Source organism: Pseudomonas sp. MHK4, assembly GCF_054600775.1.
This window is the reverse complement of the sequence record NZ_BAAIAK010000002.1, coordinates 288,358-402,320: the sequence shown is the minus strand read 5'-3', so window position 1 is coordinate 402,320 and position 113,963 is coordinate 288,358. Positions and strand designations below refer to the sequence as shown.

General features: G+C 61.6%; 96 protein-coding genes and 3 pseudogenes (2 of these 99 only partly in view). 43 read left to right on the top strand and 56 right to left on the bottom strand.

The window, feature by feature from the left end; genetic code table 11:
* Positions 1–1,199: the 3' portion of a metal-dependent hydrolase family protein gene (locus ACYP2Q_RS06730; RefSeq protein ID WP_459729783.1), read on the top strand. It extends 151 nt beyond the left edge of the window; the window shows 1,199 of its 1,350 coding nt (coding positions 152–1,350); its start codon lies beyond the left edge, outside the window; its stop codon occupies positions 1,197–1,199.
* A gap of 11 nt (positions 1,200–1,210) precedes the next feature.
* Positions 1,211–1,657: a GlcG/HbpS family heme-binding protein gene (locus ACYP2Q_RS06725; RefSeq protein WP_459729782.1), complete on the top strand. Its 447-nt coding sequence runs from the start codon at positions 1,211–1,213 to the stop codon at positions 1,655–1,657.
* Here the strand turns inward: ACYP2Q_RS06725 and ACYP2Q_RS06720 are convergent.
* Entirely contained in the window at positions 1,642–2,577 is a 936-nt protein-coding gene (locus tag ACYP2Q_RS06720; RefSeq protein ID WP_459729781.1) for a LysR family transcriptional regulator, read from the bottom strand. The two genes, ACYP2Q_RS06725 and ACYP2Q_RS06720, sit on opposite strands and share 16 nt — an antisense overlap.
* 282 nt (positions 2,578–2,859) lie before the next feature.
* Here ACYP2Q_RS06720 and ACYP2Q_RS06715 point away from each other — a divergent pair, with 282 nt between their 5' ends.
* Positions 2,860–11,511, top strand: a complete 8,652-nt coding sequence (locus ACYP2Q_RS06715; RefSeq protein WP_459729780.1) for a GH36-type glycosyl hydrolase domain-containing protein — start codon at positions 2,860–2,862, stop codon at positions 11,509–11,511.
* Positions 11,512–11,538: 27 nt separating this feature from the next.
* On the opposite strand, the gene ACYP2Q_RS06710 is transcribed toward ACYP2Q_RS06715, so the two are convergent.
* Complete coding sequence (locus ACYP2Q_RS06710; RefSeq protein WP_459729779.1) at positions 11,539–11,718, bottom strand: hypothetical protein; 180 nt, start codon at positions 11,716–11,718, stop codon at positions 11,539–11,541.
* Positions 11,719–11,866: 148 nt separating this feature from the next.
* On the opposite strand from ACYP2Q_RS06710, the gene ACYP2Q_RS06705 reads away from it, so the two are divergent.
* Positions 11,867–12,616 carry a Crp/Fnr family transcriptional regulator gene (locus tag ACYP2Q_RS06705; RefSeq protein ID WP_459729778.1) on the top strand — a complete coding sequence of 250 codons (750 nt, stop codon included), beginning with the start codon at positions 11,867–11,869 and terminating at the stop codon, positions 12,614–12,616.
* A 2-nt stretch (positions 12,617–12,618) separates the two neighbouring features.
* Here ACYP2Q_RS06705 and ACYP2Q_RS06700 read toward each other — a convergent pair whose 3' ends face one another.
* On the bottom strand, positions 12,619–13,512 hold the full coding sequence (locus ACYP2Q_RS06700; RefSeq protein WP_459729777.1) for a LysR family transcriptional regulator: 894 nt from the start codon (positions 13,510–13,512) through the stop codon (positions 12,619–12,621).
* Positions 13,513–13,644: 132 nt separating this feature from the next.
* Here ACYP2Q_RS06700 and ampC point away from each other — a divergent pair, with 132 nt between their 5' ends.
* The gene (ampC, locus tag ACYP2Q_RS06695) at positions 13,645–14,802 is read left to right on the top strand and encodes a class C beta-lactamase (RefSeq protein ID WP_459729776.1); all 1,158 of its coding nucleotides are present in this window, start codon (positions 13,645–13,647) and stop codon (positions 14,800–14,802) included.
* A gap of 179 nt (positions 14,803–14,981) precedes the next feature.
* Positions 14,982–15,131, top strand: a pseudogene (locus tag ACYP2Q_RS06690) (DUF6124 family protein); the annotation flags it as partial.
* A 36-nt stretch (positions 15,132–15,167) separates the two neighbouring features.
* On the opposite strand, the gene ACYP2Q_RS06685 reads toward ACYP2Q_RS06690, so the two are convergent.
* The gene (locus tag ACYP2Q_RS06685; RefSeq protein ID WP_459729775.1) at positions 15,168–15,731 is read right to left on the bottom strand and encodes a DUF4174 domain-containing protein; all 564 of its coding nucleotides are present in this window, start codon (positions 15,729–15,731) and stop codon (positions 15,168–15,170) included.
* A gap of 168 nt (positions 15,732–15,899) precedes the next feature.
* On the opposite strand from ACYP2Q_RS06685, the gene ACYP2Q_RS06680 reads away from it, so the two are divergent.
* Complete coding sequence (locus ACYP2Q_RS06680; RefSeq protein WP_459729774.1) at positions 15,900–16,268, top strand: VOC family protein; 369 nt, start codon at positions 15,900–15,902, stop codon at positions 16,266–16,268.
* Here ACYP2Q_RS06680 and map read toward each other — a convergent pair.
* The 6 genes from map to ACYP2Q_RS06650 all read right to left on the bottom strand — a co-directional run bounded on the left by map (position 16,255) and on the right by ACYP2Q_RS06650 (position 20,762).
* Positions 16,255–17,049, bottom strand: a complete 795-nt coding sequence (gene map, locus ACYP2Q_RS06675) for a type I methionyl aminopeptidase (RefSeq protein WP_459729773.1) — start codon at positions 17,047–17,049, stop codon at positions 16,255–16,257. The genes ACYP2Q_RS06680 and map overlap by 14 nt on opposite strands.
* Positions 17,046–17,312, bottom strand: a complete 267-nt coding sequence (locus tag ACYP2Q_RS06670; RefSeq protein ID WP_459730088.1) for a ParD-like family protein — start codon at positions 17,310–17,312, stop codon at positions 17,046–17,048. Before ACYP2Q_RS06670 ends, map begins: the two co-directional genes overlap by 4 nt.
* Positions 17,313–17,383: 71 nt before the next feature.
* Positions 17,384–17,902 (bottom strand): DUF4405 domain-containing protein, encoded by a 519-nt coding sequence (locus ACYP2Q_RS06665; protein WP_459729772.1) that lies wholly within the window; start codon positions 17,900–17,902, stop codon positions 17,384–17,386.
* Between the two features lie 263 nt (positions 17,903–18,165).
* Positions 18,166–18,915, bottom strand: coding sequence for a tetratricopeptide repeat protein (locus ACYP2Q_RS06660; RefSeq protein ID WP_459730087.1), 750 nt, complete (start codon positions 18,913–18,915; stop codon positions 18,166–18,168).
* A 203-nt stretch (positions 18,916–19,118) separates the two neighbouring features.
* A complete protein-coding gene (locus ACYP2Q_RS06655) occupies positions 19,119–19,904 on the bottom strand; it encodes a sulfite exporter TauE/SafE family protein (protein WP_459729771.1) in 786 nt (261 codons plus the stop codon).
* A 108-nt stretch (positions 19,905–20,012) separates the two neighbouring features.
* Positions 20,013–20,762, bottom strand: coding sequence for a hypothetical protein (locus ACYP2Q_RS06650; protein WP_459729770.1), 750 nt, complete (start codon positions 20,760–20,762; stop codon positions 20,013–20,015).
* Positions 20,763–21,077: 315 nt separating this feature from the next.
* On the opposite strand from ACYP2Q_RS06650, the gene ACYP2Q_RS06645 reads away from it, so the two are divergent.
* On the top strand, positions 21,078–21,899 hold the full coding sequence (locus ACYP2Q_RS06645; protein ID WP_459729769.1) for an aldo/keto reductase: 822 nt from the start codon (positions 21,078–21,080) through the stop codon (positions 21,897–21,899).
* Between the two features lie 27 nt (positions 21,900–21,926).
* Entirely contained in the window at positions 21,927–22,397 is a 471-nt protein-coding gene (locus tag ACYP2Q_RS06640; protein WP_459729768.1) for a DUF1810 domain-containing protein, read from the top strand.
* Here ACYP2Q_RS06640 and ACYP2Q_RS06635 read toward each other — a convergent pair.
* Positions 22,362–24,722 carry a DNA polymerase II gene (locus tag ACYP2Q_RS06635; RefSeq protein ID WP_459729767.1) on the bottom strand — a complete coding sequence of 787 codons (2,361 nt, stop codon included), beginning with the start codon at positions 24,720–24,722 and terminating at the stop codon, positions 22,362–22,364. The two genes, ACYP2Q_RS06640 and ACYP2Q_RS06635, sit on opposite strands and share 36 nt — an antisense overlap.
* Positions 24,723–24,930: 208 nt before the next feature.
* Here ACYP2Q_RS06635 and ACYP2Q_RS06630 point away from each other — a divergent pair, with 208 nt between their 5' ends.
* Entirely contained in the window at positions 24,931–25,371 is a 441-nt protein-coding gene (locus ACYP2Q_RS06630) for a CBS domain-containing protein (RefSeq protein ID WP_140667879.1), read from the top strand.
* A gap of 112 nt (positions 25,372–25,483) precedes the next feature.
* Here ACYP2Q_RS06630 and ACYP2Q_RS06625 read toward each other — a convergent pair whose 3' ends face one another.
* Positions 25,484–26,107 carry a glutathione S-transferase N-terminal domain-containing protein gene (locus tag ACYP2Q_RS06625; RefSeq protein WP_459729766.1) on the bottom strand — a complete coding sequence of 208 codons (624 nt, stop codon included), beginning with the start codon at positions 26,105–26,107 and terminating at the stop codon, positions 25,484–25,486.
* 226 nt (positions 26,108–26,333) lie between these two features.
* On the opposite strand from ACYP2Q_RS06625, the gene ACYP2Q_RS06620 reads away from it, so the two are divergent.
* On the top strand, positions 26,334–26,657 hold the full coding sequence (locus ACYP2Q_RS06620; RefSeq protein WP_459729765.1) for a hypothetical protein: 324 nt from the start codon (positions 26,334–26,336) through the stop codon (positions 26,655–26,657).
* A gap of 70 nt (positions 26,658–26,727) precedes the next feature.
* Here ACYP2Q_RS06620 and ACYP2Q_RS06615 read toward each other — a convergent pair whose 3' ends face one another.
* A complete protein-coding gene (locus tag ACYP2Q_RS06615) occupies positions 26,728–27,819 on the bottom strand; it encodes a DUF1615 domain-containing protein (protein WP_459729764.1) in 1,092 nt (363 codons plus the stop codon).
* Between the two features lie 248 nt (positions 27,820–28,067).
* Between ACYP2Q_RS06615 and ACYP2Q_RS06610 the strand changes: the two genes are divergently transcribed.
* Both ACYP2Q_RS06610 and ACYP2Q_RS06605 read left to right on the top strand, forming a co-directional pair.
* Entirely contained in the window at positions 28,068–30,269 is a 2,202-nt protein-coding gene (locus tag ACYP2Q_RS06610; RefSeq protein WP_459729763.1) for a TonB-dependent receptor, read from the top strand.
* A gap of 188 nt (positions 30,270–30,457) precedes the next feature.
* A complete protein-coding gene (locus ACYP2Q_RS06605; protein ID WP_459729762.1) occupies positions 30,458–31,993 on the top strand; it encodes an FAD-dependent monooxygenase in 1,536 nt (511 codons plus the stop codon).
* 9 nt (positions 31,994–32,002) lie between these two features.
* On the opposite strand, the gene hemB is transcribed toward ACYP2Q_RS06605, so the two are convergent.
* The 3 genes from hemB to ACYP2Q_RS06590 all read right to left on the bottom strand — a co-directional run bounded on the left by hemB (position 32,003) and on the right by ACYP2Q_RS06590 (position 34,693).
* The gene (gene hemB / locus ACYP2Q_RS06600; protein WP_459729761.1) at positions 32,003–32,977 is read right to left on the bottom strand and encodes a porphobilinogen synthase; all 975 of its coding nucleotides are present in this window, start codon (positions 32,975–32,977) and stop codon (positions 32,003–32,005) included.
* Positions 32,978–33,118: 141 nt separating this feature from the next.
* The gene (locus tag ACYP2Q_RS06595) at positions 33,119–33,961 is read right to left on the bottom strand and encodes a PhzF family phenazine biosynthesis protein (RefSeq protein WP_459729760.1); all 843 of its coding nucleotides are present in this window, start codon (positions 33,959–33,961) and stop codon (positions 33,119–33,121) included.
* 18 nt (positions 33,962–33,979) lie between these two features.
* A complete protein-coding gene (locus ACYP2Q_RS06590) occupies positions 33,980–34,693 on the bottom strand; it encodes a glutathione binding-like protein (RefSeq protein WP_459729759.1) in 714 nt (237 codons plus the stop codon).
* Positions 34,694–35,060: 367 nt separating this feature from the next.
* On the opposite strand from ACYP2Q_RS06590, the gene ACYP2Q_RS06585 reads away from it, so the two are divergent.
* Positions 35,061–35,735: a histidine phosphatase family protein gene (locus ACYP2Q_RS06585; RefSeq protein ID WP_459729758.1), complete on the top strand. Its 675-nt coding sequence runs from the start codon at positions 35,061–35,063 to the stop codon at positions 35,733–35,735.
* A 163-nt stretch (positions 35,736–35,898) separates the two neighbouring features.
* Here ACYP2Q_RS06585 and mnmH read toward each other — a convergent pair whose 3' ends face one another.
* A complete protein-coding gene (gene mnmH / locus ACYP2Q_RS06580; RefSeq protein ID WP_459729757.1) occupies positions 35,899–36,993 on the bottom strand; it encodes a tRNA 2-selenouridine(34) synthase MnmH in 1,095 nt (364 codons plus the stop codon).
* Entirely contained in the window at positions 36,993–38,027 is a 1,035-nt protein-coding gene (gene selD, locus ACYP2Q_RS06575) for a selenide, water dikinase SelD (RefSeq protein ID WP_459729756.1), read from the bottom strand. Before selD ends, mnmH begins: the two co-directional genes overlap by 1 nt.
* A gap of 167 nt (positions 38,028–38,194) precedes the next feature.
* On the opposite strand from selD, the gene ACYP2Q_RS06570 reads away from it, so the two are divergent.
* Both ACYP2Q_RS06570 and ACYP2Q_RS06565 read left to right on the top strand, forming a co-directional pair.
* A complete protein-coding gene (locus tag ACYP2Q_RS06570; protein WP_020799440.1) occupies positions 38,195–38,422 on the top strand; it encodes a DUF6555 family protein in 228 nt (75 codons plus the stop codon).
* Positions 38,423–38,454: 32 nt separating this feature from the next.
* A complete protein-coding gene (locus ACYP2Q_RS06565) occupies positions 38,455–38,727 on the top strand; it encodes a hypothetical protein (protein ID WP_459729755.1) in 273 nt (90 codons plus the stop codon).
* A 25-nt stretch (positions 38,728–38,752) separates the two neighbouring features.
* On the opposite strand, the gene ACYP2Q_RS06560 is transcribed toward ACYP2Q_RS06565, so the two are convergent.
* From ACYP2Q_RS06560 to ACYP2Q_RS06550, 3 genes are all read right to left on the bottom strand, one after another.
* The gene (locus ACYP2Q_RS06560; protein WP_459729754.1) at positions 38,753–38,914 is read right to left on the bottom strand and encodes a metallothionein; all 162 of its coding nucleotides are present in this window, start codon (positions 38,912–38,914) and stop codon (positions 38,753–38,755) included.
* A gap of 92 nt (positions 38,915–39,006) precedes the next feature.
* A complete protein-coding gene (locus ACYP2Q_RS06555; RefSeq protein WP_459729753.1) occupies positions 39,007–39,465 on the bottom strand; it encodes a DMT family transporter in 459 nt (152 codons plus the stop codon).
* Positions 39,465–39,959, bottom strand: a complete 495-nt coding sequence (locus ACYP2Q_RS06550; protein WP_459729752.1) for a DMT family transporter — start codon at positions 39,957–39,959, stop codon at positions 39,465–39,467. The genes ACYP2Q_RS06555 and ACYP2Q_RS06550 overlap by 1 nt, the downstream gene beginning before the upstream one ends.
* A gap of 112 nt (positions 39,960–40,071) precedes the next feature.
* Between ACYP2Q_RS06550 and ACYP2Q_RS06545 the strand changes: the two genes are divergently transcribed.
* Positions 40,072–41,004, top strand: a complete 933-nt coding sequence (locus tag ACYP2Q_RS06545; RefSeq protein ID WP_459729751.1) for a LysR family transcriptional regulator — start codon at positions 40,072–40,074, stop codon at positions 41,002–41,004.
* A 61-nt stretch (positions 41,005–41,065) separates the two neighbouring features.
* On the opposite strand, the gene ACYP2Q_RS06540 is transcribed toward ACYP2Q_RS06545, so the two are convergent.
* Complete coding sequence (locus tag ACYP2Q_RS06540; protein ID WP_459729750.1) at positions 41,066–42,382, bottom strand: Na+/H+ antiporter family protein; 1,317 nt, start codon at positions 42,380–42,382, stop codon at positions 41,066–41,068.
* Between ACYP2Q_RS06540 and ACYP2Q_RS06535 the strand changes: the two are divergent.
* The 3 genes and pseudogenes from ACYP2Q_RS06535 to tal form a co-directional block, all read left to right on the top strand.
* Positions 42,323–43,993, top strand: a pseudogene (locus ACYP2Q_RS06535) (methyl-accepting chemotaxis protein); the annotation flags it as partial. The gene ACYP2Q_RS06540 and the pseudogene ACYP2Q_RS06535 sit on opposite strands and share 60 nt — an antisense overlap.
* Before the next feature lie 102 nt (positions 43,994–44,095).
* Complete coding sequence (locus tag ACYP2Q_RS06530; RefSeq protein WP_459730086.1) at positions 44,096–44,851, top strand: methyl-accepting chemotaxis protein; 756 nt, start codon at positions 44,096–44,098, stop codon at positions 44,849–44,851.
* 315 nt (positions 44,852–45,166) lie between these two features.
* Positions 45,167–46,093, top strand: a complete 927-nt coding sequence (gene tal / locus ACYP2Q_RS06525; protein WP_046819542.1) for a transaldolase — start codon at positions 45,167–45,169, stop codon at positions 46,091–46,093.
* Between the two features lie 181 nt (positions 46,094–46,274).
* Here tal and rssC read toward each other — a convergent pair whose 3' ends face one another.
* From rssC to ACYP2Q_RS06510, 3 genes are all read right to left on the bottom strand, one after another.
* The gene (rssC, locus tag ACYP2Q_RS06520) at positions 46,275–46,757 is read right to left on the bottom strand and encodes an anti-sigma factor antagonist RssC (protein ID WP_274077054.1); all 483 of its coding nucleotides are present in this window, start codon (positions 46,755–46,757) and stop codon (positions 46,275–46,277) included.
* Entirely contained in the window at positions 46,757–47,938 is a 1,182-nt protein-coding gene (rssB, locus tag ACYP2Q_RS06515; protein WP_459729749.1) for a two-component system response regulator RssB, read from the bottom strand. The genes rssC and rssB overlap by 1 nt, the downstream gene beginning before the upstream one ends.
* 327 nt (positions 47,939–48,265) lie before the next feature.
* Entirely contained in the window at positions 48,266–48,955 is a 690-nt protein-coding gene (locus ACYP2Q_RS06510) for an MlaA family lipoprotein (RefSeq protein ID WP_459729748.1), read from the bottom strand.
* 187 nt (positions 48,956–49,142) lie between these two features.
* Between ACYP2Q_RS06510 and ACYP2Q_RS06505 the strand changes: the two genes are divergently transcribed.
* Both ACYP2Q_RS06505 and ACYP2Q_RS06500 read left to right on the top strand, forming a co-directional pair.
* Positions 49,143–49,760 carry an HAD family phosphatase gene (locus ACYP2Q_RS06505; RefSeq protein ID WP_459729747.1) on the top strand — a complete coding sequence of 206 codons (618 nt, stop codon included), beginning with the start codon at positions 49,143–49,145 and terminating at the stop codon, positions 49,758–49,760.
* A 124-nt stretch (positions 49,761–49,884) separates the two neighbouring features.
* Positions 49,885–50,148 carry a DUF4404 family protein gene (locus ACYP2Q_RS06500; protein ID WP_459729746.1) on the top strand — a complete coding sequence of 88 codons (264 nt, stop codon included), beginning with the start codon at positions 49,885–49,887 and terminating at the stop codon, positions 50,146–50,148.
* 13 nt (positions 50,149–50,161) lie between these two features.
* Here ACYP2Q_RS06500 and ACYP2Q_RS06495 read toward each other — a convergent pair.
* The 3 genes and pseudogenes from ACYP2Q_RS06495 to copI all read right to left on the bottom strand — a co-directional run.
* Positions 50,162–50,239: pseudogene (locus ACYP2Q_RS06495) on the bottom strand (outer membrane lipoprotein carrier protein LolA); the annotation flags it as partial.
* A gap of 17 nt (positions 50,240–50,256) precedes the next feature.
* Positions 50,257–51,087: an NADPH-dependent 7-cyano-7-deazaguanine reductase QueF gene (queF, locus tag ACYP2Q_RS06490; RefSeq protein ID WP_459729745.1), complete on the bottom strand. Its 831-nt coding sequence runs from the start codon at positions 51,085–51,087 to the stop codon at positions 50,257–50,259.
* Positions 51,088–51,148: 61 nt separating this feature from the next.
* A complete protein-coding gene (gene copI, locus ACYP2Q_RS06485) occupies positions 51,149–51,670 on the bottom strand; it encodes a copper-resistant cuproprotein CopI (protein ID WP_459729744.1) in 522 nt (173 codons plus the stop codon).
* 156 nt (positions 51,671–51,826) lie between these two features.
* Here copI and ACYP2Q_RS06480 point away from each other — a divergent pair, with 156 nt between their 5' ends.
* Complete coding sequence (locus ACYP2Q_RS06480; RefSeq protein WP_459729743.1) at positions 51,827–52,507, top strand: heavy metal response regulator transcription factor; 681 nt, start codon at positions 51,827–51,829, stop codon at positions 52,505–52,507.
* The gene (locus ACYP2Q_RS06475) at positions 52,507–53,856 is read left to right on the top strand and encodes a heavy metal sensor histidine kinase (protein ID WP_459729742.1); all 1,350 of its coding nucleotides are present in this window, start codon (positions 52,507–52,509) and stop codon (positions 53,854–53,856) included. The genes ACYP2Q_RS06480 and ACYP2Q_RS06475 overlap by 1 nt, the downstream gene beginning before the upstream one ends.
* A gap of 114 nt (positions 53,857–53,970) precedes the next feature.
* On the opposite strand, the gene ACYP2Q_RS06470 is transcribed toward ACYP2Q_RS06475, so the two are convergent.
* From ACYP2Q_RS06470 to ACYP2Q_RS06460, 3 genes are all read right to left on the bottom strand, one after another.
* Positions 53,971–55,215, bottom strand: coding sequence for a lipoprotein-releasing ABC transporter permease subunit (locus ACYP2Q_RS06470; RefSeq protein ID WP_459729741.1), 1,245 nt, complete (start codon positions 55,213–55,215; stop codon positions 53,971–53,973).
* 65 nt (positions 55,216–55,280) lie between these two features.
* Positions 55,281–55,964, bottom strand: a complete 684-nt coding sequence (gene lolD, locus ACYP2Q_RS06465; RefSeq protein ID WP_274077064.1) for a lipoprotein-releasing ABC transporter ATP-binding protein LolD — start codon at positions 55,962–55,964, stop codon at positions 55,281–55,283.
* Positions 55,965–55,971: 7 nt separating this feature from the next.
* Positions 55,972–57,222, bottom strand: a complete 1,251-nt coding sequence (locus ACYP2Q_RS06460) for a lipoprotein-releasing ABC transporter permease subunit (protein WP_459729740.1) — start codon at positions 57,220–57,222, stop codon at positions 55,972–55,974.
* A gap of 94 nt (positions 57,223–57,316) precedes the next feature.
* Between ACYP2Q_RS06460 and ACYP2Q_RS06455 the strand changes: the two genes are divergently transcribed.
* Positions 57,317–57,898 (top strand): PilZ domain-containing protein, encoded by a 582-nt coding sequence (locus tag ACYP2Q_RS06455; RefSeq protein ID WP_459729739.1) that lies wholly within the window; start codon positions 57,317–57,319, stop codon positions 57,896–57,898.
* A 14-nt stretch (positions 57,899–57,912) separates the two neighbouring features.
* A complete protein-coding gene (locus tag ACYP2Q_RS06450) occupies positions 57,913–58,635 on the top strand; it encodes a glycerophosphodiester phosphodiesterase (RefSeq protein WP_459729738.1) in 723 nt (240 codons plus the stop codon).
* Positions 58,636–58,677: 42 nt separating this feature from the next.
* On the opposite strand, the gene sthA is transcribed toward ACYP2Q_RS06450, so the two are convergent.
* The 9 genes from sthA to ACYP2Q_RS06405 form a co-directional block, all read right to left on the bottom strand.
* Entirely contained in the window at positions 58,678–60,072 is a 1,395-nt protein-coding gene (gene sthA, locus ACYP2Q_RS06445) for a Si-specific NAD(P)(+) transhydrogenase (protein ID WP_020798487.1), read from the bottom strand.
* Positions 60,073–60,279: 207 nt separating this feature from the next.
* Positions 60,280–61,260 (bottom strand): FAD:protein FMN transferase, encoded by a 981-nt coding sequence (locus tag ACYP2Q_RS06440; RefSeq protein WP_459730085.1) that lies wholly within the window; start codon positions 61,258–61,260, stop codon positions 60,280–60,282.
* Positions 61,261–61,480: 220 nt separating this feature from the next.
* Positions 61,481–62,920 (bottom strand): efflux transporter outer membrane subunit, encoded by a 1,440-nt coding sequence (locus ACYP2Q_RS06435; protein WP_459729737.1) that lies wholly within the window; start codon positions 62,918–62,920, stop codon positions 61,481–61,483.
* A gap of 9 nt (positions 62,921–62,929) precedes the next feature.
* On the bottom strand, positions 62,930–65,080 hold the full coding sequence (locus tag ACYP2Q_RS06430; RefSeq protein ID WP_459729736.1) for a glycosyltransferase family 2 protein: 2,151 nt from the start codon (positions 65,078–65,080) through the stop codon (positions 62,930–62,932).
* 1 nt (position 65,081) lies between these two features.
* Positions 65,082–66,326, bottom strand: coding sequence for a hypothetical protein (locus ACYP2Q_RS06425; RefSeq protein ID WP_459729735.1), 1,245 nt, complete (start codon positions 66,324–66,326; stop codon positions 65,082–65,084).
* Positions 66,323–67,528: an HlyD family efflux transporter periplasmic adaptor subunit gene (locus ACYP2Q_RS06420; protein ID WP_459729734.1), complete on the bottom strand. Its 1,206-nt coding sequence runs from the start codon at positions 67,526–67,528 to the stop codon at positions 66,323–66,325. Before ACYP2Q_RS06420 ends, ACYP2Q_RS06425 begins: the two co-directional genes overlap by 4 nt.
* Before the next feature lie 1,052 nt (positions 67,529–68,580).
* A complete protein-coding gene (locus ACYP2Q_RS06415; protein ID WP_459729733.1) occupies positions 68,581–69,993 on the bottom strand; it encodes a PAAR domain-containing protein in 1,413 nt (470 codons plus the stop codon).
* A 128-nt stretch (positions 69,994–70,121) separates the two neighbouring features.
* Entirely contained in the window at positions 70,122–70,607 is a 486-nt protein-coding gene (locus tag ACYP2Q_RS06410; RefSeq protein ID WP_459729732.1) for a PAAR domain-containing protein, read from the bottom strand.
* Between the two features lie 230 nt (positions 70,608–70,837).
* A complete protein-coding gene (locus ACYP2Q_RS06405; RefSeq protein ID WP_274077075.1) occupies positions 70,838–72,301 on the bottom strand; it encodes a glyceraldehyde-3-phosphate dehydrogenase in 1,464 nt (487 codons plus the stop codon).
* A gap of 363 nt (positions 72,302–72,664) precedes the next feature.
* Here ACYP2Q_RS06405 and mfd point away from each other — a divergent pair, with 363 nt between their 5' ends.
* Genes mfd through ACYP2Q_RS06390 form a run of 3 tightly spaced genes read left to right on the top strand, consistent with a single transcriptional unit; the run spans position 72,665 to position 79,408 of the window.
* Positions 72,665–76,114: a transcription-repair coupling factor gene (gene mfd, locus ACYP2Q_RS06400; RefSeq protein WP_459729731.1), complete on the top strand. Its 3,450-nt coding sequence runs from the start codon at positions 72,665–72,667 to the stop codon at positions 76,112–76,114.
* A gap of 10 nt (positions 76,115–76,124) precedes the next feature.
* Positions 76,125–76,703 (top strand): CsiV family protein, encoded by a 579-nt coding sequence (locus ACYP2Q_RS06395; protein ID WP_459729730.1) that lies wholly within the window; start codon positions 76,125–76,127, stop codon positions 76,701–76,703.
* 11 nt (positions 76,704–76,714) lie between these two features.
* Complete coding sequence (locus tag ACYP2Q_RS06390) at positions 76,715–79,408, top strand: SNF2-related protein (RefSeq protein WP_459729729.1); 2,694 nt, start codon at positions 76,715–76,717, stop codon at positions 79,406–79,408.
* 98 nt (positions 79,409–79,506) lie between these two features.
* On the opposite strand, the gene ACYP2Q_RS06385 is transcribed toward ACYP2Q_RS06390, so the two are convergent.
* The 3 genes from ACYP2Q_RS06385 to ACYP2Q_RS06375 all read right to left on the bottom strand — a co-directional run bounded on the left by ACYP2Q_RS06385 (position 79,507) and on the right by ACYP2Q_RS06375 (position 82,145).
* Complete coding sequence (locus ACYP2Q_RS06385; RefSeq protein ID WP_459729728.1) at positions 79,507–80,256, bottom strand: S-methyl-5'-thioinosine phosphorylase; 750 nt, start codon at positions 80,254–80,256, stop codon at positions 79,507–79,509.
* Positions 80,257–80,268: 12 nt separating this feature from the next.
* Positions 80,269–81,279, bottom strand: coding sequence for a beta-N-acetylhexosaminidase (gene nagZ, locus ACYP2Q_RS06380; RefSeq protein WP_459729727.1), 1,011 nt, complete (start codon positions 81,277–81,279; stop codon positions 80,269–80,271).
* Between the two features lie 158 nt (positions 81,280–81,437).
* Positions 81,438–82,145 (bottom strand): TetR/AcrR family transcriptional regulator, encoded by a 708-nt coding sequence (locus ACYP2Q_RS06375; RefSeq protein WP_436277211.1) that lies wholly within the window; start codon positions 82,143–82,145, stop codon positions 81,438–81,440.
* A 229-nt stretch (positions 82,146–82,374) separates the two neighbouring features.
* Here ACYP2Q_RS06375 and lexA point away from each other — a divergent pair, with 229 nt between their 5' ends.
* Together lexA and sulA are read left to right on the top strand one after the other, a co-directional pair.
* Positions 82,375–82,983 (top strand): transcriptional repressor LexA, encoded by a 609-nt coding sequence (lexA, locus tag ACYP2Q_RS06370; protein WP_274077082.1) that lies wholly within the window; start codon positions 82,375–82,377, stop codon positions 82,981–82,983.
* Between the two features lie 10 nt (positions 82,984–82,993).
* A complete protein-coding gene (sulA, locus tag ACYP2Q_RS06365; protein WP_459729726.1) occupies positions 82,994–83,470 on the top strand; it encodes an SOS-induced cell division inhibitor SulA in 477 nt (158 codons plus the stop codon).
* Between the two features lie 82 nt (positions 83,471–83,552).
* Here sulA and ACYP2Q_RS06360 read toward each other — a convergent pair whose 3' ends face one another.
* From ACYP2Q_RS06360 to ACYP2Q_RS06330, 7 genes are all read right to left on the bottom strand, one after another.
* Positions 83,553–83,786, bottom strand: a complete 234-nt coding sequence (locus ACYP2Q_RS06360; RefSeq protein ID WP_274077098.1) for a hypothetical protein — start codon at positions 83,784–83,786, stop codon at positions 83,553–83,555.
* Between the two features lie 142 nt (positions 83,787–83,928).
* Positions 83,929–84,453: a DUF6586 family protein gene (locus tag ACYP2Q_RS06355; RefSeq protein WP_180204994.1), complete on the bottom strand. Its 525-nt coding sequence runs from the start codon at positions 84,451–84,453 to the stop codon at positions 83,929–83,931.
* A gap of 155 nt (positions 84,454–84,608) precedes the next feature.
* Positions 84,609–87,236 (bottom strand): type I DNA topoisomerase, encoded by a 2,628-nt coding sequence (gene topA, locus ACYP2Q_RS06350; protein WP_459729725.1) that lies wholly within the window; start codon positions 87,234–87,236, stop codon positions 84,609–84,611.
* A gap of 114 nt (positions 87,237–87,350) precedes the next feature.
* A complete protein-coding gene (locus ACYP2Q_RS06345) occupies positions 87,351–87,587 on the bottom strand; it encodes a DUF1653 domain-containing protein (protein ID WP_046819512.1) in 237 nt (78 codons plus the stop codon).
* 98 nt (positions 87,588–87,685) lie between these two features.
* Positions 87,686–88,861 carry an acetyl-CoA C-acyltransferase FadA gene (gene fadA, locus ACYP2Q_RS06340; RefSeq protein ID WP_323608959.1) on the bottom strand — a complete coding sequence of 392 codons (1,176 nt, stop codon included), beginning with the start codon at positions 88,859–88,861 and terminating at the stop codon, positions 87,686–87,688.
* A gap of 29 nt (positions 88,862–88,890) precedes the next feature.
* On the bottom strand, positions 88,891–91,038 hold the full coding sequence (gene fadB, locus ACYP2Q_RS06335; RefSeq protein ID WP_459729724.1) for a fatty acid oxidation complex subunit alpha FadB: 2,148 nt from the start codon (positions 91,036–91,038) through the stop codon (positions 88,891–88,893).
* A 616-nt stretch (positions 91,039–91,654) separates the two neighbouring features.
* Complete coding sequence (locus ACYP2Q_RS06330) at positions 91,655–92,092, bottom strand: hypothetical protein (RefSeq protein ID WP_459729723.1); 438 nt, start codon at positions 92,090–92,092, stop codon at positions 91,655–91,657.
* 104 nt (positions 92,093–92,196) lie between these two features.
* Between ACYP2Q_RS06330 and ACYP2Q_RS06325 the strand changes: the two genes are divergently transcribed.
* On the top strand, positions 92,197–92,637 hold the full coding sequence (locus ACYP2Q_RS06325) for a universal stress protein (RefSeq protein WP_274077089.1): 441 nt from the start codon (positions 92,197–92,199) through the stop codon (positions 92,635–92,637).
* Positions 92,638–92,818: 181 nt separating this feature from the next.
* Here the strand turns inward: ACYP2Q_RS06325 and ACYP2Q_RS06320 are convergent, their stop codons facing one another.
* Positions 92,819–94,738: an ATP-binding cassette domain-containing protein gene (locus tag ACYP2Q_RS06320; RefSeq protein ID WP_274077090.1), complete on the bottom strand. Its 1,920-nt coding sequence runs from the start codon at positions 94,736–94,738 to the stop codon at positions 92,819–92,821.
* A gap of 213 nt (positions 94,739–94,951) precedes the next feature.
* Here ACYP2Q_RS06320 and ACYP2Q_RS06315 point away from each other — a divergent pair, with 213 nt between their 5' ends.
* The gene (locus ACYP2Q_RS06315; protein WP_459729722.1) at positions 94,952–96,880 is read left to right on the top strand and encodes a transglycosylase SLT domain-containing protein; all 1,929 of its coding nucleotides are present in this window, start codon (positions 94,952–94,954) and stop codon (positions 96,878–96,880) included.
* 178 nt (positions 96,881–97,058) lie between these two features.
* Here the strand turns inward: ACYP2Q_RS06315 and ACYP2Q_RS06310 are convergent, their stop codons facing one another.
* A complete protein-coding gene (locus tag ACYP2Q_RS06310; RefSeq protein WP_459729721.1) occupies positions 97,059–98,825 on the bottom strand; it encodes an ABC transporter transmembrane domain-containing protein in 1,767 nt (588 codons plus the stop codon).
* Between the two features lie 258 nt (positions 98,826–99,083).
* Between ACYP2Q_RS06310 and ACYP2Q_RS06305 the strand changes: the two genes are divergently transcribed.
* On the top strand, positions 99,084–99,263 hold the full coding sequence (locus tag ACYP2Q_RS06305; protein WP_459729720.1) for a PA1571 family protein: 180 nt from the start codon (positions 99,084–99,086) through the stop codon (positions 99,261–99,263).
* Positions 99,264–99,325: 62 nt separating this feature from the next.
* Here the strand turns inward: ACYP2Q_RS06305 and pdxB are convergent, their stop codons facing one another.
* Positions 99,326–100,468 (bottom strand): 4-phosphoerythronate dehydrogenase PdxB, encoded by a 1,143-nt coding sequence (pdxB, locus tag ACYP2Q_RS06300; RefSeq protein ID WP_459729719.1) that lies wholly within the window; start codon positions 100,466–100,468, stop codon positions 99,326–99,328.
* Positions 100,469–100,751: 283 nt separating this feature from the next.
* Here pdxB and ACYP2Q_RS06295 point away from each other — a divergent pair, with 283 nt between their 5' ends.
* Positions 100,752–102,155 (top strand): MATE family efflux transporter, encoded by a 1,404-nt coding sequence (locus ACYP2Q_RS06295; RefSeq protein WP_459729718.1) that lies wholly within the window; start codon positions 100,752–100,754, stop codon positions 102,153–102,155.
* A 115-nt stretch (positions 102,156–102,270) separates the two neighbouring features.
* Here the strand turns inward: ACYP2Q_RS06295 and tusA are convergent, their stop codons facing one another.
* Entirely contained in the window at positions 102,271–102,522 is a 252-nt protein-coding gene (gene tusA, locus ACYP2Q_RS06290; protein WP_046819502.1) for a sulfurtransferase TusA, read from the bottom strand.
* A 193-nt stretch (positions 102,523–102,715) separates the two neighbouring features.
* On the bottom strand, positions 102,716–103,789 hold the full coding sequence (gene rlmM / locus ACYP2Q_RS06285) for a 23S rRNA (cytidine(2498)-2'-O)-methyltransferase RlmM (protein ID WP_459729717.1): 1,074 nt from the start codon (positions 103,787–103,789) through the stop codon (positions 102,716–102,718).
* 222 nt (positions 103,790–104,011) lie between these two features.
* On the opposite strand from rlmM, the gene acnA reads away from it, so the two are divergent.
* From acnA to ACYP2Q_RS06265, 4 genes are all read left to right on the top strand, one after another.
* Positions 104,012–106,753 (top strand): aconitate hydratase AcnA, encoded by a 2,742-nt coding sequence (gene acnA, locus ACYP2Q_RS06280; protein WP_459729716.1) that lies wholly within the window; start codon positions 104,012–104,014, stop codon positions 106,751–106,753.
* 222 nt (positions 106,754–106,975) lie between these two features.
* Positions 106,976–107,239, top strand: a complete 264-nt coding sequence (locus ACYP2Q_RS06275; protein WP_459729715.1) for a hypothetical protein — start codon at positions 106,976–106,978, stop codon at positions 107,237–107,239.
* A gap of 161 nt (positions 107,240–107,400) precedes the next feature.
* The gene (locus ACYP2Q_RS06270) at positions 107,401–108,189 is read left to right on the top strand and encodes a CPBP family intramembrane glutamic endopeptidase (RefSeq protein ID WP_459730084.1); all 789 of its coding nucleotides are present in this window, start codon (positions 107,401–107,403) and stop codon (positions 108,187–108,189) included.
* A 103-nt stretch (positions 108,190–108,292) separates the two neighbouring features.
* Complete coding sequence (locus tag ACYP2Q_RS06265) at positions 108,293–109,858, top strand: methyl-accepting chemotaxis protein (protein ID WP_459729714.1); 1,566 nt, start codon at positions 108,293–108,295, stop codon at positions 109,856–109,858.
* Positions 109,859–110,043: 185 nt separating this feature from the next.
* On the opposite strand, the gene ACYP2Q_RS06260 is transcribed toward ACYP2Q_RS06265, so the two are convergent.
* Positions 110,044–110,721 (bottom strand): alpha/beta family hydrolase, encoded by a 678-nt coding sequence (locus ACYP2Q_RS06260; protein ID WP_459729713.1) that lies wholly within the window; start codon positions 110,719–110,721, stop codon positions 110,044–110,046.
* Positions 110,722–110,802: 81 nt separating this feature from the next.
* Between ACYP2Q_RS06260 and ccoN the strand changes: the two genes are divergently transcribed.
* The 4 genes in view from ccoN to ccoP are tightly spaced (at most 10 nt apart) and all read left to right on the top strand, a layout consistent with a single transcriptional unit that may run on beyond the window.
* Entirely contained in the window at positions 110,803–112,227 is a 1,425-nt protein-coding gene (gene ccoN, locus ACYP2Q_RS06255; RefSeq protein ID WP_459729712.1) for a cytochrome-c oxidase, cbb3-type subunit I, read from the top strand.
* Between the two features lie 10 nt (positions 112,228–112,237).
* Complete coding sequence (gene ccoO, locus ACYP2Q_RS06250) at positions 112,238–112,846, top strand: cytochrome-c oxidase, cbb3-type subunit II (protein ID WP_459729711.1); 609 nt, start codon at positions 112,238–112,240, stop codon at positions 112,844–112,846.
* Between the two features lie 3 nt (positions 112,847–112,849).
* Positions 112,850–113,047 carry a cbb3-type cytochrome oxidase subunit 3 gene (locus ACYP2Q_RS06245; protein ID WP_323627763.1) on the top strand — a complete coding sequence of 66 codons (198 nt, stop codon included), beginning with the start codon at positions 112,850–112,852 and terminating at the stop codon, positions 113,045–113,047.
* Positions 113,044–113,963: the 5' portion of a cytochrome-c oxidase, cbb3-type subunit III gene (ccoP, locus tag ACYP2Q_RS06240; RefSeq protein WP_459729710.1), read on the top strand. It continues 31 nt past the right edge of the window; the window shows 920 of its 951 coding nt (coding positions 1–920); its start codon is at positions 113,044–113,046; the stop codon falls past the right edge of the window. Before ACYP2Q_RS06245 ends, ccoP begins: the two co-directional genes overlap by 4 nt.

The following is a 113,963-nucleotide window of genomic DNA, read 5'->3' as shown; positions in this document are numbered from 1 at the left end:
TCGATGCCGGCGATAACTTTGTCATGCCGGGTCTGGTGGACGTGCATACCCACCTGGCCTTCGGCAACGCGCAGAGCGAAGAAGACATCGATATCTGGACCAGCGACGAATTCCGCGCGCTGCGCGGCATGTTCTTCGCCCAGCATGTGCTGGCCGCCGGCGTGACCAGCATGGTTTGCCCGGGCGATAGCGGCCAGCTCAGCATCGCGGTGCGTAATGCGATCGCCGCGGGCCTGTTCGAGGGCCCGCGCATCGCGGCCAGCAGCCGGGTCATCACCAATCGCCAGAGCCTCAATGACTGGTTTCCCAGCCGCGTGGGCGCTCCGGAATATTTCACCGCGCGCCTGGTCACCAGCCGCAGCGAAGCCTTGGCCGAGATCCGCAAGCAGGCGAAGGACGGCGTAGATTTGATCAAGATAGCCATGGACGGCACCCACCGTCGCCCGAACGGCGAAATCATCGCGGCGTTCACCGCCGAAGAAACCTACGAGATGGTCGAGGAAGCCCATCGCCTGGGCTGCAAAGTAGCGACCCACGCCTATGGTCGTGAAGCGGTGATGTACGCCGCCCGCGCCGGTGTCGACCTGGTGTTCCACGCCTTCTACATGGACGACGCCTGCATCGAGGCCCTGCTCGAAGCCGGCAGTATCCTCGCGCCGACCATGACCTTTCCACAAAACACCGTGGATTTTTGCCAGCCCCACGACCCGGCCATCAGCACCGGGTACGCCGGCTATTGCGCACGCACGCTGGAAGTCGGTTCGGCGGTGCTCAAACGTGCCAAGGCGGCCGGCGTGCCGTTCGCCTGTGGCAGCGACAGCGGTTTTGCCGTGACACCTTATGGCGAGTGGCATGCGCGTGAGCTGGAACTGCTGGTCACTCGCCTGGGTTTCACGCCCGCCGAAGCACTGTACGCCGCCACCGCCGTCGGTGCGCGCTGCATGCCGCGCGGTGAGACCATCGGCTCCCTGGAAGTGGGCAAGCAAGCGGATTTCCTGTTGCTCGACGGCTCGCCGCTGCACGACATCCGCATCCTTCAGGACCGCTCGCGCCTCAAGGCCGTGTACAAGGCCGGTCAGCCGGTGCGCATGGAACGCAGCCCCTACAACCCCAAGCAAGTCTCCGATTTCAACTCATTGAAGTGGACTGACCTGTACACCCGCGATCGAGTTGCCCAACTGGGCAAGTGGGCCGTATGAGGATCGACGTCATGCATACACTTGACCTGATCACAGCCACCCACATCGCCAGCAACGCGATCCGCATCGCCCGGGAAACCGGGATCAAACCCCTGGCCGCCGCCGTGCTGGATGCAGCGGGTCATCCGCTGGCGGTCCTGCGCGATGAACAGGCCAGTTTCCTGCGCCCGCAAATCGCCACCGGCAAAGGGCGGGGCTGCCTGGGAATGGGCTTCGGCGGACGGGAACTGGCACGGCGTGCGCAAGCCATGCCAGCGTTCTTCGATGCGATCAACAGCTTGACCGGTGGTGAAGTGATTCCAGTGGCTGGCGGTGTGCTGATCCGTAATGCCGAGGGGAAGATTCTCGGTGCCGTTGGCATCAGCGGTGACACCTCGGACAACGACGAGCGCTGCGCCGTGCAGGCCATCGAGCAGGCAGGCCTGGTGGCCGATACCGGTGATCAGCCGGTGGGTTGATCAAGCAACGCGGCCTGCTCCAGCAACAGGCCGCGAAACCACATCAGCGCCGGATCCCGCTCCTGATACGGGTGCCATTGCAGCACCTGTACGGCGTCCGGAAAAGCCAGGGGTGCGGGGTGAATGCACAGCGGATAACGCTCGGCGAAACGCTCTGCCTGCCGACGAAACACAGTGGCAATTCGCGCGGTACCGACAATGAACTCCGGCATCAGCGCGAAGCTTTCAACGGCCACCGCCACCCGTCGATGAACGCCCAACTCATGCAGATGCACAGCATCCATGGCCAGGTTTCGCCCGTCGGCAAACTCACGCACCACATGTTCGGCGGTGCAGTAGCCCGTCAGGCTCAAACCCTCGGCGAATTGCGGCTGCTGCGCACAGACGATGCAACACAGCTGGTCACTCATCAAGGGGACTTGGGGGTAAACCGGGTTCAACCGGCGCTGCGGCACAATCACGCAATCACTGCGACGATAGTCCAGCGCTTCGCTGACCACATCACCATCGCGCGGCACGGGCAAGTCGCGCAGGCTCAAACGCACACCCGGCGCGACACGCGCCAACTCAAGACTGACCGCTGGCAACAGCACCCCGGCCACGTAGTCCGAAGCCACCAGGGTAAATTGCCGAGTACAGGTGGCCGGGTCGAAATTCACCGGTGCATCGACAATCTCCCGCGTCAGGGCGAGAGCTTCCTGCACCTTGGGCATCAACTCCAACCCCAAGGCCGTGGGCTCCAGTCGCCGCCCGACCTGCACCAGCAACGGGTCATTGAAGTGCTCGCGCAAGCGCCCTAGCGCTGAACTGGTCGCCGACTGGCCCAGGCACAATCGTTCTGCGGCCCTGCTGACGCTGCATTCGCTCAACAAGGCGTCCAGGGCCACCAGCAGGTTCAAGTCAAGACGTCGATAGCGCATGCTGTTTCCGCTGCAAATGGATAGATAGACCAAGTGGCGACTTTAATGACCGCTGTATTGCTCCCGCCAATCGCGTGCCTCGTTAGCAGGTATCGCAACGCAAGATACCTGCTTCCAGCACCGCCTATGTTCGCTACCGAACAGACTTCTCCCCGATAAACACTTCACACTCGACGGTGGAATGCTGCGCCCGGCGGCGCAATGCCCCGCACACCCAGCCTGGCGTAGAACCGCCTTCATTCCACATGCGACCTGCCCTGCGCGCGTCGTACGAAGGATTTCATGCAAAATATCCTGACTCGCACCCTGTCCAGTCTTTGGCGCTCACCGGCCATCTGGCTCAGGTGGAGTGCCGCGCGACACAAGTTCGAGTACGAGCCCATCCTGCGTTCCGACCTGTTCAATGCGCAGCAGATGGCCGACCACGGTATCCTCCTGGCCCGCCAACATGTGCTCGGGCGTCTTTCCAGAAAGGACGCCTTGCTGGGCCGCCTGACGGACAACCAACTGCTGCTGGAACGTAGCTGCGCAGCGCTCAAGACCGTTCAACAGTCCAGTCGCCGTGCGACCCCTGCGGCGGAATGGCTGCTGGACAACTTCTACCTGATCGAAGAAAACATCCGCACCGCCAGGACCCACCTGCCCGATGGCTATAGCCGCGAGCTGCCACGCCTGGCCGAAGGTCCTTCGGCAGGCCTGCCGCGGGTCTATGACATCGCCCTGGAAACCATCGCCCACGGCGATGGCCGGGTCGACGCGCCGAGCCTGGATTGTTTCATCGCCTCCTATCAGACCATCACGCCGCTGACCCTGGGCGAGCTGTGGGCCATCCCGATCATGCTGCGCCTGGCGCTGATCGAGAATCTGCGGCGCGTGGCGTCCCGGGTCATGGCCAATCGGGATGACCGCAACCTTGCCGATGACTGGGCCGATCGCCTGATCGAAATGGCCGAGCGCGACGCCAAGAGCGTGGTCTTGACCGTGGCCGACATGGCGCGCTCCGCGCCGCCGATGACGCCCTCATTCGTCGCTGAACTGGCGCGCCGCCTGCACGGGCAAAGCGCCGCGCTGATCTTGCCCATGGCGTGGATCGAACAAACCCTCGGTGAGGCCGGCCAGACCGTCGAACGCCTGGTGCAGATGGATGCCCAGCAGCAATCCGGCGACCAGGTGTCTATCAGCAACAGCATCGCCAGCCTGCGCTTGCTGGCGGCGACCGACTGGCGCGAGTTCGTCGAGCTGCTCAGCCATGTCGAACAGGTCTTGTGCACGGACCCGGCGGGCGTCTACGCGAACATGGATTTTGCCACACGCGATCGTTACCGCCATGTGGTCGAACGCCTCGCACGGCATTGCGTGCAGTCTGAAACCCAGGTGGCACAGGCCGCCATCGAACTGGCCAGCACCCCACAACCCAGCGGCGTAACCGGGCACGTGGGTTATTACCTGGTGGCGGACGGCTTGCTTGGCCTGGAGCAGGCGCTGCACGCCAGCGTGTCGCCGCTCGAACGCTGGAAGCGCCTGCTGCAGAGCGCCCCGTTGAAGTTCTACCTGTGCCCTGCACTGCTGTTGACGTTTCTATTGGCCTGGCCGTTTCTCAGCAGCGCTTATCACAGCGGCACGCCCACCTGGGGCCTGATCCTGCTCGCCTTGCCCGCACTACTGATGACCAGCCGCCTGGCGATCGGGTTGGTCAACTGGCTGGTGACCCTCACCGTAGCCCCGTCGCTACTGCCGCGCCTGGACTACAGCAAGGGCATACCAGCCGAGGCACGAACCCTGGTGGCGGTGCCGACGATGTTTGCCAACGCCGGCGACATCGAGGCCCTGGCGGAAGGCCTGGAAGTGCGCTTCCTGGCCAATCGCGATGACAACCTGCATTTCGCCCTGCTCAGCGACTTCATGGACGCCCCCGCCGAGGTAATGCCCGAAGATGCCGAACTGCTCGCCCTGGCGCGCCAACTGATCGAGGCGCTCAACCACAAATATGCCGATGGCCAGGTCGACCGCTTCTTCCTGCTGCACCGGCCCAGGCACTGGAGCTCGACCGAACGGGTATGGATGGGGCATGAGCGCAAGCGAGGCAAGCTCGCCGAGCTCAATGCGTTGCTGCGAGGAAAAGGACAGGAGCGCTTTGCATTGATCGTCGGAGATGTCGCGCCGCTGAGTGCAGTGCGCTTCGTCATCACCCTGGACACCGATACCCTGCTGCCACGGGACGTCGCGCGCCAGTGCATCGGTACCATGATGCACCCGCTGAACCATCCGGTATTCGATCAAAGGAGCGGCAAAATCGTCAGCGGCTATGCCATCCTCCAGCCACGGGTGGGCATCAGCCTGCCCAGCACGGCACGCTCGACCTACGCCCGCCTGTTTGGCAGCGATGCCGGTATCGACCCCTATACCCGCGCCGTTTCCGACGTGTATCAAGACCTGTTCCGCAACGGTTCCTTCATCGGCAAGGGCATCTATGCCGTCGACGCCTTCGAACAGGCACTCGAAGGCTGCCTGCCCGACAACCGCATCCTCAGCCATGACTTGATCGAAGGCTGCTATGCCCGTTGCGGGCTGCTCAGCGATGTCCAGCTGTATGAAGAATACCCGTCGCGCTACAGCGCCGACGCCAAGCGCCGCCACCGCTGGATTCGCGGCGACTGGCAAGTGCTGTACTGGGCACTGCCGTGGGCTCCGAAACCCCAGGGTGGATTCGCGGCCAACCGCCTTAGCAACCTGGCCCGCTGGAAGATTTTCGACAACCTGCGCCGCAGCCTGGAGCCGGGCGCCTTCCTGGCCATGCTGGCATGGGGCTGGCTGGGTTCGAACGAAGCCGCCTCCTGGACGTTGGCGGTGGTGATTCTGGTGTGTCTGCAACCGGTGCTGCAGTCGGTACTGGCGCTGGTACAGAAAGCGGCCGATATTCCCCTGGGGCAACACCTGACTGCTGCATTGCATACCTCGGGCCAGCATTTCATGCGCGCGCTGCTTTCGATTGTCTGGTTGCCCTCCGATGCGCTGTTGAGCTTCGATGCGATTGGCCGCTCACTGTGGCGCATGCTCATCAGCAAACGCCGCCTGCTGCAATGGCAACCTTCCCGTGAGGTGGAGCGCTCCAGTGGCAACGATCTGGCCGGCATGTACAAAAGCCTGTGGATTGCCCCTGCGCTGGCGTTGCTGCTGTTCGCTGCCCTGCTCTCCTCTCCCCACGTACTCGCACTGGCGGCACCCTTGCTGCTGGTGTGGCTGGCGAGCCCGGCGATTGCCTGGTGGATCAGCCTGCCGACGACACCGACAGGGTTTGATCCCTCAGCCCAAGACCTGCGCTTTTTGCGCATGCTGTCACGCCAGACCTGGGCATTCTTCGATCGTTATGTGGGCCCTGAGGACAACTGGTTGCCACCGGACAACGTCCAGGAAATACCCAAGCCGACCATTGCCCACCGGACCTCACCGACCAACATGGGCATGGCCCTGCTCTCGCACCTGGCGGCCCACGATTTCGGTTACCTGAGCAGCGGGCGCCTGCTTGAACGCATCAACGCCACCCTTGAGTCCATGGCCGGCCTTGAGCGCCATCATGGGCACTTCTACAACTGGTACGACACCCAGACGCTGCAGCCGCTGGCGCCTCGGTATGTATCCACAGTGGACAGCGGCAACCTGGCGGGACTGTTGCTCACCCTGCGGCCGGGGCTGTTGGCGTTGGTCGACATGCCCCTGTTCGACCGACGCAACCTTGGCGGCCTGGGCGACACCCTCGATGTGCTGCAACAGGCGTTACAGGGCGCGGGCCTCGATGATCGTGCCGTGCTGGAACTGCGCGCGAAGGTGGCGTCGACGCTTGAACAGGACACCCCGGACAACCTCCTGCAACTGCTCGATCAGGCGCAGGCCCTGACAATCGACAGCCCGGCCAGCGCTGGCGAAGAAGCATACTACTGGCTGCAGGCATTGCAGGCGCAGTGTGCGGATCTACGGGCAGAGCGACTGCGCTTCGAGCTGCCGCAGGCACCCACCCAGGCCAAGGCACTCACCCTGCGGCACATGGCCGAGCTCGATTGCATGCTGTGGCTGCCCGCCGATCAGGCGCAAGTACAGGCGGTACAAACCCTGGCTCGGGCACGAATCAGCCAACTCGAGCATCTGGCCGAATTGTCCGCGTCTCTGGCGAGCATGGACTTCACCTTCCTCTACGATGCCCAGCGCGACCTGTTCTCGATCGGCTACAACGCCGACGAACGCCGGCTGGACAACGGCTACTACGACCTGCTGGCGTCAGAGGTGCGCCTGACCAATTTCGTGGTCATCGCCCAGGGCCAGCTGCCGCAACAGGCCTGGTTCACCCTCGGACGCTTGCTCAGCAACAATCGCGGGGTGCCGGTGCTGCTGTCCTGGTCCGGTTCGATGTTCGAGTACCTGATGCCCAACCTGGTCATGCCCAGCTATGAAGGCACGCTGCTGGAGCAGACCTGCCGCGCGGCCGTGGCCTTGCAGATCGAGCATGGCAACCAGTTGGGCATTCCCTGGGGCGTGTCCGAGTCGGGCTACAACACCCTGGACGGCCACTTCAATTATCAGTATCGGGCCTTCGGCGTACCGGGCCTTGGCCTCAAGCGCGGGCTGGCCGAGGACACGGTGATTGCGCCGTACGCCAGCGCCCTGGCGCTGATGGTCGAGCCGCAAGCGGCCTGCCGCAACCTGCAACGCCTGGCGGCCCAGGGCTCGGCCGGGCGCTATGGCCTGTACGAAGCGGTCGACTACACCGAGGCGCGCCTGCCCCGCGGCCAGCGCTATGCGGTGGTGCGCTCGTTCATGGCGCACCATCAGGGCATGAGCCTGCTGGCCTTGACCAGTCTGCTGCTCAACCGGCCCATGCAGCGACGTTTCGAGTCGATCCCGGCCTTCCAGGCGACCCTCTTGTTGCTGCAGGAACGCGTACCGAAAACCGCCGCGCCCTACCTGCATGCGACCCAGGACCCTGCATCAGGGGACAATGCAGGGACGCAGGAAACCAGGCTTCGCGTGTTCGCCGATCCCGGGCGCAAGCGCCCCGCCGTCCAGCTGCTTTCCAACGGCCGCTACCACGTCATGCTCAGCAGTGCCGGTGGCGGCTACAGCCGCTGCAACGACATCGCCGTGACCCGTTGGCAGGAAGACGCGACCCGCGACAACTGGGGCATGTTCTGCTACCTGCGCGATGTCAGCAGCGGCGTGTTCTGGTCCTCGGCGCACCAGCCGACCCTGCACCGGCCAGAAAGCCATGAGGCGATTTTCAGCGATGCCCGGGCCGAGTTTCGGGTTCGCGAGCTCGACTTCGATACACACACCGAGATCGTCGTATCTCCCGAAGACGATATCGAACTGCGCCGGCTGCACATCACCAACCGCGGCCGCGTGCGGCGTAGCGTGGAGATCACCACTTACGCCGAAGTGGTCCTGGCGCCAGCCATCAGTGATGCGATGCACCCGGCCTTCAGCAACCTGTTCGTGCAGACCGAACTGTTGCCGGCGTTGCAGGCCATCGTCTGCACCCGCAGGCGCCGGTCCACTGAGGAAGCCGTGCCCTGGATGTGTCACCTGCTGGCCGTCCACGGCGCGGACATCGACGCGATTTCCTACGAGACCGATCGCGCGCGCTTCATCGGTCGAGGGCGCGACGTTGCCGCGCCAGCGGCGCTCGATGGCCATGTCCAGCAGCTGTCCGGCACCGCCGGCTCGGTGCTCGACCCGATCGTCGCGATCCGCTGCCGCATTGCCCTGGAGCCTGGGCAAACGGCGACCATCGACCTGGTGACAGGCGTCGCGGACAGCCGTGAGGGTTGCCTGTACCTGATCAACAAATACCGGGACCGCCACCTCGCCGATCGCGTCTTCGACCTGGCCTGGACCCACAGCCAGGTGTTGCTGCGCCAACTCAATGTCGCGCCGGAAGATGCCCGCCTGTTTGAACAGATGGCCGCGTCGATCCTCTACGCCAATGCCTCGTTGCGCGCGGAAAACAGCGTATTGATGGCCAACCGACGCAATCAATCGAGCCTCTGGGGCCAGGCGATCTCCGGCGACCTGCCCATCGTGCTGCTGCAGATCGCCACCGTGGAGAACATCGAGCTGGTGCAGCAGATGGTCAAGGCCCATGCCTACTGGCGGCAAAAGGGCCTGATGGTGGACCTGGTCATCTGGAACGAAGACCAGGCGGGCTATCGCCAGCAACTCCAGGACTTGATCATGGGGGTGGTGACGTCCGGCAGCGAAGCCGCGCTGATCGACCATCCCGGGGGCATTTTCGTGCGTCCGGCGCAGCAGTTGTCGAACGAGGACCGAACGCTGATCCTGTCGGTGGCGCGCCTGGTGCTGAGCGAAAGCAATGGCAGCATCGCCGAACAGTTTCATCGGCGTCACGCCAGCCCGGTTTCCCCGGCGCTGGTCCCCACCCTCAAGCGCCAGGCCAAGGCAACGGCAGCCACTGCCCTGCCCGCCCTGGACGGTTTATTGCTGGGCAACACCTATGGCGGTTTCAGTGCCGATGGCAGCGAGTACGTCATGACCCTGCAGCCTGGCAAGCCAACGCCGGCGCCTTGGGCCAACGTGTTGGCCAACCCGCACTTCGGCTCGGTGATTTCCGAAAGCGGTGGCGCCTACACCTGGATGGAAAACGCCCACGAATTTCGCCTGAGCCCCTGGCATAACGACCCGATCACCGACGCCAGCGGCGAGGCGATCTATGTGCGCGATGAAGAAACCGGGCATTTCTGGTCGGTGACGCCACAGCCTTGTCCCGGTACTGGCGAATACCGTACCCGGCACGGCTTCGGCTACAGCGTGTTCGAGCACGATGAAGACGGCATCCACACCGAGTTGTGGGTGTACGTCGCGCTGGACGCTTCGATCAAGTTCTCGCATTTGCAGGTTCGCAATCGCTCAGGCCGCCCGAGACGCCTGTCGACTACCTGCTATGTCGAGTGGGTGCTGGGCGACTTGCGCAGCAAATCGGCGATGCATGTGGTAACGGAAGCCGACCCTAGCAGCGGCGCATTTTTCGCCAGGAACGCCTATTCGATCGAGTTTGGCGAACGTGTGGCATTCCTCGATACCGACTCGACCGACATCAGCATCAGCGGCGATCGCACCGAGTTCGTCGGCCGCAATGGCAGCCTCAAGGCACCAGCAGGACTGCAGCAGGCACGCCTGTCGGGCCGTACCGGTGGCGGCTTCGATCCTTGTGGTGCGATACAGGTGGCCCTGGATCTCGACAACGGTGATGAGCAGGACGTGGTCTTCCGCCTCGGCGCAGCCCGGGATACGCCGTCGGCCCTACGCCTGGTGCAACAGTACCGGGGCCTGGGAGCGGCCACCGCGCAACTGGAGGCGGTACGCGAGCATTGGCGTTCGCAGCTGGACGTGATTCAGGTCCAGACCCCCGACCCGAGCGTCGATGTGATGGTCAATGGCTGGCTGATGTACCAGGTGATCGCCTGTCGCTTCCAGGCCCGCAGTGGCTACTACCAGTCCGGCGGCGCCATCGGCTTTCGCGATCAACTCCAGGACAGCATGGCGATGCTCCATGCTGATCCCGCCAGCGTGCGTAGTCATTTGTTGCTGTGTGCGGCCCATCAATATGCCGAAGGCGACGTGCAACACTGGTGGCACCCGCCGCTGGATCGGGGGGTGCGCAGTGGCTGTTCCGACGATTACCTGTGGCTGGCGCTGGCGACCAGTCACTATGTGAGCGTCACTGGCGACCTCAGCGTGCTGGCCGAACCCGTGGGCTACCTTGAAGGCCGCCCGCTCAATGCCGGGGAGGAGTCCTATTACGATCTGCCGGGCAAATCGCACCTCGAAGAAAGCCTCTATCAGCATTGTGTCCGCGCCATCGAACACAGCCTGCAGCGCGGCAGCCACGGCCTGCCCTTGATCGGCACGGGTGACTGGAACGACGGAATGAACCGGGTCGGTCACCTGGGCCTTGGGGAAAGCGTGTGGCTAGGCTTCTTCGGCTTTGATGTTCTCCAGCGCTTCGCCATCACCGCGCAATTGCAGGGCGACCCTGCTTTCGCCCAGCGATGCACCCAGCAGGCCGCCCTGCTCCAGGCCAGCCTGGAAGCACACGCCTGGGACGGTGCATGGTACCGCCGCGCGTACTTTGACGACGGCCAGGTCCTGGGCTCGGCCAACAATGACGAATGCCGCATCGACTCGATCGCGCAGAGCTGGTCGGTACTCTCGGGTGCGGCCCCGCAAACCCGGCGGCGCACGGCCATGGCCTCGTTGGAGCAGCACCTGGTACGCCCCGACACCGGTGCGGTGCTGCTGCTCGATCCGCCATTCGACACTGGCATTCTCGAGCCTGGGTACATCAAGGGCTATGTGCCGGGTGTGCGGGAAAATGGCGGCCAGTACACCCACGCCGCAGTCTGGGCCGGCATGGCGTTCGCCGAGCTGGGCGACAACGTCAGGGCCTGGCGGTTGCTCGACATGATCAACCCCGCAGGCGGTGAAGTCGCCAGCCGGCTCGAGACCTACAAGGTCGAGCCCTATGTCATGGCGGCCGACGTCTATGGCACGCCGCCCCATGCGGGCCGTGGGGGTTGGACCTGGTACACCGGGTCGGCCGGCTGGATGTACCGCTTCATCGTCGAGTCATTGCTCGGCGTGCAGCGGGTCGGGACTTCCTTGCATATCGAACCGCTGCTGGCGCAGGGCTGGACTGGCTACACGCTGCGCTACCGCTATGGGTCGACGACCTACCATATCGATGTGCGCCCTGGCACGACCAGCACGCTGGTGATCATGCTGGACGGCGAGTTGTTGGGCCGGGACGCGCTGCAATTGTCAGATGACGGCAAGGACCATCAGGTGCTGGTGACCTGCGCGGTAAAAGCGCAGCAGGCGCAAATGCCTGGCTGCGATAGAACCGTCGAAGCCGATCTTGAGCGCTGAGGTACAGCGCTCTTGGCGAATCAGGGCTCAGGCATCGATGCCTGGGCCCTGGTGGTGCGGCTGCACGGCATCGCTCAGTTTGCTGTGAACAGGCTGGTTGGCCGCCTGCCCGTGCTTGGGATGCAGGGGTGGCGGCGTGTTTTGTGGCTGTTTCGCCGTGGGCTTGCCAGGGCCCTGGCGAAGATTCGGGTCAATGTGTTTGCTCATGGCCATCTCCAATGTCCGGCGCTGCATATGCAGCGTCGCTCCCTTGAGCATCGCAGATGCCGGCGGCGACGTCGGTGCGTTGCCCCGCATAGGGCGCTTTGGAGTAACCTGTCCCCCTCAGGGAATTTTCCCTCGAAGGGTGGCTGATATGTTTGCTGTACCCAAGCCACAACAGAACTACCTGCTGGCCGCGCTTCCGGCGCCAGCGCTGGACCGCCTGCTGCCCCACCTCGAACTGGTCGAGCTGCCCCTTGGCCAAGTGCTCTATGAATCCGGCGGCGCCCTGCGCCATGTCTACTTCCCCACCGACTCCATCGTCTCGCTGTTGTACGTGATGGAGAACGGCGCCTCGGCCGAGATTTCCGTGGTCGGCAACGAAGGCCTGATCGGCATCGCGGTGTTCATGGGCGGCGAAAGCACGCCGAGTCGCGCCGTTGTGCAAAGCGCCGGGCATGCCTACCGCCTACCCGGCCAGCAACTCAAGGACGAGTTCAACCGCCACGAAGAAATGCTGCTGCTGATGCTGCGCTACACCCAGGCCCTGATCACGCAAATGGCCCAGACGGCGGTGTGCAACCGCCACCACTCCATCGACCAGCAGCTGTGTCGCTGGTTGCTGTTGTCCCTCGATCGCCTGCCCGGCAACGAGCTGACCATGACCCAGGAATTGATCGCCAACATGCTCGGCGTACGCCGCGAAGGCGTGACCGACGCCGCCGGCAAGCTACAGCGACTGGGGGTCATCGAATACACTCGGGGCCACATCAAGGTACTCGACAGGACGCGTCTGGAGGCGCTGAGTTGCGAATGCTACGCGGTGGTCAAAAGAGAAACCGAACGCCTGCTGCCTTACTTTCCAATGCGGCGTGCCCCTGAAGGTGCCCCGCTTCGCAGCTGACATCAAAAGTCGCGCAGGGCCTGGCTTTGCGCGGCGTCTACCAACCAGCTGCGAAACGCGGTCATCGCGGCGGATTGCGGTCGCGATTGCAAGCGGGTCAGCCAGTAACTGCCGGTGGTGATGCCAATGGCAAACGGCTGATGGATCTTCTGTTCCATCAGTTGCCGGGCGAACATCATCGGCGGTGCCAGCGCTACGCCCGCGCCCTGAAGCGCCGCCTCCATCATCGCCAGCGACGAGTCGAACACGATGCTGCGCGGTGGCGCCACCGGGGCCGACAGCCCTGCTGCCTGGAACCACAGCGACCACTCATCCGTGCGGTAGGAACGCAACAAAGTGTGTTGCAAAAGGTCGATGGGTGCGTGCAACTGCCGGGCAATGTCCGGCACACAGAGCACCGACAACGGCGCATCGATAAGGCGCAACGCCTCGATCCCGTGCCAGGCCCCCGCGCCAAAGCGAATGGCGTAATCGAGCCCTTCGGCGGCGACATCCACCCGGTTGTTGTTGGTCGACAGACGCAGATCGATATAGGGATAACGCACCTGGAAATCCGTCAGTCGCGGCAGCAACCAACCCACCGCAAACGTGCCGACCGCGCCCACCGTCAGCACTTCACGCTGATGCCCGCCCTGCAGGCGTTCAAGGGTGTCGGCGATACGGTCGAAACAGTCGCACAACACCGGCAACAGGTTTTCGCCCTCGCGGGTGAGCATCAAACCCCGAGGCAAGCGCTTGAACAGGGTGACGGCCAGCTGAGCCTCGAGGCTTTTCACCTGATGACTGACCGCCGCCTGCGTGACGCACAGTTCTATCGCCGCCCGGGTGAAGCTCAAATGACGCGCCGACGCTTCGAAAGCACGCAACGCATTTAGCGGCAGGTGAGGTCGAATCATGCCCACTCCATAGTTTTTCTAATGGCTCGTCCGAGATATGGTTGTTTGTCGTTTATCGGCAGACTGCCTAGATTTGGCCCCCCGGGGCCCAGCCAAGCGCTGAACATCATACAATCGAATGGAGCAAAACCCATGACGGACACCATCAATCTCGGCAGATTGAAGATTCTAGCCGCCTGTACGGCGATGCTGGCGGCAAGCCAGACGAGCGCGCAGGATCAACTCGAATTGATCGTCAACGACGCGGTGCGCCCCGTCATGCACGCGCAAGGCATTGCGGGCATGGCCGTGGCCGTCACGTCCAACGGCAAACAGCAATACTTCAACTATGGCCTGGCATCAAAAGAGACCGGCAGCCCGGTGACGGAAAACACCCTGTTCGAGATTGGCTCGGTCAGCAAAACCTACACCGCCACTCTCGCCGCCTACGCCCAGGCCACCGGCAAACTGGCATTGACCGACAAGGCCAGCGAGGTGCTGCCGGCCCTGCGCGGCAGCGCGTTTGACCACATCGATGTGTTGCAGCTGGCCACCTACACCGCCGGCGGATTACCCCTGCAATTTCCTGCCGAGGCGGATTCGGCCGATAAAATGCTCGGCTACTACCAGCAGTGGAAGCCGGTTTACGCCGCTGGCAGCCACCGCCTGTATTCGAACCCCAGCATCGGCTTGGCCGGCTACCTCGCCGCCCAGGCCATGGGCCAGCCCTTTAATGTCGCAATGGAAAGCACCCTGCTGCCCAAGCTCGGCCTGAAACACACCTGGCTCAAGGTGCCGCAGGATCAGATGGCGCTGTATGCCCAAGGCTACAACAAGGCCGACCAACCCGTGCGGGTCGGGCCGGGGGCGCTGGATGCCGAAGCCTACGGCGTGAAAACCAGTGCTTCGGACCTGATCGCTTTTGTTCAGGCCAACCTGAAACCTGCAAGCCTGGACAAATCCCTGCAACAGGCCATCGCCTTGACCCATACCGGTTACTACAGCGTCGGCGACATGACCCAAGGGCTCGGTTGGGAGATGTATCGCTATCCGGTCACTCTCGATCGTCTGCTGGCGGGGAACTCGACGGCGATGGCCATGGAGGCGCATCAGGTTCAGTGGCTGAATCCGCCGCAGCCACAGCCTAAAGATGTGTTGCTCAACAAGACCGGTTCAACGGGTGGGTTTGGGGCTTATGTTGCGTATGTGCCATCGAAGGATATGGGCGTTGTGATTCTGGCCAATAAAAACTATCCAAATGAAGAGCGGGTCAAGATTGCTCATCGGATACTGAAGGCATTGGCCCAGTAAACCCGGTACAAGCGCACGCGATCCACTGTAGGAGCTGCCGCAGGCTGCGATTTTTTGACCTTGATTTTTCAAGCTCAAAAGATCGCAGCCTCGTTGCACTCGACAGCTCCTACAGAGGATTAGCGCTATTGCTGCGGGTCGATGTTGTCCAGCGCTCGGTTCACCAGTAGCTCCTCCACTTCACCATCGTCCCCGGCGTCGACACCGCCAACTTGCTCTGCCACGCCTGCGAGACCCTGGCCTCCCTGAACGTCCTTATCACCGACCTGGCCTACGATCTGGAAAGCTCCAAGCGCAATGTGGCACTGTCGATTCAGCAATTGGCAGTGGAACAACCGGTAAACCTGTTCCAGCACCAGACAGCCTCAATCATCCGGCATTTCCGGTGGCTTGGCCGGTTTTGCCGGCTTGCCGTTTTTGGCAGCCTTGGCGGTCCCTTTAGGCGGTGGGGTTTCGGCAACCGGTGGGGGTGTTGGAGCGGAGGCTTCCTTCTCGGTCGCCGGCAAGGCATCGACGGTGGCGAAGACTTTCTTCAGGTCCACCGATTTGGATTCCTCTCCCGAGCTTTCGAGTTTCTTCTCGCCGTCCTTGCCCACCAGGATCACTTTGGGCAACGCGCCTGCACCCAGTTTCAGCGCGCGGATCAAGGCCATGGTGTCCTGTTGGCCGAGATCCTTGCCGTCCAGTTGGCCGGACATGTTCAGCACGCTGTACACCCGGATGTTGCGGTCGGCGACCCCCTGCTTGTTGGCGGGATCTTCCAGCGATTTTTTCAGGTTGACCCACACAGGGTCGACGGTGCTTGAGGTAATCACGATCAGCGGCCGGGCCCTGCCCTTGTCGATATCCAGAGGTGAATCGCCATCGGCGGCGAACAAGGGGCCGGCAATCGCCAGCAAGGTAGCCAGGGTCAGTGACCTGATGAGCATGCGCATCTCCTTTTATTATCCACGCTCTAATGATTGCGCATCGCGGCGTTCGTTCCGGTGACGCTGGGCAAATGTGTTTCACCTTGCTCCAAGCTTAGGTCAGGGCGGTCATTGCGCAACAGGCTGGGCTAATCTGAGAACATGAAAAAAACCTCATGAGGAGACTGCATGAGCGTTCGACTGAACCACACCATTGTCTGGTGCCGCGATAAACACAGATCGGCACATTTCCTCGTTGAACTGCTCGGCCTGCCGGCGCCGGAGCCCTTCGGGCCGATGCTGGTCGTCAGGCTCGACAACCAGGTGTCGCTGGACTTCTACGACAACGACCCGCCGATCGCCTCGCAGCATTACGCGTTCCTGCTCGGCGACGACGAGTTCGACCGCGCGTTCGCCCGCCTGCGGGCAACCGGGCAGCCGTGGTGGGCCGATCCGGGCAAACAGCGGACCAGTGAGATCAATGACCATGGCGGCGGACGGCGGGTGTATTTCGATGACCCGGACGGGCATCTGCTGGAGATCTTCACCCGCGAATAGCGGGATATTCATCGCTGCTGTCAGGCCAGGCCGTCAATACCTCAAAACCGTCTTCAGTAACCGCCACCATATGCTCCCACTGGGCTGAAAGGGAGTGATCCTTGGTGACCACGGTCCAGCCGTCAGCCAGGGTTTTCACGTGGCGCTTGCCCAGGTTCAACATCGGCTCGATGGTGAAAATCATGCCGGCTTTCAATTTCATTCCCTGGCCTGGGAAGCCGTAGTGCAGGATTTGCGGCTCATCGTGATAGATCTTGCCGATACCGTGACCGCAGTATTCGCGCACGACACTGAACCCGTCATCTTCCGCGACCTTCTGAATGGCATGCCCAATGTCGCCCAGCGTAGCGCCGGGGCGAACCATTCGGATACCGGCGCACATGGCGTCATAGGTCGTCTTGACCAGGCGTCGGGCCTGCGGGCTCGGCTCGCCGACGAAGTACATGCGGCTGGTGTCGCCGTACCAACCATCCTTGATCACGGCGATGTCGATATTCAGGATATCGCCGTTCTTCAAGACCCGGTTCGAAGGGATGCCATGGCAGACCACTTCGTTGACGGAGGCGCACACGGTCTTCGGAAAGCCGTGGTAGCCGACATTGCCTGGAATGGCTTTCTGTACGTTGACGATATGGTCGTGACACAGCTGATCGAGTTCGTTGGTGGTGACCCCCGCCTGCACATGGGGCGTGATCATGGCCAGCACCTCGGCCGCCAGCGTGGCCGCTGCGCGCGACTGGGCAATTTCTGCCGGAGTATTTAGCCTGACATTCGCCTTCATTGCTTGCCACCGGACGTTGCATGAACCCGCGAGCCTTGCGAAGCATCCGCAATCGCGCAGAGCTGTTTTACATCAAGGCCACCCGCCAGTTCGGCACGAATCAACAAACGGCAGATATCGCTGTGATTCAGCTCTGGATGTAGCTCCGCAAGCATGCCGATACGCATCCAGTGCTCGGCTTGCGCATTGATCGAGCGGCTCAGCGCATCGCTGGCGACTCGCAGGTTCTCATGCATGTCTTCTGAAATTTTGACGATACCCATCTGCTTGCCCGATACGAAATATATACGAAACATATACTAAACGTTTCGGGCGCGGCAACGCAATCTCGCCGTTACCGGCGCTCCTTGAGCAACTCGGCAATCAACTGTGCAGGCTGCATCTTCGCTGATTGCGCGACCTGGTTGAGGGTGTCGCTGGACGATGTCACCGACAGCCCGCGCTGGCGCAGCCGCGCCACCAGTTCATCGGGTGTGTTCTTGAACAGCGACGCACAGTCGGTCAAAGGTGCGTTGGTCACCAGTTGCACCGCGGCAAAGGCCGGATTGCCACCCTGCCTGTTGCCACTCATGCCTGAAACGACGAAGGGCACTGCAACCAAGATCGACAACAGCAGCGGTATATAAAGCGACTTGCGCTTGATATAGCCCATTAGAGGGCCCCAGTTTTTCCATAAGTGCAGGGCAAATGGAGCCAGAAGAACAATACTCAGCCATTCATGCATGCCATGAAACAGCGCCGGTGCCCAATGGAAGAACAGCGCCACGCCAGAAATCACGGATACGACAAACAAACCTGTGGTCAGCGGGGTTGCGAAGCGATTGATCAGGGTTTTCAAGGGGCAGTTTTCCATGGATCAGTGGTCTCGGTGACGGCGGCCAAGCGCGATCACCGGATTAACCAAGAGGGATTTTCATGCAAGGGTGCAAGTGCATGATGGTACCGCTGATCCGTGTAAGGAGTTTGTAAGCCAGGGTAAAGTTTGAAGTTACATTGAGCCCGACAAGTACATCGCAGACAGGCTTGTTCAGAACCCTTAGTCGACGAACACCAGGGCGCTGAGGATATGCACGGGACCATTGGGCACCGGGTTCAGCCAGAAGAACAAGCAGGCACTCAACCCTGCATCAGGAAAGCGCCTGGCGGAACCCGCTTGCGCAGCTTCTTGCAACTGCCGGGCGGGGGCTGATGCCCCGGCGGCCGATCGGCGAACCAGATCCGGCATTGACCCGGAGGAGGCCAATGGCCGCGAGGTATCGTTATCTCATCGGACGCGGGCTCCGGTTCGAGCGCAGCTACCTGAAATTGTCCTGCGGGCCGTGGCCCTGCAGTCGCCGCAGAATCCGCTACGCGAGCGAAGTTGCCCGCGAGGGGGGCGGTGTCCGCAGCGGATGGTTCTGCCGCGGCCACTTGCGCCTCGCGGCGCTTTTGCGCCTCGTCTTCGCGCGCCTTCTGTACGGCAACCGGGTTCTCCTGCGCCTTGGGCGGGATACCCGAAGCCTGGGCCTGCTGCGCCGCCTGGATCAACTGGAGATTGCGGTTGCGTAACGCCTCGTTGCCGGTAATCCGCATGTTCGAGCGCAACGCCAGGGTTTGCGCCTGCTGGTATTGCCCCTGCTGCAGGCGCAGCACGCCGAGGTAATGCAGGGTCGCTGGATTGTTTGGCTGGATATGCAGGGCGCGCTCCAGGGTGGCAGCGGCCTGGTCCAACTGGCCATTTTCATACTGGCGCGAGGCGGTTTCGATCAGGGTGGTTGATGCGCTGTTACTTTGCGCGGGCGCTTTTCGCTCTGCAGCTACCGAGCAAAACGACGCGACGGCGCAGAACGCCAGGATGAGGCTCGGCAGGAAACGCTTGGTTGGCATCAGGGGGCAGACTCGGCTGATCTCGGACGGCACCGCCATGAAAGCAGGCCACCAGCACTGCTCGGAATCTCCGATACAGGGCCCCTACTGACCTGGCCAGCACCCTGAAGTTCCCGTTGCAGCGGCCACTTCAGGCAGTGCTCGACCCGATCGACGAGACGATGAAAAAGCTGCTGCGGGTGTATGCATTGCCTTGAGGATTTTTAGAACGCCAGTTTGTAGCCAATCAATACCAGCATCGTCGCCAGGCAAGGGCGCAACAGTTCATCGGAGATGCGCCCGGTCAGGTGGCTGCCCAGGTAAATCCCCGGCAACGAACCGACCAGCAGATAGCCGAGCACGTGCCAGTCCATGTTGCCCATGCTCGCATGGCCAAGGCCGGCGACCAGGGTCAGGGGCACGGCGTGGGCGATTTCCGTGCCGACCAGGCGGCGGGTCGGCAGCAACGGATAGAGGATGAACAACGCCACGGTGCCCAGGGCGCCAGCGCCGATGGAGGTCAAGGCGACCATGGTGCCCAGGACCAGGCCCGTGATCACGGTCAGGACATTCAGACGCACGCCGCTGGGTTTGTAGTGGCCGCCCGCGCGCTTGTGGGCGAAATCGAGCAGGCGTTTCTTGAACAGGATCGCCAACGCCGTGGCGAACAGGACAAAGCCCAAGGCCTGTTTGATGATCGCGTTCATCGCGTCCGGTGCTTCGTTCAGACTGCTTAGGAACCATAAGGTCAACACCACCGCCGGCACGCTGCCGAGGGTCAACCAACCGGTAATTGACCAGTCGATATTGTTGTTCTTGCGGTGAACCAGGACGCCACTGGATTTGGTGATGGCCGCGTACAGCAAATCGGTGCCGACCGCGGTGGCCGGGTTGATGCCGAACCACAGCAGGATGGGCGTCATCAACGACCCGCCACCGACGCCAGTCATGCCGACGATAAAGCCGACCACCAGCCCGGCCACGACCAACCCGAAATTCAATAGATCCATTGAGACGTCCACAAACCGCAGGGAATAACTGGCCCGCAGCATAGCGACATTTCTTATAACCAGTTATATCGATGCGATCTATCTTTATGCCCTGTTTGCATCCCGCGCCTATTGCACCGGCAGGAAATTCATCAACAGCAGGCTCTGGGCATAATTCAAGCCGATCCGCCGGTAGCGTTCATCGAGCATCTGGGTCAGCAGGTCCAGGCGCGCGACGATCTTGCCGAACTCCACGGCGAAACTCAGGTTGCTGCCCTCCTCCGAGATTTCGTTGGAGAACAGCATGGGCTGGCCATCCTTGTTCTGCCGCTGACTGAGGATCCAGGTGGCGATTTCGATGTTGCGCGCGGCATTGCTGACGAACGTCGGGTTGATCGCGTCCGTCATGTAGAACTCCAGGCGATTGCCGTGGGCGGTGACCAGCATGCTGCCGATGGCATAGATGAACGCACCGACCCGATCGCCGAGAAATTCCGGGCTCATGGCAAACCGCAGCGCCGCCAGATCCTTCTTGCTGCCCAACGTGGGCAACGGCTGCTGCTGTTCAATGGCCATGCGCACCTGTTTGCCCGCGGTACGGGCATCCAGGAAGCCGGATTTCTTCAACTCGTCGGGGTTGCGCAGGTACAGCTTGTTCATCAACAGGTAAAGGCTGTCGAGGTTGTCGCGCATGGTCAGCGTGGCCATGCGGTCGACACTGGTTTGCAGGAACTCCTGGGGTTTGCCTTCGCGTATCTGGGTGAACAGGTCGTTGCCGGGTTGGTGGCTGCAACCGCTGGCCAGGAACAGAGACAAGCCGGCCAGCAGCAGGCGATGGCGGCGGATTGAGCGGATGATGTGGGGTGAAACTCGAGCCATGGGTGTCGAACTTGGGCATGGGCCGGCGGTGGGGATCGCCGTCGGCTGGCAATGGATAGAGCCGTTGGTTGCGCAAAAGTGCGGTGGGGAGGGTTGGTAATCGATCACCGGCAGTTTTGGGGGCTGGGTTGTCGGGGAAGGCAGCCTTGAACATTGCGCTGATTTTTCCGGCCTCATCGCTGGCAAGCCAGCTCCTACAGGAGAACGGGTGTGGCCGCGAGAGGGGATCGGGTGTAGGCGCGAGCAGCTGGCCGTCGGGATGGAACCCTTGGGTCTATCCTGTTGCCAACCGAAATATCACTAAAAGGAGCAAGCATGCGCACCCAGCAATTGGCCGGCACCCAAGTGCCCGTCATCGGCCAGGGCACCTGGCAAATGGGCGAGGACCCCGCCCGCCATAAGGAGGAAGTCGCCGCCCTGCGCCTGGGCATCGAACTGGGCATGACCCTGATCGACACCGCTGAAATGTACGCCGAAGGCGGCGCCGAGCTCGTGGTGGGTGATGCCATCAGCGGCCAGCGCGACCGGATCTTTCTCGTCAGCAAGGTCTACCCGCACAACGCCAGCCGCCAGGGCATCCCCCAGGCGTGCGAGCGCAGCCTGCGGCGACTGAAGACCGACACCATCGACCTGTACTTGTTGCATTGGCGGGGCCAGTATCCCCTGGAAGAAACGGTGGAAGCGTTCGAACGCCTGCGTGAAGCCGGCAAGATCGGCCGTTGGGGCGTGTCCAATCTTGATCTGGACGACCTGCACCAACTCCCAACAAACGCCTGCGCCACCAATCAAGTGCTCTACAACCTGGAGCAACGCGGCATAGAATTCGATCTGTTGCCCTGGTGCCGGGAGCACGGAATGCCGGTCATGGCCTATTGCCCGATCGGCCAGGCAGGGAAAATGCTGGCCAATGCTACGCTCAAACAAGTAGCTGCCCGCCATGACGCCACGCCTGCCCAGGTCTCGCTGGCATGGCTGCTGCGCCAGGACGGCGTGATCGCCATCCCCAAGGCTGTCCGCCCCGAACACGTGCAACTCAATGCACAAGCGGCACAGTTGAAGCTGGAGGCTGGGGATCTGGAGGCGCTGGACCAAGCGTTTCAGGCGCCCAAACGCAAGCAGCGGTTGGCCATGGTCTAAGCCATCGCGGTGACAGAGGGCTTCGAGATGAGAAGCACCGATCAACCGGACGTCTTTAACCTGCAACGCTTTATCCAGGCGCAGAACCCGGTGTTCGACCGGGTTCAAGCCGAACTGGAGGCCGGCCACAAGCGCAGTCACTGGATGTGGTTCATTTTTCCGCAATTTGCCGGGCTGGGTGATAGCGACATGTCGCGCCGCTTCGCGATCCGCTCCCGGCAGGAAGCACAGGCCTATCTCGAACACCCGTTGCTGGGTGCCCGGCTGAAGACGTGTACCCAGCAAGTGCTGAACATCGAGCAGCGCTCGGTGGCGGCAATTTTCGGCCACCCCGACGACCTGAAATTTCGCTCCTCGATGACCTTGTTCGCCCAGGTCGCGGCCGCCGACAGTCTCTTCCATCAAGCCCTGAACCAGTACTTCCACGGCATTCTGGATGACTGGACGCTGTCGCTGATGGACTCAAAACAAGCCCAGTTGCCCCCCCACCAGGGTTGAAAAATCGTCGTCGACAAACGGCAGGATCGCGTCCGCCACCGGTTGCAGTTGCCGGCTGATGTAGTGGTCGTAATCGATCGGCGCACTGCGGATTTCCAGCGGCTCGGGGCCGGCGACGGTGATCACGTAGCTGATCCAGCCGCCATTCTGGTACTGCCGCGGACGGCCTTGGCGGTCGTTGTAATCGTCGGCGATGCGCGCCGCCCGCACATGGGGTGGGACGTTGCGCTGGTAGTCGTCAAGCGTGCGGCGCAGGCGCTTGCGATAGATCAGGCGCTCGTCGAATTCACCGGCCAAAGTTTTGCGTACGTACTCGCGCACGTAGTCCTGATAGGGCTTGCGGTGGAAGATCAGCGAATACAGCTCCTGCTGGAATTGCCGGGCCAGCAGCGACCAGTCGGTGCGCACGGTTTCCAGGCCCTTGTAGACCATCTCGTCGCTGCCATCGGCGCGCGTGACCAACCCCGCGTAACGCTTCTTGCTGCCCTCCTCCGCGCCGCGAATGGTCGGCATGAGAAAGCGTTTGTAATGGGTTTCGAACTGCAGCTCCAGCACGCTCTCCAGGCCGTACTCCCGGCGAACATGCTCGCGCCACCACTGGTTGACGTGATCGACCAGCGCGCGGCCGATCTGCGCAGCTTCCTGTTGGCCGTGGGCGCGCCGCAGCCAGACGAAGGTGGAGTCGGTGTCGCCGTAGATCACCGTATGCCCCTGCGCTTCGATCAGCTCACGGGTGCGCAGCATGATCTCGTGGCCGCGTAGGGTGATGGATGAGGCCAGGCGCGTGTCGAAGAAGCGGCAGCCACTGGAACCCAGCACGCCGTAGAACGCGTTCATGATGATCTTCAGCGCCTGGGACAGCGGCGCGTTGTGCTCGCGCTTGGCGGTCTCCCGGCCTTCGGCGACCCGGGCGACGATGGCCGGCAGGCAATGTCGGGTGCGGGAGAACCGCGCGCCGCGAAAGCCCGGCACAGAATCCTGGTCATCGGGATGCTTGAGCCCCTCGATCAGGCCCACCGGGTCGATGAGGAAGGTGCGGATGATCGACGGGTAGAGGCTTTTGTAGTCGAACACCAGCACCGACTCGTACAGCCCCGGTTGCGAGTCCATGACAAAACCGCCGGGGCTGGCTTGCGCCGGTTTGCTGCCAAGATTGGGCGCCACGAAGCCCTGGCGGTGCATCAGCGGCATGTAGAGGTGCGTGAACGCCGCCACCGAACCGCCCATGCGATCGGCCGGCAACCCGGTGACACTGGCCCGCTCCAGCAGGAACTTGAGCAACTCGGTCTTGGCAAAGATCCGCGTGACCAGCTCACAGTCCTTGAGGTTGTACTTGGCCAGCGCCGGTTTGTCCTCGGCGAACATGCGGTTGATTTCATCCATGCGCTGGTACGGGTTATCGATCGACTTGCCTTCGCCCAGCAGGGTTTGCGCGACGTTCTCCAGGCTGAACGAGGGGAAACTCCAGGTTGCCGAACGCAAGGATTCGATGCCGTCGATAATCAGCCGGCCGGCGGCGGATGCAAAATAGTGGTTGCCGCTGCCGTGTTCGCGCCATTGCATTTCCTCGCCGCCACGCCCCAGCTTCAGCGGCACGGCCAGGCGCCGGGCGTGCTCATGCAGGACCCGCAGGTCGAACTGCACGACGTTCCAGCCAATGATCGCGTCGGGGTCGTGGCGGGCGAACCAGTCGTTGAGCTTTTTCAGCAACAGGGTTCGCGACTCGCAGTATTCGAGCTGGAAATCCACCGCACTGTGGTCGCCATTGGGCGGGCCGAGCATATAGACCTGACGCTCGCCACAGCCTTCGAGGGCGATGGAATACAACTCGGCCTGGGCGGTGGTTTCGATGTCCAGGGACACCAGTTTCAGGCTCGGACGATAGTCGGGGTCGGGTTTCATCTGCGCATCGAGCAGCAGACCATCGGCCCCCGGTGTGCCGCCAAAGCGTACCGGCGCGGTGATGAACCGTTCCATCATGTAGCGCTCCGGCGGCCGCACATCGGCCTCGTATACCTCGACGCCGGCCCTGCGCAACGCGGTTTCCAGGCGCATCAGTTGCCCGTGTTGACGGCAATACAGGCCGATCACCGGGCGATGTTCGAAATCCAGCAGGGCCAGGGGCTTGAGCTCGACGTTCTTTTCGTCGCGCAACAGCGTTTCGGCCTGCTCGCGCTGATCTGCCGGGATGAACGCCACCGACGGCTGATGAGGCAGGCGGATGCGCCGGGGACCGCTATCGGTCGCCAGCCAGAACTCGACTTCGGTGCCCGTCGGTGTGTCGCGCCAATGCCGGGTCAGGACGAAGCCCTGGGGTAAATCCACCACTGCAAACCTCGGGTTTTGGTCAGGTGGATGATTCTACGCGTCAGCCCGGAAAAGATCGCAGCCTTCGGCAGCTCCTGCAAAGACTGGGCTCGGAAGAAAAACCGCCGAATGACGTTTTTTGCGTGCTATCTGCCGCTTTTACCCTTGCCCTGAACGCCTGGGTCTACGATCCTTCAAGGACAACGACAACACCCGGGAAACCGCCATGAAAACCGTCGCGCAACTGCTCAAGTTGAAAGATCAGAAGAACCAGGAAGTGCACCAGATCAAACCGGATCACATGGTGCTCGAAGCGCTGATGAAGATGGCTGAAAAAAACGTCGGTGCCTTGCTGGTGGTGGAGAATGACGAGGTGCTGGGCATCATCAGCGAACGCGACTACGCGCGCAAACTGGTACTGCATGGCCGCTCCTCCGTGGGTACCCCGGTACGCGACATCATGGTATCGCCCGTCATTACCGTGGACACCCATCAAACCGTCGACACCTGCCTGGGTATCATGTCCGACAGACGCCTGCGCCACCTGCCGGTGGTGGAAGACGGCAAGCTGATCGGCCTGTTGTCGATCGGCGACCTGGTCAAGGAAGCCATCGCCGAACAGGCCGAGCTGATTCGCCAGCTGGAGCAGTACATCCGCGGCGAATGACGATTCCTCTGCAGGAGCGAGCTTGCTCGCGAAAAAGGTACAGCCGACGCCACTCAGCGCCTGGAATACCATCGCGAGCAGGCTCGCTCCCACAGGGGGGGAGTTGATAGGTTTACGAAGGCCAATGCCGGGCAAACACCGGCGCCAATGTCGGGTGCCGGTCAATCCGTTCCAGCCAGGCGGAAAAACCCGGGCGGGTCCGGCGTAAATGCTCGCGACTGCCCGCCCACCGCGTGACCACCGCCGCCAGCACATCCAGCGCTCCCGGTGTCTCGTCACCCAGGTACAACTCCGCGGAAAACTGGTCGGCAAACACTTCCCAACTCCAGTGCAGACGCTGCCGTGCACCGGCCATGAGGTTTTGCCGCGACGCTTCATCCGCCTGGGCCAGCCAGCGTTCGGGGTAATCGATGATGCCGATGGCCGCATAACAATTGCTGACGATGAACGCCAGGCCACGAATGGCCTGGTCACGGTCGGCAGGGTCGGCCGGCAACAGGTTCGACTGGGGAAACGTCAGCCCGAGATGAATCAGGATCGCCGCGCTCTCGGTGAGAATTCCGCCGTCGGGCAGTTGCAGCGTCGGAATCTGCTTCAGCGGATTGAGCTTCTCCAGCGCCTGGGCGGCCTCCGGGGATGTCTCGACATCGATGAAGCGATAGGCAATCTCGCACAGCTCCAGCGCGGCCTCGATTGCCGCCGCGCCAGAATTCTGATGTCCGTAGAGTTGATACATGCACACCTCGTGTGTTGGCCGCGATCAGCACCCGCTATCCAGTGTAGAAGGCGCCATCGACCGCGCCTCGACCGTCCGACGACTGTAACATCACGCCCACAAACGGTATCGCACCGTCTCTATCAATACCGTCGATGTTCACCATCACGTCAATGAAGTTCTCTTAAAAATCCTGCGGCGTAACATCAGCTCCATACCAACCAACAACACCCCGGAGCACCCGATCATGAAACGCCAAACTCTCCTCAGCATCGCTTTCTCGGTTTTTGCAGTTAACGCTTTTGCCGCTACCTCTGTTGCGCCTGTTGTCGCTGAAGGTGGCTCGGATCGTCTGATTGAAAGCCGAGTAGCTGAGGGTGGTTCTGACCGCCTGATCGAAAATCGCGTCGCCGCCGATGGCTCCGATCGCCTGCAAGGCAACACCGTTGCCGCCGATGGCTCCGATCGTCTGCAAGGCAACACCGTCGCCGCCGATGGCTCCGACCGCCTGCAAGGCAACACCGTCGCCGCCGATGGCTCCGACCGCCTGCAAGGCAACACCGTCGCCTGACCCCATTGCTTCACCGCACCAAGAAAAAGCCCGGCCTGATCAGCCGGGTTTTTTATGCCTGCCAGGATTTTCAGTCTGCCCGCGCCATGCAGCGCTGGTAACGCTCGTCGACCCGTTTGGCAAACCAGGCGGTGGTGAGTTTGCGGGTGATTTTCGGGCTTTGCAGTACGATCCCCGGCAATACCGCACGTGGCAGGGATCGACCTTCGGCCTGTTCGGCCAGGGCGAAGACCCGTTGATAGAGCTCGGTGTCCTCGAACGCCAGGGTGTTGCCCTCCTCCAGTTGATCCCTGATCGTCGGATTGCGCATGTCCAGCTGCTTGCCCAGGGTGCGCACCGCCAGTTCGGTGCTGCCGGGCATGATCGAACCGTAGCGGACCAGGTCGCCATCCAGCGTCAGCGGGATGCCCGAGGCCCGGCTCACGGCGTTCTGGAAGGCGGCATTGCGACTGGCGTACCAACCGGCGTTGAAATCGGCGAAGCGATACAACGGCTGCTTGTAGCTCACCGGATAACCAAGCAAATGCGCGATGCCGAAGTACATGCCGCCGCGTCGGGTGAAGACTTCGCGTCGTATCGAGCCTTCCACCGGATATGGATAGCCTTTGGCCTGCTGTTCGGCGAAGTCGATGCTGACCTGCATCGGCCCGCCGGTGTGCACCGGGTTGAAGCCTGCGAACAGGGTCTTGCCCATGGGCACCATGCCGATGAAATCATCGAAAATCGCGCTCAGTTCCTTTTCGCTGCGCGCTGAATCCAGCCGGTCGCTGTAGGTCTTGCCGTTGGGCGAACTCACCCGCAATGCTCCGCTGACCAACAGTTCGGGGATGTGCACCTTGGCCGCCCGGCGATCGATCTCGTCCCGGGCGATCTTGCCCAGCCCCGGCACGGTGGGATCCACCTGGAAGGTCGACTCCTGCTCGGTGACCGCCAGTACCGCACAGAGGTTTTGCGTGGCCGGTTCAATGTTCTGCGCGGCAAACGCGGCATAGATGTCCGTGGCCCACCCCTCGCGGTCGACGGTCTTGGCCGGCAGCAGGCGCACGATCTGCGCCTTGACCTCGGCGGGCTTGCGCGCCACCGGTTGCTGGGTGCGCTGGCTGCTGCAGCCGGCCAGCACCAGTAACACAGTGATGCTCATGATCAATCGATGGGCTTGCATGGTGCTCCAGGGCGTTCGTTGAACCGGATAACCATACGACCAATGGCATGGCGCAGGCTATGACCGTGGCGCGATCCCAGCTGTTCCTCTGGCGTCCCATCAATCGTTACCTACACACCGTCATACAAATTGATTGCAGGATATGACTGAGAACTCCTATCATTCGCGCCTGGAGTCGCATTTGCGCAAGGAGTTCCGCGCCGTCATAACTTTTTTCAGCGGCGGCGCCGCCAAGGAACCCAATCACCATGACTCCAGCCCGAACCGGCATACCCTACCGTCCGACGCTACTGGCCTTGTTTTGCTCATTGTCGGTTACGGCCCACGCCGCGACGCCCGCGCAAACCAGCTCGACGCCGCTGGTGCTGGACAACGTCAACGTCAATGCCCAGGCCCCCTCTCCGTCCGACCTGCCCCCGGTGTACGCCGGCGGCCAGGTCGCGCGCGGTGGGCAATTGGGGGTGCTGGGCAACCAGGACATCATGGACGTGCCGTTCAGCGTCACCGCCTACACCGAAGAACTGATCCGCGACCAGCAAGCCGAAACCGTGGGTGATGTGCTGCTCAACGATTCGTCGGTGCGCCAGGCCTCCGGGTTTTCCAACCAGGCCCAGACTTTCATGATCCGCGGGCTGCCGCTGAACGGCGACGACATCTCCTTCAATGGCCTGTACGGTATTTTGCCGCGGCAGATCATTTCCACCGATGCCCTGGAGCGCGTCGAAGTGTTCAAGGGCCCGAATGCCTTCATCAATGGCGTGACCCCGTCCGGCTCCGGCATCGGCGGCGGTGTCAACCTGCAGCCCAAGCGCGCCGGTGACGAGCCGCTGCGGCGCTTCACCACCGACATCAGCGATGAGGGGCGGATCGGCGAGCACCTGGATGTCGGCCAGCGCTTCGGCGAGGACAACCGCTTCGGCGCGCGGATCAACCTGTCCCAGCGTGAAGGCGATACTGCCATCGACGATGAAAACCAGCGCTCGAAGCTGTTCGCCATCGGCCTCGACTACCGTGGCGATGCCCTGCGCCTTTCCGGCGATTTCATCTATTCCAAGGAGCGCATCAACGGCGGCCGCAGCTCGGTCAACCTCGGCACGGCCACGCACATCCCGGATGCGCCGTCGGCCGACACCAACTATGCGCAGAAGTGGGGCTTCAGCCAAATCGAAGATACGTTCGGCATGCTCCGCGCCGAGTACGACCTCAATGAAAGCTGGACCGCCTACGCCGCCGCGGGCGCCAAGCACACCCGCGAGGTCGGCAACTACGACGGCACGACCCTGGTCGGCAACGATGGCAGCTCCGTGACCACCGGCTCGTTCATCCCCCATGACGAGGACAACTCCAGCGCCATGACCGGCCTCAACGGCAAATTCGCCACCGGCCCGGTCAGTCACCGACTCAATTTCGGCCTGGCCGGGATCTGGACCCAGCAGCGCAACGCCTTCGATTTCGACCTGACCCGCTACCCCAACAACATCTATCACCCGGTCGACGTGCCAGCACCCCAGGGCGGTTTCTCCGGCGGCGACCTGCACGACCCAGGCATCACCGGTAAAACCTTCGTGCGCAGTGGCGCGGTGTCCGACACTCTGGGCTTCTTCGATGATCGCCTGCTGGTGACCGTCGGGGTGCGTCGCCAGCAATTGGTGGTCCAGGGTTATGCCTATGGCACGGGCACCCGCACCTCCAACTACGACGAATCGATCACCACCCCGGTGTACGGCATCGTGTTCAAGCCGTGGGAACACGTGTCGTTCTACGCCAACCGCATCGAAGGCCTGGCCGAAGGTCCGACAGCCCCCAACACCGCGGGCTCGCGGGTGGTGGTCAACGGCGGTGAAGCCTTTGCCCCGGCCCGCTCCAAGCAAATCGAAGCCGGTGTGAAAGTCGACATGGGCACCTATGGCGCAACCTTCGGCGTCTATCGCATCGAACAACCGGCCGATGGCTACACCGAAGTGATCGACGCCAGCACCGCGCGTTTCGTGCACAAGGGCGAACAGGTCAACAAAGGCGTGGAACTCAACGTCTTCGGCGAACCCCTCGACGGCCTGCGCCTGCTCAGCGGCGTGACCGTGATGGACACTGAACTGAAGAAAACCCAGGGTGGCCTCAACGACGGTAACCGGGCCATCGGAGTGCCGACCTTCCAGTTCAACGCCAGCGTCGATTGGGACGTTCCCGGCCTGCAAGGCGTCGCGTTGAACGGTCGGATGCTGCGCACCGGTGGTCAATACGCCGATGCGGCGAACAACCTCAGCCTGCCGACCTGGAACCGCTTCGACGCCGGTGCCCGTTACGCCTTCAGGGTGCAGGAAAAGGACGTGACTTTGCGTCTGGGCGTCGAAAACGTCGCTAACAAAAAGTACTGGGAGTCGGCCCAGGGCGGCTTCCTGACCCAGGGCGAGCCACGGGTGGCCAAGCTGTCGGGGACCATCGACTTCTGATGCCCCCTGTAGGAGCGAGCTCGCTCGCGAAAACCTTGAGTGCGCCGCGTTGCCCAGCAAGCACGCGTTAACGTTCACGTCCATCGCGAGCAAGCTCGCTCCTACAGGTTTTTTTCCATTCAGCGGTCAGCCGGGCCGCGCCGCGAGGCTGGACCATACTTGCTGCACACGCCCAGGAGGACTGGATTATGCAGCGTAGCGATGTGTTGATCATCGGCGCCGGCCCCACCGGGCTGGTCCTGGCGCTATGGCTGAGCAAACTTAAGGTGCGCGTGCGGATCGTCGACAAGACCTCTGCACCGGGTACCACCTCGCGGGCACTGGCGGTGCAGGCGCGCACGCTGGAGCTGTATCGCCAGCTGGACCTGGCCGACGCCATCGTGCACAAGGGGCATCGGGTAGCGGCCGCCAATTTCTGGGTAAAAGGCCAGCCCGTAGCCCGCCTGCCATTGAGCCGGGTCGGCGAGGGCCTGACGCCCTACGCCTTCCTCGAAATCTTCCCCCAGGACGAACACGAGCGGCTGCTGATCGAGCGCCTGCAAACCTTCGGCATCAGCGTGGAGCGCAACACCGAACTGGAAGGTTTCGAGCAAACCGATGACGGCATCAGCGCCACGCTGCGCCTGCCCGACGGCCAACAGGAAACCTGCCAGGCCTGCTACCTGGCCGGTTGCGACGGTGCCCGTTCGATCGTGCGCAAGACCCTGGACACCGGTTTTCCAGGCGGTACCTACCAACAGGTGTTCTACGTCGCCGACGTGCAGGCCAGCGGCCCGGCGTTCAATGGCGAACTGCATGTGGATCTTGATGAAGCGGATTTTCTCGCGGTATTCCCGCTGGCTGGCAGCGGCCGAGCGCGCTTGATCGGCACCGTGCGCGACGAGCGCGCCGAACAGGCGCAAAACCTGCAATTCGAAGACGTGAGCAGTCGGGCCATCGAACATATGCAGGTCAAAATTGAACAATTGAACTGGTTCTCGACCTACCGCGTGCATCATCGGGTGGCGGATCACTTTCGCAGCGCCCGGGCCTTCCTGTTGGGCGACGCGGCCCATGTGCACAGCCCCGCAGGGGGCCAGGGCATGAACACCGGGATTGGCGATGCCATCAACCTGGCCTGGAAACTCGCGGCGGTATTGAGCGGCGGCGCCGAGGCGAGACTGCTCGACACCTACGAAACCGAACGCATCGCCTTCGCCCGCAAGCTGGTGGCCACCACCGACCGGGTGTTCACCTTCGTCACCGCCGAAGGGCCTATCGCCGATTTGCTGCGCACGCGGCTGGCGCCCTTCCTGATTCCGAAAATGGCCTCGTTTGAAACCACCCGCGAGTTCCTGTTCCGCACCGTGTCGCAGATCACCCTGAACTATCGCGCCATGCCCTTGAGTACCGGCGTTGCCGGGCAGGTGCATGGCGGTGACCGCCTGCCCTGGGCGCATGACGGTGAAGGGGACAATTTTGAGTCGCTCAAATGCCCGACCTGGCAGGTGCATGTGTATGGCGACACCAGCGACGAGATGATCGCCTGGTGCCACGAGCACCATCTGCCACTGCATGTGTTCGGCTGGCGCCCGGCCTTTGAAGCGGCCGGCCTTGGGCGTAACGGGTTTTACCTGCTACGACCGGATACGTATGTGGCGATTGCCGAAACCTGTTCGGACCCGAAGGTCATCGAACGGTATTTTCGCGATCACGGTATCCGGCTGTATTTTGGCGCGCCCTGACAGTGCTGGTCAGATCCCGGCTAACGCCAGGTCCATCGCAAAGTAGGTAAAAATCAGGTCGGCCCCTGCGCGCTTGATCGCGCCGAGGCTTTCACGCACGACGCGATCCTCATCGATGGCTCCGGCCTGCGCGGCGAACTTGATCATCGCGTACTCGCCGCTCACCTGATAGGCCGACAGGGGCAGGCGCGAGGCTTCGCGAATGTCGCGGATGATGTCCAGGTAGGCACCGGCCGGCTTGACCATCAGCGCGTCGGCGCCCTCCTGCTCGTCCATCAGCGACTCACGCACCGCCTCACGGCGATTCATCGGGTTCATCTGGTAGCTTTTGCGGTCGCCCTTGAGCGCGCTGCCGCCAGCTTCGCGGAACGGACCATAAAGCGCCGAGGCAAACTTGGTCGAATAGGCCATGATCGCCGTCTGGGTGAAACCGGCGGCATCGAGCGCCCGGCGAATCGCCTGGACCTGCCCGTCCATGGCGGCCGACGGGGCAATCACGTCAGCGCCGGCACGGGCGGCGGCCACCGCCTGTTTGCCGAGGTTGAGCAGGGTCTGGTCGTTGTCCACCTCATGGTTGTGTATCACGCCGCAATGCCCGTGGTCGGTGTACTCACAGAAACAGGTATCGGACATGACGATCATCTCCGGCACCGCGTCCTTGGCGATGCGCGACATGCGCGACACCAGGCCGTTGTCGTTCCAGGTATCGCTACCGTTGTTGTCCAGGTGATGGGACACGCCAAAGGTCATCACTGACTTGATCCCGGCGCGGGCATAACGCTCGATCTCCCCCGCCAGTTTCGATTCCGGAATGCGCATCACACCGGGCATGCTCTTGATCGGCACGAAATCGTCGATTTCTTCTTCGACGAAAATCGGCAGTACCAGGTCATTCAAGCTGAATTCGGTTTCCTGGAACAGACTGCGCAGGCTTGCATTGCGGCGCAGACGGCGTGGACGTGCTTCGGGGAATTGGCTTGACATGGAGATGCCTCAATAGCGGAAAACAAGACGAAAGTCGTAGAGGGGGCAAAGCTTATGCCCTGCAGGGCGCAGGGCACAAATCGCGCAGGAGAATTTACCCTTACCGCTCGGGCAACAATCGCGCCTGCAAGGTCGGGGGAATCAAAGGGTCAACGTGCCGTCGATACAGGTCACCACCGCCCCGCCGATCCAGATGTCGTCCCCCACCTGTTCCACCTGGATTCGCCCGGCGCGCCCCATGGTCAACCCTTGGCTGACCACGTAGCTGGCCGGCGCCAGCCCTTCGCTGAGCAGCCATTGGGCAATCCCGGCGTTGAGGCTGCCCGTGGCCGGATCTTCGGGCATACCGTCACCGCTGATGAATGCCCGGACTTCAAACTGCGCGTCATCGCCATCGCGTTCCGGATGCCAGGGCGCGATGACACCGACGGCGAGGCCAAGCATGTGCGAATGATCCGGTTGCAAGTCCAGCACTTGCTGTCGATCCCCAACCATCACCGCCAACCAGCCCGCGCCGTTATCAACCCACTGCGCGCGGACGATTGCCTGCGCATCCAGCCCAAGGCCCAAGCGCACACGCGCCATCAGACTGTCGTCCACCGGTCCGGTCTTGAGCAGTGGCGGAGCGAGAAACGCCAGCTCCGCGCCGTGCCGGCGGACCCGCACCAGGCCGACACCGCACTCCTGAATGATCTCATCCCCCTTGGGCACCCCACCGGCTTCGAGCCACGCATGGCAAGTGCCCAACGTCGGATGCCCGGCGAACGGCAACTCCTTGAGTGTCGTGAAGATTCGCACCCGATAGTCGGCACGGGGATCCTGCGGCTCAAGAATGAACGTGGTTTCGCTGAGATTGGTCCAGGTCGAGAACGCCGCCATGCGTTCATCGCTCAGATTGTCGGCGCCAAACACCACCGCCAGCGGATTGCCTTTGAGTGGCACCCGACTGAAGACATCGACTTGCTTGAAATTGAATGAATGCATGGCCGTCCCTGGTCCTGATCAGATGGAATCGTTTGGCTTGGGAATTTCCAGTCCGCGCTTCACCGCCGGCCGCGCGAGGAATTTCTCCAACACCCGCGTGACATTGGGGAAGTTCTGGATACCCACCAGATCGCCCGCTTCATAGAAGCCGATCAGGTTGCGCACCCAGGGGAAGGTCGCGATATCGGCGATGGTATAGCGCTCGCCCATGATCCAGTCGCGGCCTTCGAGGCGCTTGTCGAGGACACCGAGCAGGCGTCGGCTTTCTTCGACATAGCGGTCACGGGGACGCTTGTCTTCATAGTCCTTGCCGGCGAATTTATTGAAGAAACCCAACTGGCCGAACATCGGACCAATGCCACCCATCTGAAACATCAGCCACTGAATGGTCTCGTAACGCGCTGCCGATTCCTGGGCCAACAACTGCCCGCTCTTGTCGGCGAGGTAGACCAGGATCGCCCCGGACTCGAACAGCGGCAACGGCTGGTCGTCCGGGCCGTGGGGATCGAGAATGGCCGGGATCTTGTTGTTGGGGTTCAGCGACAGGAACTCGGGGGACATCTGGTCATTGCTGTCGAAGCCGACGCGATGGGGCTCATAAGGCAGGCCGATCTCCTCAAGCATGATCGAAACCTTGACACCGTTGGGGGTCGGCAAGGAGTACAGCTGAATCCACTCCGGGTACTGGGCCGGCCATTTTCGGGTGATGGGGAACGCAGACAAATCGGTCATGGGAGCATCCACGGGAGAATTGAGAATGCCGATCATAAAGGAGATAACCCGGGCTGCGGGGGCTGGCACCATGAATATCGCTGATGGTCGAGATCAAGCGAGATCACAGCACGTTTAAGAACTGGCTAGTGTAGGGTGTCCATAAATCCGCAACATCCTGTCGATAACCTTTGCTCCAACCCGTGCAAGGTTACCGGTAAAGTGCTGCGCTCTCGGCCGGAATCGAACCAAACGGGCCTCAGAGGACTCTGAGATGTGTCCCTTTGATACGGAACGGCTCCACGACATGGAAAACACCCGACGCAGGAAAGTCGCGGTGCAAAGGTTTGTCAGCCTTAACCCAATGCGCTGAAGAACCGTTCACTCCATGATCAATCCCTTGAAATTCGCCCAACACTTCAAACATCGTGCGTATCTGTTCCTGCCCGCCTTGTTGGCGACCAGCGCGTTGTTTTTAGCGCTGGAGGCCCGCGAAAGCCGCGCCCAGTCGGTGGATGGCACCCAGACCTTGGTGTTCCTGCGCCATGCGGAAAAGCCCGAGGGCGGCCTGGGCCAGCTCAATTGCCAGGGCTTGAACCGCGCCATTGACCTGGCCACCCTGCTGCCGGATAAATTCGGCAAGGCCAACTATGTGTTTGCCGCCAATCCGACGCGCAATGTCGAGGAAGGCGAACTGGACAACTCCTACAGCTACATCCGCCCCTTGATGACCATCAGCCCCAGCGCGATCAAGCTCGGCTTGCCGGTGAACATCAACTTCTCGGCCAACGACACCAGCGACCTGGCCGAGGAACTGCTGCACGACAAGTACCACAACTCGGTCATCTACACCGCCTGGTCCCATGGCTACCTGCCGGAGCTGATCAACAAGGTTGCCGGTGAAGCCGTCGGCACGAAACAGAAGATCACCGAGGATTGGGAATCCAATGACTACGATTCGCTGTACGTGCTGACCCTGACCTGGCACAACGGCAAGGCCAGCTTGCAGAGCCATAGCTACAAGCAGGGGCTGGACAACGGGCAACAGACTTGCCCGACCTGATTTCCGGGTGCTGAAACCAGACTTGCCGGCGAAGGCCGACCCATCCCTCGCGGGCATACCCAATCTACTGTAGGAGCGAGCTTGCTCGCGATGGACGTCAACGATGACGCGGGGAGCCTGACACCCCGCGGTGCTCTCCAGTTTTTCGCGAGCAAGCTCGCTCCTACAGGGCCCGCTCGCGCAGGTACTCCAACACCGCATCGCGCTCCCCGGCAAACTCGATCCGCGCCCCCTTCTTTTCCCGCTGAAACGCATACATCGGGTCGTAGTACTCAACCAGCAACCCTTCGATCCACGCCCGGTGCAAATCCACCGCCCCGCTACGCCCCTGCTCGCCCAGCGCTTCTTCCATCAGGATCAGCATCCGCTGGTGCCGCTCACCGCCCAGGCGCTTGCGCACATTGTTCAGGCTCGCCAGCAAACGCTCGGAAAACAGCGCAAAACCTTCCTCGCCATGCACAGCGATGAAATCGGCACACAAATCCACCACGTAATCGCGCAGGATCCGCTCGACTCGCCCGTGCAGGCTGTCTTCGAGCCAGACCATCGCAAATTGCTGCATGCCCTGGTACAACGGCAATGGCAGCGCGCAACTGCCGACTGCGCGGCTCTCGTCTTCGAGCACGAACTGCTCGATACCGCCGGCGCGTTTTTTCAACACGTCCACGGCCAGGCGGTTTTCAAAGTCGATGTTGGACGGCTGGCCGGTGACGCGTTTGCCGAAACTGGAACCGCGATGGTTGGCATGCCCCTCGAGGTCCAGCCCGTTGTCCAGTTGCGTGAGCACGTCGGTTTTACCGGTGCCGGTCATGCCGCCCAACAACACGAAATCGCACTGGGCGACGGCCTGGTCCATCGTTTCCAGCAGGAAGGTTCGCAGGGCCTTGTAGCCGCCGCCTACCCGCGGATAGTCGATGCCTGCCTCGGCCTTGAGCCATTGCTGGACGATCTGCGAGCGCAGGCCGCCACGAAAGCAATACAAAAGGCCATCAGGATGGGCCCGGGCAAAATCCGCCCAGGCCTGGATGCGCTCGGCCTTGATGGCGCCGGACACCAATTGATGGCCCAGCTCGATTGCCGCCTGCTGGCCGTGTTGCTTGTAACAGGTGCCGATCCGTTGCCGGTCCAGATCGTTCATCAACGGCAGATTGACCACGCCGGGGAACGCGCCCTTGAGAAACTCGACCGGCGCACGGGCATCCATCATCGGCCGATCGTTGAGAAAAATGTCGCGGTAATCGGTGCAGTCGACAGGCATCAGGACACCTCGACCGCGTGGCTCTGTCGCTCCACCAGTTCGCCGATCGGCGCCAGGTCCAGCCCCAGTTCGGCAGCGACCGCAAGAAACTCGGTGTTGCCCTCCGGCGTCACGGCGATCAGCAGGCCACCGCTGGTTTGCGGGTCGCACAGCACACGCTTGTGCAGCTCCTGCAGACGCCCGATCTTGCCGGCGTAGCTGTCGTAATTGCGCAGTGTGCCGCCCGGCACGCAGCCCTGGTCGAGGTAGTACTCGACGCCCGGCAAGCGCGGTACCCGGTCATACTCGATGCGCGCGGTGAGGCCGCTGCCATCGGCCATTTCCACCAGGTGCCCGAGCAGGCCGAAACCGGTGACATCGGTCATCGCCGTCACGCCCGCCAGCTTGCCGAAACGGCTGCCGGGTTTGTTCAGGGTGCACATCCAGTCCCGGGCCAGGCCAATATCGGCATTGCGCAATTTGCCCTTCTTCTCGGCCGTGGTGAGCACACCGATGCCCAGGGGTTTGGTCAGGTACAACAAGCAACCGGCCGTGGCCGTGTCGTTGCGCTTCATGTGGCGTTTTTCCACCAGCCCGGTGACGGCCAGGCCGAAGATCGGCTCCGGCGCGTCGATCGAGTGCCCACCGGCCAAGGGAATCCCGGCTTCATCGCACACCGCGCGCCCGCCGCGAATCACTTCCCGGGCAATCTCCGGTGCCAGCACGTTGACTGGCCAGCCGAGGATCGCGATCGCCATCAAGGGATCGCCGCCCATGGCGTAGATGTCGCTGATGGCATTGGTGGCGGCAATACGGCCAAAATCGAAAGGATCGTCGACGATCGGCATGAAGAAGTCGGTGGTCGACACCACGCCACGCTCTGCATCGATGGCATACACCGCCGCATCGTCGCGCGAGGCATTGCCGACCCAGAGTTTCGGATCAAGATTCTGCGCACCACTGCCGGCCAGAATCACCTCAAGCACCTGGGGAGAAATCTTGCAGCCACAACCAGCGCCGTGGCTGTATTGGGTCAGGCGGATCGGCTCGCTCATCGGGGGCACCTCATGGGGTCAATGGGGCCGATTCTAGCAGAGCGGCCACTGCCCCTGTGGCAGTGAGCCTGCGCGCAAGGGTCCTGATGTTCACCGTCCGCCAATCCGACTGAATTTTCCCAACGCCCAACGATCCCTCTATGTACACAGGGAGGAACAAAGGCTCTATGAACAACGCAAAACTGTTCGTCATTGAATACACTCTTCATGGCGTCCCCAAGTCGTTCATTATCCGTCTGGACAAAATGGACAACGCGGAGGCATGGCATTGGGCAAGCTGCGACGCGGGGGTCGGACGTATCCCCCGCTTCGGCCGCGAAAAAGTGCAGAAGACCAGCAAACCGATGGCGGAAAAATTCGGCGTGGAAAACGTCAAGTGGCGGCCGGCCGGTTAGCCTGGCTGCGATCAGGATTGGGGGATCAGCAAATGACACTCGTCAGCAGCCCTGCACATCTGGACTACGGTCTGGATACGTTGTTCGGGCGCATCACCAAGAGCACCGAATGCCGGGTCGGCCTGGAACAGGTCGAAGGCGATCCGACGCGCTTCGCCGTGCGCGTGCCGGCGCCATTGCCGGAAGACCTGGAGCAGGCCAAGACGGTGGTGGTGAGGGTCGATGGACGACGCCTGGCGGGCACCGTACGCCATAGCGAGCGATTCGACGACGACAGCCTGAAACTGGAAGTGGAGCCCGACTAGGCCCCACGTTCCCGTGCTGCAAGTGTCAGTGCGCACACTTGCAGCCTTGATGGGCGCATTCTTCGCCGTGCTCGTGGTGCTTGGCGCAGGCTTCACAGCAGTAATGCTTGCCGTGACGCACGATCGGATGTTCACCGAGCTTGCAGTTGCATTTCGGACAGTCACAGATGCTTTTTTCATCGGTCATGGAGCTGACTCCTTTGGCAGTGGTCGTCGGCGGGCCGGATGAGCCACCCGCTGTAACCAGTGTAGGAGTTGATCAAGCCTACATCTGACCGTTCAACCCGTGACCCGGCTACTGCTGCGATACATGAACACCAGGGCCAAGCCCAACAGCACCATCGCCAACACCCGACTCCCCGACAACTCGATCGGCGGATTGCCCAGCCAGCCAAAATTGTCGATCAGCATGCCCATCCCCAGTTGCCCGACGATCACCGCCACCGTCGCCACCGCCGTGCCCACCCGCGGCACGGCACCGACCATCACCATCATGTAGACCACGCCAAACAGTGCTCCGCTGAGCTGCCACTTCGGCACGTCCAGCAGGCTTAACGCGTGGGCCGGTTCAAAAAACACGATCAACAACCCGGTCAGCACCGCGCCCACCACGAAGGTCAGCAAACTGCTGCGCAACACTCCGACCGTTTCACCCAGGCGCCCGTTGATCGCTGCCTGCACACTCAGGATCGCCCCGGCCGCCACGACCACTGCCAACAAAATAATCAGACTCATCATTAACCCCGTGCAATCAGAACAAGTGCCGCGACAATCAGCAGCAAGGCCAGCCAGCGTTCAGCATTGACCTTCTTGCGGGTGGCGCCGAACCAGCCGAAATGGTCGATCAGCACACTTTTGCCGACCTGCCCGGACAGGATGGCGATCATGGTCATCGCGATGCCGATGTGCGGTGTTGCCAGTGTCAGCACCACGACATAGATCGGCCCGAGAAAACCGCCGATCAATTGCCAGCGGGGTAACTCGCTCAACGCCGGGCCCTGTTGCGGGCCGCTGAGCAGCAGCAGGAAAAACAGAATCGCCGAGCCGACGCCGAAGATGCTCAAGGTCGCCCACAGGTGACCGACCTGAACGCCCAGCGGCCCGAGCAAACCGGCCTCCACGGACAGCCCCATGCCCGCCAGGATCACCAGGGGCAGCAGCAATAGCCGCAACCCGGGCCGGGTGTGCGGTGCGGTTAAAGCACCGGCGTTGTCGAGAGAGGAAGACTGCATCGATAAAACTCCGTTTGAAGAAACATGCCGCGCATTATCGATTGGCACTGCTGTGCGATAAATGGGAGCATCCGGATAACACTTTTGCGTAACTCGCACACCAGGACCGACCATGCACGGCCTCAACGAACTGGGATTCAAGACACTTCGGCTGTTTGTCGCGGTGCTCGATCACGGCAGCTTTTCCGAAGTCGCCCGCCGCGAGGGCCTGGCGCCCTCTTCGATTTCCCGCCAGATCCAGTTGATGGAACAGGCCCTGGGCCAGCAACTGCTTTACCGCCACACACGCGCCGTCACGCCCACCGAGGCCGGGCGCCTGCTGGGTGAACATGCGCGACTGGTGCTGGTGCAATTGGAAGAAGCCGAACAGGCGTTGCAGGAACAGCAAAGCGAGCCCAGCGGACTGGTGCGGATCAACGCGCCGGTGGTGTTCGGCCAGCGGCATTTGACGCCGTGGCTGGGGCAGTTGTGCGCGCGCTATCCAAAACTGCAACTGGACATCCAGCAGACCGACAGCTACGTCGCCCCCTTGCAGGAAGGCGCCGACCTGCTATTTCGCATCGGCCCAATGCATGACTCCAGCATGCAGAGGCGGATCCTCGCACCCCATCGCTTTCAGGTCGCGGCAAGCCCCGCGTACCTGCAACGCCACGGCACGCCGCGTCATCCCGACGATCTCGCCGACCATCAATGCCTGGCCTATAAAGGTGTGTCGGGCCTGCAGCGCTGGTTTTTCCGCAAAGGCCCACTGCCCTGGACACCCTATTCGGTAAAAGGGCCGATCACCGGCAACCACGCCGACACCCTGACCCAGGCCGCCGAGCAGGGCCTGGGGCTGGTGATGTTTGCGTCGTGGTTGATCGGCGAGGCCGTGCGCAACGGCACGTTGGTGCCAGTGCTGGGGGACTATCAGGTGTCCAACAGCCTCGAGCCGCAACAGATCGCCGTGCTCTGGCCCGGCAGCCGACGCCTGTCGGTGAAGGTCAGGACCGTGATCGACTTTTATGTCGAATGTTTTGGCGAAGTGCCCTATTGGGACCTGTAGGAGCCGGCTTGCTGGCGATGCGATGGCGGCCGTTACGCGGCCATCGCTGCTGTACCTGAAATCAGAGCACCATCGCCGCTATCCAGCCAAACACCAGCAACGGCAGGTTGTAATGCAGGAAGGTCGGGACCACGGTGTCCCAGATGTGGTGATGCTGGCCGTCGATGTTCAAGCCTGAGGTCGGCCCCAGGGTCGAATCCGAAGCCGGCGAACCGGCGTCGCCCAATGCACCCGCGGTGCCGACGATACTGACGATGGCGATCGGGCTGAAACCCAGCTGCACGCACAAGGGCACGAAAATCACCGCCAGGATCGGCACGGTGGAAAACGACGAACCAATGCCCATGGTCACCAACAGCCCGACCAGCAGCATCAACAAGGCGCCGACGCCCTTGCTGTGGCCGATCCACGAGGCCGAGGCTTCGACCAGCGTCTGCACTTGCCCGGTGGCCTTGATCACTTCGCCAAAGCCGGACGAGGCGATCATGATGAAGCCGATCATCGCCATCATCTTCATGCCTTCGGTGAACAGGTCATCGGTGTCTCGCCACTTGACGATGCCCGACACTGAAAAAATCAGGAAACCCACCAACGCACCGATGATCATCGAATCCAGCAGCAGCTGAATGATGAACGCCGCGGCGATGGCAACGCCGGCAACCATCAGGCTCAGCGGGTTGTACTGCACCGCGACCTGCTCGACCTGTTCGATCTTTTCCAGGTCGTAGACACGCTTCTTGCGGTAACTGACAAACGCGATCAGCAGGCCCACCACCATGCCCATTGCCGGAATACCCATGGCGTGAGTCACGTTGATGCCGCCGATATCGACGCCGCTGCGGGCGACGTTGGCCAGCAGGATTTCATTCAGGAAGATGTTGCCGAAACCCACCGGCAGGAACATGTACGGGGTGATCAGGCCGAAGGTCATGACGCAGGCGATCAAGCGGCGATCGAGTTGCAGCTTGGTCAGCACATACAGAAGCGGCGGCACCAGCAACGGAATGAAGGCGATATGAATCGGCAGGATGTTCTGCGACGCGATGGCCACGACCCACAGCAGGCCGATCAGCAACCATTTGACCTGGCCACCGCCATTGGCATGCTGGCGATCGACCATCGCCAGGGCCTTGTCGGCCAGGGCATGGGCCAGGCCGGACTTGGCAATCGCCACCGCAAACGCGCCGAGCAACGCATAGGACAACGCCACCGTCGCCCCACCGCCCAGGCCGCTGTTGAACGCCTTGAGGGTCGCGTCGATGCCAAGGCCACCGGTCAGGCCACCCACCAGCGCCCCTACGATCAGCGCGATCACCACATGCACGCGGGACAGGCTGAGTATCAGCATGATGCCGACCGCGGCAATTACTGCATTCATTGTCGTTACCTCTGGGCAAGCAAAAAGAGTCCGGCCGGCAGTCTGCGAGAGCCGCCAGCGGATAAAGGAATGGGTCTTATTAGAGGGCGCGCACTTTGCCCCAGAGCGGCCCTGCTGTCAAAGCCAACGGTCATTGCAGGAGCTGGCTTGCCAGCGAAAGCGGCCTTCAGCATTGCATCGACCTTTCGGCCGTCTTTTCGCTGGCAAGCCAGCGCCTGCAAAGCCTGCGCAGACAGATATTCGAGAGCCGGCCATAAAGAAAGCCCGATCGCGGCCGCTACAGAGCAAAGCCGCAGATATTTATCGAATAAGGACGCCTCCATGTCGCTCAGACAACTTTCCATTCAATGGAAAATCACCCTGTTGGCCGGGTTGTGCCTGGCGGGCATCGTGACCCTGCTGGTGGGTCTTTCGCTGTATCGCATGGAGCACAGCTCCGCGCTGGTGAAAGCCTCGAGCATGGAGATGTTGACCGAAGCGGCCCAGGCCCGGATCGAGTCGCAGGGTGAAAACCAGGCGCTGATGATCCGCCAGCAGTTCATGGATGCCTATCAATATGGCCATGGTTTCTCGCGCCAGGTGCTGTTTCTGCGCGACCAGGCGGAAAAACGCTTCCTCGATGCCTTCGACCTGCGTGAGGATCTGACCCGCCAGGTCAAGTCGGCCCTGCAAGCCAATCCCGACCTGCTCGGCCTGTCCCTGGTATTCGAACCCAACGCCCTTGACGGCAAGGACGAACTGTTCAGCGGCCAGACGGAGCTTGGGAGCAACGACAAGGGCCGCTTCGCCCTCTATTGGTCGCAGCCGACGCCGGGCAAGGTGACCTCCATGGCGTTGCCCGAAAGCGACATGGCCGACACCCGCACCGGCCCCAGCGGCGAACCGGCCAATGCCTGGTTCACCTGCCCGCGCGCGCGCCTTGCGCCCTGCGTGATCGAACCGTACTTCTATTCAATCGACGGCCAGAACGTGCTGATGACCAGCATCGTGTTCCCGTTGATGGTCAACGGCAAGGTCATCGCTTCGCTGTCGGTGGATATCAACCTCAACAGCCTGCAGTCGATCAGCCAGAGCGCGAGCAAGAAGCTCTATGACGGCCAGACCAGCGTCAGCATCGTCAGCCCGGCCGGCCTGCTCGCCGGCTACAGTGCAGACGCCAGCAAACTCAGCCAGCGCCTGGAAGCCGTGGACACCCGCACCGGCGCCGAGCTGATGCGCATGCTCGCCGCCAGCAGCAAGACTTCCAGCCTGCACAGCGATCAGCAGTTGAAAGTGTTGGCGCCGTTCCAGCCGATACCCGATGGCAAAGCCTGGGGCGTGTTGCTCGACGTACCGGAAAAAGTCCTGGTCGGCCCGGCCGAGGCCCTGAAAAAGCAACTGGATGACAGCAACACCGCCGGCACCCTGACCGAACTCGGCCTGGGAATCCTCGCGGCGCTCATTGGCTTGCTGCTGGTGTGGCTGATGGCGCGCAGCGTGACCCGGCCGATCCTCGGCGTGGCGCACATGCTCCAGGACATCGCCAGCGGCGAAGGCGACCTGACACGCCGCCTGGCCTATGACAAACAGGATGAACTGGGCCAATTGGCGGGCTGGTTCAACCGTTTCCTCGACAAGCTGCAACCGATCATCGCCGAGGTCAAACGCTCGGTGCAGGACGCCCGCGGCACCGCGGACCAGTCGTCCGCCATCGCCACCCAGACCAGCGCCGGCATGGAGCAGCAATACCGCCAGGTGGACCAGGTCGCGACCGCCTCCCACGAAATGAGCGCCACCGCCCAGGACGTCGCCCGCAGCGCCGCCCAAGCGGCACAGGCGGCACGCGATGCCGACCAGGCCACCCGCCAGGGCCTGACCGTGATCGATCGCACCACCGCGAGCATCGACAACCTCGCCGCCGACATGAGCGCGGCGATGATCCAGGTCGAAGGCCTGGCGGCCAACAGCGAGAAAATCGGTTCGGTACTGGAAGTGATCCGCGCCATTGCCGAACAGACCAACCTGCTGGCCCTCAACGCCGCCATCGAAGCTGCCCGGGCCGGTGAAGCCGGGCGCGGTTTTGCCGTGGTCGCCGATGAAGTGCGCAACCTGGCGCGCCGTACCCAGGAGTCGGTCGAAGAAACCCGCGTGGTGATCGAACAACTGCAAAGCGGCACCCAGGACGTGGTCGGCTCCATGGGCAACAGCCACCGCCAGGCCCAGGACAGCGTCGAACAGGTTGGCCAGGCCGTGACGGCGCTGCAGCAGATCGGCGACGCGGTCACCGTGATCAGCGACATGAACCTGCAGATCGCCAGCGCCGCCGAAGAGCAAAGCGCCGTGGCCGAGGAGATCAACCACAACGTGGCGACCATCCGCGACGTCACCGAATCGCTGTCGGGGCAAGCCAACGAATCGGCGCGGGTGAGCCAGTCGCTCAATCGCCTGGCCAATCAACAACAGAGCCTGATGGACCAGTTCCGCGTCTAACCCCCGCATGTCCCTTGTAGGAGCGAGCTTGCTCGCGATGGACGTTAACGATGACGCGTGCTGTCTGAATAAACGCGTCGCCCTCAAGTTCTTCGCGAGCAAGCTCGCTCCTACAGGTCTACCGGAATTTGCGCACCCGGTCAGTTCCCCGGAACCTGCGCGGCGTTTCGGCATCCTATCTACCGATACCGCGCCCCGCCATTCAAACAGCCGTTTTGCGGTTGTTGCCACTGGGGCCATCGATACACGTACATGCCCTTGAGTGGCTGTCAGCGCTCGGGTAATGTCATCAGACCCATAGGACAGAGCACGCCCATGACTTCCAAGCTGGAACAACTCAAACAGATGACCACCGTGGTTGCCGACACCGGCGACTTCGAAGCAATCGCTCGCGTCAAGCCCGTGGACGCCACCACCAACCCTTCCCTGCTGCTCAAGGCGGCGGCCATTCCTGCTTATGCCGAACTGCTCAACGCTTGCGTCGCCGACTGCAAGGGCGATGTGGGCCTGGCCAGCGACCGTTTTGGCGTCGCGGTCGGGCAGGAAATCCTCAAGGTGATTCCCGGCCGTATTTCCACCGAAGTGGATGCGCGCCTGTCGTTCGACACTGACGCCGTACTCAAGCGCGCGCACCGTCTGATCGAGCTCTACGAAAAGGCTGGCATCGGCCGCGACCGGGTACTGATCAAGATCGCCTCCACCTGGGAAGGCATCCGCGCTGCCGAGATCCTGGAAAAGGAAGGCATCCAGACCAACCTGACCCTGCTGTTCTCGTTCGCCCAGGCGGCTGCCTGCGCCGATGCCGGGGTGTTCCTGATTTCGCCATTCGTGGGCCGCATCTACGACTGGTACAAGAAAGCCAACGGTAACGACTACGTCGGCGCCGATGATCCGGGCGTGCAGTCGGTCACGCGCATCTACAACTACTACAAGGCCAATGACTACAAGACCGTGGTCATGGGCGCCAGCTTCCGCAACCTCGGCCAGATCGAGCAACTGGCCGGTTGCGACCGCTTGACCATCAGCCCGGACCTGATCGACAAGCTCGCGGCGGACACCGGCAAGCTGGAACGCAAACTGGCACCTGGCAGCGCCGGTGAAGCTCGCCTGAACCTCAATGAGGCGCAATTCCGCTGGCTATCCAACGAAGACGCCATGGCCACCGAGAAACTGGCTGAAGGTATCCGTCAGTTCGCCCGGGACCAGGAAAAGCTGGAGGCGTTGCTGCAGGCCAAGCTGTGATCTGGATCGGGTAATGCAAAAAGGGCGAACCTTGGTGGGTTCGCCCTTTTTTATGCGCTGGCTGTAGGGACGCTATCGCTGGCAAGCCAGCTCCTACAGGGGATTTATGAACGCAACAGATCCAATGTGGGAGCCAGCCTGCTGGCGATGAGGCCAGTGCGGCCAACATCCCTCGACTAGATCAATGCCGCTCCAGCGCATTCACCAGGTCATGAAAGGCTTCACGATTGGAGTCGTTCAAACCCATGAGGATCTTGTGCGCTTCGAGCACCTTGATCCGCACCACCTCTTCCGACTGATCCTGATCAGGCAGGTCGTCCAGGCATTCCGGGCATGGCACCGGCTGGTCGACGATGTTGAACACCTGCTCGAACCCCATCGATTGCAACAGACGGGTGATGTCTTCGTGGGTGGTGACAACGGTGGGCAGCAGGCCGACCTTCTGCCGCGACAGGATCGACAGTTTGGCCAGCAGGCCCAGGGTTGTGCTGTCGATGCTGCGGGTTTCGGTCAGGTCGATCACGATCGCGTTGAAATTCAACGCGGTGAAGATCCGCTCAATAGTCGCATCCAACGCCGAACACAGGGTCAGGCGAACTTCACCGACGAATTTCAGGACAAAGGTGCCATCCTGCTCGGCGAACTGGATTCTACCGGTACTCATCAAAGATTCCTGCTCAACACCAACAGGGCGATATCATCCGGCATCTCCCCTAGCGTGGCCAATCCAAAAACCTGCCGCAGGCCATCCAGGCTGCCGCCCGCCGCCTTGACCCGTTCAGGCAAGGCAGCTTCTTTTTCTTTGAGTGTGGGTTCCGGCAAAAGGTCCAGAATGCCATCAGACATCAGCGTCAGGCTGAAGGTCTGCGGCAATTCCAGCACGTGATCTTCATAGGTGGCTTCATTGAAGAGGCCTACCGGCAGACCACGCCCTTCCAGGTAACGAACACTGTCGGGTGTGTACAACACAGGCAACGGCAAATGACCACCGATGCTATAGGTCAACAAACCTGTCTCCTCGTCGATGACTCCACCGACCATTGTGACGTGTTTGCCCAGCTTACAACTGATCAGGCCCCGGTTGATATGCCCAAGCACTTCGGACGGCTTGAATTCCGGCAAGGTGCCATTGCGCTTGGACTCGAACAACAGGCGCGTGGTCATGAATTTCAACAGCACGGTGACGAAGGCTGAAGAGGCGCCATGCCCGGAAACATCCGCCAGGTAGAACGCCACCCGGCGCTCGTCGACCCGGAAATAGTCGACAAAATCACCCGACAGGTACAGCGACGGGATGATCTGGTGGGCAAACTTGAAGTCGTCGATGGTCCAGGGGCTGACCGGCAGCATGTTCATCTGCACCTGGCGACCGGCGTTCTGGTCTTCCTGGAGCAGGTTCAGGCTGGCGGCGAGCTCGCGGTTGGCCTTTTCCAGCTTCTCGCGGTAGCGCTGGTTTTCCACCAGCAGGCGTGCGCGATCCAGGGCCCGACGCACCGAGTGCTCGAGCACGGCCAGATCTTCGAGAGGCTTGATCAGGTAATCCGCCGCGCCCAGGCGCAAGGCCTCGACCGCGTCGTTCATGACGCCGGCACCCGACACCACGATCACCGGCGTTTGCGGTGACAGCTCGGTGACCTGGCGGATGAGTTCGAGTCCGCCCATCTGTGGCATGCGCAGATCGCAGATGACCAAGTCGGGCTTGTCTTGCTCGAATACCTGAAGACCCTGCTGGCCATTGCTGGCCTGCAAGACGCTGAAACCACTGTCTTCCAAATAGGCCGCGAGGCTCGCGCGCACTACTTCGTCATCATCGATTATCAGCAGCGTGGCACTGGTTTTTGGCATGTGGGCAAACGGCGCCAGAATTAGGTTGGCGTAGCGGCTCGGGTTTTGGCCCGGCTCTGACTACTGGATTCGCTTTCTAGCCTCTCTGCTGCACTGTTTTCGAGCGTTTACCCGATCCACGTGTACACCAGAGGTGCCCTTCTAAGGCGCAGACGGTACTCCCATCCGCGAGGCGTTTCAAGCTCACACCGATGGTCGCTTGGCGCCGACACTTTTCAAATCACCGGGAGTTATAAGAACCTGAAAAACCGAAACCCAATGTAAGGTCGCGCAGGGCAATAAAAACGAACAAGGCGGCTCGAGGCCGCCTTGTTTTACTGGTCGGGATCAGAAATCGTCTTCAACCTGGCCGTCTTTGACCTTGAATTCACGGTTCTGCAGATAGGCGTTGCGGATGAAGGTGTACTTGTCGCCGGTGATCAGCTTCTCGGAGGACAGCAGGCTCGCCCGGGTATCGACGATGTTCAGGCCGAAAATCGAGTTACGCACCGGCACATCGTGGATGTACGGGTAAGGACCGGTGTAGCCATCGACGAACTTGGACGGCGCGTCACGCAGTGTGCTTGGCCCCAGGAGCGGCAGCATCACGTACGGCCCGCTGCCGACGCCCCAGTAACCGAGGGTCTGGCCGAAGTCTTCGTCATTGCGGTGCAGGCCCATCTGGGTACCCACGTCGAAGAAGCCCAGCAAGCCGAAGGTGGTGTTGAAAAGCAGGCGCGCCGTGTCGACGCCCGCCGCGTGAGGTTTGACCTGCAGGATATTGTTGGCGAGGTTGGTCACATCGCCGACGTTGCGGAACATGTTGTGGATGCCATCTTCGAGAAACTGTGGCGTCACGAACTGATAGCCCTGGGCCAGAGGTTTCAAGGCATAGGTGTCAACGAAATCGTTGAACTGGAAGATCGGCCGGTTGACGCCTTCCCAAGGATCATCTTCCGAGGCGGCCTGGGCGGCAAACGGAACCAGCAGCGCACTGGCGCACACACAAAGCCGAGCGAGAGGATTGCTCCAGCGCATAGAAAAACTCCTTGGACTGTACCGTCGCAGGGCGCTTGGCCCGGCGCAAAGAGCGTCAGTATAAGACGGTTCGGCCACTTTAGGCAGTATTGGGCCCGTCCCACTGTGCAGGCCGAGCAATTCACAGCAGTGTCACTCAACTGTCACCGTCGCCCTTTAGCCTTGAGGCTATTTCAGGGACGTTGACATGCCGCACGCCGAAATCACCCCGCAAACCGCGCCGAACCTGACTGCCGTGCTGTTCGGCCTGAGTGGTTGCCTGGTGGATTTCGGTGCCTGTACGCGCCTTCAGGGTAGCCCTGACACCGCTCACGCCGAGGCCACTCCAGGCGCCCTGGACAGTCTGCACGGCTTGCAGCGCCAGCAGATCCCCTGTGCCTGGCTCGATGAGTTGCCCCACGCCATGAGCCAGGCACTGGCTATCGGCCTGCCGCCATGGATCAAGCCTTCGCAACATATCGAAACAAAACCTTGGCCGGCACCGGATGCGTGCTGGCAAGCCCTGATGGCCCTGGACATCGAACGCCTGGATGGCTGTGTGCTGGTCAGCGGCGAACCCCGCCTGCTGCAATCGGCTCTCAATGCCGGGTTATGGACCATCGGCCTGGCCTCCTGCGGCTCCCTCTGCGGGCTGTCGCCAGAGCAATGGCAGGCATTGTCCGCTCAGGAACGCGACATCAAGCGCAGCAAGGCCACGGTGCAGCTGTTCGGCCTGGGCGTGCACTCGGTGATCGATCACCTCGGTGAACTCGACACCTGCCTGGCAGACATCAGCCTGCGTCGGCTCAAGGGCGAAAAGCCCTGACAGCGGACTCACACCCATGAAGGCATGCAGGGAACGCGCGAGTGGATTAATCTAAAGGTAAGCCGTAGACCTTGGCGCGCCGTCGCGGTCTATGCCAGTGCCTATCGATAAAAGGAAGAACGCCATGTCTGCCCGCGAACTGCAAGAACAGCTCAATGCCCTGCGCGAGCAATTGGAAAAGAATCCTCCGCTGACCGAAGTCGAGCGCGAAGACCTGCACAAGCTGATGCAACAGATCGAATTTGAGCTGGAGCTCGAAACCAAGACCCAGGACGTCAACCTCGCCGATAACGTCAACCTGGCCGTCGAACGCTTCGAACTCGAACACCCGACCCTCGCCGACGCCCTGCGCCGGATTGGCACGGCCCTGCACAGCATGGGGATCTAACCCCCCGGATAAATGTAGGAGCGAGCTTGCTCGCGTAAAACCAGAGAGCGCCGCGGGGAGTCAGGCTTCCCGCGTCATCGTTGACCTCCATCGCGAGCAAGCTCGCTCCTACTGACGAACCAGGCGATGGTTCGGCAGTTGTACTTCTTCAGTACTGCGATACGGGTTGATATCCAACCCACCCCGCCGCACATAACGCGCGTAGACCGTCAATTTCGCAGGCTTCAACAACCGCTGCAGATCGAGGAAAATCCGCTCCACGCACTGTTCATGGAAGTCCGAGTGTTGGCGGAAGCTGACGATGTATTCCAGCAGGCTCGCGTGATCGAGCGCCGCGCCACGGTATTCCACTGCCACGCTGCCCCAGTCCGGCTGGCTGGTGACCGGGCAATTGGATTTGAGCAAGTGGCTGTGCACGCTCTCCTCGACAATGCGCGAGTCATCGCAACGCAGCAGTTCCGGGCGCGGGTGCTCGTAGTTGCTGACGCTGATGTCCAGGTCGTCGATGCACACACCCGGCAATGCCACCACACCTTCGGCCTCGACCTCTTTCAGGCTGCGGATGCGCACGCCCACGGGCTTGCCGGCGGCGGCCGACAGGTCCTTGGCCAGGGTCGCTTCTAGGCTCGCGGTGTCGGCAAACGGCGTCTGGTTCAAGGAATTGAGGTAGAGCTTGAACGACTTGGATTCGATGATGTTCGGCGAATCCGCCGGGATGCTGAATTCGCCGATCGCCACCACCGGCTTGCCCGACGGCAACAACCACGACAGTTCGAAGCAGTTCCAGAAATCCACGCCCTTGTATGGCAGGGTCTGAGCCGTCAGGCCCAGCTCGGCCCATTTCGCGGTGCGCGGGATCGGGAACAGCAGGGACGGCGTGTAAGTGGCGATGTATTCGCTGGATTTGCCCAGCGGCGAGTGTTCGGCTGCGGGATGCATGGCGGAAACCTGACTGAAGAATCAGCGGATTCTACCAGCCTTTGCCGCAGCCTTTGAGTGCTTACTGACTGACAGTCAATTTGCCCACCATGCCAGCCTGGTAATGACCGGGGATGTTGCAGGCGAATTCGAGCTTGGTGGCCTTGGTGAACGTCCAGGTCAGCTCGGCGGTTTTGCCAGGCGCCACCAGCACGCTGTTGGGGTCGTCGTGCTGCATGGCATGCCCCATTCCGGCCATTGCGCTGTGGTCCATTTCCTTCATGCCGGTAGGCGTGAGCATGCCGTTTTCCTGCATCTGTAACATTTCCTGCTGATGCCGGGCATGCATCGCCACATCACCCAGGTTGAACTCGTGCAGCAACTGGCCTTTATTCACCAGCACGAATCGCACCGTTTCTCCGGCCTTGATCTCGATCGCCTTGGGAGTGAACGTCATGTCAGCCATGACCACCTCGACGCTGCGGGTCGCCTTGGCGGCCGGTGCCGGTTGACCGAAATCATAGGTTTGCGCAGGCGACGCCCACACCGGCGAACTCAGCGCCAAGAGACAGCTGGCCAGCAACACGGATTTGCGCAGAAACATCGACGTACTCCAACAAGATTAAGGTTCAGCCTGTGGAAAACTCTAAACTGCCACCGCTGCCCGTTACCTGACAGCCAGATTACAACTTTGTCAGCAAGGCCCGCAGCGTCGTCGCCCAAGGTATAACGCTGTCGTTCCATTTAGCCCGAGTCGCCCATGAAATTGCTGATCGTCGAAGACCAACCGAAAACCGGCCATTACCTGCGCCAGGGCCTGACCGAGGCCGGGTTCACCACGGAACTGGTGGCCGACGGCAGCACCGGCCAGCAACTGGCGCTGAGCGGCGACTATGCCCTGCTGATTCTCGATGTGATGTTGCCCGGGCGCGATGGCTGGCAGATCCTGCAAGCGGTGCGCAGTGCCGGCCTCGACACGCCGGTGCTGTTCCTGACCGCCCGGGATGCCGTGGAAGACCGGGTACACGGCCTGGAACTGGGCGCCGACGATTACCTGGTCAAGCCGTTCGCCTTCTCCGAATTGCTCGCCCGGGTCCGCAGCCTGTTGCGCCGTGGCAGCAGCACGCCCCAGGAAACCTGCCTGCAACTGGCCGACCTGCGCCTGGACCTGATCCGCCGCCGGGTCGAGCGCAGCGGCCAGCGCATCGACCTGACCGCCAAGGAGTTCGCTCTGCTGGAAATGCTCTTGCGCCGCCAGGGCGAAGTGCTGCCCAAATCGCTGATCGCCTCCCAGGTCTGGGACATGAATTTCGACAGCGACACCAACGTCATCGAAGTCGCGATCCGCCGCTTGCGCCTGAAGATCGACGACGAGTTCCCGAACAAACTGATCCACACCGTGCGCGGCATGGGCTACGTGCTTGAAGAGCGCCAGAGCTGATGCGCCGGCTGTCCTTGAGCGCTCGCCTGGCATTGCTGTTCGCCGCGTGCACCGCCGTGGTTTCGCTGTTCGCCGGGGTGCTGTTCAGCCGCGCCAGCGAGGCGCACTTCATCGAGCTCGATCAACAGTTGCTGGATGCCAAGCTTGTTGGATTACGCAGGGCATTGCCGGATATCCAGTCAAGCGAACGTGATGCCCGGCTGGCCGACGAATTGAGCCGCCAGGCCGATCTGTCCCTGCGTATCAGTGGCAGCGATGGCCGCCGCTGGTATGACAGCTCCCCGCGCCTGCCGCCGACCTTGCCGCGCCAGCCCGGCTTGTCCACGGTGAGCCACGACGGCACCGACTATCGCGTGCTGAACGCGCCGCTGTATCCCGACCAGGCCGATTCGCCGCAGCTGACCCTGCTGCTGGACATCACCCATCACCAGCATTTCCTGCAACGCATGCAACACCTGATCTGGCTCACCGTCGGCCTGTCCGCCCTGGCCACGGCCCTGCTCGGTGCCTGGGCCGCACGCAGCGGGTTGCGGCCGCTGCGCCGCATGAGCGCGGTCGCTCGCGGGGTCTCGGCGCAATCGCTCAACGCACGCCTGCCGGAAGAAACCATGCCGCCGGAGCTTGCAGAAATGGCCCACCACTTCAACGCCATGCTCGGGCGCCTCGACGACTCCTTCCAGCGGCTCTCGGCCTTCTCCGCCGACATTGCCCATGAGCTGCGCACGCCGCTGTCGAACCTGCTGACCCACACCCAGGTCACCCTCACCCGTGAGCGCCCCCTCGAGGATTACCGCGAGGCGCTGCACAGCAACCTTGAGGAGTTGCAGTGGATGGCGCAACTGGTCAACGACATGCTGTACCTGGCCAAGGCCGACCACGGCTTGTTGATGCCCAAGCGCGAACCGCTTGAGCTGGCGGAGGAAGTGGACGTGTTGCTGGAGTTTTTTGCGCCCCTGGCCGAGGACGCGCAGGTGACCCTCAAGTGTGACGGCCATGCCCACCTGCAAGGCGATCGCAGCATGTTTCGCCGGGCGCTGTCCAATTTGCTGGACAATGCGCTGCGGTTTACCCCGGCTGGGGGTGAGGTTCGGGTGCGGATTGTCGATCGGCCCGAGGGCTTGGGGCTGACGGTGGAAAACAGCGGGGACGGGATTTCAGCTGATTTGCTGCCGAGGTTGTTTGACCGATTCTACCGGGCCGACCCGGCGCGCCATGAGGGCAGCAGTGAGCATGCGGGGTTGGGATTGGCGATCACCCAGTCGATCATCCGTGCCCATGGTGGGCAGATTCGGTGTGAATCAGAAAAGGGATGGACCAGGTTTGTGATCGAACTACCAAGGGGGAACTGACCTGATCCCTTGTAGGAGCTGGCTTGCCAGCGAAGAGGCCCTCGAAATCGATGCAAGATTCAAGGCCGCCTTCGCTGGCAAGCCAGCTCCTACAGGGTCCAGCGGTGTAACGGTTTACGAATAACGCAACGCGTGAGCCGGCTCGATCTTCGCCGCACGCCACGCCGGGTAAACCGTGGCCAAAAAGCTCATGACAAACCCCGCCGTGCAGATCAGCGCGACGTCTGCGCCCTGCAATTCAGACGGCAAATTGCTGACGAAATACACATCGGAACTGAAGATGTGCTGCCCGCTGACTCGCTCTACCCAACCCACCATTGCGCTGACGTTCAACGCAGCAATCACGCCGAGCACGCCGCCGATCAAGGTGCCGACGATGCCGATCACGGTGCCCTGGACCATGAAGATCGCCATGATCTGCCGTGGCGTGGCGCCGATGGTGCGCAGGATCGCGATGTCCGCGCCCTTGTCGTTCACCACCATGATCAAGGTGGCGATGATGTTGAACGCCGCCACCGCGACAATCATCAGCAACAACAGGCCAATCATGGTTTTTTCCATCTTCATCGCACTGAACAGGCTGCCCTGGGTGTGGGTCCAGTCGTCCGCCTTGTAGGCGCTGCCCAAGCCACTGGCGATGTCGCTCGACACTTGCGGCGCGGCGTACAGGTCCTTCACCGCCAGGCGCACGCTTTGCACCTGGTTCGGCGCCCAATGCTGCATCTGCGCGGCATCGGCCATGTGGATCAGCGCCATCGAACCGTCCAGCTCGGCACCGACCTTGAACACCCCGACCACGTTCAGACGTTGCATGCGCGGGGTGATCCCGCCAGGTGCGTTGCTGACTTCCGGCACGATCAGGGTGATCTTGTCACCGACATTCAGGCGAAACCGCCGCGCCGTGATCTCGCCGATCACCACGCCGAATTCGCCCGGCTTCAAGGCATCCAGGCGCCCCTGGACAATATGCTGGGCGACAATCGACACCTTGCCTTCCAGCGCCGGATCGACACCACTGACCTGGATCGGCTGCATCGAGCCCTTGTAGGACAGCATGCCTTCCATCTCGGTGAACGGCACGGCGGCCGTGACTTGCGGGTTTTTCATCGCGGCCGCCGCAACGGGCTGCCAGTCATCGATGGGATTGACTCCGACGATGGTCGCGTGCGGGACCATGCCGAGGATGCGTGAGCTCATTTCGCGCTGGAAGCCGTTCATCACCGACAGCACCACGATCATCGCGAGCACGCCCAGGGCGAGGCCGATCATCGAGGTCATCGAGATGAAGGAAACAAAGCGATTGCGGCGCTTGGCGCGGGTATAGCGCGTGCCGATAAAGATCGATAACGGTCTGAACATTCGCTGGGACACCGTATGAAAATAAAAGACCCGACGGGCTTTTCAGACCGTCGGGTGGCAAGCGGTCAGATAGGCGTCAGGCAACCTTCCTGCAAATGCAGGACGCGGTCCATCTGGCGAGCCAGGTTCATGTCGTGGGTCACCACCAGGAACGCCGTGCGCATCGAGGTGCTGAGTTCCAGCATCAGGTCCTGGATGCCCTGGGCGGTGTGGGAGTCGAGGTTGCCGGTCGGCTCGTCGAGCATCACCAGGCCCGGATTGTTCACCAGGGCGCGGGCGATGGCCACACGCTGGCGCTCGCCACCGGACAATTCCGCCGGCTTGTGCTCCAGGCGATGACCCAGCCCTACGCGCGTCAGCAACGCGGTGGCCCGTTGACGCGCTTCGGGGATCGCCGTCTTGCCGATCAGCAGCGGCATGCAGACGTTTTCCAGGGCGGTGAATTCCGGCAGCAGGTGGTGAAACTGGTACACGAAGCCCAGGGCGCGGTTACGCAGCAGCCCGCGTTTCTTTTCACTCAGCGCCGACAGCTCTTCGCCGTCGAGCCAGACGCTGCCCTTGGTCGGCGTATCGAGGCCGCCCAGCAGGTTGAGCAAGGTGCTCTTGCCCGAGCCCGACTTGCCGACAATCGCCACACGCTCGCCCGGGTGCAACTCCAGTTGCAGGCCCGCCAATACTTCCACCGACTCCGGGCCTTCCTCGTAGGATTTGCCCAGGCTGCGGCAGCTCAAGATTGCTTTATCACTCATGCCCGACTCACTCATAACGTAGCGCCTCCGCCGGCTGGGTGCGCGCGGCACGCCAGGCGGGATACAGGGTGGCGAGGAAACTCAGGACCAACGCCGCGCAGCAGACCATCACAACGTCCTGGCTCTGCACCTGCGACGGCAGGTAATCGATGAAATACACGTCGGCATTCAGGAACTTGTGGCCGATCAGGCCTTCAAGCGCCGAGATCGCGGCGCTGACGTTGAGCGCGGCGAAAATCCCCACCACCGCGCCGATGGCCGTGCCGACCACGCCAATCACCGTGCCTTGCACCATGAACGTGCGCATGATCGTGCCCGGCGTGGCGCCGAGGGTACGCAATATCGCGATATCGCTCTTCTTGTCGTTCACTACCATCACCAGCGTGGAAATGATGTTGAACGCAGCGACCGCGACGATCAGCAGCAATAACAGGCCGATCATGGCCTTTTCCATGCGGATCGCCTGGTACAGGTTGCCGTGCGTACGGGTCCAGTCGCGGGCGTAGAAACGGTCTTCACCCAGCTCGCGGGCGATGCTCCACGCCGTGCGTGGCGCCTGGAACAGGTCGTCGAACTTCAGCCGCAGGCCCTGGACCTGATCGGGTTTCCAGCGATGCAGGCGCGCCAGGTCCTGAAGATTGGTGATGCCCAGGTAACCATCGAGCTCGCCGGCGCCGACATGGAAGATGCCGACCACGGTGAAGCGCTTCATGCGCGGGAACATCCCGGCGGGGGTCACGGTGACCTCCGGTGCGACAAACGTCAGCTTGTCGCCGATGGCCGCGCCGAGCTTGGTCGCCGCCTTGTCGCCGATGACGATGCCGAACTCGCCCGGTGCCAGGTCGTCGAGTTTGCCCTGGGTCATGAAGTTGTCGATGATCGACACCTGGCGTTCCTGCGCCGGGTCAATGGCATTGAGCAGGACCTTGTTGACCTTGCCGTTGTTGGTCAGCAAACCCTGCATCTGCGTGAACGGCGCCACGGCCGCCACCTGCGGGTTCTGCTTGACCTTGGCGGCCAGGCCTTGCCAATCGCTGAGCGGCTCGCCGGATTCAATAGTTGCGTGGGGCACCATGCCCAGCACGCGGGTGCGCATCTCATGATCGAAGCCGTTCATGACCGACAGCACCACGATCATCACGACCACGCCAAGGGCGAGTCCGATCATGGAGGTCAGGGAAATGAATGACACAAAATGATTGCGACGCTTTGCACGGGTATAACGCGTGCCGATAAATACGAAGAGAGGTCTGAACATGTCGGGGCTTGTTCGGAGGGAAAAGGAACGTCCTTGTGGCGGGGGTCGATAACCAGCTTTACACTCAGACCACCGCCGCTACCATGGGTTCGCCATGTCGACATTAGATGAAGAAGATCGCCGCGAATACTACCGTATCGAGGACATGATCGCACTGGAAATTCGGCCCCTGTCTGCCCTGGAAGCCGCCGGGCAGGAAGTGTTGCAGGATGCGTCCCCGCTGTTCAATCTGCTCAGCGAATTGCACCTGAGCGAATTCGAGTCGCAGCACCTGCTGCGCCAGATCAGCGAGCGCGACCGCAACCTCGCGGCGTTCCTCAAATCCCAGAACAAGCGCATCGATCTGCTCAGCCAGGTGATCGCCATCACCGTGCTCGGGCAGATCGGCGACCCGCAGCCGGTGATCATCTCCGAAGGCGGCATCGACTTCCAGAACCCTTCCCCCATCGCCGCCGGCTCGCGCCTGTCGGTCAAGCTGGTGCTGATGCCCCAGGCCCTGGGCCTGTTGCTGCGCGCGCGGGTCACCCACTGCGACCGCAAGGGCGAGGGCTTTGACGTCGGCACCGAGTTCGAACACCTGACCGATGCCCAGCGGCAACTGTTGGCGCGCTACATCTTGCAAAAGCAGGCCCAGGAACGACGCCTGGCCCGCGAACTGAACGAATCAGGCATTTAAATAAAGGAATAATCGTGACCCTCATCTACGGCCACCGCGGCGCCAAGGGCGAAGCACCGGAAAACACCCTGACCAGCTTCCAGGAATGTCTCAAGCACGGCGTGCGCCGTTGTGAACTGGACCTGCACCTGTCCATGGACGGCGAGTTGATGGTCATCCACGATCCGACGCTCAAGCGCACCACCGACCGGCGCGGCAAGGTGGTCGAGCACACCGCAGCGGACCTGGTGACCTACGACGCGCGCAAGGGTGGTCCGGGCTGGATCAAGCCGTGCCCGATCCCGACCCTCGAAGAGCTGTTCGAAAAATGCGACTTCGAGCACTGGCAACTGGAGGTCAAGAGCGCTTCACGCACCCGCGCCGCGACGACCGTGCTGGCGATTCGCGAAATGGCCCAACGCCATGGCCTGCTGGACAGGATCACCATCACCTCGAGCTCGCGGGAAGTATTAAAAGCGGCGCTGGACCTGGTGCCGGACGTGTCCCGCGGCCTGGTGGCCGAATACGCCTGGCTCGACCCGCTGAAGGTCGCGCAAGGCTACGGCTGCGAGATTCTGGCGCTGAACTGGACCCTGTGTACGCCGGAACGTCTGCAGAAGGCGCAGCGCCAGGGGCTGCATGTGTCGGTGTGGACAGTCAACGAACCCGCGCTGATGCGCAGGCTCGCTGATTTCGGCGTTGACAGCCTGATTACAGACTTTCCCGGTTTGGCCACTGCCACGCTCGAGAATTGCTGAAATCGGTCTCCCCGGCCGGCTCAGGCCACCGGCCGGAGCCGCTCAAAAAAGCCGGTTGAGGCCGTCGTACGCGGCGACCCGATAGGCTTCGGCCATGGTCGGGTAGTTGAACGTGGTGTTGACGAAGTACTTCAATGTGTTCAACTCGCCCGGCTGGTTCATGATCGCCTGGCCGATATGCACGATCTCGGACGCCTGGTAGCCGAAGCAGTGAACGCCCAGCACTTCCAGGGTTTCACGGTGGAACAGGATCTTCAGCATGCCTTGCGGCTCGCCGGCGATCTGCGCCCGGGCCATGCTCTTGAAGAACGCCTTGCCCACTTCGTACGGCACCTTGGCCTGGGTCAGCTCCTGCTCGTTCTTGCCGATCGAGCTGATCTCCGGAATGGTGTAGATCCCGGTCGGCACGTCATTCACAAAGCGCCAGCTGCCGTTGTCGACAATGCTGCCAGCGGCCGAACGGCCCTGGTCGTGGGCGGCACTGGCCAGGCTCGGCCAGCCGATCACGTCGCCGGCGCCGTAGATATTCTGGATGCCCGTACGGTAGTTCTCGTCGACTTCGATCTGGCCACGACTGTTGACCTTCACGCCGATGTTTTCCAGGCCCAACTGGTCGGTGTTGCCGGTGCGGCCGTTGCACCAGAGCAAGGCGTCGGCCTTGATCTTCTTGCCGGACTTGAGGTGCAGGATCACGCCGTTGTCCACGCCTTCGACGCGGTCATATTCTTCGTTGTGGCGAACGGTGATGTTGTTGTTGCTGAAGTGATAGCTCAACGCCTGGGAAATTTCCGAGTCGAGGAAGCTCAGCAACTGGCCGCGGTTGTCCACCAGCTCGACCAACACCCCCAGGCCGCTGAAGATCGAGGCGTATTCGCAACCGATCACGCCGGCGCCGTAAACGATGAGTTTACGCGGGGTGTGGCCGAGGCTGAGGATGGTGTCGCTATCGTAGATACGCGGGTGATGGAAATCGATGTCGGCCGGACGATAAGGGCGCGAGCCGGTGGCGATGATGATGTGCTTGGCCACCAGTTTTTCCACCACGCCATTGGCGCAGACCACTTCGATGGTTTGCTCGTCGGCGAAGCTGCCGGTACCGAAGAACACATCGACACGGTTACGGGCGTAGTAGCCGGTGCGCGAGGCGACTTGCTTGGAGATCACTTTTTCGGCGCTTTTCAATACGTCCGGGAACGAGAACCAGCGCGGCTCACCAATGGCCCGGAACATCGGGTTGGTGTTGAACTGCATGATCTGCCGGACCGAGTGACGCAGTGCCTTGGACGGGATGGTGCCCAAGTGAGTGCAGTTGCCGCCGACCTGGCGACGGCTATCGACCATCGCCACCTTGCGCCCTGCCTTGGCGGCGTTCATTGCCGCGCCTTCCCCCGCCGGGCCGGAACCCAACACCACCACGTCGTAGTTGTAGACAGCCATGCGTACTCCTCAGAACAGGCCGTGGCGCCAGCGGCACCTGCGGCTAAATCACGCCAATCTGTGGCATGAAGGAACAATTTGGGGCCCATGCAGAACCCGGACACAGTCTATAGAAGCGTCAACGCCGCGCACATTAACCCTTGGTCGCGTCGTAGGCTAGTTTTGCCTGCACTACATCGCCAGGTTTCGATGCCCGAATCGCCGCAATCATTCGGCTTTTTCGCCACTCAGGCGTGCAAAAGCGTGACTGCTGCGTGTGACGAAACCTGTATCGGCCCGCATCACAAAAAATGCGCCGATGTCGTGTTGTTCCGCGTAGGCCCAGCCCTGCTCCGGGCCGAGGATCAGCAACAGCGTCGATAAGCCATCGGCCATCAAGGCTGAAGGATGAATGACCGTGACCGACGCCAGGTTGTGTGAGACCGGTGTACCGGTGCGGGCATCGAGAGTGTGGGAAAAGCGCTGGCCACCCTGTACGAAATAATGTCGGTAGTCGCCGGACGTGGACAGGCCAAAGCCGTCGACGGCGATGATGCGCTCGGTCACTTGTTGATCGTCCCGGGGTTCTTCCAGGGCGATGCGCCAGGGTGTGCCGTCCAGTTTTTTTCCGGCCGCCTTGAGTTCGCCGGTGGCTTCGGCGAGGTAGTCGTGGATGCCCATGGCTTCGAGCTGCGCGGCAATCCTGTCCACCGCATAACCGGCCGCGATGCTGTTGAAGTCGACTTCGACGGCGGCGTCCTTGCACAGCTGGTCACCGTCGATGCGCAGATGCTGGTGACCGACACGTCGGCGCGCCTCGGCCAGCGCTTGGGCCGTGGGGATTTTTTCTTCACGGGCCTGCGGGCCAAAACCCCAGAGGTTGAGCAGCGGCTCCACCGTCAAATCGAAGGCACCTGCGCTTTGCACTGACAACAGCTCGCCGACGCGGACCAATTCGAGGATCGGCGCGGGCATGACCTGACAGTGATTGGCGGGCAAGGCGTTGAAGCGTTCGATGTCCGAGTCGCTACGGTAGGTCGACATTTGCCGGTCGACTTCAGCCAGGATCTTTTCCACCTGAACCCGGACTTCTGCCTGGGCGGGAACACCGGGGCGGCGCACGTACTTGATCGACCAGGTGCTGCCCATGGTCGGGCCGCCGAAGCTTTCCATGGATTCGCCATTGCCGCAGGCGGACAAGGTGCCCATCAACACAAACACAACGGCCTGCCACCTGTTCAACAAATCCCTCCACTCCCCACAGCACGTCCTGACACAACGCCAAGTGAGCCATTATGCGATAGAACTGAGGGAGCGGGCTTGCTCGCGAAGGCGGACCATCAGTCACTAATGATGTTGCCTGACACTCCCCATTCGCGAGCAAGCCCGCTCCCACAGTGGATTTGTGGTGTGAATGATATTGCGTGATTCAACGTTCCGCCATCTTCAAGGATTGGCTCCACCCTCCCCCCAGCGCCTTGTACAACGTGACCTGATTGATCTCCCGCGCCAACTCCAGCTGCGCCCATTTCTGCTGCGCATCGAACAACGACCGCTGCGCATCCATGGTGGAAAAATAGCTGTCCAGCCCCGACTCGAAACGCAGGCGAGACTGCCGGTAGGCTTCCTGATAGTCCCCCACCAGTTTTTTCTGGTACTCGACCTGGGTGAGCATCTCCTGTCGGGCATTCAGGGCATCGGCCGCTTCCCGAAAAGCGTTCTGCACCGTGGCTTCATAGGCCGCCGCCTGGCCGGCGAACCGGGCATGACTGGCATCGACCTGGGCCCGCCGCGCGCCGCCGTCGAGCAAGGGCAGCGACCCGGCCAGCGCCACCGACCAGAATTCCGCTGGACCCGTGAGCAATTGGGAAAATTCCCCGGTCAGGCTGCCCAATGCCGAGGTCAGGGAAAAGGTCGGGAAGTAGGCCGTGCGTGCCGCGCCGATATCCGCGTTGGCGGCACGCAGCTGCGCCTCGGCAGACATGATATCGGGCCGCCGCTCGACCAGCGCCGAAGGCAAACCTGCCGGCACGTCCAGCGTCGCCATCTGCTCCCCCAGCGCTCCGGTCGGCAGCAACCCCACCGGCACCGGTTGCCCCACCAAAACCCGCAGCGCATTGCTGTCCTGCGCCACTTGCATGCGATAGGTATTGACCTGCACCGCCGCCGTGTTGGTTTGCGCATCCGCCTGATGCACATCGATCCGCGCACTGGAACCGAGGTTATAGCTCTTGCGCAGCAACTGCCCGTAGCGGTCCTGGGATTGCCAGGTGTTCTGCGCAAGGTCGAGCAAATGCTGGTTGGCCTTGAGGCTCAACCAGGTGCTGGCGACCTCGCCGATCAGCGCCAGCCGCGCCGTCTGGTAATCCGCCTCGGACGCTTCGAAGCGCGCCCCGGCGGCATTGCGCTGGCTGCGGATACGCCCGAACAGGTCCAACTCGTAGGAGGTGAAACCCGCCGTTGCCTGATAGGTGTTGGCAATGCTGCCAGCGGTATCGCCGCCGCCGGGTGTGCGCACCAGCGGCGGCAATTTACTGCGACCGGCGTAAGTGTCGATGCCGATCGTAGGAAAAAGCCCCGAGCGCGCACTGTCATATCCCGCCCGCGCCTCTTCGACACTGGCCGCGAACTGGCGCAGGCTGCGATTGTTGGCCAGGGCCATGTCGATCAACTGGCGCAGGCGCTCGTCGACCACAAACCCGCGCCAGTCCTTATCGAACGCCTGCTTGCCGTTGCAACATTCACCGGCGGTATTGGCCGGCCATTGCTGGTCGATCGGTGCGTCGGGTTTCTCGTAGGTCGGTTCCAGCGAACAACCGCTGAGCAAAAACAATGTCATGAAACATGAAGTGGGCAAGCAACTGTTCATGGCGCGCACCTAAAAACGTTGGCCGAGCAAAGCTCGCAAGGGGGAAAGAAGCAACGACCACAGGCCCGACCGCCCGACACTGATGTGCGGCAGCGCCTGTTTGCGCGAACGCACACTGATTGGCCGCCACCTTGGTGCAGGGACGTAGGTCGGCGCCTTGACCGGCTTGGCGGGACGCGGCGCCAGGCGTTTTTCGCCGATCAACGAGCGCTGCAGCAGAGTGCCGAAGGCCTGCGCCGGTTGCGCTTTACTGACCACGTTGATGGTGGCGTCGCTGAACAGCCGGGCAATCAGTTGCCGCCGAAGTCCTTCGTCGAGGTCGGCAAACCTCAAGCCCAACTGGTCCTCGCCGTGATTGCGCATGACTTCGACATCAATCCAACCCAGCTTGTCGACCCACAACTGCCCGCACAGCCCCGGCTTGATCGAGGACGCGAAAGCACAGTTGAGCGACGCACCGCTGAGGGAAATATCCACCAGGCGCCCCGGCAGGACCTTGCCGCCGAAGCGAAAACCGGTGGGCTTTTCGAACGGAAACCGCTCTTCGCCATGCAACCGCGGCCGGTCGACACAGGCCACCAGGGTCGCCAGGTTGTACACCAGCGCGACCACCGTCCAGCACAGATTGAACAGCATGTTTCCGTCGAACGCAGCGGCGGTGCTAATGGCGATGTAGGCGCCGAACTGGGACAGCAGGGTCAAGGCCAGGAAGAAGCCGAACAGCTTCCAGTGGACCATGGTTTTCGTCCGGTCCAGGCCCTTGGCGGTGACTTTGAACGGCCTGCCGAAGGGACGAATCATGGCGCTGGCGATGGTGGCCGTGACCGCCAGGGAGGCAACAATCTGCGTGACCTCGGTAAAGATCGGCAAGGTTCGCCGGTCCGTCACCCAGGTCCCGTAGCCCCAGAACGCAATCAGTGCCGGCATGCCGAACGCGAGGAAATCCACCGGATTGGCGTAGAACCCGGCGATGCCGAAGTACCAGTACAGCACCGGTGACACCAGCATCATCAAAATGAAGGGTTTGGAAAACCAGTGCATCAGCCCATGGACATAGTGCAACCGGTCATTGAGCGTGTAGCCGCTGCCGCGCAACGGCCCTTCCTTGAGCAACGCCACCTGGATCGTGCCCAGGCACCAGCGCCCGCGCTGATTGATGTATTCGGTCAAACCTTCGGCAGACAAGCCAATGGACAGACGCTCATTCAACCAGCGGGTGACGTAGCCTTTTTGCAGCAAGCGGTAGGTCGTGTAGATATCTTCGCAGACCGACCCTGTAGGAAAACCGCCGACTTCGGTAATCAAATCGCGCCGCACCACGAAGGACGTACCCACGCAAAACGCCGCATCCCAACCATCCTTCGCCGGCTGGAACACATCGAAGAACACCCGCTGCTCATCCACCCAGCAGGCCGACGTGCCGAGGTTGTGCTGGATCGGATCGGGGTTGTAGTAGAACTGCGGCGTCTGCACCAGGCCGACCCTGGGGTCGTCGAACAGCCCCAGGGTGCGCAAGAGGATCGGCTGCTGCGGTGCAAAGTCGGCATCGAGCACCAGGATGTACGGCGCGTTGCTGAGGGCCGCCGACTGCCGCAGGCCGTTGTTCAGGTTGCCGGCCTTGGCGTGGGAGTTGTCGGGGCGCCGCGCGTACTGCACGCCCATCTCGGCGCAGTAGTCGCGCAGCCAGTCTCGCCGGGTGTCGTCGAGGACCCAGATGGTGAAGTTCGGGTAGTCGATGGCCTGGGCGGCGATAATGGTTTTTTCGAGGATTTCCAGGCCCTCGTTGTAGGTGGCGATGAAGATGTCCACCGCCGGCACCGCGCTGCCTTGCTGGCGCAGGCGTCGCTCGCCGACATCGGCCGCTTTGTGGTGATCGGTGCGACAGAGCATCACGACGATGGAAAACAGCGTGTAACCAATCGCCAGCATCTCGAAGAACAGGAAGGTGTAGGCCCAGACCGTGGCGAATCCGGAATGACCGTCGGGCAAGGTGTCGCGAATCCGCCAGGCCGCATAATTGATCAGCAAAAATGCCGTGATGGCACCGAAACCGACCCGCGCGGCCCATTGATCACGGTGGGTCAGGCAGGTGAACAGAATCACCGCCGCCAAGGTCCAGAAATTGATTTGCAGCAGTTGCAGCGAGTCCAGTGCCTGCATGTCAGTCAGCCTCTTGCGAACCGGTAAAGGGATTGACGCCGGTGGCGGCAATCGCCGCCCACGCCGTGGCGCCCAAGTGAGGCAGGTGGTAATAGAAAAAATCGTTGCTGACCGAGTCCGGGCCTATGGCCAGCCCGGTACTGATGCGCGCTTGCGGTGTGGCGAACAGCCAACCGTTGCCGGCCTGCTGGGCCAGCAGCACGCTCCACAGCGGCTGGGCTTTCTCACTCAGGCCGCTCAAGCGCGCCACCGCAGCGGCCTGGGCGGTGCCTTCGGTCCACAGACCATCGGGGTCGCGGTTGAAACCGTAACCTGCGCCGGCACGGTGAGCCTGGTCGATGAAGGCGAAGACTCGCCGCCAGTCCTTGGGCGGCTCATGCAGGGCGATCAAGGGCCAGATCTGCGCATCCAGCCCCGAGCGCACGCGGTCCGAGGTCTGGCCATCCGCGCCGGTGCCTATTAGAAAGCGCCCTTCCCGGGCATCCCATTGGCTCGAGACAAACTGCCGGGCAATCCGCGCCTGTTTTGCCGCCTCCTGATTCGGCGCCACCGCATCGAGTGCCGACCACGCCGCAGCGAGGTCGACGTTGTGCTCGGTGGATTTCCAGTTCTGCTGGACCTGTTTTTCAAAGTACCCGTAGTAGCCACCACTGAAGCCGGCGGGCGATTGCCCGTCGTAGGTGTTTTGTTGCGACCATTTCAAAGCTTTGCGCGCGGCTTCAAGGTATGACGCCTCGCCGCTCTGTCGATAGGCCTCCAACAGGGCCAGTGCCGCCCAGGCCTGATTGCCGGTGGCGCTGCTGACTTGATAGGCGTCCTGATTCCAGGCGTTGCGCTCGACACTCCAGTAGCCCGGCAACTTCATCGACGGCGCCGCCACCGGGCCGGCGGCGTAGGCGTTGCGCAGGCGTCCGTCCTGGTACTCCGGATCGTGCAGTGTGGCGAACGCCAATGCATCGGCGATCCGCCGCGCCGGCTCGGCCTTGCCGCAGGCAAACAGGGCAATGCTCGCCAGTGCGTTGTCGTAGGTGAACGCCACGCCGCGCAACGCCAAAATCGGCGCAGGCTGGCCATCCAGCGGCGGGTAACTGGCCACCAGCACTGGGCCCGCCGGCTGTGAAGTCACGGCCTGATCCAGCGCGGCGCAGGTCATGGCCGCCAGTTGCGGTCGGGCTTGCGCGGACCATCCGCTTGCCGCACCGGTCATCAACATCAGTCCCACCATCGCTCGCAATAAAATGCTCATGGCCGCGACACCTCGGCACTGGCCCACAACCCCGGGTTGCAGGTCATGGCGCGCTGGCTGTCCGTGAGGTCAGCGGCAAAAGTGCCGACCACGTACACCGAATTTTGCTCGGCATAAGGAAACGGCACGCTGTAGGTACTGGCGCGGATGTCCGAAGCGCTGGACAGCAACTGCACCACACTGGCCTTGAGCGGCTGGTCGAGGCCGCGGATTTTCACGGTGAGCACGCTGTCGCGGTCGATCTTGCTGGCCATGCGCTCGGGAAACACCGCGATCACGTAGCTCTGCGCGCAGTCGGTGGCGCGCAGCAGGGTCGAGCCGGCCTGCACCAGCGTGCCCTGGGGCGCCAGCAGTTCCTGGACGGTCCCCGGCGAATAAGCCACGACGTCGTAGCCCGCCATCAACTTGATCCGGTTCTGTTCGGTGTCGATCAATTGATTGAGATTGGCGAGCTCCTGCTGATAGGTCGCACGGTTACGCGCCTGATTCTCCAGGCTGAGTTTCAGGGTGGTCATCTGCGCGCTGAGATCGAACATGCGCAGCTGATCGGGATCGAGGTAGACCCGCTTGTTGGCGGCACTGACGTCACCATCGGTGATCCGCAACTGCGAACGCACCGACTCGGCCGCGCCTTGCAACGACGCCAGCTGGGCTTTCGACGAAGCCACCACCGCCCCACTGACCGCCCCCTGGACGAACAACTCGAGATTGCGCTCGACCGTTTCCTGGGCATCGATCAACCGCGCGCTGGCGGCACTGTTCTCGGCTTTCAGGGCTTTTTGCGTGTAGAGCTGGCGGGTATGGAAGGCGGCCTGGTATTGCTGGCTGGTTTTCTCCAGCTCCTCGTAATAGCGCTGATCGTGCTCGGCCTGGCTGACCGAAGACGACAACTGCTGCTCCAACGTCAGACGCCGAGTTTGCAGGGTCAGCAAGGTCTCCTGGTTCGCCCGCGGGTTTTCCACCACGGCAATCTTCTGGCCCTGGGTGAACGTCACACCGGGCTTGACCGCCAGGGAACTCACCACCCCATCGATCGGTGTGGTCAGCAAAATAACCGGCGCATTCAGAATCGCCCGGGTGGCAGAGGCCGACACAAGTGGCATGAGCAAGGTCGACAGCAACAGCCAGACAACAAACCCCAGCACTCCCAACCCCACCAGGCGCGGTAACAGCGACAACAACTTCGATCGTTCTTCCGCCATGTTCGACTCTCCCGATAGACCAACCGCATATCAGCCAGGCAATAGCGAGCCGTGACCGCGAAAATACTTTTGGCAGGGTGAGCAAAACGCAATTGATCTCTGGACGGCAATTAAGCCGACGCTGATTGATATGATTTTTATTGTGATGTGAGCGGGAATGGGATTCCCGTCTTTTTGGAGAGTTGCTGTGAAGCATGACGTTCGTTTTGCCCGAGGCAGAGCGGGCGGCGACATGGCCGACACTAGAATCAGTGCTTTGGGGTGTCAAGCAAATGTATTGAACATTTAAATGACGTCAAATATCTACCGGCCTGCGGATTGGATCCATGTAAAGCGCTCCAGCCGAATTGGCCAACAACCTCTTATTTTTACTGATGGTTTTTATTTTTTATTCCGAAATGAACTTTCTATTGAATTCGAGATAATTCTTAAATTTCAAGTGGAAAGATTAAAACGATATAAGCCACCCATGACTGGCTTGGGGGAACGGCCTGCATTCATGCTTTGGCGCCTTTCAGGGATCATATACAAATGAAAACGGCACCTTCTGGTGCCGTTTTCATGTCTGATCTTTTTGGCTTGGCGAACAGATCTCCCTTGGGACACGTCAGATTTTTACTGGAATTTACCTGGGCCGATTCCAGCATAGGACGGCCAAGTATTAAATTACCTAAGCTTCATTAGTGCGAACGCAATCGCTCCCCAAACCACAATGACGCACGTCAGAATGGCCTTCGCTTTTAGTAGTCGCCTCAAGCTCAAAGGAAAGTTACGGAAATCATCAGGATCAAGATCCCCTGCACGAAGTCTCGGCCCAGGCCACATCACCACAAAGGTGATCTTTGCAACTAACATAATCCGACTCAGCCATCCGCTTTGCATCAATCCTGCAGCGCTAATAACGATATCGCGACTACCGCTCAAGGCCTCAACAAAGCGCTTCAGGTAACAGCGACTCAAGTACAGACTGTAAAAGAAGCTCACGTAACTCAGGAGGATTGGGCCAGCCACAAGCCAAAAAGCTAGCCAAGACCCCCAAAATTCTTCGGAGGTCATGGCCAATTTTTCTCATAGAGTATTTCCCCTGCTAGCTCACCTCCTATACCGCCAGCAGTCGTGCCCCCCAATGCGCCAACCCCAACTACGGCTGCGACACAAACAACACCACCTATACCTGTAGTAGCCCCCAGCGCTGCGCAGATATAGGGGCTGGCCATATATGCCAACTCTCCTCCCAAATACCCTAAACCTGCCGAGCCCGCAAACTTACCCCCTTCAGTAAACTTAACCTTCTCGCAAGCCGTTCCAGAATCACCAACACAAACCTCCTGAATAGCCAACAGCGAAGAAACCCCACCAATCCCTATACCAATGAAACCACCGGTACTCATATACTTGGCAGCCCGACTGACCGCATTCACATGGGTCGCATAACCCGGTATCTGCCCCGGCGCCCCAGCCTTGTCCCAGTGGTGCACCAGGCTACGACTGGAAATGCCGAGGGCGGTCTTCAATTTGGGGTGATCACCCAAGGTGGTCACACCACGAAGGCGCGTGGAGTTCAGCAGGTGGGCGTCCAACTGGGCGAGTAGGCGCTGGCGCTCGGCAACAAACGGCTTCGATCTCAGGTTGCCATGCTGTCGATAGGTTTCCTGATGCAGGCGCTCTATCTCTTGGAGGGTATCGCGCAATCGGATCAGGTGCTTTTCCATCACCGCGGCGCTGACGCCGAGCCAGGTCGAAGTCTGACCAGTAAAACTGGCGATTTCCGCGCCGTGGCGAAACATGAACTCGGCTTCTTCGGACGTCAGCGGGTCGAGGGCTGCCTTGACCTGTTGCGCGGTCTGCATCAACTGGACTTCCTGATAGGTGCAGGAAGTGTTGTTCGGGTCGCTCAGCACGATCATCGAACCGGCCTTGAGGTCGCCTCGATCAGGGTTGAGCGCCTGGAACTTGCTCATGTTGGCGTGTTGGCGCGAGGGGAAAAGCGCGGCCTCCAGTTGTTCGCGGGTCATGCTGTGGGGGACAACGTAGAAGCCCGGTTCCGGTAGGTCTGTTCTGTTGAATGCAGCTGGAGCAGGATGACTTGAAGGGGTGAAACCGGATTGACGTGGCACTGCTGGCTGAGTGCTAGCAGTTGGAGTGATCGGCTCAGCCGCTCTTCTGGACACCGGCGCTGAAGCGTCCGCTTTCGTGTAAGTTGCCGTGAGCACCGAGGGGATCAGACCGGCTTTACAAGGGCAGTTGCTGTAGCTATCCAGCGTGCCAGCCATGGGCCTTCCATGACTGGTCATGTACGAGATGCCCCCGACGATCCGATACGTCTTTCTGTCCTTTCCACAGGTGACTCGATCACCATCGCAGGCGTGGGCAACGCCATACATCATGATCCGGGTGTCACCATCGAGAACTGTGCCGCCACAGGTGGTTCGGTCATTCAAACCGATGAAATGTCCTTCTCTCATTGAATTTCTTCTCCATGACTTCCGGTAGAGTCCAGAAGGCTTACGACGAGGGGTTGCGACCGTCATCTGCGTCAGCATTCAAGCAACGCCGCACTGAGACAGCCTTGGTCAGCGCCAGACTTGATCGCTCAGTCCGCGATAGATGGCAGAAAATCCTCAACCATCGACTCCCCTTCGCGCGCAACAAACACGAAGCCGTCCTGCGGCGTATTGATGATCTCGTCGCCATTGCTGAGCAAGCTGCCGACCAATGCCACATCATTGTTAACTTGCCCCGCGCCTGTGATGATCTGCGCCGTACTGCCATCTGCGTACAGGACCTCGTCGCCTTTGCGCGCTCCGCGCACCGACCGTCCATTTTCCAACACGAACTCCTGCAGTCCGGTCCCTTGCTGGATCACTCCGCCGTTACGGGTGTGGCTGCCCTCGGTGGCGCATCGGAAGATGGCGATGGCGGGATGAGCGTCAAGGTATGCCTGCTGTTCGCGAACAGTCGCCTGGGTTTGCTCATCGAATTGCGCAATGTGCTGCTCAGTGAAGTAGGGGTTGTTCAGACTGCGCAGATACTCTGGAGAAACAGCATTGCCATACAAGAACTGAAAGGGTGCATTCATTTCAAACTCCTTATCCTTGGAAGGGTGTTCAGAAATAATACGACGGACGCTAACAGCGTTGCGACCCTCACGGCAGGGTCAAAAAGACGATTCAGAAGTTTCTCCAAAAGAAACAATCCTTTTCCTACAAGAGTGTTTCTAAAGAGCATTTATTCCGTAAGAAAAAGTCTTCACGCACAAACAAAAACGCCCCGACCAAAGTCGGGGCGTTTTAATGTGCAGCTATAGGCTTAGCGCGGGAATGCTGGCGGGTTTACACCGGCCATGTCTTCCATTACGCGAACCACCTGGCAGCTGTAACCGAATTCGTTGTCGTACCAGACGTACAGTACAACGCGGTTATCCTGGGTGATGGTCGCTTCAGCGTCCACAACGCCTGCGTGGCGCGAGCCAACGAAGTCGGTGGAAACCACTTCCTGCGAATTGACGTAGTCGATCTGCTTGTGCAGGTCCGAGTGCATGGCCATCTGGCGCAGGTACTCGTTGATCTCTTCGCGGGTGGTGGCCTTTTCCAGGTTCAGGTTCAGGATGGCCATCGACACGTTTGGCGTAGGAACGCGAATCGCGTTGCCGGTCAGCTTGCCCTTGAGCACTGGCAGTGCCTTGGCGGCTGCGGTGGCTGCACCGGTCTCGGTGATAACCATGTTCAGCGGCGCGGCGCGGCCACGACGGCTACCCTTGTGGAAGTTGTCGATCAGGTTCTGGTCGTTGGTGAACGAGTGAACGGTTTCGACGTGGCCGTTGACGATGCCGAACTTGTCATTCACAGCCTTCAGCACCGGCACGATGGCGTTGGTGGTGCAGGAAGCGGCCGAAATGATCTTGTCGTCAGGGCTGATGTCGCCATGGTTGATGCCGTGCACGATGTTCTTCAGCGCGCCCTTGCCAGGTGCGGTGAGGATCACGCGGGCAGCGCCCGGGCAGGCCAGGTGCTGGCCCAGGCCGTCTGCGTCACGCCATACGCCGGTGTTGTCGACGATCAGTGCGTTTTCGATGCCGTACTGGGTGTAGTCGACTTCGGCCGGGCTCTTGGCGTAGATAACCTGGATCAGGTTGCCGTTGGCGGTGATGGTGTTGTTGGCTTCATCGATGGTGATGGTGCCATCGAACGGACCATGGACCGAGTCGCGACGCAGCAGGCTGGCGCGTTTGACCAGGTCGTTCTCGGCGCCCTTGCGCACGACGATGGCGCGCAGGCGCAGGCCGTCGCCGCCACCGGTTTTCTCGATCAGGATGCGCGCCAGCAGACGGCCGATACGACCGAAGCCGTACAGGACAACGTCGGTGCCTTTGCGGGCGGAGGCGTTCTGCTGGCCAACCACGTCGGCCAGTTCTTCACGGACGAACTGCTCGGCAGTACGGCCATTGCCTTCAGCCTTGAATTTGGCTGCCAGCTTGCCCAGGTCTACCGAAGCGGCGCCGAGCTTGAGCTCGCTCATCGCCTTGAGCAGCGGGAATGTTTCGTGGACGGACAGCTCGGTATCGTCGGTTTGACGGTGACGAGCAAAGCGGTGAGCTTTGAGAATCGCAATGACTGAACGATTGATCAGGCTGCGGCCATAGATCGAGCTCACCACATTGTTATTGCGGTAGAGCTGACCGATAAGCGGAATCATCGCTTCTGCGAGTGCTTCACGGTCGATCCATTCACCAAGACACTGGTCGGGCTTCTGAGTCACGGGAACCTTCCACATGTAGGGGCAGAAAAAAGGGGCTACATTATGCCGCCGTAAGCCTCGTGTAGCAATGCGCGCCTGTCGTGCGATCCGTAACAATTTTCCCTTCAAAAAAATCACGCATCGCTGGAACCCAATGAAACCGGGGCTTTCAGCGCAGTCAATTTTTTGGAGACAACGCTACCTTGTCCGTAACCCTCCGTAACACCTGCTGGTTTTACCACTACATATTCTGGTTTTTACGGTAAAAAACAGTGGTTTTTTGTCTTTACCACTACATTTCGCCAAACCTGCGTAATAGACACAGTCTGCAACTGACAGGCGGCACCCGGGACCGCTACAATTACCGACTTTGTCGCAACGCTTGGAGCTCAACCTTCCGTGCCCGTTCTGCGTCTACCGCTTCTCCCTGCCGCGGCAGGTAAACAGCACTGGGGCAACCTGCCCGGTGCCGCCCTGAGCCTGGCCATCGCCGAGGCTGCCAGCGCTGCCAAGCGCTTTACCCTGCTGCTCACCGCCGACAGCCAAAGTGCCGAACGGCTGGAACAGGAGCTGGGTTTCTTCGCCCCGGATTTGCCCGTACTGCATTTCCCCGACTGGGAAACCCTGCCCTACGACCTGTTCTCGCCGCACCAGGACATCATTTCCCAGCGCATCGCCAGCCTCTATAGGCTGCCCGAGCTGTCGCACGGCGTGCTGGTGGTGCCGATCACCACCGCCCTGCACCGCCTGGCGCCAACCAAGTTCCTGCTCGGCAGCAGCCTGGTGCTGGATGTCGGCCAGAAGCTCGACGTCGAGCAGATGCGCAGCCGCCTCGAGGCCACCGGCTATCGCTACGTCGATACCGTGTACGAGCATGGCGAATTCACCGTGCGCGGCTCGCTGATCGACCTGTTCCCGATGGGCAGCAAGTTGCCGTATCGCATCGACCTGTTCGACGACGAAATCGAGACCCTGCGCACCTTCGACCCGGAAAACCAGCGCTCCATCGACAAGGTCGATTCGGTCAAGCTGCTGCCGGCCAAGGAATTCCCATTGCAGAAAGAGGCGGTCACCCGCTTCAAGGCGCGCTTTCGCGAGCGTTTCGATGTCGACTTCCGGCGCTGCCCGATCTTCCAGGACCTGAGCAGCGGGATTACCCCGGCCGGTATCGAGTACTACCTGCCGCTGTTTTTCGAAGAAACCTCGACCCTGTTCGATTACCTGCCCCAGGACACGCAAGTGTTCTCCCTGCCCGGCATCGAACAGGCTGCCGAGAACTTCTGGAACGACGTGCGCAATCGTTATGAAGAGCGACGTGTCGATCCATCCCGTCCTTTATTGCCGCCCGCCGAACTGTTCCTGCCGGTGGAAGACTGCTTCGCGCGCCTGAAAAACTGGCCACGGGTAGTGGCGAGTCAACAGGATGTGGAAAGCGGCGCCGGCCGCGAACGCTTCCCTGCCCGGGAGCTGCCGAACCTGGCCATCGAAGCCAAGGCCACGCAACCCTTGGCGGCGCTGGCCGGTTTCCTCGACGAATTCCCCGGTCGCGTGCTGTTTACCGCCGAGTCCGCGGGTCGTCGCGAAGTGCTGCTGGAACTGCTCGAACGCCTGAAGTTGCGACCGAAAACCGTCGACAGCTGGCCGGACTTCGTCGCCGGCAAGGATCGCCTGGCGATCACCATCGCGCCGCTGGATGAAGGTTTGCTGCTGGACGACCCGGCCCTGGCGCTGGTCGCCGAAAGCCCGTTGTTCGGCCAGCGCGTGATGCAGCGCCGGCGCCGCGAGAAGCGCGCCGATGCCAACAACGACGCGGTCATCAAGAACCTCACCGAGCTGCGCGAAGGCGCGCCGGTGGTGCACATCGACCACGGCGTCGGTCGTTACCTGGGCCTGGCCACCCTGGAAATCGACAACCAGGCCGCCGAATTCCTCGCCCTGGAATACGCCGAGGGCGCCAAGCTCTACGTGCCGGTGGCCAACCTGCACCTGATCGCCCGCTACACCGGCAGCGACGACGCCCTCGCCCCGCTGCATCGCCTGGGTTCCGAGACCTGGCAAAAAGCCAAGCGCAAGGCCGCCGAACAGGTGCGCGACGTCGCCGCCGAATTGCTCGACATCTATGCACGCCGCGCCGCCCGGGAAGGTTATGCCTTCGCCGACCCGAAAGCCGATTACGCCACCTTCAGCGCCGGTTTCCCATTCGAGGAAACCCCGGACCAGCAGACCACCATCGAGGCGGTGCGCGAAGACATGCTCGCGCCAAAACCGATGGACCGCCTGGTGTGCGGCGACGTCGGCTTCGGCAAAACCGAAGTGGCCATGCGTGCCGCGTTCATTGCCGTACACGGCGGTCGCCAGGTGGCGATCCTGGTGCCGACCACCCTGCTCGCCCAGCAGCACTACAACAGCTTCCGCGACCGCTTCGCCGACTGGCCGGTGAGCGTGGAAGTGATGAGCCGCTTCAAGTCGGCCAAGGAAGTCAACGCCGCGATCGCGGACCTGGCCGAAGGCAAGATCGACATCGTCATCGGTACGCACAAGTTGCTGTCCGACGATGTAAAAATCAAGAACCTGGGGCTGGTGATCATCGACGAAGAACACCGCTTCGGTGTCCGTCAGAAAGAACAGCTCAAGGCCCTGCGCAGCGAAGTCGACATCCTCACCCTGACCGCCACGCCGATTCCGCGCACGCTGAACATGGCCGTGTCGGGCATACGCGACCTGTCGATCATCGCCACTCCGCCAGCCCGGCGCCTGTCGGTGCGCACCTTCGTCATGGAGCAGAACAAGAGCACGGTCAAGGAAGCCCTGCTGCGTGAGCTGCTGCGTGGCGGCCAGGTCTACTACCTGCACAACGACGTGAAGACCATCGAGAAATGCGCCGCCGACCTCGCCGAACTGGTGCCCGAAGCGCGGATCGGCATCGGCCACGGGCAGATGCGCGAGCGCGACCTCGAACAGGTGATGAGCGACTTCTACCACAAGCGTTTCAACGTGCTGATCGCCTCGACCATCATCGAGACCGGCATTGACGTGCCGAGCGCCAACACCATCATCATCGAACGCGCCGACAAGTTCGGCCTGGCGCAGCTGCACCAGTTGCGCGGCCGCGTCGGGCGCAGTCACCACCAGGCCTACGCCTACCTGCTGACGCCACCGCGCCAGCAGATCACCGCGGACGCGGAAAAGCGTCTGGAAGCGATTGCCAACACCCAGGACCTCGGCGCGGGCTTCGTGCTCGCCACCAACGACCTGGAAATCCGTGGCGCCGGCGAATTGCTCGGCGACGGGCAAAGCGGGCAGATCCAGGCGGTCGGGTTCACGCTGTACATGGAAATGCTCGAGCGCGCGGTGAAGTCGATCCGCAAGGGCGAACAACCCAACCTCGACCAGCCTTTGGGCGGCGGTCCGGAAGTCAACTTGCGCGTACCGGCGTTGATTCCCGAGGACTACCTGCCGGACGTCCACGCCCGCCTGATTCTGTACAAGCGCATCGCCTCGGCCACCGACGAGGAAGGCCTCAAGGACTTGCAGGTAGAGATGATCGACCGCTTCGGCCTGTTGCCGGAGCCGACCAAGAACCTGATGCGCATCACCGCCCTGAAACTGCAGGCCGAGTTACTGGGCATCAAGAAAGTCGACGGCGGCCCGCAGGGTGGTCGAATCGAGTTTGCGACACAAACCCCGGTCGATCCGCTGACCCTGATCAAGCTGATCCAGAGCCAGCCCAAACGCTACAAATTCGAAGGGGCGACAATGTTTAAGTTCCAGGTCCCGATGGAAAGCCCGCAAGAGCGCTTTAATACTGTAGAGGCGCTGTTTGAGCGCCTCATCCCGAAAACTGCTTGAAGGACGCCGCATGCGCCTGTTTCGCTCACTGACCTTGTTGACGATGTTAATAACAGCACTGGTCACCCCTTCGGTTTTTGCCGATGATCTGTATCAGATTGAAATGATTCTGGTACGGCAGAACGCCGTGCCGGCGATTGTCAGCCGTGCCGCGCCGGAAGACTGGGCCGCTGGCGCGCAAGCCGTCAGCCCTGACAGCCTGCGCACGCCGAGCCTGAATGGCGAAGTGGAAAAACTCACCGCCAGCAATGAATACACCGTGCTGCTGCACAAAGCCTGGCAACAGACGCTCGGTGAGGAAGCCACCAAAGTCGCGATCAGCGATGGCAAGGAGCAATTCGGCCAGTTCCCGATCGAGGGTACGCTGAGCATGAAACTGGGGCGCTTCACCGACGTCGACGCCGATTTCTGGGTCAACCAGATCAACGAAGAAGGCCTGGTCACCGCCAGCGAACGCCTGAAACAGGAAAGCCACACCAAGAATGGCCAGCTCAACTTCCTCGACAACGGCCACCTGGGCCTGCTGATCAAGATCACATCAATGACGGCGCCCGCTCCCCGGGAAGCCCCTGAATCCATTCCGGACTGATTGAAGCCCCCATGTCCGCGACGACCCTGAGCAAACCCCTGGCACCTTCCTGGGTCAGCCGATTCAAGGAACAGAGCCTGGAGCGCGGTCGCCGCTACGCATTGGAAAATCGCGTCAGGATCGTCGAGGTCGGGGACTCGACAATCACCGCGGCATGCGAAGGCTCTGGCGGTAACGTCTACCGTCAGACCATTCGCCTGCGCGAGTCGGCCAAAGGCACCTTGCTGATGGTCGATGCCACCTGCTCCTGCCCGGTCCACAGCAACTGCAAACATTGCGCGGCGGTGCTCCTGCAGGTCCAGGAAACCCTCGACTACCCCGCCGCTGCCAAAGACGCCGAACTCCTGGAAAAACTCCAGGCGGTGCTGGAAAACCGCAGCCCCAAGGCGCCACCGCAAGTCCTGGTGGACAACGTGCAACCGGTACCGCGCCTGTGGCTGGCGAGCATCGAGTTCAGCGCCTTCGAACCGCGCAACGGGCGGATGCAGCGCTACATCCAGCATCGCGCGGCGCTGTCCTTCAGTTATCTGGATGAATACGTTTCAGGCCAGAAGAATTCCGACATCCTGATTCGCCAGGAGACCCAGACCCTGCGGATAAAACGCCACCCGGAGGTGGAACAGTCCTACCGCGAACAGCTGCGAATCCTCGGCTTCAAGATTGCCACCCGGCAAAGCAAGGCCCTGCCGGAAAGCGCCGGTGAACTGTATGAAATGGTCAATGACAGCGCCTGGTTGACCTTCACCCTCAATGAACTGCCGAAGTTGCGCACCCAGGGCTGGGAACTGCTGATCAACGAGGACTTCGGATTCGACCTGACCGCCGTGGACGACTGGTACGCCACGGTCGAACAGGCGCCGGAGCGGGATTGGTTCGACCTGGAACTGGGGATCATCGTCAATGGCGAGCGGCTGAGCCTGTTGCCGATCCTGTTGAACCTGATGCGCTCGCACACCGAACTGCTCAACCCGGAACGCCTGGCAAGGCGGCGCGACGACGAGCTGATCCTGGTCAACATTCCCAACCGGCCGAACGCCGAGCACGGTCCCCTGCAAGTCGCCCTGCCCTTCGGTCGCCTGAAACCGGTACTGGCAACGCTCGGCGAGTTCTACCTGCAAGAGCCGGGTGAAACCACATTGCGCCTGAGCAAGGCCGATGCCACGCGCCTCAATTCCCTGGAAGACCTGCCGCTGCTCTGGGAAGGTGGCGAGCAGATCCGCACCTTTGCCCAGCGCCTGCGCGACATCAAGGACCACACCGCCGAAGCGCCGCAAGGCTTGAATGCGACCCTGCGCCCGTATCAGCTGGAAGGCCTGAGCTGGATGCAGTCGTTGCGGCAACTGGAAGTCGGCGGCATCCTCGCCGATGACATGGGACTGGGCAAAACCCTGCAGACCCTGGCGCACATTCTCAGCGAGAAAATCGCCGGACGCCTCGATCGCCCCTGCATGGTGGTGATGCCCACCAGCCTGATTCCCAACTGGCTCGACGAAGCCGCGCACTTCACCCCGCAACTCAAGGTGCTGGCGCTGTATGGCGCCAGCCGCAAAAAGCATTTCGACAACCTGGCCGACTACGACCTGATCCTGACCACCTACGCGTTGCTGCCCAAGGACGTCGAACGCCTGGCGGCGCAGCCGTTGCACGTTCTGGTGCTGGATGAAGCGCAATACATCAAGAACCCGAACAGCAAGGCGGCCCAGGCGGCCCGGGAGTTGAACGCCCGCCAGCGCCTGTGCCTGAGCGGAACGCCACTGGAAAACCACCTGGGCGAGCTCTGGTCGCTGTTTCATTTCCTCCTTCCCGGCTGGCTCGGTGACGTGAAAAGCTTCAACCGCGATTACCGCGTGCCGATTGAAAAGCGCACCAGCGAAGTACGACTGCAGCACCTCAACGGTCGGATAAAACCTTTCCTGCTGCGCCGGACCAAGGAACAGGTGGCCACCGAGCTGCCACCGAAAACCGAGATCATCCATTGGGTCGAGCTCAACGAAACCCAGCGCGACCTGTACGAAACCATGCGCCTGGCCATGGACAAGAAAGTCCGCGACGAAATCACCCGCAAAGGCGTGGCCCGCAGCCAGATCATCATTCTTGAGGCGCTGCTCAAGCTGCGCCAGGTGTGTTGCGACCTGCGCCTGGTCAATGACGCGACCCTTCCGGCGCGGGGCAGCACCTCGGGCAAGCTCGACAGCCTGATGGAGATGCTCGAAGAGCTGTTCGAGGAAGGCCGGCGGATCCTGTTGTTCTCGCAGTTCACTTCAATGCTGGCCTTGATCGAGGTCGAACTGAAGAAACGCGGTGTTGAATACGCCTTGTTGACGGGGCAGACCCGCGACCGTCGTACACCGGTGAAGGAATTCCAGAGCGGCAAGCGTCAGATCTTTCTCATCAGCCTGAAAGCCGGCGGTGTAGGCCTGAACCTGACGGAAGCGGACACCGTGATCCATTACGACCCCTGGTGGAACCCGGCCACGGAAAACCAGGCCACCGACCGCGCCTATCGCATCGGCCAGGAGAAGCCGGTGTTCGTTTACAAGCTGATCGCCCGCGGCACGGTGGAGGAGAAGATCCAGCACCTGCAGAAGGAAAAATCCGACCTGGCGGCGGGCGTGCTGGATGGGCGACAGGCTGGGGACTGGAAGTTGCAGAGTGATGATATCGAGGCGCTGTTTGCGCCGTTGCCGGATAAGTTGGAGAAATAGCGAGATACGAACTGTAGGAGCCGGCTTGCCGGCGAAGGCGGTCGTGAATTTTGTGTTGGGCTTTAGGGCCCCTTCGCTGGCAAGCCAGCTCCTACAAATCAGTCGCTTGTCGATCCTTTGAGCACCCGCGCCAACGTCGACCTTACCTTACCCATCCCCTCACTCAACGCCTGTTCGATCCCGGCCATGCTGATCACCGATGCCGACTTGCCCGCCGCTGGATTCACCACCAGCGCCAGGCAGGCGTAATCCAGTTCCAGCTCGCGGGCCAAGGCCGCTTCCGGCATCCCGGTCATGCCGACGATGTCGCAGCCATCGCGCTCCAGGCGCAGGATCTCGGCGGCGGTTTCCAGCCGTGGACCCTGCATGCAGGCATATACACCCTGGGCACTGAAACCGACGCCTTCGGCCGTCAGCGCTGCAATCAAGCGCTGACGCAGGGATTCACTGTAGGGGTAGCTGAAGTCGATATGGGTCACCGGCTCCAGGTCATCGGCAAAGTAGCTGTGCTCGCGGCCGCTGGTGTAGTCGATCAATTGATGTGGCACACAGAAATGCCCGGTGCCCATCGCCGCGCTGATGCCACCCACCGCGTTGACCGCAAGAATCGCTTCGGCACCGGCCTGCTTCAACGCCCAGAGATTGGCGCGGTAATTCACCCGGTGCGGGGCAAAACGGTGCGGGTGACCATGACGTGCGAGAAACAGCACTTCGTGGCCGGCGTACTCGCCGATCTGCACCTCGGCAGACGGCGCGCCGTAGGGAGTGTCCAGCGCCAATGACTGACGAATGTCCAAGCCTTCCAGCCGGGTCAGGCCGGTACCGCCGATAATCGCGTAGACCGTCATGGCGCCCCCCCGTTAATCGATAAGCTGAGCATCCCTCAGCGCGCCCACAGCGGCCAGCCAGCGCGGATCCTGGCGGTACTCGGTGCTCGCAAACGCCTGGCCGCGCATCCGCGCAATGCGCGCCGACGGCTTGACCTTCAGGCGCTGGGCGGCGCTCAGGGCCAGTTCGGCGGCCGCGCGGTCGTTGCACACCAGGCCCATGTCGCAACCGGCGGTCAACGCCGCTTCGATACGGCTGGCGGCATCGCCCACCACATGGGCACCGGCCATGGACAGGTCGTCGCTGAAAATCACTCCGTCGAATTGCAGCTCGCCCCGCAGGATGTCCTGCAGCCAGCGCCGGGAGAAGCCCGCTGGCTGGGCATCGACCTGTGGATAAATGACGTGGGCCGGCATGACGGCGGCCAACTGCTTGCTCAACTGGGCGAAAGGCACCAGGTCGTGGGCGCGGATCTGCTCGAGGCTGCGCTCGTCATTGGGGATCGCGACGTGGGAATCCGCCTCTGCCCAGCCGTGACCGGGAAAGTGCTTGCCGGTGGCGGCCATGCCCGCGGCGTTCATGCCGCGAATGAAGGCACCGGCCAAAAGCGCGGCACGCCGTGGATCAGCTTCGAACGAACGGGTCCCGACCACGGCGCTACGCTGGTGATCGATATCCAGCACCGGGGCGAAGCTCAGGTCCAGGCCTACGGCCAACACCTCGGTGGCCATGATCCAGCCGCACTGCTCGGCCAGGTATTCGGCATTCGGGTTGTCGGCAATGGCGCGCATCGCTGGCAGTCGCACGAAGCCCTGGCGCAGGCGCTGGACGCGCCCGCCCTCCTGGTCCACCGCCAGCAGCAGGTCGGGACGGATGGCACGGATCGCCGCGCTCAACTCGCGCACCTGGCGCGGATGCTCGATGTTGCGGGCGAAAATGATCAGGCCGCCTACTTCGGGGTGGCGCAACAATTGGCGATCTTCAGCCGTCAGCCAGGTACCGGCGACGTCCACCATCAACGAGCCTTGCAGGCCAGCAGTCATAGCAATTCCTTGATAACGATAAACCCGGCTCGCAGCGATGCGCCGCCCTGGGCTGTACCCGGGAGGTCGATGATCATGAGCGGGAACGGGTTCAAAACGAGAGTCGGCATGGGCGGCTAGCTTATCGGATGTAAGCTGCCGCGCCCACCCATGAGCGGTTAAACCTTGGCGGCAACCGGTGTCGATTTGCTACGAGGACGCAACTGCGCGGTGGCCATGGCCGAGTCGGTGACCCCGGACTCGGCACGCATGCCGGCCGCCAGGAACGGCACCATCAGGCGCATGACCTGTTCGATGGAGGTGTTGACCCCGAAGTCGGTTTCGGCGATGGCGCGCAAGGCCTTGATCCCGGACATGCTGAACGCAGCCGCACCCAGCATGAAGTGCACGCGCCAGAACAGCTCGATCGGCGGGATGCGCGGCGCAGCCTCGTTCACCAGCAGCATGTAGCGGCGGAACACCTTGCCATACATGTCTTCCAGATAACGACGCAAATGCCCCTGGCTCTGGCTGAAGGCCAGCCCGAGCAAACGCATGAAGATCGACAGGTCGTTGCCGCTGCGTGGTTGCACCACCAGGGCTTGCTCGACGAGGATTTCCAACAGCTCCTCGAGGGAAGGCTTGTTTTCAGGTCGGGCCTGGCGCCGCTCCAGCTCTTTATCGAGGCTGATGCAGAATGGCCCCAGAAAGCGCGAGAAGACCGCCTGGATCAGCGCCTTCTTCGAACCGAAGTGATAGTTCACCGCCGCGAGATTGACACCCGCCTTGCTGGTGATCAAACGCAATGAGGTTTCAGCGAAACCTTTTTCCGCGAACAACTGCTCGGCAGCATCGAGAATGCGTTCAACGGTTTCCGACTGGGCCATGGCTACTCCGCCTGACAAACACTTGTTTGAAACATACGTTTCAGCCCGTGCATTGTCAAGTCTGGCAGTTCGTTTCGGGAATGGTCGGTCAGTCATTTAACCACACAACCGCAAAGCTTCCATCAGCCCGTTGAGCGACCGTCTGGCGGCGGGCAAAAAAAGGGGCATTGCCAAGACCGTTCCACTGTATATAATCCCAGTCACTGTATAAAAAGACAGAGCGATCAATATGCTAAAGCTGACGCCACGCCAAGCCGAGATTCTGGCCTTCATCAAACGCTGCCTGGAAGACAATGGCTACCCGCCGACCCGCGCGGAAATCGCCCAGGAACTGGGTTTCAAATCGCCCAACGCGGCAGAAGAACACCTCAAGGCGCTGGCCCGCAAGGGCGCGATCGAGATGACCCCGGGCGCGTCCCGCGGCATCCGCATCCCCGGTTTCGAGGCCAAGGCCGACGACTCCAGCCTGCCCATCATTGGCCGGGTCGCCGCCGGCGCGCCGATCCTCGCGCAGCAACACGTTGAAGAGTCCTGCAACATCAACCCTGCGTTCTTCCACCCGCGTGCCGATTACCTGCTGCGGGTGCACGGCATGAGCATGAAGGATGTGGGCATCTTCGACGGCGACCTGCTGGCCGTCCATACCACCCGCGAAGCCCGCAACGGCCAGATCGTGGTAGCGCGGATCGGCGACGAAGTCACCGTCAAGCGCTTCAAGCGCGACGGCAGCAAAGTCTGGCTGATGGCCGAAAACCCCGAGTTTGCGCCTATCGAAGTGAACCTTAAAGATCAGGAACTGGTGATCGAAGGCTTGAGCGTCGGCGTCATTCGCCGCTAAAGGAGGCTTTATGCAGTTCCCACAGACACCACAGCAAGCCCAACTGCCGCTACTGTTCGAGGCGTTCATGGCACAGCCATTGGCGCCGATCCTGAAGGAAGTGGTCGAGTCACCCTGGAGCACCGAGCCCGAGGTCTTCAGTGAGCTGTCTCTGCGTGGTGCAGCCGGGAACTGCCTGAACCTTCTGGCGCCGATCCTGCGCGAGCTCAGCCAGGACCAGGATGCGCGCTGGCTGACCCTGATCGCCCCGCCTGCCAGCCTGACCCAGACCTGGCTGCGGGAAGCAGGCCTCAATCGCGAACGCATCCTGCTGCTGCAACCTCGCGGCGCCCAAAGCGCCCAGCAACTGACTTGCGAGGCCCTTCGCCTCGGTCGTAGTCATACAGTGGTTAGTTGGCTCAACCCGTTGAGTACTAACTCACGGCAACAGCTGATCAGCGCCGCCCGGACCGGGGACGCTCAAAGCTTGAATATTCGACTCGGTTAACGGCGCACGCTGAATGCGCGGGGCTTCTAGCAGGACGCAGAAGCCAATGGGAGGCAGTGCCGGTAAAAACCGACGGGCGGGGTCAATGAAGGACTCGCGGCCCCTCTTCCTTCTCAAAATCGCCTTCAACCAGGCGTCCAGCCATTTGCACGCCGACACTCAACATCGCCTTGGCGACCTCTACGTGTTGGCCTTGCAGGAACGCCTTGGCATCCTCGGAGAAATCCAAAGTAACCAGAGAACCCTCGTCCTCAGCCCTGCGCAGCTCGATTCGGCCGTCTGGTAACTCGACAATTTCTAGAAAGGACGTTGGCATAAAGGTCTGTTCTCCACGAAAGGCAGGCATTATATAGGCATCGGCCAGGCTTCGCTCGGGATCTTGACCAGATGCCATCGCGAAAAACCGCTCAGGGTGAAGCAAACAACCCTGCAGGTCGTTCGCTGCATTGCTTAATCCCTTAGCACTCGTTCAAGCCTTCGCGAAAACGGATGGCCAGGCTTTTCAGGTTTTGCCGCCAGCTCTCCAGCTCCTCGCGACCCAGCTCCTGAGGCGCTTCTTCCTCATCCAGGTTTACCGCCAGGATCAACGGCTGCGTCACATCACCCTTAGGCTTGTGCGGCGCTCGTGGCGGCTGAAACAACGCGGCATGGGCAGCCAGCAGCTTGGCCAGCCAGGTTTCCGGGTTGTTGGCCAGCTCGACCATCTCGGCCATTTCCGGAATAGCGATACTTTCCAGCACCTCGCGAGTCAGCAACGATTCGGCCCGGGAGGCATTGGCTTGAGGCAAACGATAGAAGCCGGCAATCTCGTGACACAGCCCCAGCAACGCACCGTACAGGTGAAACAAAGCCGACTCGCGCCCTGCCTGAATCAGCGCCAGGGAATTCATCGCCCGCCCCTCTTCGGCCTTGGCGAGAGCCTCCAGCGACAGGCCGGCGAAATAAATCTTCTGGTTGGTACGGGTATAGAGCTCGTGGGCCATGACGGCAGCCTCCACATCGAAATAATTGCTTCACGCAGGTACTGTAGGAGCGAGCTTGCTCGCGATGGTCGTCAACGATGACGCGGGAAGCCTGCCACCCCGCGGTGGTCTCAGGTTCATCGCGAGCAAGCTCGCTCCTACAAGGTCTTGCGATTCTACGCCTTCGCAGCCGGTCGCTTGTCCTCGACCTTCCACTTGCCACCGTCGTAGAACGCTTTCCAGCCAGTCGGCTTGCCGTCGACTTCGGTCTGCACGTACTGCTCCTTGGTCTTGCGGCTGTAACGGATCACGGCCGGCAGGCCATCCGGATCTTTCTTTGGCGCTTCGCAAAGGAAGTGGTACTTCGGATCGATCTCATCCTTGTGCGGTACGATCTCGATCACCAGCGGCGCACGGGTCTCGCGGTTTTTCGGGAACTGGCTGGCGGCCAGGAACAGGCCCGAAGCACCGTCGCGCAGGATGTAGGTGTCGTTGACCTTTTCGCATTTCAGCTCAGGCATTTTCACCGGGTCCATTTTCGGCGGCGCCGCGTCACCGCTTTTCAAAAGCTTGCGGGTGTTCTTGCAGGTCGGGTTGGTGCAACCGAAGAACTTGCCGAAACGGCCGGTCTTGAGCTGCATCTCGCTGCCGCACTTGTCGCATTCCAGGCTCGGACCTTCATAGCCCTTGATGCGATAGGTGCCTTCTTCGATTTCGTAGCCGGCGCAATCCGGGTTGTTACCGCAGATGTGCAGCTTGCGCTTCTCGTCCAGCAGGTAGGCGTCCATCGCCGTGCTGCAGATCGGGCAGCGGTGCTTGCCACGCAGCACCAGCGATTCCGATTCACCCTCGTCGTCCGCGGCGATTTCATCGCCCGGCACCAGGTTGACGGTCGCCTTGCAGCGCTCTTTCGGCGGCAGGCTGTAGCCCGAACAACCGAGGAATACACCGGTCGACGCGGTACGGATCTGCATCGGACGCCCGCAGGTGGTGCACGGAATGTCCGTCATCACCGGCTGGTTGGCCCGCATCCCGCCGTCCGGGCTTTCGGCCACTTCGAGTTTCTTCTTGAAGTCGCCGTAGAACTCGTCGAGTACGTTTTTCCAGTCGCGTTCACCCTGGGCCACATCATCGAGGTGCTCTTCCATACCGGCGGTGAAGCCGTAGTCCATCAGGTTGGAGAAGCTCTCGGCCAGGCGCTCGGTGACGATGTCGCCCATCTTTTCCGAATAGAAGCGACGGTTGTGCAGCGCCACGTAGCCGCGGTCCTGGATGGTCGAAATGATTGCCGCATAAGTCGAAGGACGACCGATGCCGCGTTTTTCCATTTCCTTTACCAGGCTGGCTTCCGAGTAACGCGCCGGCGGCTTGGTGAAATGCTGGGTCGGATCAAGCTTGATCAGCTTCATCGCGTCGCCCTGGGCCATGTCCGGCAGCACGTCGTCGTCGCCCGGCTTGGCGATTTGCGGCATCACGCGGGTGTAACCGTCGAACTTGAGGATACGGCCCTTGGCGCGCAGCTCGAAGTCGCCGGCACCGACGGTGACCGTGGTCGACAGGTATTGCGCCGGCAGCATCTGGCACGCGAGGAACTGGCGCCAGATCAGCTCGTAGAGCCGCTCTGCATCACGCTCCATGCCCGACAGCTTGCTTGGCTCGGTGTTGGCGTCGGAGGGTCGAATCGCTTCGTGAGCCTCTTGTGCGCCTTCCTTGCTGCTGTAGACGTTCGGGGTTTCCGGCAGGTACTTCTTGCCGAACTCGCCTTCAATATAGGTACGCGCCATCGCCACGGCATCAACCGAGAGGTTGGTCGAGTCGGTACGCATGTAAGTGATGTAGCCGGCTTCGTACAGACGCTGGGCCATCATCATGGTCTTCTTCACGCCGAAGCCCAGGCGGTTGCTCGCGGCCTGTTGCAGGGTGGAGGTGATGAACGGTGCCGACGGCTTGCTGCTGGTCGGCTTGTCTTCGCGCTTGACGATGCTGTAGCTGGAAGCCTTGAGCTTCTCCAGCGCGGCCATGGCCTGGGCTTCATTGAGCGGTTTGAAGGCTTCGCCCTTCTCGCGAGCGACGTCGAAACGCACGGTCGCACCCTTGGCGGTGCCGAGGTCGGCGTGGACTTCCCAGTATTCTTCGGGGATGAACGCGCGGATTTCCCGCTCACGCTCCACCACCAGCTTCACGGCTACCGATTGCACGCGACCGGCGGACAGGCCACGGGCGATCTTGGCCCACAGCAGCGGCGAGACCATGTAACCCACCACGCGGTCGAGGAAACGCCGCGCCTGCTGGGCGTTGACACGATCGATGTCCAGCTCGCCTGGCTGTGAGAAGGCTTCCTGGATCGCCTTCTTGGTGATTTCGTTGAACACCACGCGCTTGTAGCGGCTGTCATCACCACCGATGGCTTCGCGCAGGTGCCAGGCAATGGCTTCCCCCTCGCGATCCAAGTCGGTTGCGAGATAGATGGTGTCAGCATCCTTGGCGAGCCGGCGCAGCTCTTCGATGACCTTTTCCTTGCCCGGGAGGATCTCGTACTTGGCTTTCCAGCCATGATCGGGATCGACGCCCATGCGCGCGACCAGCTGCTTGCGTGCCTTTTCTTTCGGCGACAAGGCCGGCACTTCACCCGCAGCAGCCTTGCCGCGCTTGGCGGCTGGCTCTTTGCTGGCGCTAGCCGAACCGCTGGTGGGCAGGTCTCGGATATGGCCGATACTCGACTTCACCACGTATTCGTTGCCCAAATACTTGTTGATGGTCTTGGCCTTAGCCGGGGATTCCACAATGACCAGCGATTTGCCCATGGATCAGAAAATTCCTGAATTCGAGAAGTGAAAGGCGGTTGGCGCCTGACGCGGCACCGCTATATATAGTGGCTACAAGGTGAGGTCAAGCGCAGGGTTCTGCGCGCCCTGCCCTTACGGCTTCGGAAAAACGCTCGGTTCAGCTTGCACCAAAGCAAAGCGTGGCACCTGCTCGCCGTCAACTTCGACGGATTCCAGGAACATGCTCAAGGGGCGCACCCAAAAGCCGTAATCGCCATACAGGGCTTGGTAGAAGACCACTTCTTCCTCGGTTTCCGAATGCCGCGCGACACTGAACACACGGTACTGCGGACCTTTGTAATGTTGATAGAGCCCAGGTTGTATCGGCATGCTTCGGCCCTCACTCAAATCCGTTCAAAATAAAAAATAAAAAAATCCGCAAAAACAAAAACCGGGGCACTTGGCCCCGGCTTCCGTCAACGCAACGTTTAAACGCGTTCGAAGACGGTGGAGATGCCTTGGCCGAGACCAATGCACATGGTGGCTACCCCAAGGTTGCCGCCATTTTGCTTCATCACATTGAGCAAAGTGCCGGAGATCCGCGCACCGGAGCAACCAAACGGGTGGCCCAGGGCGATCGCGCCGCCGTGCAGGTTAACCTTCTCATTCATCTTGTCGAGCACTTTCAGATCTTTCAGCACTGGCAGGGCCTGTGCGGCGAAAGCTTCGTTGAGCTCGAAGTAGTCGATGTCGGAGATGCTCAGACCCGCACGCTTCAGTGCTTTCTGTGTGGCCGGTACTGGACCATAGCCCATGATCGCCGGATCCACACCTGCCACGGCCATCGAGCGGATCACTGCCATCGGCTGGATACCCAGGTCCTGTGCGCGCTGCGCCGACATCACGATCATGCACGAGGCACCATCGGTGATTTGCGACGAAGTACCGGCTGTCACGGTGCCACCCTTTGGATTGAAAGCAGGCTTCAACGCCGCCAGGCTTTCCAGGGTGGTTTCCGGACGAATGGTTTCGTCGTAGTCGAAGGTTTTCAGGAAACCGTTCTCGTCGTAGCCCTGCATCGGGATGATTTCGTCCTTGAACTTGCCTTCCACAGTCGCCTTGTGGGCGAGTTGGTGGGAGCGCACGCCAAAGGCGTCCTGCTGTTCGCGGGTGATGCCGTGCATCTTGCCCAGCATTTCCGCGGTCAGGCCCATCATGCCCGAAGCTTTTGCCGCGTACAGCGACATGTGCGGGTTCGGATCGACACCGTGCATCATGCTCACGTGTCCCATATGCTCGACGCCGCCAACCACGAAAACGTCACCGTTGCCGGTCATGATCGCTTGCGCAGCGGTGTGCAGGGCACTCATCGACGAGCCACACAGGCGGCTGACGGTCTGGCCGGCCGAGGTGTGCGGGATCTGGGTCATCAGCGACGCCATGCGCGCGATGTTCCAGCCCTGCTCCAGGGTCTGGTTCACACAGCCCCAGATCACGTCTTCGACTTCGCTCGGGTCGACCTTGACGTTACGTTCCAGCAATTTGCTGATCAGGTGCGCCGACATGTCCTCGGCGCGGGTGTTGCGGTGCATGCCGCCCTTGGAGCGGCCCATCGGAGTACGACCGAAGTCGACAATCACGACGTCTCTAGGATTCAAGCTCATAAGTTCACTCTCACTCTAGTTGGGGGCGCTTAACCGAAGAAGCTCTGGCCGTTCTTGGCCATTTCGCGCAGCTTCGCGGTCGGGTGGTACAGCGCGCCCAAATCAGCGTACTGGTCAGCCAGGGCAACGAACTGGGCCACACCGATCGAATCGATGTAGCGCAGCGCACCGCCACGGAATGGAGGGAAACCAATACCGTAGACCAGACCCATGTCGGCTTCGGCGGCGGTTTCGACGATGCCGTCTTCCAGGCAGCGCACGGTTTCCAGGCACAGCGGGATCATCATCCAGTTGATGATGTCTTCGTCGGTGACTTCACGCTGCTCAAAGACGATCGGCTTGAGCACTTCCAGCACCGACGGATCGGCGACTTTCTTCTGCTTGCCGCGCTTGTCGGTCTCGTAGGCGTAGAAGCCCTTGCCGTTCTTCTGACCCAGGCGCTTGGCTTCGTAAAGCACGTCCACGGCCGAGCGGCGGTCGTCCTTCATGCGGTCCGGGAAGCCTTCAGCCATCACGTCGCGACCGTGGTGGCCGGTGTCGATGCCGACCACGTCCATCAGGTACGCCGGGCCCATTGGCCAGCCGAATTTTTCCATGACCTTGTCGATACGCACGAAGTCCACACCGGCGCTGACCAGCTTGGCGAAACCGCCGAAGTACGGGAACAGGATGCGGTTGACCAAGAAGCCCGGGCAGTCGTTGACCACGATCGGGTTCTTGCCCATTTTCTTGGCGTAGGCAACGGTGGTGGCAACCGCCAGCTCGCTGGACTTCTCGCCACGGATCACTTCCACCAGCGGCATCATGTGCACCGGGTTGAAGAAGTGCATGCCGACGAAGTTTTCCGGACGCTTGAGGGCCTTGGCCAGCAGGCTGATGGAAATGGTCGAAGTGTTGGAAGCGAGGATGGTGTCCTCTTTGACCTGGGCTTCGACTTCGGCCAGAACGGCTTGCTTGACCTTCGGGTTCTCGACGACGGCTTCAACCACCAGGTCGACGTGTCCGAAGTCACCGTAGGACAAGGTCGGACGTATGCCGTTGAGCACTTCAGCCATTTTCGCGGCGGTCATGCGGCCTTTATCGACGCGGCTCACCAGCAGCTTGGCGGCTTCGGCCAGACCCTGCTCGATACCGTGCTCGTTGATGTCCTTCATCAGGATCGGCGTGCCTTTGGACGCCGACTGATAGGCGATACCGCCACCCATGATGCCGGCGCCCAATACGGCGGCCTGCTTCACGTCCTTGGCGATTTCGTCGTAGGCCTTGGCCTTTTTCTTCAATTCCTGATCATTCAGGAACAGACCGATCAGGCACTGGGCTGCCGAAGTCTTGGCCAGCTTGACGAAACCGGCAGCTTCGATTTCCAGCGCCTTGTCACGACCGAAGTTCGCGGCTTTCTGGATGGTCTTGATCGCTTCGACCGGGGCCGGGTAGTTCGGGCCAGCCTGGCCGGCCACGAAACCCTTGGCGGTTTCGAAAGCCATCATTTGTTCGATAGCGTTCAGCTTGAGTTTTTCAAGCTTCGGCTGGCGCTTGGCCTTGTAGTCGAACTCGCCGGAAATGGCGCGCTTGATCAGCTCCAGGGCGGCATCCTGCAGCTTCTCAGGAGCAACCACGGCATCGACGGCGCCGACTTTCAGCGCGTCTTCAGGACGGTTTTCCTTGCCGGCGGCAATCCACTCGATGGCGTTGTCGGTACCGATCAGGCGCGGCAGACGAACGGTGCCGCCGAAGCCCGGGTAGATGCCCAGCTTGACTTCCGGCAGACCGATCTTGGCCTTGGTCGACATGACGCGGTAGTCCGCTGCCAGGCACATTTCCAGACCGCCACCCAACGCGATGCCATTGATCGCGGCGACGGTCGGGACGTTGAGGTCTTCGAAATCGCTGAAAATCTTGTTGGCTTCGAGGTTGCCAGCCACAAGCTCTGCATCCGGCAGCTTGAAGTTGTCGACGAATTCGGTGATGTCGGCACCGACGATGAACACGTCCTTGCCACTGCTGACGATCACACCCTTGATCGACGCATCTGCCTTGATGGCGTCTACGGACTGACGCAGTTCGTTCAGGGTTAGACGGTTGAACTTGTTGACGGACTCACCCTTGAGGTCGAACTTCAGTTCGACGATGCCACTTTCAAGAGCCTTAACCGTGATGGCTTTACCTTCGTAAATCATCAACTGATCTCCACGATATGGAAGCTGAACAGTACACGTCGGACGCGGGTGAAGGGTTCGGCAGGACGTTAAACGTCGATGCTACGCCTCTCAACCCGGCACACCCGCCAACGCGATAGTCGGGATTCTGTAGGAGCGGTTTGTCGGACAAACGCTCAATTCATACGCCCGTTTGATTTGGGTACGTCACCTTCACGGAATTTCCGACAATTGTCAATCGCCCAAAACTCGGGTTGTAATGCGACTTCGCGGTCATATCCGTATCGCCAGTACCTGCAATACGCACAGGTATGCACAACCATTCATAGGATCAATCATTAGAAAATTCGCCCTAATTCACGGCAGCCTGTGTTTAACCGGCTACGCTGGCGGAACCTGGGGAAAAAAGTGAACGCTTTTGGCGAATGCCCAGCGTAAGATCAGCCCACACCGAATTACCGGCCTGCCTGGCCAACCCCCGCCCGATGAAGTTGTCGGGCTTTTTATTGCCTGCCAAAAAAACCCCTGTAGGAGCGAGCTTGCTCGCGATGGACCTGAGAACGCCGCGGGGTGTCAGGTTTCAAACGTCATCGTTGACGTCCATCGCTGGCAAGCCAGCTCCTACAAGGGTGGGGATTCAGGCCAGGGCCTTGAGGGTGGCGTCGATGTGCTGCAAGACCTCGGCTTCGCCCTTCTCGCCCCAATACAGGGTGATCATCTGCTTGTCGGCCTCGACCTTGTAGACGTTGCCCGGCAATTTTTCGAAATGATTGAGCAGCAGAGGATCGTCGCAGGGTTCCTGCCACTGGTTGACCCACAGACCCGGCGATTTTTGCCAGTAACTCCAGCACGCCGGTTGATTGCCCAGGCGTGGTCGATGGTACTGCGCACAAGGGTTTGGCGGCTCCTGGGCGAGCCAGTGTGGCCATTCCTGCGGCGCCAGCTGCATGGCCAGGCCAATGCGTCGCGCCTCCATGCGCAGGGCCATGCGGCCGCTCTGCTGGCGCGAGGGTCGCAGCCATGCCAGCGGGCTGAGTACCACCAACAGGATTGACACCACTATCCAGACCGTCATATCTGTACTCCCGATTCTTGATGAGCACATTGAGCCACTTTGGAACCAATGCGCTTGAAACCAGCCATACTTACCAATATTGCAATCCTCAGGAGGAGCACCTCATGCCCTACAACCACATCCTGGTCGCTGTAGATCTGACCGAAGAGTGCGACCCTGTCATCCACCGTGCTCGCGAGCTGTCGGTGAGCAATGGGGCGAAATTGTCCCTGGTGCATATCGTCGAGCCGATGGCCATGGCCTTTGGTGGCGATGTGCCGATGGACCTGTCACAACTGCAACAACAGCAGTTCGACCAGGCCAAGGAGCGTCTCGATCGCTTGATCCTGAAATACCCTGAGCTCTCCAGGGAATACAGCCACCTGACCTACGGCCAGCCACGCCAGGAGATTCACCACCTGGCCAAGGAGCAAGGGTGCGACATGATCGTGGTCGGCAGTCACGGCCGCCATGGCCTGGCACTGCTGCTGGGCTCCACTGCCAACGACGTCCTGCACGGCGCGCCTTGCGATGTGCTGGCAGTGCGCCTGCAAAACAAAAGCTAAAGCAAACCCCTGTAGGAGCGAGCTTGCTCGCGATGGTCGTCAACGATGACGCTGGAAGCCTGGTAACCCGCGGCGCTCTGAGGTTCATCGCGAGCGAGCTCGCTCCTACAGGGGATTGCATTCCATATGAAAAGCCCGGCGTTCACGTGTGTGAAGCCGGGCTTTTTTGTTACAGGATCAATCAGGCATCCAGTTCGGCCCAGCGCTCGACCATGATGTCGAGTTCAGCCTGCAACTGCGCCAGCTGGGCGATCACCGCAGCGGTTTCCGCCGCCGGACGCAGGTAGAAGCCGGCATCGGCCATCTGCGCCTCAACGGCAGCAATCTGCTGCTCCATGGCTTCGATCTGCCCCGGCAACGCTTCCAGCTCGCGCTGCAGCTTGTAGCTGAGCTTCTTCTTCGCCACCGGCGCTTCGGCTGCTGCCGCGACTGGCGCAGGCTCGGCCTTGACCACGGCGGAGTTCAGGTCGGCCTTGCCGGACTTGCTCTCGGTCACGCCCAGCAGGCGCGGCGAACCGCCCTGGCGCAGCCAGTCCTGATAACCACCGACGTATTCGCGAACCAGACCTTCACCTTCGAAGACCAGGGTGCTGGTGACCACGTTGTCGAGGAATGCCCGGTCGTGGCTGACCATCAGCACGGTGCCGTTGAAGGTCAGCAAGACCTCTTCGAGCAGCTCGAGGGTTTCCACGTCGAGGTCGTTGGTCGGTTCGTCGAGCACCAGCAGGTTCGCCGGCTTGCTGAACAGCTTGGCCAGCAACAGGCGGGCACGCTCGCCACCGGACAGCGCCTTGACCGGCGTGCGGGCACGCTGGGGGCTGAACAGGAAGTCACCAAGGTAGCTCAGCACGTGGCGGCTCTGGCCGTCGATATCGATGAAATCGCGACCTTCGGCGACGTTGTCGATCACGGTTTTTTCCAGGTCCAGCTGGTGGCGCAACTGGTCGAAGTAGGCGACGTCGATCCGGGTGCCCTCTTCCACCTTGCCGCTGGTGGGCTGCAGGCCACTGAGCATCAGCTTGAGCAGCGTGGTCTTGCCGGTGCCGTTGGCGCCGAGCAGACCGATGCGGTCGCCGCGCTGCAGCACCATCGAGAAGTCCTTGATCAGGAACGGACCGCCCGGGTGAGCGAAGCTCACGTTCTCGAGCACCATTACCTGCTTGCCGGACTTGTCAGCGGTTTCCAGCTGGATGTTGGCCTTGCCGGTGCGCTCACGACGCTCGCTGCGCTCGACGCGCAGGGCTTTCAGGGCGCGAACGCGGCCTTCGTTACGGGTACGACGGGCCTTGATGCCCTGGCGAATCCACACTTCTTCCTGGGCCAAACGCTTGTCGAACAGCGCGTTGGCGGTGGCTTCTGCAGCCAGTTCGGCTTCTTTGTGCACCAGGAAGCTGGCGTAGTCGCCGTTCCAGTCGATCAGGCCACCGCGGTCCAGTTCGAGGATGCGGGTCGCCAGGTTCTGCAGGAAGGAACGGTCGTGCGTGATGAACAGCACGGCGCCCTGGAAATCCTTCAGCGCCTCTTCCAGCCAGGCGATGGCACCGATGTCCAGGTGGTTGGTCGGCTCGTCGAGCAGGAGCAGGTCCGGCTCGGACACCAGGGCCTGGGCCAACAGGACACGACGACGCCAGCCACCGGACAATTCGGCGAGGGTCTTGTCGGCTGGCAACTGCAGGCGACTCAGGGTGCTGTCGACCAGGGTCTGCAAGCGCCAGCCGTCGCGGGCTTCGAGGTCGTGCTGGACGTGCATCAGCTTGTCCAGGTCGGCATCGGTGACGCAGTTCTGGCTCAGGTGGTGATATTCGGCGAGCAACGCGCCGACACCGTCCAGGCCTTCGGCAACCACGTCGAACACTGTCCGCTCGTCGGCTACCGGCAATTCTTGCGGCAATTCGCCAATCTTGAGACCGGGTGCGCGCCAAACCGAGCCGTCATCGGGCTTCTGGTCGCCCTTGACGAGCTTCATCATGCTGGACTTGCCAGTGCCGTTGCGGCCGATGATGCACACCCGCTCTCCACGGGCGATCTGCCAGGACACCTTGTCCAACAACGGCATAGCGCCGAAAGCAAGGGACACATCGCTGAATTTGAGCAGGGTCATGAGCTTCTCCAAAAACCGGGCGCGCATTCTACCTGAAACGGGGCTCCAGCAGGCCGGCATTTTCACCTTGGTAGCACTCTGCACAACAAATGTTGCGAACTGATGCAGACAGCCCGGCAAAGCTTTCGCCCATTGCTGGCAAAAGGCTAAGCTACGAATAATTCAGTGCAGGCGTCGCCGGCACTTGTCATGTTTTTTCTGTCCGGACGTCTCATGCGCAGTCGCCTTCTCAATCTTTTGTCGTGTTTTTTACTGTCTGCCGCTGCCGTTCAATCCGTCCAGGCGGTGGACCTGTCCACCCAACGCCAGTACTACGATGAAGCCAAGCGCGCCCTGGCCAAGGGCGACACCGGTCCGTATTTCCGTTACAGCCAGGCCCTGGCCGACTATCCGTTGGAACCTTACCTGGCCTACGACGAGCTGACCGCGCGCCTGAAGACCGCAAGCAATGCCGAGATCGAGAAATTCCTCGCCGAACACGGTGACCTGCCCCAGGCCAACTGGATGAAGCTGCGCTGGTTGCGCTGGCTGGCTGAACGCGGCGATTGGGCGACGTTCGTCAAGTATTACGACCCCAAAATGAATTTCACCGAGCTGGACTGCCTGAACGCCCAGTATCAGATCAGCCACAACCAGAAGACCGAAGGGTACGCCAACGCCAACAAGCTCTGGCTGACCGGCAAGACTCAACCGGCGGCCTGTGACGCGCTGTTCGGCATGTGGGCGGCCGAAGGCCAGTTGACCGAGCAGAAGCGCTGGGAACGCACCAAGCTCGCCGCCCAGGCGCGCAACTACCCGCTGGCCAACAGCCTGGTCAATGGCTTGACCACCCTCGCCCCGCGTGGCCGCCTGCTGATCGATGTGGCCCAGAACCCGGAGTTGCTCAATTCGCCGTCGCGCTTCACCCCGGCCGACGAACCGATGTCCGACGTGGTCAGCCTCGGCCTGCGCCGTCTCGCCCGCCAGGACCCAGACCGGGCCATGAGCCTGCTTGACGGTTACGCCAGCAGCATGCATTTCTCCCGCGACGAAAAAGTGGCGATCGCCCGGGAAATCGGGCTGACTTTGGCAAAACGCTTCGACAGTCGCGCGCTGGACATGATGACCAAGTACGACCCGGAGCTGCGTGACAACACGGTGTCTGAATGGCGCATGCGCTTGTTGTTGCGCCTGGCGCGCTGGGACGATGCCTACCAGCTGACGCGCCGCCTGCCCCAGGACCTGGCCACCGCCAACCGCTGGCGCTACTGGCAGGCCCGCAGCCTCGAACTGGCGCAACCGCAGAACCCCGAAGCGCAAACCCTCTACAAGAACCTGGCCCGCGAGCGCGATTTCTATGGTTTCCTCGCCGCCGACCGGTCGCAGTCGCCCTATTCGCTGAACAATAAACCGCTGGTGCTCAGCCAGGCGCTGATCAACAAGGTGCGCAACACCCCCGGCGTGCGTCGCGCCCTGGAATTTCATGCCCGCGGGCAGATCGTCGACGGTCGCCGCGAGTGGTATCACGTCAGCCGCCATTTCAGTCGCGACGAAATGGTCGCCCAGGCGAAACTGGCCTACGACCTGAAATGGTATTTCCCGGCGATTCGCACCATCAGCCAGGCTCAGTACTGGGACGACCTGGACATTCGTTTCCCGATGGCCCATCGCGAAACCCTGGTCCGTGAAGCGAAGATCCGTGGCCTGCATCCCAGTTGGGTATTTGCCATTACCCGCCAGGAAAGCGCCTTCATGGACGACGCCCGCTCCGGTGTCGGTGCCAGCGGCCTGATGCAATTGATGCCGGGAACGGCCAAGGAAACCGCACGCAAGTTCAGCATTCCACTGGCCTCGCCGCAGCAAGTGCTGGACCCGGACAAGAACATTCAGCTCGGCGCCGCCTACCTGAGCCAGGTCCACAGCCAGTTCAACGGCAACCGCGTCCTCGCCTCCGCCGCCTACAACGCCGGCCCGGGCCGCGTGCGCCAGTGGCTGCGCGGTGCCGATCACCTGAGCTTCGACGTCTGGGTGGAAAGCATCCCGTTCGACGAAACCCGCCAGTACGTGCAGAACGTGCTGTCGTATTCGGTGATCTACGGCCAGAAACTCAACTCACCGCAACCGCTGGTGGATTGGCATGAGCGGTATTTTGATGATCAGTGACAGGCGCCCCTGAGCATTGCGCTGGTCTTGCGGGCGCCTTCAATTGTAGGAGTCCGGCTTGCCGGCGATGGCGTCCTTGAACGTTGCGCTGGTCTTTCGGGCGCCTTCGCTGGCAAGCCAGCTCCTACAACGGTCGCCAGCTCATTGAGTGCTGCATGCAACATCCAGCAGCGTCGATTCATGCCGCTTCATGTCCATCACTGAACTGCAACGCCGCCAACCGCGCATACAACGCATTGTTCGCAATCAGCGACTGGTGCGTTCCCACCGCCACCAGTTTCCCTTGATCCATCACCGCAATACGATCAGCGTTTTTTACCGTGGCCAGGCGGTGGGCGATGACCAGGGTGGTGCGGTTTTTCATCAGGCTCGGCAATGCCTGCTGGATCAGGTGCTCGCTTTGGGCGTCGAGGGCGCTGGTGGCTTCGTCCAGCAGCAGGATGGGCGCATCCACCAGCAGCGCGCGGGCGATGGCCAGGCGCTGGCGCTGGCCGCCGGACAAGCCGAGGCCGCCGTCGCCCAGATGGGTCTGGTAGCCGTTGGGCATGGCTTCGATGAAGTCATGGGCGTAGGCGATTTTTGCCGCCTCCCGCACCTCGGCCGAGGTCGCGGTCGGGTTGCCGTAGCGCAGGTTGTCTTCGATGCTGCCGAAAAACAGCGCCGGGGTTTGTGAGACCAGGGCGAAGCAACGCCGCAGGTCCAGAGGATCGAGTTGGATCAGGGGCACGCCATCGAGCAGGATGCGGCCTTCGGCGGGGTCGTAAAAGCGCAGCAGCAGGTCATACACCGTGGATTTGCCAGCCCCGGACGGCCCAACCAACGCCAGGGTTTCCCCAGCCTGGATGGTCAGGCTCAGGCCGTCGACGGCATAGCTTTCGGGGCGTGAGGGGTAGCAGAAACGCACATCCTGCAACACCAGGTCACCCCGCACCCGTTCGGGCAAGGTCACCAGGCCCGTGGTCGGTGGCTGGATGATGTTCTGCGCCCGCAGCAACTCGGCGATCCGCTCCGCCGCGCCCGCCGCGCGCTGCAATTCGCCGATCACCTCACTCAAGGTGCCGAAGGCGCTGCCGACGATCAGGCTGTAGAAAACGAATGCCGCCAGCTCACCCGCGGAAATCCGCCCGGCAATCACATCCATGCCGCCGACCCAGAGCATCACGCCGACGGCACCCAGCACCAACACGATCACCAGGGTAATCAGCCAGGCCCGCTGGAAGATGCGCCTGCGCGCCGTGTCGAACGCCTCTTCCACGGTGACGGCGAAACGCTGCTCATCCTGGGCCTGGTGGTTGTAGGCCTGCACGGTCTTGATCTGGCCCAGGGTCTCGGACACATAGCTGCCGATATCGGCAATCCGGTCCTGGCTCAGGCGCGACAGACTACGCACCCGCCGGCCGAAAATCAGGATCGGCGCGATCACCAACGGCAAGGCAATCACCACGATACTGGTGAGTTTTGGATTGGTGACAAACAGCAAGACGATCCCGCCGATCACCATCAGCAAGTTGCGCAGGAACAGCGACAGGGAGGAGCCGATCACCGATTGCAGCAGCGTGGTATCGGCGGTCAGGCGCGACTGGATCTCGGAGCTGCGGTTGTCCTCGTAGAACCCCGGGTGCAGGTAGACCAGATGATTGAACACCCGGCGACGGATGTCGGCGACACAACGCTCGCCGATCCACGACACCAGGTAAAACCTGGCAAAGGTGCCGACCGCCAGGCCGATCACCAGCAACATGAACAAACCGATGGACTGGTTGAGCAAATGCGGCGACTGGGTCATGAACCCTTGGTCCACCAGCAGGCGAATGCCCTGGCCCATGGACAAGGTAATGCCCGCCGTGACCACCAGTGCGAACAGGGCGCCCAGCGCGTGCCAGCGATAAGGCGCGATGAAACGACTGGCCAGACGAATTGCACGACGGTGACGAACTGTGAGCATTTGCATCTTCCACAAGGGAGCAATTGATAGGACCAGCGTACACCGCCCCATGGGGAAAACGGCTGAATCAGAATGAGTCAGGTTAATTATGACCGTGCAGTCTAGTGCCTAGATGCTATTGGTCTAAAGTTGAGGTAGCCATGTCTGGATATTTCTGGTCGACTGGCGATGCCGTTCAGGAGCGATCGCAGGGAGCTGTCACAGCCTGGTCACCTAGCGGTTCTACACTAGGCACACAACCTGATGAGGAGACAGGCCATGTCCTTGCAACAACGCAGCGATGACAAGATTGAAGTGATCCGCACGCAGCCAGACCAGTCTCTGGGGTGCTCGATAATCGATGAACAGGGCCGCGAAGTACCGATCACTGAAAACATGATCCAGCACGCGTGCAGCGAACTGGAGAAGCGATTGGTCAAGCCTGCCGAAGAAAAGTGATGTAGCCACCGACTTCATTGACCCGGCCCTTGTTGAGGGCCGGGTTTTTTATTGCCTGATCTTCAGATTACCGTTGCGCCAAGTGCCGCCACGATCTGTTGCAACGCTGGCGCCTCCCCATCAATGCGCACCTGCAACCCGTCGATCTCGCGCCGCGAGGGATAGTTTTTGCGCAGCCCATCGAACGCCGCCCGTTGCTCGCTGACACTGCCGACAAGGCTGCGGCGAAAATCCGCGTCGTCCCGGCGCGGGTCGTACACACCACGGCACAACATTGCCAGGGCCCAGGCCGGATCGGTGTCGGCACTCAAGGTCAGCTGCGACAGCCAGGGGGCTGGCAGCAAGTCGCTCAGGCTGACCTCGGGCGCTTGCCCAAGGAACTCGCAGTACGCCTGATAGATCTGCGCCGTGCCGCGCTGCTTGCCATCGAGGCTGTAGCCGGCAATGTGCGGCGTGGCCAGCACGCAGAGTTCGGCCAGGGCCACGTCGACTTCGGGCTCGGCCTCCCAGACATCGAGTACCGCCTGCAGGTCTTCGCGCTGCAGCAGGACCTGGCGCAACGCGCGGTTGTCCACCACCGGGCCACGGCTGGCGTTGATCAGCCAGGTGCCAGGCTTGAGCTGGTTCAGGCGTTTTTCATCGAGCAGGTGCCAGGTCGGCTGGGCACCCTGTCGGGTCAGCGGGGTGTGCAGGCTGATCACGTCGCACTGCTCGATGATCTGTTCAAGGCTGACGTAATCGCCCCCTTCAGCGGCCTGGCGCGGCGGATCGCAGGCCAGCACCTTCCAGCCCAGCCCCTGCAGGACCTTGACCAGCCGTCCACCCACCTCACCGGCACCGACCACGCCGTAGGTGCGCTGGGTCAGGTCGGCGCCTTCGATTTCAGCCAGGGTCAGCAGGCTGCCGAGCACGTAATCGACCACGCCCCGCGCGTTGCAGCCCGGCGCACTGGACCAGGTGATGCCGGTTTGTTGAAAGTATTCCAGGTCCAGGTGATCGGTGCCGATGGTGCAAGTGCCGACAAAGCGCACCTTGCTGCCTTCCAGCAACTCACGGTCGACGCGGGTGACCGAGCGCACCAGCAGCACGTCGGCCTGCTCGACCGTGGCGCGGTCGATGGAACGCCCCGGCACCCGGCGGATTTCACCGAAACGTTCGAAGAAGGCGTCTAGCAGGGGGATATTCTCGTCGGCAACAATCAGCATGTCAGGCTCCTTTGGCGGATCGGCAGTGTAGGCGTAGTTGGCGTCTACCGCCTAGCTCGATGCCCCTGCAGGAGCGAGCTTGCTCGCGAAAAACCTGAGGACGCCGCGTTTATTCAGGCAGCCCTCGTCATCGTTGACCTCCATCGCGAGCAAGCTCGCTCCTACAGGGGGAGGCAATAAGTTTCCGGGGGAATTACAAATCCCTAACACAGTCTTTTCCTGACCGCTGCGTCAACGCGTAGAATGCGCACCCGCGCAGCAAATATATTTGGACGTTTTGCCCTTGAATTCCGTGACCGACCACACCACCAGCCCTTCCCTATCCCGCCCCGCCCGGGTCCGCCTGGAGCTGAAAAACCTGCTCGGCCTGGCCTTGCCGATCATGATCGCGCAGCTGGCCACCACCGCGATGGGCTTCGTCGATGCGGTGATGGCCGGTCGGGTCGGGCCGCGCGACCTGGCGGCGGTGGCGCTGGGCAACTCGATCTGGGTGCCGGTGTTCCTGCTGATGACGGGCACTTTGCTTGCAACCACGCCGAAAGTCGCCCAGCGCTTCGGTGCCGGAACCCACGGCGAGATCGGTCCGATCGTGCGCCAGGCGCTGTGGCTGGCCCTGGTGGTGGGCCTGATCGCGACCGGCCTGCTGCTGTGTGCCGAACCGGTCTTGCGCGTGATGAAGGTCGATCCCGAACTGATCGGCCCCTGCATGCAGTACCTGCACGGCATCGCGAGCGGCCTGCCGGCGGTCGCGCTCTACCATGTGCTGCGCTGCTTCAGTGATGGCCTGGGGCGCACCCGCCCGGCGATGGTGCTGGGCCTGTGCGGCCTGGCGCTGAACATTCCGCTGAACTACGTATTCATCTATGGCCACTTCGGTGTGCCGGCCATGGGCGGCGTCGGTTGCGGCTGGGCCACGGCGATCGTGATGTGGGTGATGGCCCTGGGCATGGCCGGCTGGGAGCGCTGGGCGCCGGCGTACCAGTCGAGCCAGCTGTTCAGCCGTTTCGACTGGCCGCAATGGTCGGTGATCAAGCGCCTGCTGGGCATCGGCCTGCCCATCGGCATTGCCGTGTTCGCCGAGTCGAGCATCTTCGCGGTGATCGCCCTGTTGATCGGCAGCCTCGGCGCCACCGTGGTCGCCGGGCACCAGATCGCCCTGAACTTCAGCTCGCTGGTGTTCATGATCCCCTATTCCCTGGGCATGGCCGTGACCGTGCGCGTCGGCCAGGCGCTGGGGCGCGAGCAACCCCGGGAAGCGCGCTTCGCCGCGGGCGTCGGCATGGGCACGGCGCTGGCGTACGCGTGCCTCTCGGCGAGCCTGATGCTGTTGCTGCGCGAGCACATCGCAACCATCTACACGGCGGACCCGACGGTGATCAGGGTGGCGGCGATGCTGATCGTGTATTCGGCGCTGTTCCAGTTTTCCGACGCGATCCAGGTCACGGCCGCCGGTGCATTGCGCGGCTATCAGGACACCCGGGTGACGATGATCCTGACGCTGTTCGCCTACTGGGGCATCGGCTTGCCGGTGGGCTATGCCTTGGGCCTGACCGACTGGTTCGGCACGCCAAGCGGCCCGAGCGGCCTGTGGCAGGGCTTGATCGTCGGCCTGAGCTGCGCGGCGCTGATGCTGTCGATCCGCCTGACGCGCAGTGCGCGCAAGCGCATCCGCACCAGCCTGAAATAACCTTGTAGGAGCGAGCTTGCTCGCGATGGTCGTCAACGATGACGCTGGCTTTCAGAATGCCCGCGTTGCCCTCAGGTCCATCGCGAGCAAGCTCGCTCCTACAGGGATTTTTGGGTCAGCCGGATTTTTTGCGAATCCAGTAGAGATAGGTGCCGGCGTCTTCATGCTGCCCCACCAGTTCATGGTCAAGAAACACGCAGAACTTGGGGATGTCGCGGCGGGTCGACGGATCGGTGGCGATCACCTTGAGCAGGCCACCGGGCACCAGGTCACGGATATGCTGGTGCAGCATCATCACCGGCTCCGGACAATTGAGACCGGTGGCGTCGAGGGTGCCGTCTACCGGCGTATCAAGCAATTCACTCATGATTCACTCCTGAAACTTGCCGGCATTGTCGCCCATTGCCGGGTGTTCGGTCATCTGCGGCATTACGCCACCCCCCCTGTAGGAGCGAGCTTGCTCGCGAAAAACCCGAGGGCACCGCGGGGTATCAGGCTTCCCGCGTCATCGTTGACCTCCATCGCGAGCAAGCTTGCTCCTACAGGGGGAGCCACGCTTATCAGCGGGACTTGGGTTTTTTCACGTCCAGCCGACGCAGGTGGCAGGTCACTTCTTCACGGTCGTGGTACAGCTGCTTGCAGCCGATTTCGACCTTGATCCCCCGCGCCTTGAAGCCGTCGGCGATGCGTTCGAGCAAGCGCTTCACCTCGGCATACCGCTGTTTCATCGGCAACTTGAGGTTGACCACCGCCTCGCGGCAATGCCCCTCGCCGATCCACTCCTCCAGCATCGCCGCGTTGCGGGCCGGCTTCTCGACGATGTCGCAGACCATCCAGTCCACCGGCTGCTTGGGCTTGAAGGTGAACCCGTCGGCCATCAGGTGCTGCACCAGGCCGGTGTCCATCAGGCTTTCAGCCATCGGGCCATTATCGATGGCGGTCACCAGCATGCCGCGGTTGACCAGCTGCCAGGTCCAGCCGCCAGGGGCTGCACCCAGGTCGACGCCGGTCATGTCGCTGTGCAGACGCTCGTCCCACTGATCGCGCGGGATGAAGTGGTGCCAGGCCTCTTCGAGCTTCAAGGTCGAACGGCTCGGCGCCTCGCGGGGGAATTTCAGGCGCGGAATGCCCATCGGCCACATCGCCGAGTTGTTCGACTCCGCCAGGCCAACAAACACTTCACGGCCGCTCTTGAACGTCAGCAACAAGCGCGGCTTGCTCGCATCGTCCACCAGCTTGCCGGCGCCGGTCAGCGCCTTGCGCAGCGGGCCTTCGAACTTCTTGCAGAAATTCGACAGCTCCTTGCCATCATTGGTGTCGACCACTTCCAGCCACAGGCTGCCGCAGGTCGGGAAATCCGCCAGGTGCGCGAGGAGCACGCTGATGCGATCGCTTTCCGGCAGATCGATGAAGATCCCCCGGGCCCATTGGCGCGGGAAGATCAGGTTGGCGAAACGCTGGCCACGCATCAGGCGCTCGGCGCCGTCTTCTTCGGTGCAGACAAATTCAGCGCAGGCAGTGGCAGCCTTGGCCTTGGCATAACCGGCCACGTTCAGTTGTGCGGCGAGGTCGGAAATCTCGGAACAGACTTCGCCTTCGAAGCCCGGCCGGCAATGCATAAAGAGGGTGTTCATTCTTACTCCTGGGCAGATGGCGAGACATTCAGCCACTGCGCGATGCCCAGGCTTGCTCTACAGCAAAGCCTGTCACGAAAACCGGCGCATGATAGCCGAGTTCGGAACCTGGGGTCTGTCCATAGAGTCCAGTTATTAGCCAGCTACTTAAAACAGGGCTAGGTTTAGTGCTCTGCCCGTTCCCTCTGTCCGTAGCCGTGCGGACTCAAAGGAGTGACCGTAATGCCGTCCCTCGATAGCCTGAAGACCCTTAAAACCCTGCAAGTCGACGACAAGACCTACCACTATTACAGCCTGCCGGAGGCCGCCAAGAGCCTGGGCGACCTCGACGCGCTGCCCATGTCGCTCAAGGTGCTGCTGGAAAACCTGCTGCGCTGGGAAGACGCCAAGACCGTCACCAGCGCCGACCTCAAGGCCATTGCCGCCTGGCTCAAGGAGCGCCGCTCCGACCGCGAAATCCAGTACCGCCCGGCGCGGGTGCTGATGCAGGACTTCACCGGCGTGCCCGCCGTGGTCGACCTGGCCGCCATGCGTGCGGCGATGGCCAAGGCCGGCGGCGACCCGCAGCGCATCAACCCGCTGTCGCCGGTGGACCTGGTGATCGACCACTCGGTGATGGTCGACAAATTTGCCACCAGCAGCGCCTTCGAACAGAACGTCGACATCGAGATGCAGCGCAACGGCGAGCGATACGCCTTCCTGCGCTGGGGCCAGAGCGCCTTCGACAACTTCAGCGTGGTGCCACCGGGCACCGGCATCTGCCATCAGGTCAACCTAGAATACCTGGGCCGCACCGTCTGGACCAAGGACGAAGACGACCGCACCTACGCCTTCCCCGACACCCTGGTCGGCACCGACTCCCACACCACCATGATCAACGGCCTCGGCGTACTCGGCTGGGGCGTCGGCGGGATCGAAGCCGAAGCGGCGATGCTCGGTCAACCGGTATCGATGCTGATTCCCGAAGTGATCGGCTTCAAGCTCACCGGCAAACTCAAGGAAGGCATCACCGCCACCGACCTGGTGCTGACCGTCACCCAAATGCTGCGCAAGAAAGGCGTGGTCGGCAAATTCGTCGAGTTCTACGGCGACGGCCTGGCCGACCTGCCCCTGGCCGACCGCGCGACCATCGCCAACATGGCGCCGGAGTACGGCGCCACTTGCGGCTTCTTCCCGGTGGACGACGTAACCCTGAGCTACCTGCGCCTGTCCGGCCGACCCGACGCCACGGTCAAGCTGGTCGAGGCCTACAGCAAGGCCCAGGGCCTGTGGCGCCTGCCGGGCAAGGAACCGCACTTCACCGACAGCCTGGCCCTGGACCTGGCCAGCGTCGAAGCCAGCCTCGCCGGCCCCAAGCGCCCGCAAGACCGCGTCTCGCTGCCGAACGTCGCGCAAGCGTTCAGCGACTTCATCGGCTTGCAACTCAAACCCACCAGCAAGGAAGAAGGCCGCCTGGAAAGCGAAGGCGGCGGCGGTGTGGCGGTGGGCAATGCGGACATGGCCGGCGAAGTGGATTATGAATTCGAAGGCCAGACCATTCGCCTGAAAAACGGCGCGGTGGTAATCGCCGCCATCACCTCCTGCACCAACACCTCCAACCCGAGCGTGATGATGGCGGCCGGGCTGCTGGCGAAAAAAGCCGTGGAGAAAGGCCTGCGCCGCAAACCCTGGGTAAAAAGCTCGCTGGCCCCAGGCTCCAAAGTGGTCACCGACTACTACAAGGCGGCCGACCTGACGCAGTACCTCGACGCCCTGGGTTTTGCCCTGGTCGGTTATGGCTGCACCACCTGCATCGGCAACTCCGGCCCCCTGCCGGAGCCCATCGAAAAAGCCATCCAGAAGGCCGACCTGACCGTGGCCTCGGTGCTGTCGGGCAACCGCAACTTCGAAGGCCGGGTCCATCCGCTGGTGAAAACCAACTGGCTGGCCTCCCCGCCGCTGGTGGTCGCCTACGCCCTGGCCGGCACCGTGCGCATCGACCTCAGCCGCGAACCCCTGGGCGAAGACCAGAACGGCCAGCCGGTGTACCTGCGCGACATCTGGCCCAGCAGCCAGGAAATCGCCGAGGCGGTCGAACGGGTCAACACCGCCATGTTCCACAAGGAATACGCCGAAGTGTTCGCCGGCGACGAACAATGGCAAGCCATCGAAGTGCCGCAAGCCGCCACCTACGTCTGGCAGGACGACTCGACCTACATCCAGCATCCGCCCTTCTTCGACGACATCGGCGGCCCGCCACCGGTGGTCAAGGACGTCAGCGGCGCGCGCATCCTCGCCCTGCTCGGCGACTCGGTGACCACGGACCACATCTCCCCCGCCGGCAACATCAAGGCCGACAGCCCGGCAGGCCAGTACCTGCGGGAAAAAGGCGTGGAACCGCGCGACTTCAACTCCTACGGCTCACGCCGCGGCAACCACCAGGTGATGATGCGCGGCACCTTCGCCAACATCCGCATTCGCAACGAAATGCTCCACGGCGAAGAAGGCGGCAACACCTACTACATCCCCACCGGCGAAAAACTGCCAATCTACGACGCCGCCATGCGCTACCAGGCCTCCGGCACCCCGCTGGTAGTCATCGCCGGCCAGGAATACGGCACCGGCTCCAGCCGCGACTGGGCCGCCAAGGGCACCAACCTGCTGGGCATCAAGGCCGTCATCGCCGAAAGCTTCGAACGCATCCACCGCTCCAACCTGGTGGGCATGGGCGTGCTGCCACTGCAGTTCAAGCTCGACCAGAACCGCAAGAGCCTGAACCTGACCGGCCGCGAAACCCTGGACATCCTCGGCCTGACCGGCGTCGAACTGACCCCGCGGATGAACCTGACCCTGGTCATCACCCGCGAAAACGGCAACCGGGAAAAAATCGAAGTGCTGTGCCGGATTGATACGCTCAATGAGGTGGAGTACTTCAAGGCGGGGGGGATCTTGCATTACGTGCTGCGGCAATTGATTGCGTCGTAACCGCGTGACTAAAAGTGTTGATGCTTCAAGCGCCGTCACCTCGGTACCGGCGCCTGAAGCCCCTTACGACCCGCCCCCAAATTGGATGGCCTGATATTTCAACCGAAAACTACTTGGGACCCAGTGATAACGCATAAGCTCAAGAAATGGAAACCCCTGCCGATAGTCAGGGCAATACGCTGTGATAGGGTATTTTAAAATTTGTCGTTACGGGTTTAGCGTATGAAAGAGATTTATCTATTGATCGAGCACGGCATTGATCAAGGCGAGGTGTATGTTCTTGGTTGGTTCGATGACAAGAAAAGGGCGAAGGAAATCGCCGAGGAAAAAGAGTGGGAGGCTTATCGCGAAAGCTTGAAAACAGGGCACGCCTGGTCAAGCCACAAGCCGCTGGCGCCAGACCAGACTGAATACCGTCGATTCTGGATCAAAGAGGTTTCCAGGTTTGATCGAGTTCCTGTCCCAAGGTCCTCTGCCGTTCATTGAATCTCGACCCTGTGCTGATGCTCCCCGGCACGACCTTTGGTTCCGATAGTTTATCTCCCTGATTTCGAATGTATTCAGGCCCCTGTGGGAGCTGGCTTGCCAGCGATGACGGCCGCCCGGTTGACGAATCTGCCAAAAGCCGCCAAAACAAGGAGCCGTTCATGCTCGTATTGCCCTGGCCGTACCTGACACTCCTGTCTGCCGGGTACGTCCTGGCGCTCACCTATGGTCAACTGACCGTTCATGCGAGCACTGTTTTCATCCTCTTGCTGCTCGCCGGCTTTGCCGTCCGGCAACAACGCTTTCACTACGGTCAATACCTCGGCCATGCCCTGTTCATTTTCCTGAGCCTCACCCTTGCCCTCCATTGGTGGCCGGGGTTTTACAACGCCAGGATAATCGACCAGGTTCGTTTTACCGAGAACGCCGCCCCCTTTTCAATGAACCTCAATCTGGACAAACCGCTGATCGGTTTCTGGCTACTACTCGTTTGCCCATGGATCGTCGGTCGACACTCGCTCGCTCAAATTGTAAAGGCGAGCGCTTTGGCGTTGAGCATGACCGCATTTGTCACGCTAGCGGCCGCCTGGTTGCTGGGCATCGTGGAGTGGTCACCAAAATGGCCGGCGCAAGCATGGCTGTGGCTCAATAACAACCTCCTGCTGGTGACGCTGGTGGAGGAAGCCATGTTTCGCGGCTACCTGCAAGGCGGCCTGAGCCGGCGCTTCGCCCACCTGCCCCACGGCGAGCACTTTGCCCTGCTGGTCGCTTCGCTGCTGTTCGGGCTCGCGCATTGGGGCGCCGGCTGGGAATGGGTAGTGCTGGCTAGTCTGGCGGGCATGGGCTATGGACTGGCGTATCGCTTCGGCGGCCTGGCGGCCGCCATCGCCACCCACTTTGGTTTGAACCTGCTGCACTTCGGATTGTTCACGTACCCGATGACCGGCTGACGCGAGGGTCATTTTGCGACGTGCCATTGATTATCGAAAAATAATTTCAACAAATCGCTAATGAGGCCGATACAGCACTTAGAGCCTTGCGGATTAAATAGCCATGCGTAACAACCAGCCAATTACACAACGCGAACGGACCTTCCCGGCCCAGCAACGGTTGATCTCCACCACCGATGCCAAGGGCATGATCACCTACTGCAACGACGCTTTCGTCGAGATCAGCGGATTTTCTCGTGAGGAACTGATCCGTGCGCCGCATAACCTGGTCCGTCACCCCGACGTGCCGGCCGCGGTGTTCGCGCACATGTGGGCGACACTCAAACAAGGCTTGCCATGGATGGGCATTGTCAAGAATCGCTGCAAGAACGGTGACCACTATTGGGTTAACGCCTATGTGACACCGATCTTCGAAGGCAATCAGGTGATCGGTTACGAGTCGGTGCGGGTCAAACCCACCGCGGAACAGATTCGCCGTGCCGAAGCGCTCTACCAACGCATCAACCAGGGCAAGTCGGCCATCCCTTCGACCGATAAATGGTTGCCGGTCCTGCAGGACTGGCTGCCCTTCATTCTGGTCAGCCAGTTGAGCTTCATGATCGGCGCTTCGCTGAACTCGCAGTGGGGCTTTGCCCTGGCAGCCGGTCTGTCGGTGCCGTTGGGCCTGCTGGGCCTGAGCTGGCAGCAACGCGGCCTCAAGCGCTTGCTACGCCTGGCCGAGCAAACCACGTCGGACCCGCTGATCGCGCAGATGTACACCGACAGCCGCGGCGCCCAGGCACGCCTGGAGATGTCGATCCTCAGCCAGGAAGCGCGCCTGAAAACCTGCCTGACCCGTCTGCAGGACACTGCCGAGCACCTGACCGACCAGGCCAAACAGTCCGACGCCCTGGCACACGACAGCTCCAGCGGCCTGGAACGCCAGCGCGTGGAAACCGAACAGGTGGCCACCGCCGTCAACCAGATGGCCGCCACCACCCAGGAAGTCGCCAGCCACGTGCAGCGCACCGCCGACGCCACCCAGCAAGCCAATCGCCTGACCGGCCGCGGCCGCGACATCGCCGGGGAAACCCGCGAAGCCATTCAGCGCCTGTCGGTGGTGGTGGGGGAAACCGGTGCGACCGTGACCCAACTGGCCAAGGACAGCAACGAAATCGGCGGCGTGGTCGACGTGATCAAGGGCATCGCCGACCAGACCAACCTGCTGGCACTGAACGCGGCCATCGAAGCGGCGCGTGCCGGCGAGATGGGGCGTGGTTTTGCGGTGGTCGCTGACGAAGTGCGCCAACTGGCCCAACGCACCAGCGAATCCACCGGGCAGATCCACGCCCTGATCGCCAAGCTCCAGCAAACCGCCGGCACCGCGGTGCAGACCATGGAAGCCGGGCATCGCCAGGCTGAAGAAGGCGTGGCGCGCGTGCTGGAAGCGGACCAGGCCCTGGTGGGGATCAGCGAGGCGGTGGCCAACATCACCGACATGACCACCCAGATCGCCGCCGCGACCGAAGAACAAAGCGCCGTGGCCGAAGAAATCAGCCGCAACATCAGCAACATTTCGGCACTGGCGGACCAGACCTCGGAACAGGCGCAGAACTCGGCGTTGTTGAGTGAAGAGCTGACCAAGACGGCCAACACGCAATACTCGTTGGTGGAGCGGTTCAACCGCTGATTGATGCTGGAAAAACAAAACCCGGATTGCGAGAGCTTTCGGGTTTTTTGTTGCCCCTGTGAAAGTGATGTTGCCTGACAGGGCCTCATCGCTGGCAAGCCAGCTCCTACAGGGGTCTGCGTTGCACAACAAAACCTGTAGGAGCTGGCTTGCCAGCGAAGAGGCCATGGCTGCTGGCGGGAATCTCACCGAAGAAATTCAGCCACCCGGCTCGCCGCCGCCGCCAAATGCTGCTCATGGGTAAACCCCGAAGCCTTCAACGGCTTCAAATCATGATCCCCTGCCGCCAACCAAAAAACCTCGATACTCGGCGATAACGCATACCCCTCCACCGCCTCCCGATTGCCCAACGCATCCCGCTCCCCTTGCACAATCAACGTTCGCGTCTTCAATCCAGCCAAATGCTCGACCCGTGGTTTCTCCGGTTTGCCCACCGCGTAAAACGGATAGCCCAGGCACACCAGCGAGTCCGCGCCCAGCTCATCAGCGAGCAAACTGGCCATGCGCCCGCCCATGGACTTGCCGCCAATGGCCAGCGGCCCAGTGACATGACGTCGCACTTCGCCGTACACCTCCCGCCAGCACTCCTGCAGTTTTGCCGCAGGATTGGGCGGGCGTTTGCTGCCATCGAGCCGACGTTGCGCCATGTAGGGAAACTCGAAGCGCAGCACGTTGACGCCGTGGACGGCAAGGCGTTGAGCCATGTCGCTCATCCAGTCGCTGTTCATCGGCGCGCCTGCGCCGTGAGCCAGGATCAGGGTCGCCGAGGCCTTGCCCGAAGCCGCATCCCACAGCCATCCATGTTCGTGCACGCACTTCGCCCATTGATCCCCGTCAATACCGGCCTTGTGCCCTTTGTCCATGCTTGCCTCGCTTTTAGTCTGCCTATAACTCCGGCCGAAGGGTGCGCTGGCACACTTGGGCTGAACCGTGGATGGGGAACCATGAACACTTCTATCAGTACCGCCTACAACTATAAGGTGGTCCGCCAATTCGCCATTATGACGGTGGTATGGGGCATCGTCGGCATGGGGCTCGGGGTTTTTCTCGCTGCCCAGTTGGTCTGGCCCGAACTCAACTTCAATTTGCCCTGGACCAGCTTCGGTCGCCTGCGCCCGTTGCACACCAACGCGGTGATCTTCGCCTTCGGCGGCTGCGCCCTGTTCGCCAGTTCGTTCTATTCGGTGCAACGCACCTGCCAGGCCAAGCTGTTTGCGCCGAAAATCGCAGCGTTCTGTTTCTGGGGCTGGCAGCTGGTGATCCTGCTGGCGGCCATCAGCCTGCCGCTGGGCTACACCAGTTCCAAGGAATACGCCGAGCTGGAATGGCCGATCGACATCCTGATCACCATCGTCTGGGTCGCCTACGCCGTGGTGTTCTTCGGCACCATCATGCAGCGCAAGACCAAGCACGTCTACGTCGGTAACTGGTTCTTCGGTGCGTTCATCGTCACCGTGGCGATCTTGCACATCGTCAACAACATGGAGTTGCCAGTCAGCTTCACCAAGTCGTACTCGCTGTACTCCGGCGCCACCGACGCGATGGTGCAATGGTGGTACGGCCACAACGCCGTGGGCTTTTTCCTCACCGCCGGTTTCCTCGGGATGATGTATTACTTCGTGCCGAAACAGGCCGAGCGCCCGGTGTATTCCTATCGCCTGTCGATCGTGCACTTCTGGGCGCTGATCACCCTGTACATCTGGGCGGGGCCCCACCACCTGCACTACACCGCGCTGCCGGACTGGGCGCAGTCGCTGGGCATGGTGATGTCGCTGATCCTGCTGGCACCGAGCTGGGGCGGGATGATCAACGGCATGATGACCCTGTCGGGCGCCTGGCATAAGTTGCGCAGCGATCCGATCCTGCGCTTCCTGGTGGTGTCGCTGGCGTTCTACGGCATGTCGACCTTCGAAGGGCCGATGATGGCGATCAAGACGGTCAACGCCCTCTCCCACTACACCGACTGGACCATCGGCCACGTTCACGCCGGCGCGCTCGGCTGGGTAGCGATGATTTCCATCGGCGCGCTGTACCACATGATCCCGAAAATCTTCGGTCGCGCGCAGATGCACAGCATCGGCCTGATCAACGCGCACTTCTGGCTCGCCACCATTGGCACCGTGCTGTACATCGCCTCGATGTGGGTCAACGGCATCGCCCAGGGCCTGATGTGGCGTGCGGTGAACGAGGACGGCACGCTGACCTACTCCTTCGTCGAAACCCTGGTGGCCAGCCACCCTGGCTTCGTCGTGCGGCTGGTGGGCGGGGCGATCTTCCTCAGCGGCATGTTGCTGATGGCCTACAACACCTGGCGCACCGTGCGGGCCTCGCAGCCTGCCGAAGCCGCCGCTGCCGCGCAGATGGCCTGAGGAGTCCGCCATGAAACACGAAACTATCGAGAAAAACGTCGGCCTGTTGCTGCTGCTGATGATCCTGGCCGTGAGCATCGGCGGCCTGACCCAGATCGTCCCGCTGTTCTTCCAGGATGTGACCAACAAACCGGTGGAAGGCATGAAGCCCTACACCGCACTTCAGCTGGAAGGCCGCGACATCTATATCCGCGAAGGCTGTGTCGGCTGCCATTCGCAGATGATCCGCCCGTTTCGCGCCGAGACCGAACGCTATGGGCACTACTCGGTGGCCGGCGAAAGCGTCTGGGATCACCCGTTTCTCTGGGGCTCGAAACGCACCGGCCCGGACCTGGCCCGGGTGGGTGCGCGGTACTCCGATGACTGGCACCGCGCGCACTTGTACAACCCACGCAACGTGGTGCCGGAATCGAAGATGCCGGCCTACCCGTGGCTGGTAGCCAACGCGGTCGACAGTGGCCACACCGAAACCAAGCTCAAGACCATGCGCACCCTGGGCGTGCCCTACACCGACGACGACATCGCAAGCGCGGCCGAGTCGCTCAAGGGCAAGTCCGAGATGGACGCACTGGTCGCCTACCTGCAAGTGCTGGGCACTGCGATCAAGAGCAAGAGGTGAGCCATGGTCGTTGAAATGAGCACTGGAATGATCCGCGGCCTGGGCACGGTCGTGGTGTTCGTGGCCTTCGTCGGCCTGACGCTGTGGGTGTTCAACGGCAAGCGCAGCGCGCAATTCGCCGAAGCGCGCCTGCTGCCGTTCGCCGATGAGCCACACCCCGAGATCCCCGAAGAATCCGCCACAAGGAGCACCCGGCCATGACCACTTTCTGGAGTACGTGGATCTGCGTACTGACCATCGGCAGCCTGATCGGCCTGACCTGGCTGCTGATCGGCACCCGCAAGGGCGAAACCAAGGGCAGTGTCGACCAGACCATGGGCCACAGCTTCGACGGCATCGAGGAGTACGACAACCCGTTGCCGCAATGGTGGTTCATGCTGTTCGCCGGCACCCTGGTGTTCGCCGTCGGTTACCTGATCCTCTATCCCGGCCTGGGCAACTGGAAAGGCATCCTGCCCGGCTACGCCAACGGCTGGACCGGCGTGCATGAGTGGGAAAAGGAGATGGACCGCGCGGACGCCCGATTCGGGCCGATCTTCGCCAAATTCGCCGCCATGCCGGTGGAGGAAGTGGCCAGGGACCCGCAAGCGCTGAAAATGGGTGGCCGCCTGTTCGCCTCCAACTGCTCGGTGTGCCACGGCTCGGATGCCAAGGGCGCGTACGGCTTCCCCAACCTGGCGGACAGCGACTGGCGCTGGGGCGGCGACGCCGACACCATCAAGACCACCATCCTGGGTGGACGCATGGCGGCGATGCCGGCCTGGGGTGAAATCCTCGGCGAAGCGGGAGTGAAGAACGTCGCCGCCTATGTCCGCCACGAACTGGCCGGGTTGCCCTTGTCGGCGGACAGCAAGGTTGACCTGCAAGCCGGACAACAAGCCTTCAGCAGCACCTGCACCGCCTGTCACGGGGCCAACGGCCAGGGCACCGCAACCATGGGCGCGCCGAACCTGACGCACCCGGCGGGTTTTATCTACGGCACTGGCCTGACCCAGCTCGAGCAGACCATCCGCCACGGTCGCCAGGGCCACATGCCGGCGCAGAACGAGTTGCTCGGCAACGATAAAGTACAGTTGCTTGCAGCTTATGTGTACAGCCTGTCGCATGGATTGAATAC

Excerpts from the sequence above, each read along its gene's own strand:
- ACYP2Q_RS06725 (WP_459729782.1), top strand. The coding sequence starts at position 1,211 with ATGCATACACTTGACCTGATCACAGCCACCCACATCGCCAGCAACGCG.
- ACYP2Q_RS06720 (WP_459729781.1), bottom strand. The coding sequence starts at position 2,577 with ATGCGCTATCGACGTCTTGACTTGAACCTGCTGGTGGCCCTGGACGCC.
- ACYP2Q_RS06715 (WP_459729780.1), top strand. The coding sequence starts at position 2,860 with ATGCAAAATATCCTGACTCGCACCCTGTCCAGTCTTTGGCGCTCACCG.
- ACYP2Q_RS06710 (WP_459729779.1), bottom strand. The coding sequence starts at position 11,718 with ATGAGCAAACACATTGACCCGAATCTTCGCCAGGGCCCTGGCAAGCCC.
- ACYP2Q_RS06705 (WP_459729778.1), top strand. The coding sequence starts at position 11,867 with ATGTTTGCTGTACCCAAGCCACAACAGAACTACCTGCTGGCCGCGCTT.
- ACYP2Q_RS06700 (WP_459729777.1), bottom strand. The coding sequence starts at position 13,512 with ATGATTCGACCTCACCTGCCGCTAAATGCGTTGCGTGCTTTCGAAGCG.
- ampC (WP_459729776.1), top strand. The coding sequence starts at position 13,645 with ATGACGGACACCATCAATCTCGGCAGATTGAAGATTCTAGCCGCCTGT.
- ACYP2Q_RS06685 (WP_459729775.1), bottom strand. The coding sequence starts at position 15,731 with ATGCTCATCAGGTCACTGACCCTGGCTACCTTGCTGGCGATTGCCGGC.
- ACYP2Q_RS06680 (WP_459729774.1), top strand. The coding sequence starts at position 15,900 with ATGAGCGTTCGACTGAACCACACCATTGTCTGGTGCCGCGATAAACAC.
- map (WP_459729773.1), bottom strand. The coding sequence starts at position 17,049 with ATGAAGGCGAATGTCAGGCTAAATACTCCGGCAGAAATTGCCCAGTCG.
- ACYP2Q_RS06670 (WP_459730088.1), bottom strand. The coding sequence starts at position 17,312 with ATGGGTATCGTCAAAATTTCAGAAGACATGCATGAGAACCTGCGAGTC.
- ACYP2Q_RS06665 (WP_459729772.1), bottom strand. The coding sequence starts at position 17,902 with ATGGAAAACTGCCCCTTGAAAACCCTGATCAATCGCTTCGCAACCCCG.
- ACYP2Q_RS06660 (WP_459730087.1), bottom strand. The coding sequence starts at position 18,915 with ATGCCAACCAAGCGTTTCCTGCCGAGCCTCATCCTGGCGTTCTGCGCC.
- ACYP2Q_RS06655 (WP_459729771.1), bottom strand. The coding sequence starts at position 19,904 with ATGGATCTATTGAATTTCGGGTTGGTCGTGGCCGGGCTGGTGGTCGGC.
- ACYP2Q_RS06650 (WP_459729770.1), bottom strand. The coding sequence starts at position 20,762 with ATGGCTCGAGTTTCACCCCACATCATCCGCTCAATCCGCCGCCATCGC.
- ACYP2Q_RS06645 (WP_459729769.1), top strand. The coding sequence starts at position 21,078 with ATGCGCACCCAGCAATTGGCCGGCACCCAAGTGCCCGTCATCGGCCAG.
- ACYP2Q_RS06640 (WP_459729768.1), top strand. The coding sequence starts at position 21,927 with ATGAGAAGCACCGATCAACCGGACGTCTTTAACCTGCAACGCTTTATC.
- ACYP2Q_RS06630 (WP_140667879.1), top strand. The coding sequence starts at position 24,931 with ATGAAAACCGTCGCGCAACTGCTCAAGTTGAAAGATCAGAAGAACCAG.
- ACYP2Q_RS06625 (WP_459729766.1), bottom strand. The coding sequence starts at position 26,107 with ATGTATCAACTCTACGGACATCAGAATTCTGGCGCGGCGGCAATCGAG.
- ACYP2Q_RS06620 (WP_459729765.1), top strand. The coding sequence starts at position 26,334 with ATGAAACGCCAAACTCTCCTCAGCATCGCTTTCTCGGTTTTTGCAGTT.
- ACYP2Q_RS06615 (WP_459729764.1), bottom strand. The coding sequence starts at position 27,819 with ATGCAAGCCCATCGATTGATCATGAGCATCACTGTGTTACTGGTGCTG.
- ACYP2Q_RS06610 (WP_459729763.1), top strand. The coding sequence starts at position 28,068 with ATGACTCCAGCCCGAACCGGCATACCCTACCGTCCGACGCTACTGGCC.
- ACYP2Q_RS06605 (WP_459729762.1), top strand. The coding sequence starts at position 30,458 with ATGCAGCGTAGCGATGTGTTGATCATCGGCGCCGGCCCCACCGGGCTG.
- hemB (WP_459729761.1), bottom strand. The coding sequence starts at position 32,977 with ATGTCAAGCCAATTCCCCGAAGCACGTCCACGCCGTCTGCGCCGCAAT.
- ACYP2Q_RS06595 (WP_459729760.1), bottom strand. The coding sequence starts at position 33,961 with ATGCATTCATTCAATTTCAAGCAAGTCGATGTCTTCAGTCGGGTGCCA.
- ACYP2Q_RS06590 (WP_459729759.1), bottom strand. The coding sequence starts at position 34,693 with ATGACCGATTTGTCTGCGTTCCCCATCACCCGAAAATGGCCGGCCCAG.
- ACYP2Q_RS06585 (WP_459729758.1), top strand. The coding sequence starts at position 35,061 with ATGATCAATCCCTTGAAATTCGCCCAACACTTCAAACATCGTGCGTAT.
- mnmH (WP_459729757.1), bottom strand. The coding sequence starts at position 36,993 with ATGCCTGTCGACTGCACCGATTACCGCGACATTTTTCTCAACGATCGG.
- selD (WP_459729756.1), bottom strand. The coding sequence starts at position 38,027 with ATGAGCGAGCCGATCCGCCTGACCCAATACAGCCACGGCGCTGGTTGT.
- ACYP2Q_RS06570 (WP_020799440.1), top strand. The coding sequence starts at position 38,195 with ATGAACAACGCAAAACTGTTCGTCATTGAATACACTCTTCATGGCGTC.
- ACYP2Q_RS06565 (WP_459729755.1), top strand. The coding sequence starts at position 38,455 with ATGACACTCGTCAGCAGCCCTGCACATCTGGACTACGGTCTGGATACG.
- ACYP2Q_RS06560 (WP_459729754.1), bottom strand. The coding sequence starts at position 38,914 with ATGACCGATGAAAAAAGCATCTGTGACTGTCCGAAATGCAACTGCAAG.
- ACYP2Q_RS06555 (WP_459729753.1), bottom strand. The coding sequence starts at position 39,465 with ATGATGAGTCTGATTATTTTGTTGGCAGTGGTCGTGGCGGCCGGGGCG.
- ACYP2Q_RS06550 (WP_459729752.1), bottom strand. The coding sequence starts at position 39,959 with ATGCAGTCTTCCTCTCTCGACAACGCCGGTGCTTTAACCGCACCGCAC.
- ACYP2Q_RS06545 (WP_459729751.1), top strand. The coding sequence starts at position 40,072 with ATGCACGGCCTCAACGAACTGGGATTCAAGACACTTCGGCTGTTTGTC.
- ACYP2Q_RS06540 (WP_459729750.1), bottom strand. The coding sequence starts at position 42,382 with ATGAATGCAGTAATTGCCGCGGTCGGCATCATGCTGATACTCAGCCTG.
- ACYP2Q_RS06530 (WP_459730086.1), top strand. The coding sequence starts at position 44,096 with ATGGAGCAGCAATACCGCCAGGTGGACCAGGTCGCGACCGCCTCCCAC.
- tal (WP_046819542.1), top strand. The coding sequence starts at position 45,167 with ATGACTTCCAAGCTGGAACAACTCAAACAGATGACCACCGTGGTTGCC.
- rssC (WP_274077054.1), bottom strand. The coding sequence starts at position 46,757 with ATGAGTACCGGTAGAATCCAGTTCGCCGAGCAGGATGGCACCTTTGTC.
- rssB (WP_459729749.1), bottom strand. The coding sequence starts at position 47,938 with ATGCCAAAAACCAGTGCCACGCTGCTGATAATCGATGATGACGAAGTA.
- ACYP2Q_RS06510 (WP_459729748.1), bottom strand. The coding sequence starts at position 48,955 with ATGCGCTGGAGCAATCCTCTCGCTCGGCTTTGTGTGTGCGCCAGTGCG.
- ACYP2Q_RS06505 (WP_459729747.1), top strand. The coding sequence starts at position 49,143 with ATGCCGCACGCCGAAATCACCCCGCAAACCGCGCCGAACCTGACTGCC.
- ACYP2Q_RS06500 (WP_459729746.1), top strand. The coding sequence starts at position 49,885 with ATGTCTGCCCGCGAACTGCAAGAACAGCTCAATGCCCTGCGCGAGCAA.
- queF (WP_459729745.1), bottom strand. The coding sequence starts at position 51,087 with ATGCATCCCGCAGCCGAACACTCGCCGCTGGGCAAATCCAGCGAATAC.
- copI (WP_459729744.1), bottom strand. The coding sequence starts at position 51,670 with ATGTTTCTGCGCAAATCCGTGTTGCTGGCCAGCTGTCTCTTGGCGCTG.
- ACYP2Q_RS06480 (WP_459729743.1), top strand. The coding sequence starts at position 51,827 with ATGAAATTGCTGATCGTCGAAGACCAACCGAAAACCGGCCATTACCTG.
- ACYP2Q_RS06475 (WP_459729742.1), top strand. The coding sequence starts at position 52,507 with ATGCGCCGGCTGTCCTTGAGCGCTCGCCTGGCATTGCTGTTCGCCGCG.
- ACYP2Q_RS06470 (WP_459729741.1), bottom strand. The coding sequence starts at position 55,215 with ATGTTCAGACCGTTATCGATCTTTATCGGCACGCGCTATACCCGCGCC.
- lolD (WP_274077064.1), bottom strand. The coding sequence starts at position 55,964 with ATGAGTGATAAAGCAATCTTGAGCTGCCGCAGCCTGGGCAAATCCTAC.
- ACYP2Q_RS06460 (WP_459729740.1), bottom strand. The coding sequence starts at position 57,222 with ATGTTCAGACCTCTCTTCGTATTTATCGGCACGCGTTATACCCGTGCA.
- ACYP2Q_RS06455 (WP_459729739.1), top strand. The coding sequence starts at position 57,317 with ATGTCGACATTAGATGAAGAAGATCGCCGCGAATACTACCGTATCGAG.
- sthA (WP_020798487.1), bottom strand. The coding sequence starts at position 60,072 with ATGGCTGTCTACAACTACGACGTGGTGGTGTTGGGTTCCGGCCCGGCG.
- ACYP2Q_RS06440 (WP_459730085.1), bottom strand. The coding sequence starts at position 61,260 with ATGGGCACCTTGTCCGCCTGCGGCAATGGCGAATCCATGGAAAGCTTC.
- ACYP2Q_RS06435 (WP_459729737.1), bottom strand. The coding sequence starts at position 62,920 with ATGAACAGTTGCTTGCCCACTTCATGTTTCATGACATTGTTTTTGCTC.
- ACYP2Q_RS06430 (WP_459729736.1), bottom strand. The coding sequence starts at position 65,080 with ATGCAGGCACTGGACTCGCTGCAACTGCTGCAAATCAATTTCTGGACC.
- ACYP2Q_RS06425 (WP_459729735.1), bottom strand. The coding sequence starts at position 66,326 with ATGAGCATTTTATTGCGAGCGATGGTGGGACTGATGTTGATGACCGGT.
- ACYP2Q_RS06420 (WP_459729734.1), bottom strand. The coding sequence starts at position 67,528 with ATGGCGGAAGAACGATCGAAGTTGTTGTCGCTGTTACCGCGCCTGGTG.
- ACYP2Q_RS06415 (WP_459729733.1), bottom strand. The coding sequence starts at position 69,993 with ATGAGAGAAGGACATTTCATCGGTTTGAATGACCGAACCACCTGTGGC.
- ACYP2Q_RS06410 (WP_459729732.1), bottom strand. The coding sequence starts at position 70,607 with ATGAATGCACCCTTTCAGTTCTTGTATGGCAATGCTGTTTCTCCAGAG.
- ACYP2Q_RS06405 (WP_274077075.1), bottom strand. The coding sequence starts at position 72,301 with ATGTGGAAGGTTCCCGTGACTCAGAAGCCCGACCAGTGTCTTGGTGAA.
- ACYP2Q_RS06395 (WP_459729730.1), top strand. The coding sequence starts at position 76,125 with ATGCGCCTGTTTCGCTCACTGACCTTGTTGACGATGTTAATAACAGCA.
- ACYP2Q_RS06390 (WP_459729729.1), top strand. The coding sequence starts at position 76,715 with ATGTCCGCGACGACCCTGAGCAAACCCCTGGCACCTTCCTGGGTCAGC.
- ACYP2Q_RS06385 (WP_459729728.1), bottom strand. The coding sequence starts at position 80,256 with ATGACGGTCTACGCGATTATCGGCGGTACCGGCCTGACCCGGCTGGAA.
- nagZ (WP_459729727.1), bottom strand. The coding sequence starts at position 81,279 with ATGACTGCTGGCCTGCAAGGCTCGTTGATGGTGGACGTCGCCGGTACC.
- ACYP2Q_RS06375 (WP_436277211.1), bottom strand. The coding sequence starts at position 82,145 with ATGGCCCAGTCGGAAACCGTTGAACGCATTCTCGATGCTGCCGAGCAG.
- lexA (WP_274077082.1), top strand. The coding sequence starts at position 82,375 with ATGCTAAAGCTGACGCCACGCCAAGCCGAGATTCTGGCCTTCATCAAA.
- sulA (WP_459729726.1), top strand. The coding sequence starts at position 82,994 with ATGCAGTTCCCACAGACACCACAGCAAGCCCAACTGCCGCTACTGTTC.
- ACYP2Q_RS06360 (WP_274077098.1), bottom strand. The coding sequence starts at position 83,786 with ATGCCAACGTCCTTTCTAGAAATTGTCGAGTTACCAGACGGCCGAATC.
- ACYP2Q_RS06355 (WP_180204994.1), bottom strand. The coding sequence starts at position 84,453 with ATGGCCCACGAGCTCTATACCCGTACCAACCAGAAGATTTATTTCGCC.
- topA (WP_459729725.1), bottom strand. The coding sequence starts at position 87,236 with ATGGGCAAATCGCTGGTCATTGTGGAATCCCCGGCTAAGGCCAAGACC.
- ACYP2Q_RS06345 (WP_046819512.1), bottom strand. The coding sequence starts at position 87,587 with ATGCCGATACAACCTGGGCTCTATCAACATTACAAAGGTCCGCAGTAC.
- fadA (WP_323608959.1), bottom strand. The coding sequence starts at position 88,861 with ATGAGCTTGAATCCTAGAGACGTCGTGATTGTCGACTTCGGTCGTACT.
- fadB (WP_459729724.1), bottom strand. The coding sequence starts at position 91,038 with ATGATTTACGAAGGTAAAGCCATCACGGTTAAGGCTCTTGAAAGTGGC.
- ACYP2Q_RS06330 (WP_459729723.1), bottom strand. The coding sequence starts at position 92,092 with ATGACGGTCTGGATAGTGGTGTCAATCCTGTTGGTGGTACTCAGCCCG.
- ACYP2Q_RS06325 (WP_274077089.1), top strand. The coding sequence starts at position 92,197 with ATGCCCTACAACCACATCCTGGTCGCTGTAGATCTGACCGAAGAGTGC.
- ACYP2Q_RS06320 (WP_274077090.1), bottom strand. The coding sequence starts at position 94,738 with ATGACCCTGCTCAAATTCAGCGATGTGTCCCTTGCTTTCGGCGCTATG.
- ACYP2Q_RS06315 (WP_459729722.1), top strand. The coding sequence starts at position 94,952 with ATGCGCAGTCGCCTTCTCAATCTTTTGTCGTGTTTTTTACTGTCTGCC.
- ACYP2Q_RS06310 (WP_459729721.1), bottom strand. The coding sequence starts at position 98,825 with ATGCTCACAGTTCGTCACCGTCGTGCAATTCGTCTGGCCAGTCGTTTC.
- ACYP2Q_RS06305 (WP_459729720.1), top strand. The coding sequence starts at position 99,084 with ATGTCCTTGCAACAACGCAGCGATGACAAGATTGAAGTGATCCGCACG.
- pdxB (WP_459729719.1), bottom strand. The coding sequence starts at position 100,468 with ATGCTGATTGTTGCCGACGAGAATATCCCCCTGCTAGACGCCTTCTTC.
- tusA (WP_046819502.1), bottom strand. The coding sequence starts at position 102,522 with ATGAGTGAATTGCTTGATACGCCGGTAGACGGCACCCTCGACGCCACC.
- rlmM (WP_459729717.1), bottom strand. The coding sequence starts at position 103,789 with ATGAACACCCTCTTTATGCATTGCCGGCCGGGCTTCGAAGGCGAAGTC.
- acnA (WP_459729716.1), top strand. The coding sequence starts at position 104,012 with ATGCCGTCCCTCGATAGCCTGAAGACCCTTAAAACCCTGCAAGTCGAC.
- ACYP2Q_RS06275 (WP_459729715.1), top strand. The coding sequence starts at position 106,976 with ATGAAAGAGATTTATCTATTGATCGAGCACGGCATTGATCAAGGCGAG.
- ACYP2Q_RS06270 (WP_459730084.1), top strand. The coding sequence starts at position 107,401 with ATGCTCGTATTGCCCTGGCCGTACCTGACACTCCTGTCTGCCGGGTAC.
- ACYP2Q_RS06265 (WP_459729714.1), top strand. The coding sequence starts at position 108,293 with ATGCGTAACAACCAGCCAATTACACAACGCGAACGGACCTTCCCGGCC.
- ACYP2Q_RS06260 (WP_459729713.1), bottom strand. The coding sequence starts at position 110,721 with ATGGACAAAGGGCACAAGGCCGGTATTGACGGGGATCAATGGGCGAAG.
- ccoN (WP_459729712.1), top strand. The coding sequence starts at position 110,803 with ATGAACACTTCTATCAGTACCGCCTACAACTATAAGGTGGTCCGCCAA.
- ccoO (WP_459729711.1), top strand. The coding sequence starts at position 112,238 with ATGAAACACGAAACTATCGAGAAAAACGTCGGCCTGTTGCTGCTGCTG.
- ACYP2Q_RS06245 (WP_323627763.1), top strand. The coding sequence starts at position 112,850 with ATGGTCGTTGAAATGAGCACTGGAATGATCCGCGGCCTGGGCACGGTC.